This is a genomic window from Olivibacter sp. EAT-5, from assembly GCF_044784325.1.
Classification (GTDB): Bacteria; Bacteroidota; Bacteroidia; order Sphingobacteriales; family Sphingobacteriaceae; genus Olivibacter; species Olivibacter oleidegradans.
Genome location: NZ_CP173028.1, coordinates 1,268,773 through 1,384,115, shown reverse-complemented (window position 1 = coordinate 1,384,115; position 115,343 = coordinate 1,268,773). Strand labels below are relative to the sequence as shown.

At 41.3% G+C, this 115,343-nt stretch carries 82 protein-coding genes (1 of these 82 running past the window's edge); 41 read left to right on the top strand and 41 right to left on the bottom strand.

All coding sequences use genetic code 11. The annotated features are described in order from the left end of the window. Positions 1 to 91: 91 nt before the first annotated feature. Positions 92 to 2,356 (top strand): family 20 glycosylhydrolase, encoded by a 2,265-nt coding sequence (locus ACH11B_RS05635; RefSeq protein WP_377609956.1) that lies wholly within the window; start codon positions 92 to 94, stop codon positions 2,354 to 2,356. A 124-nt stretch (positions 2,357 to 2,480) separates the two neighbouring features. On the opposite strand, the gene ACH11B_RS05630 is transcribed toward ACH11B_RS05635, so the two are convergent. Next, positions 2,481 to 5,393: a DEAD/DEAH box helicase gene (locus ACH11B_RS05630; RefSeq protein ID WP_377609954.1), complete on the bottom strand. Its 2,913-nt coding sequence runs from the start codon at positions 5,391 to 5,393 to the stop codon at positions 2,481 to 2,483. A gap of 70 nt (positions 5,394 to 5,463) precedes the next feature. Between ACH11B_RS05630 and ACH11B_RS05625 the strand changes: the two genes are divergently transcribed. After that, positions 5,464 to 6,600 carry a dipeptidase gene (locus ACH11B_RS05625; RefSeq protein ID WP_377609952.1) on the top strand — a complete coding sequence of 379 codons (1,137 nt, stop codon included), beginning with the start codon at positions 5,464 to 5,466 and terminating at the stop codon, positions 6,598 to 6,600. Between the two features lie 5 nt (positions 6,601 to 6,605). Here the strand turns inward: ACH11B_RS05625 and ACH11B_RS05620 are convergent, their stop codons facing one another. From ACH11B_RS05620 to ACH11B_RS05605, 4 genes are all read right to left on the bottom strand, one after another. Then, complete coding sequence (locus tag ACH11B_RS05620; RefSeq protein WP_377609950.1) at positions 6,606 to 7,694, bottom strand: hypothetical protein; 1,089 nt, start codon at positions 7,692 to 7,694, stop codon at positions 6,606 to 6,608. A gap of 130 nt (positions 7,695 to 7,824) precedes the next feature. After that, entirely contained in the window at positions 7,825 to 8,550 is a 726-nt protein-coding gene (locus ACH11B_RS05615; protein WP_013664377.1) for a YebC/PmpR family DNA-binding transcriptional regulator, read from the bottom strand. A 10-nt stretch (positions 8,551 to 8,560) separates the two neighbouring features. Then, positions 8,561 to 9,514, bottom strand: a complete 954-nt coding sequence (locus tag ACH11B_RS05610; protein ID WP_377609948.1) for an NAD-dependent epimerase/dehydratase family protein — start codon at positions 9,512 to 9,514, stop codon at positions 8,561 to 8,563. A gap of 524 nt (positions 9,515 to 10,038) precedes the next feature. Next, entirely contained in the window at positions 10,039 to 10,947 is a 909-nt protein-coding gene (locus ACH11B_RS05605) for a lamin tail domain-containing protein (RefSeq protein ID WP_377609947.1), read from the bottom strand. Between the two features lie 247 nt (positions 10,948 to 11,194). Here ACH11B_RS05605 and ACH11B_RS05600 point away from each other — a divergent pair, with 247 nt between their 5' ends. The 12 genes from ACH11B_RS05600 (at position 11,195) to msrA (ending at position 23,195) form a co-directional block, all read left to right on the top strand. After that, positions 11,195 to 12,184, top strand: coding sequence for an aspartate-semialdehyde dehydrogenase (locus ACH11B_RS05600; RefSeq protein ID WP_013664373.1), 990 nt, complete (start codon positions 11,195 to 11,197; stop codon positions 12,182 to 12,184). Between the two features lie 87 nt (positions 12,185 to 12,271). Beyond that, entirely contained in the window at positions 12,272 to 13,078 is an 807-nt protein-coding gene (locus tag ACH11B_RS05595) for an endonuclease/exonuclease/phosphatase family protein (RefSeq protein WP_013664372.1), read from the top strand. A 22-nt stretch (positions 13,079 to 13,100) separates the two neighbouring features. Next, positions 13,101 to 14,534, top strand: a complete 1,434-nt coding sequence (gene dacB, locus ACH11B_RS05590) for a D-alanyl-D-alanine carboxypeptidase/D-alanyl-D-alanine-endopeptidase (RefSeq protein WP_130854794.1) — start codon at positions 13,101 to 13,103, stop codon at positions 14,532 to 14,534. 131 nt (positions 14,535 to 14,665) lie between these two features. Continuing rightward, positions 14,666 to 15,514: a 4-hydroxy-3-methylbut-2-enyl diphosphate reductase gene (locus tag ACH11B_RS05585; RefSeq protein ID WP_130854795.1), complete on the top strand. Its 849-nt coding sequence runs from the start codon at positions 14,666 to 14,668 to the stop codon at positions 15,512 to 15,514. Between the two features lie 235 nt (positions 15,515 to 15,749). After that, complete coding sequence (hemH, locus tag ACH11B_RS05580; RefSeq protein WP_013664369.1) at positions 15,750 to 16,820, top strand: ferrochelatase; 1,071 nt, start codon at positions 15,750 to 15,752, stop codon at positions 16,818 to 16,820. 43 nt (positions 16,821 to 16,863) lie between these two features. Beyond that, positions 16,864 to 18,135 carry a metallophosphoesterase gene (locus ACH11B_RS05575; protein ID WP_377609944.1) on the top strand — a complete coding sequence of 424 codons (1,272 nt, stop codon included), beginning with the start codon at positions 16,864 to 16,866 and terminating at the stop codon, positions 18,133 to 18,135. Between the two features lie 39 nt (positions 18,136 to 18,174). Further along, positions 18,175 to 19,422 (top strand): ABC transporter permease, encoded by a 1,248-nt coding sequence (locus tag ACH11B_RS05570; RefSeq protein ID WP_013664367.1) that lies wholly within the window; start codon positions 18,175 to 18,177, stop codon positions 19,420 to 19,422. 55 nt (positions 19,423 to 19,477) lie between these two features. Next, complete coding sequence (locus ACH11B_RS05565; protein WP_013664366.1) at positions 19,478 to 19,816, top strand: tRNA-binding protein; 339 nt, start codon at positions 19,478 to 19,480, stop codon at positions 19,814 to 19,816. Between the two features lie 115 nt (positions 19,817 to 19,931). Next, positions 19,932 to 20,402: a nucleoside deaminase gene (locus tag ACH11B_RS05560; protein WP_377609941.1), complete on the top strand. Its 471-nt coding sequence runs from the start codon at positions 19,932 to 19,934 to the stop codon at positions 20,400 to 20,402. A 179-nt stretch (positions 20,403 to 20,581) separates the two neighbouring features. Next, complete coding sequence (locus ACH11B_RS05555; protein WP_013664364.1) at positions 20,582 to 21,193, top strand: superoxide dismutase; 612 nt, start codon at positions 20,582 to 20,584, stop codon at positions 21,191 to 21,193. Positions 21,194 to 21,372: 179 nt separating this feature from the next. Next, positions 21,373 to 22,371, top strand: a complete 999-nt coding sequence (locus ACH11B_RS05550; protein WP_377609938.1) for a zinc-binding dehydrogenase — start codon at positions 21,373 to 21,375, stop codon at positions 22,369 to 22,371. A 152-nt stretch (positions 22,372 to 22,523) separates the two neighbouring features. Then, a complete protein-coding gene (msrA, locus tag ACH11B_RS05545; RefSeq protein ID WP_377609935.1) occupies positions 22,524 to 23,195 on the top strand; it encodes a peptide-methionine (S)-S-oxide reductase MsrA in 672 nt (223 codons plus the stop codon). Between the two features lie 9 nt (positions 23,196 to 23,204). Here msrA and ACH11B_RS05540 read toward each other — a convergent pair whose 3' ends face one another. From ACH11B_RS05540 to ACH11B_RS05520, 5 genes are all read right to left on the bottom strand, one after another. Next, positions 23,205 to 24,116 (bottom strand): LysR substrate-binding domain-containing protein, encoded by a 912-nt coding sequence (locus ACH11B_RS05540; RefSeq protein WP_377609933.1) that lies wholly within the window; start codon positions 24,114 to 24,116, stop codon positions 23,205 to 23,207. Between the two features lie 120 nt (positions 24,117 to 24,236). After that, positions 24,237 to 25,211 (bottom strand): 6-phosphofructokinase, encoded by a 975-nt coding sequence (pfkA, locus tag ACH11B_RS05535; RefSeq protein WP_013664360.1) that lies wholly within the window; start codon positions 25,209 to 25,211, stop codon positions 24,237 to 24,239. A 33-nt stretch (positions 25,212 to 25,244) separates the two neighbouring features. Beyond that, positions 25,245 to 26,861: a protein-disulfide reductase DsbD gene (locus ACH11B_RS05530; RefSeq protein ID WP_242627119.1), complete on the bottom strand. Its 1,617-nt coding sequence runs from the start codon at positions 26,859 to 26,861 to the stop codon at positions 25,245 to 25,247. 183 nt (positions 26,862 to 27,044) lie between these two features. Then, positions 27,045 to 27,494, bottom strand: a complete 450-nt coding sequence (locus tag ACH11B_RS05525) for a protein-disulfide reductase DsbD N-terminal domain-containing protein (RefSeq protein WP_013664358.1) — start codon at positions 27,492 to 27,494, stop codon at positions 27,045 to 27,047. Between the two features lie 197 nt (positions 27,495 to 27,691). Then, positions 27,692 to 28,489, bottom strand: a complete 798-nt coding sequence (locus ACH11B_RS05520; protein ID WP_377609930.1) for a biotin--[acetyl-CoA-carboxylase] ligase — start codon at positions 28,487 to 28,489, stop codon at positions 27,692 to 27,694. A 15-nt stretch (positions 28,490 to 28,504) separates the two neighbouring features. Between ACH11B_RS05520 and rsfS the strand changes: the two genes are divergently transcribed. The 5 genes from rsfS (at position 28,505) to ACH11B_RS05495 (ending at position 33,633) form a co-directional block, all read left to right on the top strand. Further along, positions 28,505 to 28,879 (top strand): ribosome silencing factor, encoded by a 375-nt coding sequence (gene rsfS, locus ACH11B_RS05515; protein WP_013664356.1) that lies wholly within the window; start codon positions 28,505 to 28,507, stop codon positions 28,877 to 28,879. A gap of 39 nt (positions 28,880 to 28,918) precedes the next feature. Next, positions 28,919 to 31,042: an ATP-dependent zinc metalloprotease FtsH gene (gene ftsH / locus ACH11B_RS05510; RefSeq protein ID WP_377609928.1), complete on the top strand. Its 2,124-nt coding sequence runs from the start codon at positions 28,919 to 28,921 to the stop codon at positions 31,040 to 31,042. A gap of 144 nt (positions 31,043 to 31,186) precedes the next feature. Continuing rightward, positions 31,187 to 31,831, top strand: a complete 645-nt coding sequence (locus tag ACH11B_RS05505) for an LUD domain-containing protein (RefSeq protein ID WP_013664354.1) — start codon at positions 31,187 to 31,189, stop codon at positions 31,829 to 31,831. Positions 31,832 to 31,883: 52 nt separating this feature from the next. Beyond that, entirely contained in the window at positions 31,884 to 32,954 is a 1,071-nt protein-coding gene (locus ACH11B_RS05500) for a PA0069 family radical SAM protein (RefSeq protein ID WP_013664353.1), read from the top strand. 46 nt (positions 32,955 to 33,000) lie between these two features. Continuing rightward, positions 33,001 to 33,633, top strand: coding sequence for a rhomboid family intramembrane serine protease (locus ACH11B_RS05495; protein WP_013664352.1), 633 nt, complete (start codon positions 33,001 to 33,003; stop codon positions 33,631 to 33,633). On the opposite strand, the gene ACH11B_RS05490 is transcribed toward ACH11B_RS05495, so the two are convergent. From ACH11B_RS05490 to ACH11B_RS05470, 5 genes are all read right to left on the bottom strand, one after another. Beyond that, positions 33,630 to 34,619: a hypothetical protein gene (locus ACH11B_RS05490; RefSeq protein ID WP_377609926.1), complete on the bottom strand. Its 990-nt coding sequence runs from the start codon at positions 34,617 to 34,619 to the stop codon at positions 33,630 to 33,632. The genes ACH11B_RS05495 and ACH11B_RS05490 overlap by 4 nt on opposite strands. Before the next feature lie 84 nt (positions 34,620 to 34,703). Further along, entirely contained in the window at positions 34,704 to 35,063 is a 360-nt protein-coding gene (locus ACH11B_RS05485) for a four helix bundle protein (RefSeq protein ID WP_130854802.1), read from the bottom strand. 91 nt (positions 35,064 to 35,154) lie between these two features. Continuing rightward, positions 35,155 to 36,195, bottom strand: a complete 1,041-nt coding sequence (gene rfbB / locus ACH11B_RS05480; protein WP_130854803.1) for a dTDP-glucose 4,6-dehydratase — start codon at positions 36,193 to 36,195, stop codon at positions 35,155 to 35,157. A 38-nt stretch (positions 36,196 to 36,233) separates the two neighbouring features. Further along, on the bottom strand, positions 36,234 to 37,265 hold the full coding sequence (galE, locus tag ACH11B_RS05475) for a UDP-glucose 4-epimerase GalE (RefSeq protein WP_130854804.1): 1,032 nt from the start codon (positions 37,263 to 37,265) through the stop codon (positions 36,234 to 36,236). A 14-nt stretch (positions 37,266 to 37,279) separates the two neighbouring features. Further along, entirely contained in the window at positions 37,280 to 38,263 is a 984-nt protein-coding gene (locus tag ACH11B_RS05470) for a UDP-glucuronic acid decarboxylase family protein (protein WP_130854805.1), read from the bottom strand. A 123-nt stretch (positions 38,264 to 38,386) separates the two neighbouring features. Between ACH11B_RS05470 and ACH11B_RS05465 the strand changes: the two genes are divergently transcribed. Beyond that, positions 38,387 to 39,628 carry a 3-deoxy-D-manno-octulosonic acid transferase gene (locus ACH11B_RS05465; protein WP_377609924.1) on the top strand — a complete coding sequence of 414 codons (1,242 nt, stop codon included), beginning with the start codon at positions 38,387 to 38,389 and terminating at the stop codon, positions 39,626 to 39,628. Positions 39,629 to 39,718: 90 nt separating this feature from the next. On the opposite strand, the gene ACH11B_RS05460 is transcribed toward ACH11B_RS05465, so the two are convergent. The 3 genes from ACH11B_RS05460 to ACH11B_RS05450 are packed head-to-tail and all read right to left on the bottom strand — an operon-like array spanning position 39,719 to position 42,357. After that, positions 39,719 to 40,540, bottom strand: a complete 822-nt coding sequence (locus ACH11B_RS05460) for an SDR family NAD(P)-dependent oxidoreductase (protein ID WP_130854807.1) — start codon at positions 40,538 to 40,540, stop codon at positions 39,719 to 39,721. After that, positions 40,527 to 41,678: a radical SAM family heme chaperone HemW gene (hemW, locus tag ACH11B_RS05455; protein WP_013664344.1), complete on the bottom strand. Its 1,152-nt coding sequence runs from the start codon at positions 41,676 to 41,678 to the stop codon at positions 40,527 to 40,529. Before hemW ends, ACH11B_RS05460 begins: the two co-directional genes overlap by 14 nt. A gap of 52 nt (positions 41,679 to 41,730) precedes the next feature. Next, entirely contained in the window at positions 41,731 to 42,357 is a 627-nt protein-coding gene (locus ACH11B_RS05450; protein WP_377609921.1) for an SAM-dependent methyltransferase, read from the bottom strand. Between the two features lie 535 nt (positions 42,358 to 42,892). On the opposite strand from ACH11B_RS05450, the gene pyrH reads away from it, so the two are divergent. After that, positions 42,893 to 43,600: a UMP kinase gene (gene pyrH, locus ACH11B_RS05445; RefSeq protein ID WP_013664341.1), complete on the top strand. Its 708-nt coding sequence runs from the start codon at positions 42,893 to 42,895 to the stop codon at positions 43,598 to 43,600. Positions 43,601 to 43,690: 90 nt separating this feature from the next. Here the strand turns inward: pyrH and argH are convergent, their stop codons facing one another. The 15 genes from argH to ACH11B_RS05370 form a co-directional block, all read right to left on the bottom strand. After that, positions 43,691 to 45,022 (bottom strand): argininosuccinate lyase, encoded by a 1,332-nt coding sequence (argH, locus tag ACH11B_RS05440; protein WP_377609919.1) that lies wholly within the window; start codon positions 45,020 to 45,022, stop codon positions 43,691 to 43,693. A 164-nt stretch (positions 45,023 to 45,186) separates the two neighbouring features. Beyond that, positions 45,187 to 46,254, bottom strand: a complete 1,068-nt coding sequence (locus ACH11B_RS05435; RefSeq protein ID WP_130854810.1) for a M20 family metallo-hydrolase — start codon at positions 46,252 to 46,254, stop codon at positions 45,187 to 45,189. A gap of 1 nt (position 46,255) precedes the next feature. Beyond that, positions 46,256 to 47,059, bottom strand: coding sequence for a pyrroline-5-carboxylate reductase (gene proC, locus ACH11B_RS05430; RefSeq protein ID WP_013664338.1), 804 nt, complete (start codon positions 47,057 to 47,059; stop codon positions 46,256 to 46,258). 24 nt (positions 47,060 to 47,083) lie between these two features. After that, positions 47,084 to 47,860 carry an acetylglutamate kinase gene (gene argB, locus ACH11B_RS05425; RefSeq protein ID WP_041387970.1) on the bottom strand — a complete coding sequence of 259 codons (777 nt, stop codon included), beginning with the start codon at positions 47,858 to 47,860 and terminating at the stop codon, positions 47,084 to 47,086. 23 nt (positions 47,861 to 47,883) lie between these two features. Further along, positions 47,884 to 48,882, bottom strand: a complete 999-nt coding sequence (locus tag ACH11B_RS05420; RefSeq protein WP_013664336.1) for an acetylornithine carbamoyltransferase — start codon at positions 48,880 to 48,882, stop codon at positions 47,884 to 47,886. 81 nt (positions 48,883 to 48,963) lie between these two features. Next, entirely contained in the window at positions 48,964 to 50,103 is a 1,140-nt protein-coding gene (locus ACH11B_RS05415) for an aspartate aminotransferase family protein (RefSeq protein ID WP_013664335.1), read from the bottom strand. A gap of 27 nt (positions 50,104 to 50,130) precedes the next feature. Next, the gene (locus ACH11B_RS05410) at positions 50,131 to 50,493 is read right to left on the bottom strand and encodes a four helix bundle protein (protein WP_149105117.1); all 363 of its coding nucleotides are present in this window, start codon (positions 50,491 to 50,493) and stop codon (positions 50,131 to 50,133) included. Positions 50,494 to 50,527: 34 nt separating this feature from the next. Beyond that, positions 50,528 to 51,499 carry an N-acetyl-gamma-glutamyl-phosphate reductase gene (gene argC / locus ACH11B_RS05405; RefSeq protein ID WP_130854811.1) on the bottom strand — a complete coding sequence of 324 codons (972 nt, stop codon included), beginning with the start codon at positions 51,497 to 51,499 and terminating at the stop codon, positions 50,528 to 50,530. An 82-nt stretch (positions 51,500 to 51,581) separates the two neighbouring features. After that, positions 51,582 to 52,769, bottom strand: a complete 1,188-nt coding sequence (gene argG, locus ACH11B_RS05400) for an argininosuccinate synthase (RefSeq protein WP_130854812.1) — start codon at positions 52,767 to 52,769, stop codon at positions 51,582 to 51,584. A gap of 179 nt (positions 52,770 to 52,948) precedes the next feature. Further along, entirely contained in the window at positions 52,949 to 53,644 is a 696-nt protein-coding gene (locus tag ACH11B_RS05395) for an N-acetyltransferase (RefSeq protein ID WP_013664331.1), read from the bottom strand. A 547-nt stretch (positions 53,645 to 54,191) separates the two neighbouring features. After that, on the bottom strand, positions 54,192 to 55,889 hold the full coding sequence (locus tag ACH11B_RS05390) for a sodium:solute symporter family transporter (protein ID WP_289554242.1): 1,698 nt from the start codon (positions 55,887 to 55,889) through the stop codon (positions 54,192 to 54,194). 66 nt (positions 55,890 to 55,955) lie between these two features. Continuing rightward, on the bottom strand, positions 55,956 to 57,455 hold the full coding sequence (gene araA, locus ACH11B_RS05385) for an L-arabinose isomerase (protein ID WP_289554241.1): 1,500 nt from the start codon (positions 57,453 to 57,455) through the stop codon (positions 55,956 to 55,958). Between the two features lie 176 nt (positions 57,456 to 57,631). Next, positions 57,632 to 58,339 carry an L-ribulose-5-phosphate 4-epimerase gene (locus tag ACH11B_RS05380; protein ID WP_377609916.1) on the bottom strand — a complete coding sequence of 236 codons (708 nt, stop codon included), beginning with the start codon at positions 58,337 to 58,339 and terminating at the stop codon, positions 57,632 to 57,634. Between the two features lie 5 nt (positions 58,340 to 58,344). After that, positions 58,345 to 60,036, bottom strand: a complete 1,692-nt coding sequence (locus ACH11B_RS05375) for a ribulokinase (protein WP_377609914.1) — start codon at positions 60,034 to 60,036, stop codon at positions 58,345 to 58,347. 170 nt (positions 60,037 to 60,206) lie between these two features. After that, entirely contained in the window at positions 60,207 to 60,899 is a 693-nt protein-coding gene (locus ACH11B_RS05370; protein WP_013664326.1) for an NrtR DNA-binding winged helix domain-containing protein, read from the bottom strand. A 295-nt stretch (positions 60,900 to 61,194) separates the two neighbouring features. On the opposite strand from ACH11B_RS05370, the gene ACH11B_RS05365 reads away from it, so the two are divergent. From ACH11B_RS05365 to ACH11B_RS05335, 7 genes are all read left to right on the top strand, one after another. Then, the gene (locus tag ACH11B_RS05365) at positions 61,195 to 64,260 is read left to right on the top strand and encodes a SusC/RagA family TonB-linked outer membrane protein (RefSeq protein WP_377609912.1); all 3,066 of its coding nucleotides are present in this window, start codon (positions 61,195 to 61,197) and stop codon (positions 64,258 to 64,260) included. 18 nt (positions 64,261 to 64,278) lie between these two features. After that, positions 64,279 to 65,838 carry a RagB/SusD family nutrient uptake outer membrane protein gene (locus tag ACH11B_RS05360; RefSeq protein ID WP_289554238.1) on the top strand — a complete coding sequence of 520 codons (1,560 nt, stop codon included), beginning with the start codon at positions 64,279 to 64,281 and terminating at the stop codon, positions 65,836 to 65,838. 111 nt (positions 65,839 to 65,949) lie between these two features. Next, positions 65,950 to 67,494, top strand: a complete 1,545-nt coding sequence (locus tag ACH11B_RS05355) for an alpha-N-arabinofuranosidase (RefSeq protein ID WP_289554237.1) — start codon at positions 65,950 to 65,952, stop codon at positions 67,492 to 67,494. A gap of 27 nt (positions 67,495 to 67,521) precedes the next feature. Further along, positions 67,522 to 69,492 carry an alpha-L-arabinofuranosidase C-terminal domain-containing protein gene (locus tag ACH11B_RS05350; protein ID WP_377609910.1) on the top strand — a complete coding sequence of 657 codons (1,971 nt, stop codon included), beginning with the start codon at positions 67,522 to 67,524 and terminating at the stop codon, positions 69,490 to 69,492. A 2-nt stretch (positions 69,493 to 69,494) separates the two neighbouring features. Further along, positions 69,495 to 70,520, top strand: a complete 1,026-nt coding sequence (locus ACH11B_RS05345) for a family 43 glycosylhydrolase (RefSeq protein ID WP_377609907.1) — start codon at positions 69,495 to 69,497, stop codon at positions 70,518 to 70,520. Positions 70,521 to 70,531: 11 nt separating this feature from the next. Next, positions 70,532 to 71,680 carry an aldose epimerase family protein gene (locus ACH11B_RS05340; protein WP_289554345.1) on the top strand — a complete coding sequence of 383 codons (1,149 nt, stop codon included), beginning with the start codon at positions 70,532 to 70,534 and terminating at the stop codon, positions 71,678 to 71,680. Between the two features lies 1 nt (position 71,681). Next, the gene (locus tag ACH11B_RS05335) at positions 71,682 to 73,631 is read left to right on the top strand and encodes a glycoside hydrolase family 97 catalytic domain-containing protein (RefSeq protein WP_377609905.1); all 1,950 of its coding nucleotides are present in this window, start codon (positions 71,682 to 71,684) and stop codon (positions 73,629 to 73,631) included. A gap of 34 nt (positions 73,632 to 73,665) precedes the next feature. Here the strand turns inward: ACH11B_RS05335 and ACH11B_RS05330 are convergent, their stop codons facing one another. After that, the gene (locus tag ACH11B_RS05330; protein WP_289554343.1) at positions 73,666 to 75,360 is read right to left on the bottom strand and encodes a GMC oxidoreductase; all 1,695 of its coding nucleotides are present in this window, start codon (positions 75,358 to 75,360) and stop codon (positions 73,666 to 73,668) included. A gap of 837 nt (positions 75,361 to 76,197) precedes the next feature. On the opposite strand from ACH11B_RS05330, the gene ACH11B_RS05325 reads away from it, so the two are divergent. From ACH11B_RS05325 to ACH11B_RS05315, 3 genes are read left to right on the top strand one after another with little or no spacing between them, the layout of a single operon-like run. Next, a complete protein-coding gene (locus tag ACH11B_RS05325) occupies positions 76,198 to 77,982 on the top strand; it encodes a DUF885 family protein (protein ID WP_289554342.1) in 1,785 nt (594 codons plus the stop codon). Then, complete coding sequence (locus ACH11B_RS05320) at positions 77,969 to 79,435, top strand: amino acid permease (protein ID WP_013664318.1); 1,467 nt, start codon at positions 77,969 to 77,971, stop codon at positions 79,433 to 79,435. Before ACH11B_RS05325 ends, ACH11B_RS05320 begins: the two co-directional genes overlap by 14 nt. 30 nt (positions 79,436 to 79,465) lie before the next feature. Further along, on the top strand, positions 79,466 to 81,715 hold the full coding sequence (locus ACH11B_RS05315) for a DPP IV N-terminal domain-containing protein (RefSeq protein WP_377609902.1): 2,250 nt from the start codon (positions 79,466 to 79,468) through the stop codon (positions 81,713 to 81,715). 35 nt (positions 81,716 to 81,750) lie between these two features. On the opposite strand, the gene ACH11B_RS05310 is transcribed toward ACH11B_RS05315, so the two are convergent. Together ACH11B_RS05310 and ACH11B_RS05305 are read right to left on the bottom strand one after the other, a co-directional pair. Next, the gene (locus tag ACH11B_RS05310; RefSeq protein ID WP_130854826.1) at positions 81,751 to 82,266 is read right to left on the bottom strand and encodes a GNAT family N-acetyltransferase; all 516 of its coding nucleotides are present in this window, start codon (positions 82,264 to 82,266) and stop codon (positions 81,751 to 81,753) included. A gap of 258 nt (positions 82,267 to 82,524) precedes the next feature. Next, positions 82,525 to 82,734, bottom strand: a complete 210-nt coding sequence (locus ACH11B_RS05305) for a hypothetical protein (RefSeq protein WP_130854827.1) — start codon at positions 82,732 to 82,734, stop codon at positions 82,525 to 82,527. A 123-nt stretch (positions 82,735 to 82,857) separates the two neighbouring features. Here ACH11B_RS05305 and ACH11B_RS05300 point away from each other — a divergent pair, with 123 nt between their 5' ends. The 5 genes from ACH11B_RS05300 (at position 82,858) to ACH11B_RS05280 (ending at position 94,360) form a co-directional block, all read left to right on the top strand. Further along, a complete protein-coding gene (locus ACH11B_RS05300; RefSeq protein WP_404274010.1) occupies positions 82,858 to 84,321 on the top strand; it encodes an IS1182 family transposase in 1,464 nt (487 codons plus the stop codon). A gap of 285 nt (positions 84,322 to 84,606) precedes the next feature. After that, positions 84,607 to 87,375 carry a DUF5695 domain-containing protein gene (locus ACH11B_RS05295; protein WP_377612020.1) on the top strand — a complete coding sequence of 923 codons (2,769 nt, stop codon included), beginning with the start codon at positions 84,607 to 84,609 and terminating at the stop codon, positions 87,373 to 87,375. Between the two features lie 678 nt (positions 87,376 to 88,053). Next, the gene (locus ACH11B_RS05290) at positions 88,054 to 91,257 is read left to right on the top strand and encodes a TonB-dependent receptor (protein WP_130854829.1); all 3,204 of its coding nucleotides are present in this window, start codon (positions 88,054 to 88,056) and stop codon (positions 91,255 to 91,257) included. Positions 91,258 to 91,280: 23 nt separating this feature from the next. Next, positions 91,281 to 92,744: a RagB/SusD family nutrient uptake outer membrane protein gene (locus ACH11B_RS05285; RefSeq protein ID WP_377612018.1), complete on the top strand. Its 1,464-nt coding sequence runs from the start codon at positions 91,281 to 91,283 to the stop codon at positions 92,742 to 92,744. Between the two features lie 128 nt (positions 92,745 to 92,872). After that, a complete protein-coding gene (locus ACH11B_RS05280) occupies positions 92,873 to 94,360 on the top strand; it encodes a peptide MFS transporter (RefSeq protein ID WP_130854831.1) in 1,488 nt (495 codons plus the stop codon). A gap of 17 nt (positions 94,361 to 94,377) precedes the next feature. Here the strand turns inward: ACH11B_RS05280 and ACH11B_RS05275 are convergent, their stop codons facing one another. Then, positions 94,378 to 96,801, bottom strand: a complete 2,424-nt coding sequence (locus tag ACH11B_RS05275; protein WP_149105115.1) for a TonB-dependent receptor — start codon at positions 96,799 to 96,801, stop codon at positions 94,378 to 94,380. A gap of 192 nt (positions 96,802 to 96,993) precedes the next feature. After that, positions 96,994 to 98,856 carry a DUF4859 domain-containing protein gene (locus ACH11B_RS05270; protein WP_130854834.1) on the bottom strand — a complete coding sequence of 621 codons (1,863 nt, stop codon included), beginning with the start codon at positions 98,854 to 98,856 and terminating at the stop codon, positions 96,994 to 96,996. 562 nt (positions 98,857 to 99,418) lie between these two features. Here ACH11B_RS05270 and ACH11B_RS05265 point away from each other — a divergent pair. The 4 genes from ACH11B_RS05265 (at position 99,419) to ACH11B_RS05250 (ending at position 109,294) form a co-directional block, all read left to right on the top strand. After that, on the top strand, positions 99,419 to 102,868 hold the full coding sequence (locus ACH11B_RS05265) for a family 43 glycosylhydrolase (protein WP_377612015.1): 3,450 nt from the start codon (positions 99,419 to 99,421) through the stop codon (positions 102,866 to 102,868). 214 nt (positions 102,869 to 103,082) lie between these two features. Continuing rightward, on the top strand, positions 103,083 to 106,082 hold the full coding sequence (locus tag ACH11B_RS05260; RefSeq protein ID WP_130854836.1) for a SusC/RagA family TonB-linked outer membrane protein: 3,000 nt from the start codon (positions 103,083 to 103,085) through the stop codon (positions 106,080 to 106,082). Positions 106,083 to 106,094: 12 nt separating this feature from the next. Continuing rightward, the gene (locus ACH11B_RS05255; RefSeq protein ID WP_377612012.1) at positions 106,095 to 107,489 is read left to right on the top strand and encodes a SusD/RagB family nutrient-binding outer membrane lipoprotein; all 1,395 of its coding nucleotides are present in this window, start codon (positions 106,095 to 106,097) and stop codon (positions 107,487 to 107,489) included. Between the two features lie 53 nt (positions 107,490 to 107,542). Continuing rightward, positions 107,543 to 109,294, top strand: coding sequence for a DUF885 family protein (locus tag ACH11B_RS05250; RefSeq protein WP_130854838.1), 1,752 nt, complete (start codon positions 107,543 to 107,545; stop codon positions 109,292 to 109,294). 63 nt (positions 109,295 to 109,357) lie between these two features. Here the strand turns inward: ACH11B_RS05250 and ACH11B_RS05245 are convergent, their stop codons facing one another. The 3 genes from ACH11B_RS05245 to ACH11B_RS05235 form a co-directional block, all read right to left on the bottom strand. Next, the gene (locus ACH11B_RS05245) at positions 109,358 to 111,028 is read right to left on the bottom strand and encodes a M1 family metallopeptidase (protein ID WP_377612010.1); all 1,671 of its coding nucleotides are present in this window, start codon (positions 111,026 to 111,028) and stop codon (positions 109,358 to 109,360) included. A 75-nt stretch (positions 111,029 to 111,103) separates the two neighbouring features. Beyond that, positions 111,104 to 113,290, bottom strand: coding sequence for a S9 family peptidase (locus ACH11B_RS05240; protein WP_377612008.1), 2,187 nt, complete (start codon positions 113,288 to 113,290; stop codon positions 111,104 to 111,106). Positions 113,291 to 113,367: 77 nt separating this feature from the next. After that, entirely contained in the window at positions 113,368 to 114,759 is a 1,392-nt protein-coding gene (locus ACH11B_RS05235; RefSeq protein ID WP_377612006.1) for an aminopeptidase P family protein, read from the bottom strand. A gap of 407 nt (positions 114,760 to 115,166) precedes the next feature. Here ACH11B_RS05235 and ACH11B_RS05230 point away from each other — a divergent pair, with 407 nt between their 5' ends. Beyond that, a protein-coding gene (locus ACH11B_RS05230; RefSeq protein ID WP_013664291.1) for an AraC family transcriptional regulator crosses the window boundary here: on the top strand, positions 115,167 to 115,343 show its beginning. 702 nt of this gene lie beyond the right edge of the window; only the first 177 of its 879 coding nucleotides appear in the window; its start codon is at positions 115,167 to 115,169; the stop codon falls past the right edge of the window.

Sequence of the window (115,343 nt, the reverse complement as noted above, 5' to 3'; positions counted from 1 at the left end):
GCCGTCTCAATATGTACACATCACACTATGGTACATTGTATATAAGCGTTAATTTGCCTATGTTTGCAAAGTCAGATCTTATAAGAAACAAATGGAAAAGAAGAAGTTCTCTACCGGGCTATCTCTATGGGTTTTTCTTTGCCTTTGCCCAACGATACTCTTTGCTCAAGATAGCCTTTCTATTATACCAGCACCAACATTTTTACAAGAAAAGCCCGGATACTTTCAATACCCGGAATTAGCGGAGGTCTACGTAAGTCAAGATTTTACAGAAGAAGTTGAATTGCTCCGAACCCATCCCTATATCCATTTTGAAACGCCTCATAAGCTGAAATCCAGGAAAAAGATGCCCGAAAGCGGTATTTTTTTGCTTAAAGCCGAAGCCGAGGATCGCCTGCCCCAACGCGCTTATCAATTGGAGGTAGACACAGGAAAGATAACGATCATAGCCCATGATCGTCAAGGGGTAATACACGCTTTAGCGACACTCACCCAAATTGCTTATACGCAATCAAACGAACGCTTGCTACCGGCTGTTTCCATACAAGACGAACCTGCTTTTGCTTATCGGGGATTAATGCTTGACGTGTCTCGACATTTTTACCCGATTTCTTTTTTGAAGCGAATGATTGATCTGATGGCCCTATATAAGTTAAACACCTTTCATTGGCATTTAACAGATGGGGCGGGATGGCGTCTGGAAATAAAAAAATATCCTCAACTGACGCAAAAGGCGGCGTGGAGAAATTATCCTCGTTGGAAGGATTGGTGGAATTCAGGACGAAGATACTTGGAAGTGGGAGATCCTAATGCTTCCGGTGGGTACTACACGCAAGAGGAAGCGCGTGATTTTGTAGCCTATGCAGCTGAAAAGGGCATTACCGTAATTCCCGAAATTGAGATGCCCGGGCATAGTGAAGAGGTTTTGGCAACTTTTCCGCAGCTCTCCTGCTCAGGTGAGGCTTATAGAAATGCGGAGTTTTGTATCGGCAATGAGGAGACCTTTTCTTTTATTACTAATGTGTTAGATGAAGTGATGGATATATTTCCTTCTACGTATATCCATATTGGGGGAGATGAAGTAGACAAGAAAGCTTGGAAAAACTGTCCCAAATGCCAAGAACGGATAAAGAGCGATAATCTTCAAAATGAAGAAGGCCTGCAGAGTTATGCGATCAAGCGGGTTGAAGCGTATTTGAAAGACAAGGGGAGAAAACTCATTGGATGGGACGAAATATTGGAGGGGGGCTTACCCCCGGAAGCGACTGTCATGAGCTGGCGGGGAGAGCAAGGTGGGATTGAGGCGGCAAACGCGGGGCACGATGTGATTATGACGCCTGGCGCTTATCTATATTTCGACTCTTACCAAAGTAATCCAATTGGTCAGCCGGAGGCCATGGGTGGTTTCTTACCTTTAGAGAAGGTGTATTCTTATCATCCCATTCCGGCTGAAATTGCGGCCGATCAACAAAAACATATTTTAGGGGTACAGGCAAATGTCTGGACAGAATACATGCCAACGCAGGAGCAAGTTGAATATATGGTTTTTCCAAGAGCTATAGCGTTGGCAGAAGTTGGATGGACACCTGCTGATAAACGGGTTTGGCAAGACTTTAAAAAGCGTTTGCAAAAACATTATTTGCTTTTGCAACGCTTGCATGTCAACTACTATCGACCTTCTTATGATGTTTCCATTGCGAGTAAATATGACATCAATAAGAAAAAGGCAACGGTAACAATTTCTTCTGAGCAATATAGTCCTGAAATAAGATATACGACAGACGGAAGCGAACCAACAACGGCTTCTACGTTATACATTGACTCCTTGTCGCTCGTAAACACAACGACTATTAAGGCAGCTGTTTTTAAAGATTCTGTCCGTTTTGGTAAGGTGGAGGATTTTACAGTTGATATCCATAAGGGAATTGGTAAAAAAATCGTTTACAATAATCAATGGAATGACAAGTATCCGGCAAAGCTGGATAGTAGTTTATTAAATGGGCAATACGGTGGTCTAAGCTACGGTGACGGTGAATGGCAGGGATTTTTAGGTGATTTTGATGTGACACTTGATTTTGAACGACGCGAAGAACTACATGAGATAAAGTTGCGGTTCATGCAGCTTGCAGGGCCAGGGGTTTATATACCGGGCAGTGTGAAAATATTAGCCTCTGATGATGGTAAGCATTTCCGTGAAATGGAAAAAATCGATAACGATGTGCCGACGACCGATCCGTCTTTACGATTTAAGACGTTCAGTTTCGATCTGGAGGGTCGACTTGCGCGTTACATTCGTATTGTAGGCCAAAATAATATGAAAGGATTTCTGTTTACAGATGAAATTGTGGTTTATTGAGCTAGGACTGAAAGGTCTTATATGGCACCATTGGTGCAATGGCGTAAGGTAAAAGGTCTAGAGGCATAAGCTATAAACCCCGCTTGGTTGTGGTTGTATCTGTCTGCGATAGGGGGGAATGCAACTAACTTAATAACTCTTTAATATCATCTGCAGTTAGCGATTTTACAAAGCTCTCTTCGGTTGTTATTAGTTGATTGGCTATCGTCTTTTTGCGATCTTGTAAAGCCAGAATTTTTTCTTCTACACTATCTTTTGTGATAAACTTATAAATGAACACGTTTTTCGTTTGTCCTATACGATGCGACCGGTCGATAGCTTGTTGTTCTACAGCCGGATTCCACCAAGGGTCAAGAATAAATACATAATCTGCTTCTATAAGATTTAATCCAACACCTCCCGCTTTAATGGAAATTAGGAAAAGCTTAACTTCCTCGTTATTTCTAAAGTCATTAACCACATCTTCTCGGTTTCTTGTTGAGCCGTCTAAGTAAGCATACCTGATTTTTTTCTTATCAAAATGCCGGCGGAAAATTTCCAGTTGTTTTACAAACTGTGAAAATATAAGCACTTTATGTCCCCTTGATAAGACGCTGTCCAGCGTGTGCACCACGTTCTCGAATTTGCCCGATTCCCCCTCATAATCCTCGTCCACCATGCGCGGATGATTTGCCAGTTGGCGAAGTTTTGTTAAGCCCTGCAGTACTTGAATCTGTGATTTAACCATTAATTCGTCGAGCGATTGCTCTAGCAGAACGTTGCGATACTCCGATTTAATCTTTTCGTAATACTCGGCCTGTTCATCGCTCATTTTGCAATAAAAGATCTGCTCAGACTTGGGAGGAAGCTCTTGCGCTACCTGATCTTTTGTTCTCCTTAACACAAAGGGCTTGATAATCGCTTGGAGCTTGCGCGCCTTTTCTTCATCCTTTTTCTTCTCAATCGGAATTACAAAGTCGGACTGGAAATGAGCATGACTGCCTAATAATCCTGGGTTTAAAAAAGACATTTGCGACCAGAGATCGCCCACCGAATTCTCAACCGGTGTACCACTGAGCGTTAATCGATATTTGCTTCTGAGTTCTTTTACTGCTTTAAAGGACTTGGAACTTGGATTTTTGATGTTCTGGCTTTCATCCAAAATAATATAATGAAAATAAAATCCCTGTAATAATTCTTCATCGACGCGAGCGATGCCATAGGTAGTAATAACGACATCAAATTTTCCAAAATGGTCGTTTACTTTCGGCCTATTGGTACCTGTATGAATTAATATATTTAATGCAGGTGCAAATTTCTCGGCTTCACTCTGCCAATTGTAAATGAGTGAGGTCGGCATGATGATCAGCGAGGTGCCTTGGATGCCTTTCTCTTGTAACTCTTCTCGCTCTTTTTGCAGCAATGCCAGGGTTTGCACCGTTTTTCCTAAACCCATATCATCGGCTAAGCAACCCCCAAAATGATAGTTTTTCAAAAAATGAAACCAGTTATATCCCGCTTTTTGATAACTTCTCAATGAACCTTTAAAATGGAGTGGCTGTGCAATATCGTCGATTTGTTCAAATTCCTGAAGACGCTGCAACTTGCGCTCCATACTAAGCCCTTGGATATTACTTTCACTTAGATCGTTGATTAAGCCAATATGATGTTTTTGAAGCTGAATGCTTCCTTTGTTTGCGGAATAATAAAACAGGTTATTAAATTGAGCAAACCAAGCTTCCGGAATAATCGCTATTTCTCCGGAAGGTAAAATAAACTCCCTCTTTTGATGCAGGATATGGTCTCGCAACTGAATAAAAGGAATTTCATATGGACCAAAGCGAACAATGGCATGAACATCGAACCAGTCATTTTCTTCTTTTACTTCCAGATCAATCTTGGTATTACCAAGTAAATATTTCCGGTGGTTTTCTGTTTTTTGCTCGATTTGATAACCCTTATTAATCAAAAAGTCGTGGTTTACGTTAATCCAGTTGATCAATAAGTGGGTGTTAGTGGCGCCGTCGATATGTTCCGGATGTTTTTTTATATTCAGGTTGTTGAAAAGCGGATCCGGTTTTGATAACCCTAAGTTCAAAAGTTCTTGTAAATGGTCTTCCTCCCATTTTAAGGAACGTTTTACCCGATGGAAGGTGTAAAGATCTTCTGATTCTTTGTAATCCATTCGAACGGTAACCTTATGTTCGCTACCGGCATCAAAGGTATACGGGCCATATTTAAATTGCAATTGCGCAAAGGCGTCGCCATTGGCGGTATTAACAATTTTAAGCAAGGGAGATGCCTCATGTTGATAGGTTTTGATATCAAAGCCTTCCGCGTAGACGTGGTGCTTAGTGATCAACGACCGTACAAATCGATCGAAGTAATTATACTCGGTATTTCTGGGGATGCTGATATAACGCTTATTTAGGAAAGGCGATATTTTTTTTCCGTCTAAATCTTGTTCAAAAGAATATAGCGTTCCTTCTAATAATAGCCAAGCAGGTTCATTGCTGATGATCTGCGCATTTTTGTACATAAAATCAATGCGCAGTCCCTGATACTTTATGGTCGGGAAATAACGTGTTTCTTCCGCATTTCTGCGAAAATGAAACAGTACGGAAGCAGGCTCGGGAGCAATCGTCAGTTTTTCTTCTACGGGCCATCCCTCTTTGCTCATGAGGTAAAGTGGTTTATCGCGGATAAGCTGTAAGATGGCTGCCAGTTTTTTATCTATTTTTGGACGGATATAATCAAATAATTTTTTGTCGAAGATTTTGCTGAAGAATTCGCGTGGGCGAATCGCTTTTTTATGCATCTTTTTGATGAGTTCCGATTGCTCTAGCTCGTCCAGCAGTTTAATGATTTTTAAGTCGTTGTCTTCGAGTGCGGGTGCATACTCGCGAGCGGTATTGCTAAAAATTCGCTGATAGGTAAGTGAAAATTCACCATTTGGATTTAATTGTACAATGTGCGGCTCAATTAAATAACCCAAAAATTCATGTTGACATAACGAATAAACTAAACTATATGGTTTTTGCGTATCTATTCTTAGCATTATCTGTCGTTAAAAAAGCTTTAAATATAAGGTTTTTAATAATATATTGCGAAATATTGCCCTATTGCTCATGAAATTTTTTCTGTTTTTTTTCTATTTACTGTTAGCTGCCTCCTTGTCCGCCAGGCAGCAAGCAGATGACCTTCATAAAAACGCAATCGTGATTGATTTGCATAATGATGTTCTTTCGGAATCAATTATCACGGGAAAAGATATAACAAAGCGATTGACCAAAGGCCATACGGACTTTCCAAGGTTGAAGAAAGGGGGTGTTGATGTACAATTCTTCTCGGTATGGTGCGACGGGAAAAAATTAAAGCCCTTTCAGTATGCAAATAGGCAAATAGATGCTTTGAATGAACTGATAGAACGGAACACAGACCAAATAATCCTTGCTAAAAGTGTAGGTGATATTTATAAAGGGGTGCAACAAGGTAAAATAGTAGCGATGCTCGGGGTAGAAGGGGGACATATGATTGAAAATCAGCTTAGCAATTTAGATAGCTTATACCGTAGGGGCGTACGCTATTTAACCTTAACATGGAACAATAGTACTGCGTGGGCCTCTTCGGCAGCTGATGAGCGGAAAGGAAAGCGTCGGGGGCTGACAGACTTTGGAAGGCAGGTGGTTAGGCGAATGAACGAATTAGGCATGGTAATTGACTTGTCGCATGTAGGAGAACAGACTTTTTATGATGTATTGAAGATTACGGATAAGCCGGTTTTTGTATCACATAGCGATGTTTATTCCATTAACCCACATTACCGAAACCTGACGGATCAACAGATCAAAGCTATTGCAAAAAATGGCGGGGTTATCGGCGTGAATTTTTATGCATATTTTTTAGATCCAACTTTTCGCCGGAATGTAAGTCTGCTATATGCAAAGCATATCAGTTCGACGGATAGCCTGCCGGTAAGTATAGATAAAAAATATCGTCTGCTTCCTGTTCAAGTAAGGCAACAACTGGCACCACCGCTATCGCTCGTTGTGGATCATATCAATTATTTGGTACAAGTAGCTGGTATTGACCACGTGGGTATCGGTGCAGACTTTGATGGCATGGACGCTACCCCGGCAGGATTGGCCGATGTAGGTGAATACCCTCATCTAACCGAAGCACTTATTGCATGTGGTTACACCGATGAAATGATTAAAAAAATATGGGGCGGCAACGTGCTGCGTGTACTTCGTGCACAAGAGTGACGATATTATTTGTCGTTTCCTGTATCGCCCTTTTTGAGTCCCGGTTTAAACCGAGGCTTAAAGCCTAAAGGTTTAGCTTCAGTGCTCGCGGCGTTGTGCTCGGTGTCTGTATTCGGATTTGTATGAGGAACCTCCGCTTTTGCTTCCGGAGCCATATTTTTTTTATCCTCCTCAGCACGGGGATTGGATGTTTGTTGCGGTTTTTCCGTAGACGTTTTATTTGTAATACCGGCTTTGAATCTAGGCTTAAATCCCGTAGGCTTCGAAATAGTAGGCGGTTCATTAGCAGCCGATTTGTCGGACACATCTTTCGCATCTTTTGACTCGCCCTCCACCTTACTTGCTTGGTTTGAGGGGTGGTCAGGTTCTTTCCGCAGGTGTTCGACTGCTGTTTTATCGGTAAGGCCAGCTTTGAACCTGGGTTTGAAGCCCATGGGTTTGGATAGGTCTTTTGGTTCACCGGTCTTCTGTGTTTCAGAAGGTTCCTCTGTTTTGCCTGTTGTTTCAAGTTGCTTAGGCAGCGCCGGTTCTTCTTTTGGTGTTGCCGTTTCCTTATTTGTTACGCCAGCTTTAAAACGGGGTTTAAAACCGGACGGCTTATTGACATGGTCGGTAGCTGGCGCTACAGTTGGAGGGGTATCCTCACCCTTTACAGGTTGATCTTCTGCATGGTCTTCTTTGGAACGCGTGGTCTGTCCCGGTTTAAATCTAGGCTTGAAACCGGTGGGCGCTTTGCTTGCACTATCCGTATCCGTTTCGGGGTTCGGAGCGGGTTTTGCTTCTCCGGTAGGTGGAGTTGCTTTAAACCGCGGTTTAAAGCCGGTCGGTTTCGCGGCTTGCGGGGATTCTGCTGCAGCAATGGCCTTGTTTTCGTCCAAAGAGGAAGTGCTAATGGGCGCCTGAGATAGGCCAACCTCTTCTTTGAGATGATAGCTTTTCCGTAAGCGGTTAAACCAGAATTTCTTTGTATGGTCGAAGCTCTTTTCGCCCATTAGCTCAAAATGACTTTTGAACTCTCTATACAATTGAGGTTCCACCTTCTCTAATTGGCGAAGGTCTATCCTTTTTTTTATAAAGAAATCTTCGAAAGTCATTCTTTTAGTATTAAGTATCAGATATCAAGTATCGGGTATCAAGTACCCAAGTATCATTCTGGCTACTTACGTCTTACATCCTGATACTTACCTGCCTGCCGGCAGGTGTCTTTTATCTTGATACTACTAATTAAACCATATTATGATACACCGCTTGTACGTCGTCGTCTTCCTCAATCTTATCGATGAGTTTCATCACTTCTGCAGAAGCCTCTTCCGAAACTTCAGTTGTAGAGAGGTTAATGCGCTCTAATTTAGCACTTTTTACGTCAATGCCCTTTTCTTCTAATAGTTTTTGCATATTGCCGAAGTCCTCGAAAGACGTTTGTACTACCACAATGTCGTTTCCTTCTTCGTCTGCTTCGACGTAGAGTTCCTCCAGGCCGCCATCGATTAACTCCAATTCCAGTTCTTCTAAATTCAGGTCTTCTGTCGCCGCAAAACGAAAGATTGACTTGCGTTGAAAGATAAAGTCAAGTGAGCCCGTTTTACCTAAAGAACCGCCTGCTTTAGTGAAATAGCTTCTGATATTAGCCACTGTTCTATTGGTATTGTCAGTGGCTGTTTCGATTAAAATGGGTACTCCATGTGGGCCATAGCCCTCATAAACATGCTCTTCGTAACCTTTGGCGTCTTTCTCAGATGCACGTTTGATCGCAGCTTCTATCCGATCTTTCGGCATGTTGACCGCCTTCGCGTTCTGTATAGCCGTGCGAAGACGTGAGTTGGACTCCGGATGAGGTCCGCTCTCTTTAACAGCGATGGCGATTTCCTTTCCAAGGCGTGTAAATTGGACCGCCATCTTGGCCCAGCGTTTAAATTTTCTTTCTTTTCTAAACTCAAATGCTCTTCCCATATAATGTATATTAAGTGGTTTCTAAATTTTGTTTTAGGTTTTTTATCATCTCCTCTGTCATTGCCTTGAGATTAAATTGTGGGTTCCAGCCCCAATCTTTTCGAGCATATTCATCATTGATGGAAGAAGGCCAGCCATCTGCAATTGCCTGGCGTGGATCATTATTCGAGTAGGAAATGGAAAATTCGGGAACATGTACTTTAATTGCTTCAGCTAATTCCACCGGCGTGAAACTCAGGCCTGTCAAATTATAACTACTTCGGATTGTTAAATTTTCAGCAGGTGCATCCATTAATTGAAGTGTACCTTGGATTGCATCCTCCATATAAAGCATTGGTAAGCGAGTTTCGGCAGAGAGGAAGCACTCATAGGTTCCTTTACTCAAAGCTTCATGAAAAATGTGAATAGCATAATCCGTAGTGCCTCCGCCTGGAGCAGCCTTCCAGCTTATTAAACCTGGATATCGGATGCTACGAACGTCTAGGCCATATTTATTGAAATAATACTCGCACCAACGTTCACCGGCCTGTTTGCTGAGGCCATATACCGTACTTGGATCCATGATGCAATATTGAGGAGTTTCCTCTTTAGGTGAATGGGGTCCAAAAACAGCGATGGAACTTGGCCAGAACACTTTGTCAACGCGGTATGTTACGGAGAGATCCAATACATTCAGTAGACCGGTCATATTTAAATCCCAGGCCAATTTGGGATTTTGTTCACCAACAGCAGACAACACAGCAGCCAAAAGATAAACTTGTGTTGGTTTGTACTTTTCGAATAGAGATTGTAGTAGTTCTTTGTCAAGAACATTCACAATTTCAAAAGGACCCTGCGATGGGGTATTAGGTTGCCTTATATCTGATGTTACTACACTTTTTTCTCCATATTTTAATCGCAAAGCAGTTGCTAATTCCGTTCCGATTTGCCCGTTAGACCCGATAATGATAATGCTTTCTTCCATCGCCCACAAACTTAGATAAATTGCCTTTCATATGCAACTGAGTAGTGAGGTGTGCAGGGAAATCGCTTTTTAAAAAAGACCGGTTTTTTTATTCAACTTTTCAAACATACGAGTTGAGCAAACCGAAGAACGTAGTGATGAGTTCATGAACACCTTTAAAAATAAACAAGAGTGAATAAATCAAGGCGGTGTAGGCTACTTTGCACCTGATGGCAAAGCATCACTGGCGCGTATTGGAGCCGTTTCACTTCCTCAATCCGCTTGGATACTGCCATATGAGCAGAGGAGCAAATGCTTTGCTGCTCGTTGCGTCGGTATCCTTCAAGGCCGTTTATCCGACACTCGGGGCCCAGTGGCTGCCCGCAAAAGCTCTTCGTTCAGCTGAAATATCGCCTAGGAAGTTTGCGGCTTGCAGGTTGAAGCACCACCATCGTAGCAAAGTTCCAAGCGATGAGTCTTTGGTTACTTTCTGCGGAAGAAAGTGACAAAAAAAACGTTCTTTTGATATGTTAACTATTGTTTGCCTAAAATTTGGTTGCCAATACGCAACTCATGCGATATTTTTTTATACCATCAACGGAGTTGTAAACTTCTACATAAACGAGGTAAATACCCACGGGAAGTCGCTGACCTGTATCGCTAACACCATCCCAAAATAGTGTGCCACTTGTACCAAGTAAATGGTTCCGGTATAAGGTTTTTACCAGCATTCCCTGTTCATTATATAGGTAGACATTCACCATATTACCGCTTTGCTGAAATCGATAATTGATTTGCAATAGATCTTCGAATCCGTCATAGTCAGGTGAAAATGTCTTTGAGCTAAGCCAGATAGCGTCATGCTGCTCAGTACGTTGCTGTGAGTTTCTGTATCCCGGTGTAGCATAACCCACCGAAGCCGCTGCGGAAGTGAAATTGCCCGGTTTATTGGTGTCTTCCTCAAAACTTTGTCTTTCCAAAGAAACTCCTTTCGGATTCTTTACCAGTGGATGGTGCATGCCTTCATGATAGTCGAGTCGGTCAATGATCGTTTGACCGCTTATAATTGCGATTGATCCGCCTGTATTGGGTAATTGAGGCATTGCCGCTATATCAATGAAAGCTGTTGGGTTTTCGGTATAATAATGATCTTTAACGATATTACCATCTTTACTTAGTACCATATATTGTTTAGGGTAAAAGGGTGTCTCTTTGGTCGCAAGAGGTCGGACGTTGATTAGACTATCCTTGTCAATAACGCGAGCGATCTGTAAGCTTTTTAAATCGATGGTTTTTTCCGACCGGTTATACACTTCAACAAACTCCACACCACTGGCTTTTGGATCGGGAAGTATCTCATTGATCAATATATCAAGTGGCTCTACCTGAGCGTGTAGTGTCGCGGTTAGTAAAGACAATAAGGATGAAGCTAATATAAGACAGATCTTATTCATTATCCAGGTTGTGGTTTGGTTTATTTCAGATGAGCTAAGATAAAAAGCTTGGTTGAGGAGGGCAAACGTTCAATCGCTTGACAAGAAGAATGAACGAACTGAACAAGGTGTTTTCGAAAAAATGAACTTTGAAGAAGCTGATCGCTAAAAACATTCCTCTTTTTAACTTTAAAATTCGTATGTTTGAAGGTTAAAAAATAATGATTCATTAAAATTTACTATTAAAACAAAAATTTAAAACAAAACAATGAAAATTGCAGTCGTTGGCGCTACCGGGCTTGTCGGTTCGGAGATGTTAAAAGTTTTAGCAGAGCGCAATTTCCCAGTAACAGAATTGATTCCGGTAGCCTCTGAAAAAAGTAAGGGTAAGGAAATTGAATTCAAGGGAAAGAAGTATAAGGTGGTTACACCCGACGAGGCAATAGACTTGAAGCCGCAAATCGCTTTATTTTCTGCCGGCGGAGGAACGTCGACGGCGTATGCACCTCAATTTGCTGCGGCAGGAATTACTGTAATTGATAACTCATCTGCATGGCGTATGGACCCTACAAAAAAACTGGTCGTTCCGGAAGTGAACGCGCATGTACTCGCATCAGATGATAAAATTATAGCAAATCCAAACTGCTCAACCATTCAGATGGTTGTCGTATTGAAACCGCTTCATGAGAAATATAAAATAAAACGTGTTGTCGTTTCAACCTATCAATCGGTAACAGGAACAGGGGTGAAAGCGGTACAGCAGCTCAACGATGAACGAGCAGGCAAAGATGGAGAAAAGGCTTATCCTTATCAAATTGACCTTAATGTGATTCCTCAGATCGATGTATTCCAAGATAACGGTTACACAAAAGAGGAGATGAAAATGATTAAGGAGACGAATAAGATAATGGGGGATGATAATATCCGCGTGACCGCTACTACGGTGCGCATCCCGGTGATGGGAGGGCATTCTGAATCTGTCAATATTGAATTTGAGAATGACTTTGATTTAAATGAGGTAAGAGATCTACTTGCAAAGCAAACCGGTGTTATCGTCGTGGATGATCCGGCTAATTTGAAGTATCCAATGCCAAAAGACGCTCATGGAAAAGATGAAGTGTTTGTTGGACGTATCCGTAGGGATGAGAGCCAGGAAAAGACACTTAATTTGTGGATTGTGGCGGATAACTTGCGTAAAGGAGCTGCTACCAACGCCGTCCAAATTGCCGAATATTTAGTGAAGCAAGGCTTGGCTTAATGCCAATAGAAAATAAAAATAAAAGGAAGATGCTTGAAAGCCATCTTCCTTTTTTATTTTTGGTGCGTCAGCATAATAAACAAAACAATGAACAAGGCCTTCTTGAGAACCCTTTTTACAATTACCTGTTTGCTTCAATTTATATTTGGAGCCGAAATTGTAACCGCCAATGAAAAGGATACATTGCGTATTATTACCTATAATATTCATCATGCTAACCCACCGTCAAAGCCGGGACTTATCGATTTAGAGGCCATAGCAGCGGTTATTAATCAAAATAAGCCGGATTTAGTTGCTTTACAGGAGGTGGATGTAAATAACCGGCGATCGGGTAAAAACCTGAACGAAGCGGCAGCATTGGGAAGCTTGACAGGGATGCATCATCATTTTGTAAAGGCCATCGACTACGAAGGGGGTGCTTATGGTGTTGCCATACTATCTAAGTGGCCTATACAACAAAAGGATAGCTTAATATTACCAATGGCTGAAGGAAGTAATGGCGAACCTCGCGTACTCGCCATTGTAGCAGTAGAGCCGAAGCCCGGTAAACCGCTTGTGTTTGCCAGCACACATCTAGACCTAAAGGAGCAGAACCGGCTGTTGCAAGCAGAGGCCATCGTTAAGAAATTGAGCACCTATTCTCAACCCGTTATTTTAGGGGGCGATTTTAATGCAAAACCGGAATCCGACGTAATTAATCATTTTGATACCTACTTTTCAAGGAGTAAAACTAGCGGTAGTGCTGCTTTTACAATTCCTGAGGTAAATCCCGATCGGGAAATTGATTTTATTATGTTCAGACCGAAAAAGCGCTTTCAGTCGGTACGGCACGAGGTGATTAAAGAGCCTTATGCCTCCGATCACCTCCCCGTAATGGTTGAATTGACTTATTGAGCGGAAAATAACTAAAGCAAAGATGGTGTTAAGTAATGCTATAAGCATACGATTTTGGTTGATTTTGATCGTTTTTTCATTGACAACTCAATCGTATGCCCAATCCCTGGAACAGAAAATAAATATCGCTTATCAACAGTTTGAAAGTAATCCGAACCTGAAGTATGGAACGGCATCACTTACCGTATTAGATGCTAAAACCGGTTCCGTTATCTTTTCTAAGAACGGAAATACAGGGCTAGCTACAGCCTCCACCCTGAAGACGATCACTTCTGCTGCTGCGTTTTACCTGTTGGGAGCAGATTACACGTATCAAACAGAATTGTACTATACCGGTCAGGTTGTAGATGGTATCTTAAACGGCGATCTAGTTATTAAAGGAAGTGGCGACCCCTCTTTAGGTAGTGACCGATTTGAGCAAACAAAGGAATCCCTGTTGTTAACACAATGGACTCATGCTATTGTGAATGCAGGGATCAAGAAAATAAACGGTAGTATTATCGGTGACGATTTGTTATATGGAGGACAAAAGGCTGGTCCGCGATGGATTTGGCAGGATTTAGGAAGTTATTATGGCGCGGGGATATCTGGGTTAAATTGGCGAGAAAATTTAGTGGACGTTCATATACTCCCGGGCCGACAGGTAGGAGCTGTCACAACCCTGCAGTCGACGGTGCCTAATGTATCGTATTTAAAAATCGTTAATGAATCTACTACGGGTAGCCCCGGTTCGGGAGATAAAGTCTATCCCTACAGTGCACCCTATTCGTCGCTCATATATCTGCGGGGTACTTACGGGATTGATTTAAAAAAGCCTATTCAGATCGCGCTTCCGGATGCCGCTTACGACGCAGCGCTAAGATTACAGTTGAATTTGGAACGCCAAGGTGTAAGCGTACGACAACCTGCTACTAGTGGCAAATTGCTTAAGCTATCGGGAAAGGAAGTGCCATCAGCAGGTAGGACATTGTTTATCCACCAATCTCCAACCTTAAAAGATCTTGTTTATTGGTTCAATCAAAAAAGTATCAATTTGTATGGTGAGGCACTCCTAAAGACGATCGCTCAACAAAAAGGGTCTGTGTTGGACACGGACGACGCGGCTGATACAATGCGCGACTTTTGGGTTAACAAACTAGGATTGGAAAAAGGGTCGATGAGAATATTTGATGGTAGTGGCCTCTCGCCCGAAAATCGTGTCACAACAATGGCCATGGCAAAAATTTTGACCTCTATTAAAAGAGAACCTTGGTTTAGCGACTATTATAAAAGTATCCCTGTTTATAATGGCATGAAGATGAAGAGCGGTACGATTGGCGGTGTACTGGGGTACACTGGATATCAAAAAGCATCTAATGGAACCGAGCTTGTGTTTAGCTTGCTCGTGAACAACTATGAAGGTACCGCTTATAATATGCGACAGCAGATGTTTAGATTACTGAATGCATTGAAGTAGTTAGAAAGTAAAAAGTAAAAAGTAAAAAGTAAAAAGTAAAAAGTAAAAAGTAAATTTTACTAACAACTAACAACTAACAACTAACAACTAACAAACAACTTATAGCCAAAAAATGCTATCTTTGCATCATCATGAGTTATCAACTGCGCGTTTCAATTGATAAGGATTCCGGCTTTTGCTTTGGAGTGGTTTATGCCATTGACATGGCAGAGGAAATCTTGGAAGAGGAGGGATATCTCTATTGTTTGGGGGATATTGTTCATAATGATGAGGAAGTAGCCCGCCTAAAAGCCAAGGGGCTGCGCATCATTTCCCATGAAGATCTACCTAAGCTCCGGAATGAAAAGGTTTTAATCAGAGCGCACGGAGAATCTCCTGAGACCTATAAAATAGCTCTGGAGAATAATATAACCTTGATTGATGCATCTTGTCCTGTGGTGCTAAAATTGCAGAACAGGATTAAGACATCTTACGACGATAAAGAGCGCATTCTCATCTTCGGCAAACATGGACACGCAGAAGTGATTGGCCTGCAAGGTCAGACAAATAATGAAGCAATCGTTTTTCAAGATCTGGAAGAACTTGACGCGCTTGAGTTGCCTGGTAAGTTTACCTTATATAGCCAAACGACAAAAAGTACCGATAAATTTTATCAAATTAAAGATGAGCTGTTAAAGCGGGGATACGAAGTGAAAGCAAATGATACGATTTGCAGACAAGTATCCAATCGTTATGAAGATCTGGCTAAGTTTGCAAAACAATTTAATAGAATTGTTTTTGTGTCGGGCAGAAAATCGTCTAATGGCAAGGTCCTTTATGATGTTTGTCTAAGAAATAATCCAAAAAGTATATTTATCTCTGATCCTGCAGAACTGGATGCTTCTATGTTTGGCCCAAATGAGACTATTGGCGTTTGTGGGGCTACATCAACACCTATGTGGTTAATGCAAAAAGTGAAAGAACAGTTGGAGCGTTTTTAATCGTCCGATCTTTCCATGTATCCCATTATCATATAAAGCTCACATTCATTTTTGATTAAAACCAAAGCGAATACAAATTTGTAATTTTGGGATGGAGTAATGATGCAAAATATGGCACAGGTTTTGGCGTAAAGGTCTAACTTGTCTGCAAGGACAGACTTTTACTTTACCAGTAAATGTTGTGCTGACTGCTCTTGATTGTGTAGGGAGGGATTTAAAACACTAAAATTTACAGATGAAAGCAAAAAAAGGCGTGTTGTTGATTAATCTGGGAACGCCTGATAGTCCTAAGGTACCTGACGTTCGGCGATATCTAGATGAGTTTTTGATGGATGGTCGGGTGATTGATATCGGTGTAATCCAGCGCAATCTCTTGGTACGGGGAATTATTGTTCCTTTCAGGAGTCCAAAGACTGCTAAGTTATACAATGAGATTTGGGATAAGGAAAAAGGTTCCCCACTGCTTTACATCAGTGAAGAACAGGTAGCTTTATTGCGCGAGGAACTGAGCGACGAGTACCAGATTGAACTCGCGATGCGTTACCAAAACCCTTCTATCGAACAGGCATTGGAAAAGCTTCGTTTAGCTATGGTTGACAGTATTCGCGTCATCCCCTTGTTTCCACAGTATGCATCCGCTACCACTGGGTCTGTGATTGAAAAGGTAATGCGCCTAATGAGTACGTGGCCAACCTTTCCGGAAATATCATTTGTCAATCAGTTCTATGATAACGAGTTGATGATCGAAGCTTTTGCCGACAATGGCAGATTAAAGAAACCTGAAACTTTCGATCATGTACTATTTAGCTTTCATGGCTTACCGATTAGGCAATTGAAGAACGTTGACAATTCCGGTAATCACGGTTGTGATGCCCCCAATTGCTGTGCGCAGATAAGCTCAACGAATAAATTTTGCTATGTTGCGCAATGTCATGCAACAGCACGGTTGATTGCGGAAAAGCTTCATATAGCTCCTGAAAAGTACACTGTCTGTTTTCAATCAAGATTAGGAAAGGAGCCGTGGGTTCAGCCCTATACGAGCGATGCGCTGGAGAAACTAGCCCATGAAGGTGCAAAAAGACTGCTGGTTTTCAGTCCGGCATTTGTTGCCGACTGTATAGAAACATTATATGAAATAACCGTAGAATACGGGCAAGAATTTAAGAAGCTAGGTGGAGAACATGTCGAATTGGTGCCAAGCTTAAATACCCATCCAAAATGGATAGAGGCATTAAAACAAATGGTACTCGGCGAGCAGGCAAACATACCCAATATGCAGCTTGGAGAAACAGTTGTGAATAAGTAGGATTTGAATGGGTGTGCCCGATAGGGCCGGAAAGGATTTAAATATGAGACTGATCGTTATTAATGCCTTTATACTGCTTTTAATTGATTTTTATATTTATTATGCACTTCAAAAAAGCACCATTCGATGGGCTAAAGCACGTTTTTTTAAAGCTGTTTGGTGGGGATATAGTATCGCTTTGTTCATTGGTGTTCTGGCGAGCTTATACTTCAGCCTTCCTTTGATTGTTCGATCCATTATATTGGTTGCTTTTTTCTTGACCTTTACCAGTAAGATTTTTTATGTACTAGTCTTGCTTGTAGATGATTTTAGGAGAGGCGGCGTGTGGATGACAAGAAAGATATTTGGCAGAAAAGGTGAATCGGAAGCGACGAAGCTTTCTGCGGAAACCGTTTCAACTAATGCTGATCGTATTAGTCGATCACAATTCCTAACTAGAGCTGGTATTGTTGTTGCTGCTGTGCCCTTTGCCACCTTGAGTTGGGGAATTGCTGTGGGAGGCTATGATTATAGGGTGAGACGACAGAAACTTTATTTGCCGAATTTGCCTAAAGCCTTTCACGGATTAACGATTGGGCAAATATCGGATATCCATTCAGGAAGCTTTTATAATAAAACGGCCGTTCAGGGAGGCATTGATATGCTACTTGCCGAAAAACCGGATGTCATTTTTTTTACCGGCGATTTAGTTAATAATAAGGCCGATGAAATGCGCAATTATCAGGACTTATTTAGTAAAGTGAAGGCACCTTTGGGCGTTTATTCGACATTGGGGAACCACGATTATGGAGATTATTTCTATGGGAAGGAGGATAGCCCCGAGAAACGTAAAAACTTACAGCAGGTGAAGGACATCCATAGGATTATGGGGTGGGATTTACTTTTGAATGAACATAGAAAATTGCGTGTTGATAATGAAGAGATTGGTATATTAGGAGTGGAAAATTGGGGAACCGGCAGATTCCCTAAGTATGGACGAATTGATTTAGCAAAAAAAGGTACGGAAGACCTGCCTGTAAAACTTTTATTATCGCACGATCCGTCCCATTGGCGAGCTCAAGTATTAAATAATAAGGATATCGATGTCATGTTTGCCGGCCACACACACGGTATGCAATTTGGTATTCGAGGAGATCATTATCAGTGGAGCCCTGCAAAATACGTTTATAAAGAATGGGCGGGACTTTATACAGATGGTAACCAACAACTGTACGTTAATGTGGGGTATGGTTTTTTAGGTTATCCTGGTCGCGTTGGCATTTTGCCTGAAATCACCATTTTTGAACTAGTAAGTGAGTCTCCGGCTGTAACATAATCCTTATTTGCATGTCTTAATAGCAAATCGTTTGAGATTATGTCAGTAAAGATGCCCTATCGAGAAAATATCCGGCTTTCGTTGGAGTCCATTGCTAGCAATAAATTGCGTACTTTTTTGACCGCTTTGATCATAGCAATCGGTATCACCGCCCTGGTAGGCATTCTTACCTCCATTGATGCTATTCAAAACTCATTAAAAGATTCGTTCTCAGCAATGGGAGCCAATTCCTTTAATATTAGGAATAGAGGAATCAACGTACAAATCGGAGGCAGCGGTACAAGACCTAAAGTTTTCAAAAAAATATCCTATCGTGAAGCCTTGGCCTTCCAAAAGAAATTCGATTATGGTGCCATTGTTTCCATTAGCGCCTATGCTTCCAATTTTGCGGTTGTAAAGTACGGGAGCGAACAGTCAAATCCAAACATATCCATATTGGGAGGTGATGATCATTATTTGCAAACCGGGGGGTATAAATTGGAAAGCGGTCGAAACTTTACCCAGCGCGAGTTGGAAACCGGATCCAATGTGGTGATTATCGGGAGTGAAATAAAAAAACGTTTGTTTAAAGAGGGGCAAGACCCCTTGAACAAAATGCTGGTTATCGGTAATGCAAAATATTTAATTATAGGCGTGTTGGAAGACAAAGGATCCAGTGCCGGCATGGGGGCTGATAAGACCTGTATCATCCCCTTGTTGCGTGCGCGAGCTGTAGTGCAGGGGGAAATGCCTTCTTATACTATTACGGTAATGAGTAGCAACGCGCAGGGAATAGACCCAACAATTGGGGAAGCAACCGCTTTATTTAGAAATATTCGTGGATTGGCAGTTACACAGGAAAATAATTTTGAGATCACCAAAAGCGATGCTGTTGCCCAAATACTGGTTAGTAGTCTTACCTATGTCGCCGTAGGGGCTTTTGTGATCGGCATTATTACATTAATAGGTGCTTCCATTGGCTTAATGAATATTATGCTTGTTTCCGTAACCGAGCGTACGCGGGAAATCGGAGTTCGAAAGGCAATCGGCGCGACACCAAAAGTGATACGAATGCAATTCTTAACGGAAGCGATAGTAATCTGTTTACTTGGAGGGATAGGCGGTATATTGCTCGGTATTTTAATTGGTAATATCGTGGCGGTGGTTGTAGGAACGAGTTTTGTCGTGCCATGGAAATGGATAATAATGGGGATTGTTGTCTGCGTGGGCGTCGGTATGATCTCGGGTTTTTATCCGGCTTCTAAGGCATCAAAACTAGACCCGATCGAGGCGTTACGCTACGAATAAGTGCCGAGAATTAAAAAAACTTGTGAAAAAAAGCAAGTTTATCTATGTTTATCTCATGGAAGAGATAAATTGGCATGATTTTGAAAAAGTAGAACTACGTGTAGGTACGATTGTAACAGCGGAAGACTTTCCGAAAGCTCGAAAGCCGGCTTATAAGTTAACCATTGATTTTGGGTCCGAAATAGGCATTCGAAAAAGCAGCGCGCAAATCACTAAACATTATACAAAAGAAGAATTGCCCGGCAGGCAAATTATTGGTGTTGTAAACTTTCCCAAAAAGCAGATCGCCAACTTTATATCTGAATGTTTAGTTACCGGATTTGCTGACGAAAATGGAGATATTGTTTTATCCACTGTTGCATCAAGGGTACCAAATGGTGCCAAACTGATGTGAGGCTTTAATAATAGCCTTGTAACACGGAATCTTGAATTTGTTAGTAGTGAATTAATCAACGGATAGTGGCTGGCCGACAGTCTAGCTTAAAACCTGCGGTCGAAAGAGAAGATAAATGAAATATATAAATTTTGAAGATACAAGCGATACCGTATCGGACGAATTCTTTATGAAGGAAGCTTTGCGCGAAGCCCAGAAAGCTTTTGATGCAGACGAGGTTCCTATTGGAGCCGTCATTGTACATGATGGTAAAATTATAGCGCGGGGGCATAACTTAACAGAAACACTGAATGATGTAACTGCTCATGCAGAAATGCAGGCCTTCACAGCCGCTGCGAATTACATTGGTGGTAAATATTTAAAAGATTGCACCCTCTATGTTACAATAGAACCTTGCGTTATGTGCGCGGGAGCATCCTATTGGTCTCAGATTAAGCGAATCGTTTTTGGCGCACGGGATGAAAAGAGAGGATACGCTACTATTTCAAAAGATATTGTCCATCCGAAAACTACGGTAGTAAGTGGTATTATGGAAGAGACGTGTCGGGAATTAATGCAACGATTTTTTCAGTTGAAAAGACGATAGTTCAAGGTTTTAGGCGGTAGGCTATAGGCTTTAGGCTATTGGAAAGGTGCTTATTGCTTACCGCTTACAGCCAATTGCTAATTGTCATCTCCTTATAAAAACTTAATTCATAAGAACAATTCGGAGCATATATCGTTATATTTGTGTACAACAATCAGAAAATTAAAAAACATAAAATTATGGCTTTTTCACTTCCTGCGTTACCATACGCATCCGATGCATTAGAACCACATATTGATAAAGAAACCATGGAAATTCACCATGGAAAACATCACCAGGCATATGTTGATAATTTAAATAAAGCAATTGCCGGAACTGATGCGGAATCGCTTTCTATTGAAGAAATCATAAAGAATATTTCAAAATATCCTGCTGCGGTTCGAAACAACGGCGGGGGGCACTATAATCACTCCTTATTTTGGACCATATTGTCGCCTGATGCGCAAACTACTCCGAGTGGTGAGTTGGCTACCGCTATTGATGAAACATTTGGTTCTTTTGACGAATTAAAGAAAAAACTTCAGGATGCCGGAGCAACGCGATTCGGTTCCGGCTGGTCGTGGTTGGTTGTAGATGCCTCCGGAAAGTTGCAGGTAACGTCGACACCAAATCAGGACAGTCCATTGATGGACGTTGCAGAAGTTAAGGGAACACCAATCTTAGGTATTGATGTTTGGGAACATGCCTATTATTTGAAATATCAAAACAAACGCCCTGCTTACTTAGAGGCAATTTTTAATGTTATCTGCTGGAAATCAGTTGGCGAGCGTTACGCCAATGCCAAAAAATAATGGCTCATTTGGATTTTCAAAGATTTAAAAACATGCGAAGAAGCAGTGTTTGCCTAGGCAGCACTGCTTTTTTTAATCGTGAAAGATCGGCACAGTGCTTCGGATTCATGGTTGCACAAAGTTGTGGTCACATCTGCCTGACAGCGATGAATGGCATCGCCAACATAAAACACAAATAAATGAAAGCGATAGTTCTGGACGGAATTAACTTACCCTTAACGATAAAGAATGTAAGTAAGCCTAAACTAAAAGCGAATGAAGTACTCGTAAAGCTTAAAGCTGCGGCACTTAATAGGCGAGATTATTGGATACAAAAGGGACAGTACGCCGGTTTGAAATTCCCCATTATTTTAGGTTCCGATGGTGCAGGAGTCGTAGCAGAGGTGGGGAGCGAATCGGAAAAGGAGTGGATCGGAAAGGAAGTGCTTATCAATCCCTCATTAAATTGGGGCGAAAGCGAAGCCGCACAGTCGACCACATTTCATATTCTCGGACTTCCAAAGGACGGTACCTTTGCAGAATACGTAAGCGTGCCACTCCAAAATTTACATATTATCCCAGCTCACCTTACTTTTGAGGAAGCTGCTGCAATACCCTTGGCCGGGTTAACCGCTTGGCGAGTCTTATTCAGTAGAGCGCATCTGAAGAGAGGGGAACGACTACTCCTAGCGGGTGTTGGAGGCGGGGTAGCAAGCTTTGCTTTGCAGTGGGCCGTTCTTGCGGGTGCAGAAGTATATGTAACATCAAGCAAGCGGGAAAAAATAAGGAAGGCGCTAGACCTAGGAGCGAAGGCTGGCGCATTGTATACCGATAAAAACTGGGCAAATAAAATACACCCTAGCGATGGTTTTGATGTTATAGTAGACAGCGCTATAGGAGAGGGCTTTAATAATTATATCGAGCTTGCGAAACCAGGTGGTAGAATTGTTTTCTACGGTGCTACGGCATCAGGCAATTTACCTGAACTCAATGCGAGAAAAATATTTTGGAAACAACTGAGTATATTGGGTAGTACGATGGGTTCCCCTAAAGATTTTCATGATATGTTGGCATTTGTAAATAAGCATCAGGTAAAGCCTGTTATTGACTCAATTTTTCCTTTAGCGCATGCCGAAGAAGCTGTGAGGAAGATGGATCGTTCGGAACAATTTGGTAAACTGATACTAAGAGTGGATTAGGTAATAGAAAGATGAAACCGAGATGTAAATAATAATAGACACAAAGGGCAATTATTATTGACAAGCATTTACATTTTTAGGTGTCAATGAGCCTCGCGGTCGCTTCGGTTATTTACTCGAGCTCTCATTAACCATTAAAAAGAAATAATAGGATGAAAACAATAGGAATGGTTATAAGTGCTTTGTTGATGAACGTGTTTCTCTCTTGCGCGGGAGAACCCCAACAAAAGCAAGAGAAGAATAAGGTAGTTACACCTTCAGCAAATGCCGGTCTTTTAGATACGGCGACTTTTGCCGCGGGGTGTTTTTGGTGCGTAGAGGCGCAGTTTCAACAGCTTAATGGCGTTGATACAGTTGTCTCCGGTTATACGGGTGGATATGTTAAGAACCCCTCTTACAAAGAAGTTTGCACGGGTAATACAGGCCATGCAGAGGCCGTGAATATTATTTTCGACCCGAAAGTAATCAGCTTTGATGAGTTGATCGAGGCATTTTTTGTGGCCCATGACCCAACACAACTAAATAGACAGGGAAATGATGTGGGAACGCAATATCGATCAGCCATCTTTTATCATAATCCGCAACAGAAAGAGAAGGCATTGTATTATATCAAAAGATTAGATGAAGAACATGCCTACAACAAACCTATCGTCACAGAGGTAAAACCATACGGTGCTTTTTATATAGCCGAGGACTACCATCAAAATTATTTTAATTTGAATCGGAGCGAAGGGTACTGTCAATTTGTAATAGCACCGAAATTGGAAAAATTTGAAAAGGTTTTTAAGAAAAAACTGAAAAACAATAGTGAAGGAATAAAATAATCCATTGTATTAGGTGGCATGAATAAAAAACTGCTCTTGTTGCTTTGCAAAACGCATAAACAATTCGGGAAGGCCGGATAGCGGTCCATGGGGATGGATGAAAAAGAAATTGCGCTCTATGGTGAAATCTTCTATTTCAATAATTTTTAAATGTTTTTCATGCAATTCGCGAGTGATGGCATGAATAGACAAAAAGGCAAAGCTATTACTGTGCAAAAGAAATTGTTTAATACTTTCGGTACTCGCTAAATTAACGTTTATCTGCAAGTCCTGTAGATCTACACCTTTTTCTTTTAAATGTTTAGCGATCACGTCATTTGTTCCTGAACCATTCTCGCGCATGATAAAGTCAAGCCGTGAAAGATCCCTAAATGCCAATGTATCATGCAAAGCAAGCGGATTTTCTGCACGTGTAACTAAAACAATTTCGTCTTTAAAGAGAGGTGTGTATTTCATTGATTTATTTTGCGTTAACCCCTCGATAATTCCGAGATCAATGTTTTTTTTATCGAGCCAATCTTCCACTTGTTGTGTATTGCCGTGTGCCACTTCAATATGTATACCGTCGTAATTGCGATGAAAATTCGCTAATATGAGGGGAATGATGTAGTGCGAAATAGTGGTGCTGGCACCTAATTTTAATTTTCCCGATGTTTCTCCCTTTAACTTATCGATTTCGTACGTAGCTTTATTATATTGCTCAATAATAAGACGAGCATGTTTGTATAGAATGGAGCCTGCGGCAGTTAGTTTAAGCTTGTTGCCACTTCGTTCGAAAAGAGATTGGCCGATTTGTTGTTCCAATTCCTGGATATTTTTACTAACAGCAGGTTGTGATATAAAAAGCTCCGAAGCCGTTTTTGTAAAATTCAATTGCGTAGCGGCAGTGAAAAACACTTTTATTCTGAAATCACATTCCATAAAACAATGTAGATGTCTTGATAATTGTTGGGATTAATCCCGATAAAACTTGTTTATAATTGGAAAGAGCGCTAGACCAAAACCAGCCTAGCCTCTTTTTACATCGTTTTGAAAATAAAATTAAGATAAGATATCCACAATTTTAAGCAAGCTAGGTGTAAGGGAGTCTATATGCTTGATAGCCTTATTGAATGGAGTAAATGCAATGTCACCATTGATAACGCCCGCCATTTCACCTTTACGTCCAGCTAGTAGCGCTTCCACGGCAGCAACGCCTAGACGGCTTGCCAGTACTCGATCCATACAAGTTGGGCTACCTCCACGTTGTATGTGACCCAAAATGGAAACTCTGGTATCATAATTTGGAAAATGTTTCTTCACCAGTTCGGCTATAGCGAAGGCGCCACCTTCTTCGTCACCCTCGGCCACTAATACAATTTTCGAAGATTTATCTTTTCGGCCATGAGCCAACTTTTCCAATAAAGCTTTTGAATTTGTTGCGCTTTCCGGAATTAAAATGGCCTCTGCCCCTGTTCCTATGCCACTACGAAGCGCAATAAGTCCGGAATCACGGCCCATTACCTCAATAATAAATAGGCGATCGTGCGACTCCGCTGTATCTCGGATTTTGTCAACTGCACTGATAACGGTATTGATGGCCGTATCATAACCGATGGTGAAATCGGTTCCTGCTAAATCATTGTCAATAGTGCCTGGAAGCCCCATTACCGGGATGTCGTGTTCCTCAATAAATTTTGCTGCTCCCGTGAACGTTCCATCTCCACCAATAGCGACTAATCCGTCGATTTGGAATTTCCTGATTTGTTCATAAGCCTGTTGACGTCCTTCTACGGTTCGAAATTCTTTGCTACGTGCGGTCTTTAAAATAGTTCCGCCTCGTTGAATGATATTGGCTACAGATTTAGCATCCATCGGAAAGATATCTCCATTTACCATACCATCATAACCCCGCTGAATACCGAATACATTTAGATTATAATGCAAACTCGTGCGTACAACAGCACGTATAGCTGCGTTCATGCCCGGCGAATCTCCACCTGAAGTAAATACTGCAATATTTTTGATTGTGCTCATATTAATGTATAGCTGATTTGATTATTACGGACGCTATAGCCTTTCTTTATAGGCTTTAATACCTGATTCAAGAAAGTCGATGTAATTTTGGGGATCATAATTCGCTCCTTGCGGAGGAACCAATACATTACCATTGCTGTCTACAATAACATATAAAGGTTGCGAATTGCTGTTGAATTTGGATGCCTGGAAATCGCTCCATTTTTTTCCGATGGTATTGATCTTTTTTTTGCTGTAAGTCGAGATGTATTGTTCGTTTTGCGGCAGCGTAGTCTTATCGTCGACAAACAATTCTGCCATAATAAATTCGTTATTTAAGAGGTTTTTTACGCGGGGATCCGTCCAAACATTTGCTTCCATTTTACGACAATTCACGCAGTTCCAACCAGTGAAATCAATTAAGACAGGCTTGTTTGTTTGTTTAGAAACCTCCAAGGCTTGTTCATAATCATAATAGGGATCAAATCCTTTCGGAGTTCCACGTTCATGAAAGATCTCTGCATATTTTTTAGGACCGGAGTTTGTGGTAGTATGAGACGAAGCCGATATACCGGTGCTTAAGTCAAAATCTTGAGTAGCACTTGGCGGCAAGAATGCGCTGACTGACTTTAATGGGGCGCCCCACATACCCGGAATCAGATATACGACAAAGGATAGCACCACAATGGCAAAAAATGTACGCAGAACCGATAAATGTGGAACCTCACTGTCGTGTGCAAATTTGATTTTTCCTAGTAGGTATAGCCCCATTAAACCAAATATTACGATCCAAAGAGCTAAAAATACTTCTCTATCCAGCCAATTCCAATGGTATGCCAAATCCACATTCGATAAAAATTTAAGAGCAAAGGCTAATTCGAGGAATCCTAATACCACTTTTACGCTATTTAACCAACCTCCGGATTTCGGTAAGGATTTCAACAAGGATGGAAACAAAGCGAACAGCGCAAAGGGGATAGCAAGTGCCAAAGAAAAGCCAAACATCCCAATGGCAGGTCCTAAACGTTCGCCCTTGGAGGCTGCATCTACTAACAAAGTTCCAATTAGTGGGCCCGTGCAAGAGAAAGAAACTAAAGCGAGGCTAAAAGCCATAAAGAAGATGCCAATAAGGCCTCCTTGATCCGATTTAGCGTCTACTTTGTTAACAAATGAGCTGGGAAGGGTAATTTCGAAAGCACCTAAAAAAGACGCAGCAAATACCACTAACAATAAGAAAAACAAGAAATTAAAAATACCATTGGTAGAAAGTGCATTTAAGGCGTCTGATCCAAAAAAAATGGTGACAAGCATTCCCAAGCCAACATAAATAACTATAATAGATAAGCCGTATAGAATAGCTTGTCCTATCGCTTTTGACTTAGACCCGGCTCTCTTCGTAAAAAAGCTAACGGTTAAAGGAAGCATTGGGAATATACAAGGCATTAAAATAGCGGCAAAACCAAAAAGCAAGCCATTAATGAATATTTGCCAAAGTGAAACGCTATTCGCAGTATCTGTTGAAATTACCGGTTGAGCAGGCAAACCTTTAGTAGGAGTAGCTGCTTGGACTGTATCGGTATTGACGCTTGTATCTTCTGTTATATCAGTAAATTCGATATCATCCAAAGAAATGGTGTCGGTTTGTAACGTAAGCGCAGAGGCTTCGTTCATAAAAAAGCTTAAGAAAATACTAGCTAATGTAATTATAATGAATTTTCTATACATCAGTTTTAGTTTGAAGGCGTGAAATTAGTAATTATTCCTGAGAGGGTGCCAATTTTCAGGTCTCCTTATTGTAAATAAAGTACGGTTAGGTTAAGATGGGATGAAGGAAAGCGGCTTAAGCCACTTTCCCTATTTTATTGGAATATTGAAATTCACTTCATCGGGAGGTAAACATTCCCGATCGTTGCACACCATAAATTCAATGGTCCCTTTAACAGAGGTTGCGGCTTTATTGAGTTTGATTTTTTGTTGAAAGACAACCTCGTTTTCAAAGTATACAACATCCATGTCAAACACCTTCTCGAAGTGGCTTATCCCCTTCGGTTCACTGGTTTTTCCAACAGGGGTGTAATCTGTTGATTTTGTGAAAGTAAAACTGGTGGGCACCGGGCCACCGGGTTTGATGTTTTGAGAGTAAATATGCCAACCTTTATCGATGGTAGCTTTTATTAGAAGCACAGCCTCCGTTTTATTAATCTTTTTAGCAGCATAGGCCCATTTTACCGGCGTTTTAATCTGTGCGGACGCAATTAAGGTGCTGAAAATCAAAATGGCTAAAAATGCACTTAATTTTTTCATTTTAATACAATTTGTCTTTTTAGACGCTGTTGGTCAAAAAGGTTTAACTTATGTGTGAATAGTCGGCCTTGCAAACTATGGAGCGAGGACGGTGCAAACTTATAGAAAAGGAGGGGATTATGCAATTTGGTTACGTCTTCTTCGCCCCAACTTTAGTCAGTTCCGTGATTTCTCTTCTGCATACTTGGCAGGAATCCTCAAATGAACGCAATTTCTTTAATAGCGTGCTCTGTCAACTGGCCGTCAAAATCTACTATAAGTTTTCCTTCTTTGTTTACGTCAATGACTGTGCCGCTTTTGTGTTGTCCTTGCACCAGAAAATTGGCAGGCTCCCCTAATCGGTAAAGAAGGCTTTTGTAACGACTTTTTTGCTGTATTATATGTTTTTCTTTAAGGTGTTGATATTCAGTGCTTAAGTGAAGGCAAAGGCTTTGCAGTAAGGTTTTTATTTCAAAATCCTGATTCAGCAGCAGCTTGAGAGAGGAAGCCCTCGCCTGATTGTCACCAAAAACAGTTTGGTTAACATTTAGCGCTATGCCAATAATGGCATGTTTCCAACTGCTTCCCCGCAGTATATTTTCTATAAGAATTCCTCCAATTTTTTTATCTAGGTAGTAAAGGTCGTTCGGCCATTTTATACGCAGATTTTCGCCCAATATCGGTTGAAGAGTATCCGCAATTGCTAAACTAACGGCGATATTGAGATCGAACTGATCCTTTGGTAAAAGGAAGGTCGGGTTCAATAGAACACTACAAGTTAAGTTTTTACCTGGTTCACTTTTCCAAATATTGCCCGCTTGTCCCTTTCCTGCATACTGCTCTACTGCCATTATTACAGTTCCTTCAGTATATGGCGTAGAATTTGACAGGTTAGATTTAAGATAATCATTAGTTGAATTTACCCGTTGAAGAGTAATAATATTTTCTCCAACAATAAGTCCCAAAAAAGTGTTACTTTGCAAAGTCTTTGTGGCATTAAATGAAAAACTGTTCAAAACTAAAATTTTTTAATGGTAAAAGGTAAAAAGGTTAAAGAATCCACTCATCTCTCGGAGATTATTATACACGGTATCCAAGAGAAGAAAGGTAACGAAATAGTTAGATTAGACCTCCAAAATGTACATAGCTCTGTTTCTGATTATTTTGTAATATGTCATGCCGAATCGACAACCCAAGTGAGGGCGATAGCGAAAAGTGTGGAAGAGGAAGTGTATAAAGCGGTTAAACAAGATCCATGGCGAAAAGAAGGGTTAGATCATGCTGAATGGATTTTGCTGGATTACATAGATGTTGTTGTACATATCTTCAAAACGGATAAAAGACAATTTTATGCGATAGAAGATTTATGGGGGGATGCAGAACTGAAATATTTTCAAAGTGCATAAGATCCCCGAGCTAAATAAACAAAGAGGATAAAACAATTTATGAAAGATAATATGTCAAATCAACCTGGGAAAATAAAGAAAGTTCCGGGGAAGAAAATCAGCCCCAAACCTCCTAAATTCAATATCATGTGGTTATGGATAGCCATGATATTGGGTTTTATTGCTCTTCAGTACGTTTTCACGGGAGAGAGTGCGAAAGAAATTACCTATCAACGATTTGAATCTACCATGTTGAAAGAAGGAGACGTGGAAAAGTTGGTAGCATATAAGCGAAATGAGTTAATTGGTGTTGAGGTTTATATTAAAAAGGATAAACTCAATCAAGAGAAATATAAGGACGTGCGTCCAAAAAATAACGGGCTTAATCTTTCCACCGGTAGTGCGGGACCCCAGTACTTTTTTCAAGATGGATCCTTCGATGCTTTGGAGCGTAAGTTAAACGCTGCACAGCAAGGTGTTCCCGAAAATCAACGGGTGAGTGTTACATTGGAGGAGAGAAATAGTCCTTGGACCGGCTGGTTACTGTCTATCATCCTGCCCTTGGGTCTTGTGATTCTTTTTTGGGTTTTCATTATGCGCCGAATGGGTGGCGGTGCCGGTGGTGCCGGCGGTCAGATTTTCAATATTGGTAAATCGAAGGCACAGCTATTTGATAAAGAATCGCAAGTAAATATTACCTTCAATGACGTGGCGGGATTGGAAGAGGCCAAGCAGGAGGTTATGGAAATTGTAGATTTTCTAAGAAATCCCAAGAAATATACCAATCTCGGAGGAAAGATTCCGAAGGGCGCGCTATTAGTAGGATCTCCAGGAACAGGGAAAACATTGTTGGCTAAGGCTGTTGCAGGAGAGGCGCAAGTACCGTTCTTTTCGTTATCGGGATCAGACTTCGTTGAAATGTTTGTTGGGGTTGGAGCTTCGCGCGTGCGGGATTTATTCAAACAGGCGAAAGATAAGGCCCCTTGTATTATCTTCATCGATGAGATCGATGCGATTGGACGTGCTCGTGGCAAAAATAATATTGTTGGCGGGAATGATGAAAGAGAGAATACACTTAATCAACTGTTGGTTGAGATGGATGGATTCGGCACGGACTCGGGTATTATCATCTTAGCTGCAACAAACCGACCGGATGTACTAGACTCGGCTTTATTGAGACCGGGGCGTTTTGATCGACAGATTTCGATTGATAAGCCGGATTTGGTAGGCCGGGAGCAGATATTTAAAGTGCATTTGAAGCCGATTAAACTGGCAGCAGATGTAGAAGCGAAGAAATTATCGGCGCAAACACCTGGTTTTGCAGGGGCAGAAATCGCTAACGTTTGTAATGAAGCCGCGCTTATAGCCGCTCGTAAAAATAAAGAATCGGTTGATATGCAGGATTTCCAAGATGCAATCGATCGGGTTATCGGCGGATTGGAGAAGAAAAATAAAATTATTTCTCCTGAAGAGAAGCGAATTGTTGCTTATCACGAAGCTGGACACGCTATAGCTGGATGGTTCTTGGAACATGCTGATCCTTTGGTTAAGGTATCCATCGTTCCTCGTGGAGTAGCCGCTTTAGGTTATGCCCAATACTTGCCGAAAGAGCAGTTTTTATATACCACGGAGCAGTTAATTGACGGTATGTGCATGACCATGGGCGGAAGGGTTGCTGAAGATCTTACTTTTGGCAAAATTTCTACGGGGGCACAGAATGACTTAGAGCGCATTACCAAATTAGCTTATGCAATGGTGGCTGTATATGGTATGAATAATAAGGTTGGTAATATATCGTTTAACGATAGTCAGGAGTCTCAATTCCAAAAACCTTACTCCGAAAAGACGGCGGAGCTTATTGATGAAGAAGTTCGTAAATTGATAAGCGATGTTTATGAGAAAACGCGGCAATTGCTTAGCGAAAAGTCAGACGGACTGAAGGCCTTAGCAGAAAAGTTATTGGAAAAAGAAATATTATTCCAATCGGATTTAGAGGAAATCTTAGGCAAAAGGCCTTTCGACCACCGTACTACATATGACGAATTTGTGAACGGTGATGAAGGTTCTTCTGACCAACGGAAAGCAGCTGAGGGGCTCATGCATGAAGGTGTAGGGGACAATTCCGGAACCTTCGATAAAACCAAATCCTCCGATGAAAACAGTACAACTGACACGGTGAAATAATCGTTTTACCAAAACTAATATCAAAAGAGACGCAGCTAAGTTGGTTGCGTCTCTTTTTTTATACTACCTAATTGGTTACACAGTCTATCTTCTCTTTCAGGTTTTTAATAAAAAACTTATAACTTGCACTTTAAATAGATGACTATGCAAGAAGCTACTGCGAAGGAAAGATTGTTGAAGAAAATACGAAAAGCGTTGTTGCTAAAGCGGGATAATCCCTACCCTAATTTGGAAGAAGTGCCTCTATATAAAGAGTCTGATGAAGCCATTGAGATTATGTTCGCTCAAAACTTTACAGCCGTTGCCGGTAACTTCGTTTTTTGTGAGGATGAAATCCAACTGATAGAAAGCTTACTTGCCATTACGGAAAAGGAAAATATTAAGCGGATTTATGCTTGGGAGAGCGAGATACAAGAAATACTTGACCGGTATGAATTTCCATTCTTTAGAGGGGACGCGGAGTTTCAAAAAGCAGAAATGGGTATTACGAAATGTGAGGCACTCATTGCACGGTCAGGAAGTATTTTAGTAAGCAATGGCGGTGCTGCAGGAAGAAGATTGAGCATTTATCCTCATGTACATGTCGTAATCGCCTATATGTCGCAACTGGTAATGGATCTAAAGGACGGATTTGAAGTTGTCAAGCGAAAATACGAGCAGATACCTACCATGATCAGTGCAATTACAGGCCCGAGCAGGACTGCCGATATTGAAAAGACCTTAGTTTTAGGAGCTCACGGGCCTAAACAATTATATCTACTATTGTTGGACGACACGATTGAGTCATAACAATGTACTAATATTTTTAGCTGTAATACTAAATATATTAGTATATTTGTTTATGGATACAATGCAAAATGAGGAGTATTTTAAGGGTAGGGGAGCTCAAATAAATACACACAATAAGTTTTTTAAAAACAAATATGTTTGTGAGCACATAGAGGGCTTAGATGAGCCTTTTCTGGAAAATACAGCTACTCAGATCATAGAGTCTTATCCTAAACAGATTATAAGTGAGAGTGACAGTCCGGATTTACGCTTTATGAGGTCAATAAATCCTTATCAAGGATGCGAGCACGGGTGCATTTATTGCTATGCTCGGAATGCGCATGAATATTGGGGGTATAGCGCGGGACTGGATTTTGAAAGAAAAATTATTGTAAAACGTAATTGTGCAACCCTCTTAGAGAAGGAGTTTAACGCAAAAGGTTATGTTCCTTCAACCATTATGCTGTCCGGAAATACCGATTGTTATCAACCACTGGAGCGCAAGCTTAAGCTTACACGATCTTTGCTTTACGTTTTTTTGAAATATAAGCATCCCGTTTCCATTATTAGTAAGAATAACCTGATACTTCGTGATCTGGACATTTTAACTGAACTGGCAAAATGGAAACTGGTACATGTAGCAGTTACGATCAATTCTTTAAATGAGGAATTAAGGCAAAAAATGGAACCTAGAACGGTAACGGCTGCTGGGCGACTGAATGTGATAAAGAAATTGACGGATGCCGGCATCCCGGTCATGTTAATGTGTGCGCCAATTGTACCGGGTTTGAACAGCGACGAAATGCCGGCCCTTATTGAGCAAGCGGCAAAGCATGGAGCCACTGCAGCTTCTTTTACCATTGTAAGACTTAATGGAGCAATCGGGGAGATATTTAAAGATTGGGTTCATAAGGCCTACCCCGATAGGGCTGAAAAAATTTTGCATGGTATTGCTGCGTGTCATGGTGGAAATTTAAATGACAGTCAGTTTGGTAGGCGGATTAGAGGAGAAGGACAACTCGCCGATAGTCTGCATCAGCTATTTAAATTGTCGGTGTCGCGCTTTATGGGTGAAAATAAGCTGACCGAATTACGTAACGATCTATTCGTTCCAACCAAGGGGAAACAATTAGGATTATTCTAACGATTAATAACAATTTTTTAGTACTTTCAACCCTATTATTTAAGATATGGAGAGTTATATCACAGAAACACCTGTTGCCAGCCTAATTTTTGTTTTTACGCTTATCACCAGTATTTATGCCTTTTCAAATCATGGTGTTCTTGAAAAGTTTATGCTGCATCCATATAGCATAAGTAGGGGAGCGCGAATATATACATTACTTACCAGTGGCATGATTCACCGTGATTGGATGCATTTATTTTTTAACATGTTCACCTTCTCTTTTTTCGGTTTTCAATTAGAAAAAATTTTGGTATCCATCAGCAGCTGGGGACATGTACAATTTGCTTTAATTTATCTGTTGAGCTTGGTTATTAGTGATATAACCACCATTATGAAGCAGAAAAACAATTACAATTACTATAGTTTGGGAGCTTCAGGTGCCATCTGTGGAGTACTTTTTAGTGCTATTTTATTTCAACCTACCTCTTATATAGGTGTGTTTTTTATTCCCATCCCTGCGGTTATTTTTGGTCCCTTGTTTTTATTCTATTGTGTGTGGGCAGCTAAAGTAGGGCGCGATAGCATCAACCATGATGCGCACTTTTATGGTGCGATCGTTGGCCTTGTTGTTACGGTATTACTATACCCTCAGGTTATTGGTCACTTTTTCAGCGCCGTAGGGCAATTGTTCACTTAGTCGCCATAAGTCTTAGGTAAATCAATTGTTTCACAGGGGCGGAATGATCCGTTTTGATCCGCCAAAAATGTCATTGGGTTTTCAGGATCCTTAATGATTTCAAATAAGGTAAAACCCCAAGGTTTCCAGAAATTTTCCAGTACCTGTCCATATGTTTTAGCTTGAAACGTATCAAAGATGGGGCGTGTGTCCATGCCCGCTAGTGGCATAGGTTCGATATAGACGATTTCTTCGGTTGGCAGTATGGCATATTCAGGTAGCCGATTAAAGAGATAAGCAGAATAAAAAAATAAGCCACAAATCTCTTCAAACTGAATGGGATGCAGTTTTTTTCCGGATACTAACTGAAGCTTCCGCTCGTGATATCTATTATTGGCTCCGTTGTCTTGCAAGCAAGCTACAATGCCGAAATTGTTCATTCGTAATGAGAAAACCAATGTGTTAATTTCATCTCGATAACTGAATTTGTCTTCCGGACTGTCTATTTCAAATACGTTGATGCTGAAAGGTAAACTGCCTTCGAATTCCATAGGTTTAATCATCGATTGCAGCATAACATGTAGATTGGAAAATTTTTTGGCTAGAACCTGCGAAAAGTTCATCGCTTCACCGCTCATATGCTGTTGCCTGATCCCAATCTGTATTTCATTGAATACAATTCCATAAAGAAGCTTTCCAATCCATTGAAACAATAATTGCTTGTTAAGTTTGATTACTTCCTGATAGCCTCCTAAAAAAGCCGCTTTTACTTCCTCTTCTAACTTTTCCAATCTATCAGAAGTGTCTGCCGAACAAGGCACCTTAAGCTTTTTGTAAGTCGTTATACTTTCGTCGAGCAACTTGAATGGCTTTTCTTCTAAATGATAATGTTGCATCAGCCAGGAAGGGAACACCTGTATTTGTTCTTCGGATGATGTTAACGTTTGCCCACTTAAAAAGCAAGTCTTATTGTCAAACGAAAATTTCTGAAAGGGGTAGTATAACATTGTTAAATAGTTAATAGGGAACTTGTTAATAGTTAGTAGGAAATAGAGAACTTGTTAATAGACATGTTGAATCGAGATAACTAATCATTTTGTCTTCAATATCTGTATAAGTTTTATCAACATTCTCTTTATATGGATAATTTCTTCTTGCAACCGGCTATTTTCAATACAGAAATTTAAGCGCTTAGCAATTTCCAATTGTGTTTCTATCTCAACGATAGATCCTAAGCTAACATATAAAAATTGTATGTATTCCTTAACAAATTGTCTTGCGGCTCCTTCTGCAATATTTGAAGGGATTGATATAGCAGCCCTTCTCATTTGACTGGTAAGGCCAAATTTTTCTTCTTCAGGAAATTTAGCGGTTAATTGATAAATGTTCTGGACAAAGTCCAAAGACTTTTGATATACTAATAAATCTTTATGGGAATTAATTTCATTCATAAGCTAACCTTGAAATGACAGCGCATATCGAAAGAGGAAAGGGCGCTTAAAGCTTTACGCTATTAACCACTCCCTTGTTCCCTATTAACAGCTAACTATATTGCTTATTATAATATTCCTGATAGGCTCCCGAGGTTACGTTATTTAGCCATTCTTCATTTGCTAAATACCAATCAACGGTCTTTTCCAATCCTTCTTCGAACTGTAAGCTAGGCACCCATCCCAAATCTTTTTGCAGTTTTGTGGAATCGATCGCATACCGTAAATCATGGCCTGCACGATCTTTAACGAAAGTGATAAGTTTTGCCGATTCGCCTGCGGGTCGTCCCAACTTCCGATCCATAATGTTACAAAGTAATCGGATCAGATCAATGTTTTTCCATTCATTATGCCCACCAATATTGTAGGTATCGCCGGCCTTTGCTTGGTGGAAAATAACGTCGATGGCACGGGCATGGTCTTCTACCCACAACCAATCCCTAACATTTTCCCCTTTCCCATAAACAGGCACGGGTTTATTGTTTTTTATATTATGAATTGCTAAGGGAATCAGTTTTTCCGGGAAGTGATGGGAACCATAATTGTTTGAACAATTTGAGATGACCGTATTAAGCCCATACGTATCATGATAGGCCCTGACAAAGTGATCGGAGCTTGCCTTTGAAGCAGAGTAAGGTGAGTGTGGGTCGTACTTCGTTTCTTCGGTGAACATACCACTTTCTCCCAAGGCGCCATAGACCTCATCTGTACTAACATGATAAAAACGTTTGCTACTATCACCTTCCCAGTATTTCCGCGCAGCATTCAACAAGTTGACAGTTCCAACGACGTTGGTCAGTACAAAATCCAAGGGGTTGCTAATAGAGCGATCTACGTGCGACTCAGCAGCAAGATGGATTACGGCATCCGGTTTGACACGCTCGAACAGCTCATTGATAAATGCAGCGTCAGTAATGTCACCCTTTACGAATTCATAGTTCACCTGATCTTCTATATCCGATAAGTTGGCAAGGTTACCGGCATATGTTAATTTATCGAGGTTAATAATGTGATATTGCGGATAGTTGTTAACAAAACGTCTTACTACGTGCGATCCAATAAATCCGGCACCTCCTGTTATAATGATATTCATGGTCTTTCTATTAAGTATGTTTGCTAAACACAATTTTATTATCCAAATGGATTTTTCTCTTTTAAATAAACTTCCCAAGCCCAAGCCGAACGCATCATTTCCTCCACATCCAATTCGGCTTTCCACCCCAATTCCGTCAATGATTTAGAGACATCTCCCCACACTTTTTCGATGTCTCCTGCACGGCGTGGGCCAATTTGATAATTCAGTTTTACGCCTGTTGACGATTCGAAGGCCCTGATAATTTCGAGCACGGACAAACCTTTACCCGTACCGATGTTGAATACTTCATAATTGGCTTTGGCCTTATGTTCTTCTAAACGTTTTATGGCCGCTACGTGTGCCTTTGCGAGGTCTACAACATGGATATAATCCCTAATGGCTGATCCATCGGGTGTATCATAGTCATTTCCGAACACGGTAACTTTTTCTCGCTTTCCAATTGCTGTCTGTGTAATGAAGGGTACAAGGTTTTGAGGTACACCTAATGGCAATTCGCCGATTAAAGCACTGGCATGTGCTCCCACAGGATTAAAATAACGTAAAGCAATGATATGATAATTGGCAAAAGCCTTGGCCGTATCGCTTAAGATTTCTTCAGCTACCTGTTTAGTATTACCGTAGGGCGATTCAGCTTTTTGAACCGGTGCGCTTTCGGTTACCGGTAATTCCTTAGGCTGCCCATAAACTGTACAGCTTGAGGAGAATACAAAATTGATATCGCGATCCTTAAATGCATTTAATAGATTGAGTAAAGAAAAGAAATTGTTTCGATAGTACTTGATCGGTTCTTCTACAGATTCGCCAACCGCTTTGCTGGCCGCGAAATGAATGAGTCCGGTGATATCCGGGTTATTCTTTACAAATTCGATTACCTTTTGTTCGTTGCAGAGGTCAAATTCATGAAACTCCGGGCTATTTCCGGTGATGGAAGCTATTTGTTTCAAAACCCCTTTATTAGAATTCGATAAATTATCAATAATAACAGGCGTGTAACCTGCATTTTGTAATTCTACAACGGTATGCGATCCGATATATCCCGTACCGCCGGTAACCAAAATTTTGCTCATATAATCGATTTTAATTAATGCTTGTTATAATACGTAAAATCTTTGTGTTTTATTTCTTTTTCGGGAAGTGATTTAAAATATTTATAAGTCTTTTGCAGACCTTCCTCCCGTCCAATCTTAGGTTCCCATCCTAGAATTTCCTTCGCTTTTGTTATATCGGGTCTTCTTTGTTTAGGATCATCGATCGGTAGGTCACGATAAACTAGTTTCTGATTCGTTCCTGTCAGTCTTATTATTTCTTCACCAAACTGCTTGATGGTTATTTCATCAGGATTTCCTATGTTTACCGGTTGTGTATAATCACTCATTAATAACCGGTAAATGCCATCTATTTGATCGTCCACATAACAAAACGAACGTGTTTGTGAGCCGTCTCCGAATACCGTTAGGTCTTCACCTCGCAAGGCTTGTCCTATAAAAGCAGGTAAAACCCTTCCATCGTTTAGTCGCATACGCGGACCGTAAGTGTTAAATATTCGAACAATCCGTGTATCCAATCCATGAAACGTATGGTAAGCCATGGTAATAGCTTCCTGAAAACGCTTAGCCTCATCGTATACCCCGCGAGGACCTACCGGATTTACATTTCCCCAATATTCTTCCGGCTGCGGACTTACCGTAGGATCGCCATATACTTCTGACGTGGATGCTACTAAAATGCGCGATTGTTTAGAACGTGCTAAGCCGAGTAAATTGTGGGTGCCTAAGGAACCGACTTTTAATGTCTGAATTGGAATTTTTAGATAATCAATCGGACTGGCAGGAGATGCGAAATGTAAAATATAATCTAGGCGCCCCGGTACGTAGACAAATTTGGAAACATCATGATTGTAAAACTCAAAATTTTCCAGTTTGAATAAATGCTCGATATTTCGTAAATCCCCGGTTATTAGATTGTCCATTCCGATTACATGGAAATCCTCTTTGATAAAACGATCGCATAAATGTGATCCAAGGAAACCAGCTGCCCCGGTAATTAATATGCGCTTTCTTGACATGCTTTAATAAATGTTTGGAATATTCTTTGGCGAAGATAAACAAATTGAATATAATTGCCGTTTCTTATAAAAAACTATCAGGGCCTTGTCTGTCCTTAAAATGATTCATAATCTTCTAACAGCATGTGGATATTGTATAATTTGGGTATTTTTTTGGGACAGTTTTTTGTACTCATTGCCGCACCCTTTAATGCGCGGGTTCGGAAATGGAAAGAGGGCCGGCAAGGCTTGTTTAAGTTGATCGCCGGTAAAGTAGACTCATCAAAGAAACACACTTGGTTTCATTTTGCTTCCTTAGGCGAATTTGAGCAAGGCCGCACTGTTTTGGAAGCCTATAGAACACATTTTCCTAACAAGCTAGTGGTAGTTACTTTCTTTTCTCCATCCGGCTACGAGGTGAGAGCTAATTATGCCAAAGCGGATTATGTGTTTTATCTCCCCGCAGACACACCCGGCAATGCCAAGAGGTTTATCGAGCTCATCAATCCCGAAGAAGTGTTCTTCGTAAAGTATGAATTTTGGCACAATTATTTTAAGGCGCTTCATAATCGGCGAATTCCCCTTTATTTAGTTTCGGCTATATTCCGGAAAGGGCAATTTTATTTCACTTGGTATGGCCGACTTTTTAGATCGACTTTGCGCTATGTGACTTTTTATTTCGCTCAAAATCAGGAAAGTGTTGCTTTGCTGCATAGTATTGGTCTTAAAAATGTTTCGTTAACGGGTGACACCCGATTCGATCGCGTGGCGCACCTTTCGCAGCATAAACGCGAGATAGAGGTTGTTTCCCGTTTTGTTAACGGACATAAAGTTCTAGTGGCGGGGAGTACTTGGTTGCCAGATGAAGAATTGATTATGTCTTTGCGACAGGTTTATCCCGAATGGAAAATAGTGATTGCGCCACATATTGTTGATGCCGCTCATTTAAATGAAATTGATAGCCGATTTAAACAGAGTGTGCGATTCTCCACGTTAAATAGTAGCGTTCATCCAAAAGATAATGCGAATGCTTTTGTACTAATTATAGACAACATAGGTATGCTCTCCTACTTGTATAGTTATGCAGATGTCGCTTATATTGGTGGTGGTTTCGGCGTTGGAATTCATAATATATTGGAGGCGGCAACTTATGGCGTTCCGGTAATTTTTGGCCCTCACTATCACAAATTTCAAGAAGCAAAAGACCTAATTGCAGCCAAAGCAGCTTTTAGCATTCGCAACTTACAAGAGTTTGTAGCAGTGTTTGAACTTTTGCAAGAAATAGAGATTAGACAGGAGGCGGGGAATCGAGCGTATGGCTATGTACAACAACAGGCTGGTGCTACGGCGAAGATTATCGATTATTTGGCTGGAAGCCGAGAGTAGGTCCGTAGTTGGGTGCAGTGGTGGCATTTACTCGACCATTCTTGAAAGTAGAAGGAATAAGGTGCGACTAACAACTGCTAATACATCCGCTCAAATCACTTTCGCTTCTCTGATTTTCCTCCTAAAGAGCTTGCCTGGTAAATATTTACTGGCCCAAATCGCTTTAATTTCACTTCCCGCTATAAATATTTCTTCTTTTTGTTTGTCTAAATGAGGGATCAAGCGTTTCACGAACTCGGATACTGACATTGCTTTGATGTGGACATCATCTTTCTTTTGATATTTTTCACCATTGCCTATTAGTGCTTTTTCGCCCAATGAGGTGTTTACGAAACCAGGGCATACCATACTAATGTGTATGTTGTCGTCGTAGATTTCCGGTCGCAGGGATTCGAAATAACCATGTAATGCATGTTTGGATGCTGCATAAGAAGATCTAAATCGCGTTCCAATTTTTCCCATCAAGCTGCTTATAACTATGATATGCCCTCTGCCCTGTTGTTGCATGGCGGGTAATACCGCTTGGGTTATGGCTACAGGTCCCCAATAATTAATGTCCATAATCTTTTGTGCCACGGATAACTTTGTGTCTATGGCTAAGGCCCGTTGGGTTACACCGGCGGAATGGATCAATGTGTCGATTCTGCCAAATATGCGTAATGCTTCCAGTGCTTTTTCGGGCAGGGAAGTTTCGTCTTCTAAATCAAGAGGTAACACATGGACATTCATGGGATTGCCTTTGCAGGCTGCTTTTACTTGGTATAGCTTGTCTCTCGAACGGGCAGAAATGATAAGCTTAGCGCCTATAGAAGCATAGTACTTGGCCAAGCCTTCTCCTATTCCGGCTGAAGCGCCAATAATCCAAATAACTCGATGACCGGCAGGTATTATATTTTTTTTAGATCTTTTCATGTTCATATCCTTCTTCAATAAAAAGTTCGGAAGCGATGTAATCGGCCATCAATTTTCCTGAAACGGTCAGTTTTAGGCAATCGCGCTCCCTATATATTTTGTTATCTTCTTCAAACTGCTTCGCATTGCTTACAACATAGCCCAGGGCGGCACTTCCGTAGAGACGTTCGAGGTATTCTAGATCGAGCCCCCACATTGTTCGTAAAGAAGTCATGATATACTCATTGATCCGATCGATTTCAGATAATGTCTCGACCTCAGCAGGAACACGCTGATGGTTTATCGATGTTATATACTGCTGGTTGTTATTGATATTCCATTGCCGTTGTAATCCATTGAACGAATGAGCGGAAGGACCTATTCCTAAATAGGGCTTTGATTTCCAGTAATTTGTGTTGTGTTTTGCATAACGACTCGGTAATGCAAAATTTGAAATTTCGTAATGCTCATAAGCATAGCCGTCTAGCGTTTCAATGAGTTGAAGAAATTGTGCTGCCGCCTGTTCATCGTCCATTTTTTTATATTTTCCTACCTTTATGAGATGGGCTAAGGCTGTTTTTGGCTCTACTGTCAAACTGTAAGCAGAGATATGCGGAATGTGAAGCTGTACGAGTTTCTGTATATTGTTTAACCATTTTTCATCGGTTAACAAAGGATAGCCATAAATTAAGTCGGCTGTGATATCGTCAAAACCGGCATCCTGTACTCGCTTTATCGCACTATCGGCTTCTTGAGCAGTATGCGCACGGTTCATCCATTTCAGATCTTCGTCATAGAACGATTGGATACCAATACTGAATCTGTTAATGGAAGTTCTTCGAAAAGCTTCAATCTTTGTTTTGCCTAAGTCGTCCGGATTTGCTTCCAGGGTGATTTCAACCGTATTGCTAATATCGTAATGGCGACTTGCCTCATCCAGTAAGAAACTGATTTCCGACGCTTCTAAGATCGAAGGCGTGCCTCCACCAAAATAGATTGTATTAATTCGATCGGTGTGAAGATAGCTCGATTGTAAGCGCAGTTCTTTCGCCATGGCTTCCAACATTTCATTTTTGTACTTGATTGAAGTGCTGAAATGAAAATCACAGTAGTGACATGCTTGTTTGCAAAAAGGTATATGAAAGTAAATACCACCCATGCCTGCAAAGTTAAGGCAATGGAATGGATTTATTCTTCATCGTTAACTCATTTTATATAGGCTTCTTTTCCGGGATCGTCCAGAAGTAAATAGTAGATTCGCCAACTTTGATTTTTTTCTCAGGCTGCCAATCCCCCATATCAAATTCGTTTGAGACAATACGCGTACCGGGTTTTAATTGTTCCAATAGTTTTGGACGCAGTTTTAAATTGACATAGGGAAGCAGATACAGCGTCACCACGGATGCTTTACTGAAATCCACGTCAAAAAGATCTTGCTGTAGGAACTGAACCTTGTCGCTAACACCTTCTTTCTGTGCATTTCGATTCGCTTCCTTAATTCTATTCGGATCTATATCTACGCCAACACCGGTGGCTCCATACTCTTTAGCTGCCGTAATAACGATCCGGCCGTCTCCGCAACCTAAATCATATATCAAGTCGTTTTTGTTTACCTGGGCAATTTGTAGCATCGCTTCAACAACCGCTGGTTTACTGGCTACGTAAGGAACATCCAAAGATTGTTCTGTTGCGGTCTTCTTAGTAGAACAGGAAAGGAGTCCAAGGCATGTTGATAAAAAAAGTATGATAGCTAGCGGAAGTTTTTCTGCTAACTTCGAACGTTTATTTAAGTCGACAACCATATAATGTGTTAAGGTCTGTGGTAAAAGTTTTGACATAAATGTACAACAATCGTACCTAATTTCTAAAGTATTTTACCTTTTAAGAAGCTGTTTCACTTAAACAGCTTCTTGAACGTAGATGCGCAATGCGATCATCGCACTTTGTGATGAAATTGTTATGCATCTGATAGATTTTGAGTAAATGGATTATTACGATTTTTTAATATCTTTGGCGGGCTGTTCTTATTTCATTATCTAAAGCATATAGGTACCGCATACAGGTTAGGGACGTATTTGCCGGGAACGTGAAATTTCAAAAGATGAATAAGAATCCCCTTGACAAAATCGTTGTTTTGAAAGATACATTGAAAAGACTACGCTATATATCTTTAAAAATTAAATAACATCTGGATGAATATCCACCATTTTATATCACAAGAAAATACGAGTTTTATCAATCCCTTATTTATCTTGTATACTTTCCCCCCAAATAACATAGCTACCCAATTTTGCGTCGTTGTTAATGACGACCCACAAGTTGAGGAATTGTACGGGCAAAATAATGTAAATACTTATCAATAATTATATACAAATGAAATACAAACGTATCCTACTTAAACTTAGCGGAGAAGCTTTAATGGGTAACAAACAGTACGGTATCGATATCGACCGTGTCGCCCAGTACGCACAAGACATAAAAGCTGTCTATGATGAAGGGGTAGAGATTGCAATTGTTATTGGAGGCGGAAACATTTACCGTGGACTGAGTGCAGAAAAAGCAGGGATGGATCGTGTGCAAGCTGACTACATGGGCATGCTGGCCACCGTCATCAACAGCATGGCTTTACAGGATGCGTTAGAAAAGGCTGGCATGAAAACGCGCCTGCTCACAGCGATAAAAATGGAGCAGATTTGCGAGCCGTTTATCCGAAGAAGGGCAGTAAGGCATCTGGAAAAAGGTAGAATCGTAATTTTTGGTGCCGGTACCGGAAACCCATACTTTACTACGGATACGGCGGCTTCTTTAAGAGCTATTGAAATCAATGCGGATGTTGTGTTAAAAGGTACTCGGGTAGACGGTATCTATACTGCCGATCCGGAAAAGGATCCTAATGCAACTAAGTTTGATCAGATTACCTTCCAAGATGTATATAATCAAGGATTGAATGTAATGGATATGACAGCCTTTACTTTATGCCAAGAGAATAAATTGCCGATTATCGTATTTGACATGAACAAAAGTGGCAATTTAGTTCGTTTAGCACAAGGCGAGCTAATAGGTACTTTGGTAAAAGACTAAGGCAGCTTAAAGGAGTGGGATGTAGGGTATAAGGCTTATGGTTAATTTGATAATCTTATGCGTTATGCTCTACATCTTCACCTTTCGTCCTTATTGAAGCAATTCCTTTAAGGCTCGGTCCACTTTATGGAAACCAAATTCGCCTAGGACCTTATCGAAGAGGTTTTTTATTTCTTTGTTTTGTAAGTTTCCGATGCTCCCTTCGTGCGTGTGCTTTACTTCCTTAATGGGTTTAAAAGTCCCTTTTTCTATTGCCAAACCGATGTTTTTATAAGCCTCTCTAAAAGGGACGCCTTGTAACACTTCATGATTCACCACTTCTACACTGAATAAGTAGTTGTATTTTGGATTCTCGAGAATATTTGTATTGACTTTAATATTGCTCAGCATTAAGTGCATCATTTGAAGGCAGTCGTTGATGGATTGAAAGGCAGGAAATAAATTCTCTTTCAGCAACTGCAAGTCTCGATGATATCCCGAAGGAAGATTTGTGGTCATCAAAGCGATTTCATTTGGCAAGGCCTGGATTTTATTGCAGCGAGCTCGGATAAGTTCAAAGACGTCCGGGTTTTTTTTATGGGGCATGATGCTGGATCCTGTGGTCAATTTATCGGGAAAACTAATGAATCCGAAATTTTGATTCATATATAGGCAGGCATCCATGGCCATTTTTGCTAGTGACGCGGCGATTGCACTCATTCCTTGTGCTAAGACTCGTTCTGTCTTTCCACGGCCCATTTGTGCGTATACAACGTTGTAGTTTAAGGTCTCAAAACCCAATAATTCGGTGGTTAATGTTCTGTTCAATGGAAAGGAAGAACCATAGCCTGCTGCGGAACCCAAAGGGTTCTTATTGCATATCTTCCAAGCGGCCAACATAAGCTCCAGATCGTCTACTAAGCTTTCAGCGTAAGCACCAAACCAAAGCCCAAATGAGGAAGGCATAGCAATTTGCAAATGGGTATACCCCGGCATTAACACTTCCCGGTATTGATTACTTAGTTCTATGAGTAGCTCGAATAAAAACTTAGTATTTTCTACAATTTGTTTGATCTCGTTTCTAAAGTAAAGTTTGAGGTCGACCAATACCTGATCGTTTCTTGAACGACCACTGTGTATTTTCTTTCCGGCATCTCCGATACGTTGCGTGAGCAATAGCTCAATCTGAGAGTGAACGTCCTCCACATGCTCATCAATTGTAAAACCACCCGTCTCAATTTCGCGATAAATCTTTTTGAGCTCTTCTTGAATAACCGCTAGTTCGTCTTTTGTCAATAGGCCAATGCTTTCGAGCATCTGCGTATGCGCCAGGGATCCTAATACATCAAAAGGAGCCAAAAATATATCAAGTGCTCGATCGTTTCCTACTGTGAATTTTTCGACCGATTGCTCTACTTCCGTTTCTTTTTGCCAAAGTTTCATATGTAAATAATTTGTCTTTGAAAGGTCATATGGAATGTCCAGATTATTTTCATTCGAGTTTGTGTTTTGCAGTCATGGACATTTCATAAGAAATTAAAATTCAAAATTAAAAAGTAAAAAAGCCATTAGCCGAGTGCCAATCTCCGATTGCTGATAACCGAAAGTTAATTGCTAATAGCTAAGACCTTGCTTAGCAAAGCTACATAAAGTTCTATTCCCTCTTCAATTTCGCGAAGATATATAAATTCATCCGCACTATGAGAGCGGGCGGAATCACCGGGACCCATTTTTAAAGACGGCACCGGAATGAGCGCTTGGTCACTCATGGTGGGCGACCCATATGTTTTCCTGCCTAAAGCCACTCCCGCTTTCACAAAAGGATGGTCTTTTGTTATTGATGAAGGATTGAGTCGAGTGGATCTCGGCTGTACATCGCTTGCCACATATTGGCGGATGATAGCCAGTACTTCTTCATTGGAATAAGCATCGGTTGTGCGCACGTCCACTACATAACTGCAGGTTGCCGGGACTACATTATGTTGGGATCCGGCATTGATGACTGTTACACTCATTTTTATAGGGCCGAAGATAGCGGATTCTTTAGGGAATTTATAGGCGCGGAACCACTCAATGTCTTTCATGGCTTTATAGATCGCATTATCGCCTTCTTCTCTTGCTGCATGTCCTGACGCCCCCTGGGCCATGCAGTCAAGTACCATTAGCCCTTTTTCGGCAATGGCGAGATGCATCTCCGTGGGCTCACCTACAATGGCAAAATCTATGGGCTCTAATAAGGGAAATATCAGCTCAATTCCATTCCTTCCTGAGATTTCTTCCTCTGCAGTTGCTGCTATGCATATATTGTAATGGAGTTCTTGTAAAGGATAAAAATGTAAGAAAGTTGCGATGAGAGAGACTAGCGGTCCACCTGCATCGTTACTTCCCAAGCCATATAATTTACCATCGCTTACAGCTGCTTTAAAGGGATCGCGGGAGTAACCTGTATTCGGTTTTACTGTGTCGTGGTGAGAATTTAATAAAATTGTGGGTTTACGCTTGTCATAAAACTGATTGTAAGCCCAAACGTTATTTAACTTCCTATAACAGGGTATATCCCGCTCTTGGAAGAAGCGCTGAATTCGATCTGCTGTCCCGGTTTCTTCCTTGCTGAAAGATGGAATTTCAATTAGGTCTTTCAATAAATTGATGCTATCCCTTATTAATGCGTCCATCTTATTCCTTATATAGCCCGCCGGCCCGTTCCGCAGAGAGCTTAATGCCTTTGATAAAGGCAGAGCTAAAACCGTTATGTTCCATCTCGTTTAGGCCGGCAATTGTGCAGCCTTTTGGTGAGGTTACTTTATCAATTTCGCTTTCCGGATGGCTTTGCATTTGCAATAACAAGTCGGCCGCACCCTTTGCGGTTTGAACAGCCATCTTTAATGCATCGTGGGCATGAAATCCAATTTCAACACCTCCCTGAGAAGCCGCGCGAATACTTCTTAAGAAAAAGGCAATCCCGCAAGCACAAAGCGCAGTGGCAGAGGTCATCAAATCTTCATTGATGGTAACTACAGCACCTACGGTTTCAAATAAGCGAGTGACCTCGTCCATATGCTGCTCGTGTGCATTATCAGAGGCGATACAAGTCATCGATTGTCCAATGGCGATAGCGGTGTTCGGCATCGCCCGTATTACTTGTACAGCATCGCCCAGCTTATGACGGATATCTCGGCAGCTTACGCCTGAAATTACTGAAACAACAAGCTGTTTATCGGCAATTACGGCTCCATTGATTTGTTCCAATACTTGATTTAGTTGCTGAGGGAGAACCGCCAGAACAATGATATTAGCATCAAGAACTGCTTCTCTATTATTGTCCGAAAGCTTAAATCCAAGTTTGGCTTCCTGTGACATATTTCTGATGTTCCTTCTCGTGAGCGTTATATCGGAGGCATTACAATAAGCCTTCGCTATCAGTCCTTTTGCCAAGGATAGGCCGATGTTGCCGCTTCCTATGATGGTAATCTTAGGCATAATGTTCGTGTTGAATTATTTGCGTTAAAAAATGGTTGTTCCTGCTTGCTCATCTGTTAAATCATTCGCATGTTTAATAATTACTTTCTTGACACCTTTTGAAATGGCATCAAAAGCATTATCAAGTTTTGGAATCATGCCGTCGGCAATAATACCTTGCTCCTTTAACATGCTATAATGAGTACGATTAATTTGCGTAATAACGGAGCCTTCGTCTTCTATATCTTTTAATACGCCTCTTTTTTCGAAGCAGTAAATTAGAGAAATATCATAGTTTGAGGCGAGCCCTACGGCTAATGCAGAAGCAATGGTATCGGCATTTGTGTTTAATAACTGACCTTCTCCGTTATGGGTTATAGCGGAAAATACAGGGCATAAGCCGAGTTCGAGCAGACTTTGGATACGCTTGTTATGAATCGAAGTTGGGGTCATATCGCCCGCAAATCCATAATCGATCTCTTTGACAGGGCGTTTAATGGTGCGAATCGTGTTCCCATCTGCTCCACTTAGCCCAATCGCATCGCAGTGGTTCGCTTGTAATAGCGCGACAATGCTTTTGTTTGTCAAGCCGGCATATACCATGGTCACAATTTTCAGCGTTTCGAGATCCGTTATCCGTCTGCCATTGACCATTTTTGCCTCGATGCCTAGATCGCTTGCTAACTTACTGGCAATTTTTCCTCCACCGTGCACTAATATTTTCTTTCCTTTCAAATTGGCAAAAACGTTAGTAAACGCAGATAGCGCGGTTTCATTCTCTACAATATTGCCACCTATTTTTACGATATTTAGTTTTTCCATATGAGGGATTATATAAGTGGCTCTTATAGATTTTCCAATATCCTTTTCAATACAACCTGAGCCGCCCATACGCGATTACCAGCCTCTTGAATAACCAATGAGTCCGGACCGTCTAGTAGGGCTGATGATAATTCCAGATCCCTTCTTACCGGCAAACAATGCATCACTTTTGCATGGTTTGTTACTTTAAGCTTCTCGGGTGTGGGCATCCATTCTCTTCCTGTAACCAGTATTTTGCCATACTCTTGATAGCTCGACCAATTCTTAACATAGACGAAATCAGCGTTTTTTAGAGCCTCATTCTGATTGGTGGTGATTGTAGCCCCGTTTGTAAAGTGCTCATCGAGCTCGTATCCTTCAGGATGGGTAATAGTAAAATCTAACAATCCCTGCTCTTGGGCTTTACACATCCATTCGGAGAATGAATTGGGAACCGCTTGCGGTAATGCTTTAACATGTGGAGCCCAGGTAAGAACAACTTTTGGCTTGGCTGTAACTGTTGAAAATTTACCGTCCACTTCTTTAGACGTGGATGGCGTATGCTCTAAGATCGTAATTAAATCTGTTAAGCTTTGAAGCGGGTGACGTGTAGCACTCTCTAAGCTAACAAGGGGTTTTTTGCAGTAAGTTGAAAATTTATTAAAAAGGTCTTCGCTATAGTCTTCTTTACGATCTTTTAAGCCTGGGAAGGAACGTAAGCCCAAAACATCACAATATTCACCCATTACGGCCGCCGCCTCCCGAATATGTTCAACCGTTGTGCCATCCATCACAACGCCATCCCTGGTTTCAAGCGCCCAGCCATCCTTATCCATATTCATGACCATAACATCCATTCCCAAGTTTATAGCAGCTTTCTGTGTACTAAGTCGTGTGCGTAAACTTGGATTCAGGAAAACAAGTCCGAGCATCTTATGTTCTCCCAATTTGCGATGAGCATTCGGTGCAGCTTTAAGCGCTAATGCTTCTTTGACAATAGTTGATAAATTATCTACATCCGCTACTGAAAAAAATTTCTTCATTGAATCTCTTTTTTAATAGTTGTACGTTTTAAGTTACAGGTTGTCCGTTTTAAGCTTTAGGCACTTACGACGTGAAACTTATTACTTATAACTTCTTAATCTCTCCGATAATGCCTCCAAAAACCTGTCCGCCTCCTTCTTTCCTAAATTCAATGCAGGCAGTAAGCGGATCACATTAGGCTTTGCCTCTCCTGTAAATATATGGTTTTTAAATAATAGATCTTTCTTGACCTGATTTAGCTCTTCCGGAAGCTCGATGCCGATCATTAAACCTTCACCTCTTATTTCTTTGATTTTATCAAATCCCTTTAATTCGCTCATTAAATAGCGTCCAATTTGCAATGCGTTCTGCACGAGTTGTTCCTTCTCCATCGTCTCCAAAACGGCTAAGGCGGCTACGCATGCAAGATGATTCCCCCCGAAAGTGGTACCTAATTCACCAAACCAAGGCTTAATCTTGGGTGAAATGGAAATGGCACCTATCGGGAAGCCATTACCCATACCCTTGGCCATGCTATAAATATCTGCTTGTACGTTTGCATGGTCATGGGAGTAAAATTTTCCGGAGCGTCCGTAGCCGCATTGTACAGAATCAGCAATAAAGATTGCATTATACTGTTCGGTTAAGCTCCGTATTTTCTGAAGGAAGCTGTGGTTGGCTACCCGTATACCACCAACGCCTTGAATTCCTTCAATAATGACGGAAGATATCGCTTCTCCTTGTTCCGCAAAGATTTTTTCAAGTGCGTCTTCGTCATTGAAAGGAAGGAAAATAACATTTTCCGTCTCGTTTACCGGAGCGATAATCTTGGGATTGTCAGTTGCCGAAACCGCTAGTGATGTTCTTCCGTGGAAAGCGCCTTTGAATGCGATCACTTTTTTGCGACCATTGTAAAAAGACGCCAATTTGAGCGCATTCTCATTAGCTTCGGCGCCGGAGTTACATAAAAAAAGCTGGTAATCTTTTTTGTCAGAAACTTTGCCCAGTAGCTCAGCGAGTTGTTTTTGAAGCGGTATCTCAATCGAATTAGAGTAAAAACCTATCTTATTCAGTTGATCTGTTATACGCTGTATATAATGCGGATGGCTATGGCCTATGGAGATAACTGCGTGTCCTCCATATAGGTCTAAGTATTCCCGGCCAGTGGCATCATAAACATAAGAGCCAACTCCTTTTACAATTTCAATGGGATTTATAGGGTATACGTCAAAGAGTTTCATTGCGTTATGAGTATTAAGTTTTACGTTTTAAGCTATCGTGCTACGTATTTTTGTTATGAGCGAAATGAGCATTGCTTTTATCTGATTAATTTCGTCGTTGAGCGATTCAAAAGTTTTTTGTGATAAATAGCCTAAATCATTTGCAAGTAGTAAAAAGTATTCTGTTTCGTTTGCAGATCCTAACGAAATGCTCAAAAAGTGAATAAAATCTTTTTGGGAGGGCCTTCCACATCTTTCTGCAATATTCGCAGGTATAGAAGCTGTAGACCTCCGCAACTGACTGGTTAAACCGTATTGTTCTTCTTTAGGAAAAGCCGCGCTGATTTTATAGATATTAAGAGTAGTTTGATGCGACTTTACCCATACAATCAATTCTTTATAATTTTGCATTTTGAAGTTAAACGTATAACATACTACTTATAACTTAAAAACCAACGGCTTTAAGCTTCAATCCAGTCGTTTCCTCCAATCCGAATAGAAGATTCATGTTTTGTACGGCTTGTCCGCTTGCACCTTTTAGAAGATTATCGATGATGGAGATAATCATCAATTTAGTACCATGTTTCTCTAAATGAATCAGTGCTTTATTCGTGTTCACCACTTGTTTTAAATCGATGTTGCCCGGACTTACGTGAGTAAATGGATGACTTGCATAATAGTGGCTATATAAATCTGATGCCTCCTCTATAGATAATGTTGACTCCAAATAAGTACAGGCTAAAATACCTCGGGTAAATGCACCACGTTGTGGCACAAAATTGATTGTTTGATCAAACGAAGATTGCAGTTGAATAAGACTTTCTCCGATCTCATGTAGATGTTGATGCTCGAAAGCCTTATATACGGAAAGGTTATTATTCCTCCAGCTAAAATGGGATGTCGGTGATAAGCTCTGTCCGGCACCGGTAGAGCCGGTTGTTGCATTGATATGTATTTCCGAAGCCAGCAGTCCTTTAGCTGCCAACGGCAGCAAGCCCAATTGAATCGCTGTAGCAAAACAGCCCGGGTTCGCGATATGCTGCGCCGTTTTTATTTTATCCCGTTGAAGCTCGGGTAAACCATAAACAAAGTTTTCCGCCTTTGACTTCAATCTGTAATCCTGGCTCAGATCAATTATCCGAATGGATTCGGCTATCCGGTTTGCCTCTAAAAATTTCCGGGCCGCACCATGACCAACACACAGAAATAAGACATCAATATTTTGGGGAAGCTCATCGGTAAATTTCAGCTCTGTATCGCCAAATAGATCAGTATGCACGGAATGAACCGGGTTCCCTGCGTTACTGTTACTATTGACAAAGGCAACTTCTACATGAGGATGATTAATGAGAACCCTTAAAAGCTCTCCTCCGGTATAGCCGGCTCCGCCAACAATCCCTACTTTTATTTTATTCATATCAGAATAGTTTTGAGTTATAAGTAATACGTTATACGTTTTTTTCTTACTCACTCGATACTTATAACTCATTACTTAAAACTTACAACTTATTAACCTTATGCCATATCATTACTTGATTTCCAAAGATTTTAGAGAATCCCTTTACATCTTCGCCAGTCCATGCATTGTTCATCTCTCCATAACTTCCGAACTTACTGGACATTAAATCATGCTTGGATTCCACGCCAATTATATTAAATCGATACGGGTTTAATTCAACGAATACTTGACCACTGACCATTTCCTGTGAGCTTTGCAAAAAGGCTTCAATATCTCTCATAATAGGATCATGAAATTGCCCCTCGTGCATCCAGTTACCATAAAAAGAAGCTAACTGATCTTTCCAACTTAACTGCCATTTCGTAAGTGTGTGTTTTTCAAGCGTATGATGAGCTTTAATAATAACAACCGGTGCTGCCGCTTCAAAACCGACTCTTCCTTTGATGCCAATGATTGTGTCTCCTACGTGTATATCTCTTCCTATTCCGTATGGTTGGGCAATCGACTGCAATTTTTGTATCACTTTTACCGGACCTAGCCGTTCACCGTCAAGTGCTACCGGCTCACCTTTCTCGAATTCGATGGTAATTCTTCTGCTTTCACTTGCTGTCACTTGTGTGGGCCATGCTTCTTCCGGTAATGTTTCATGGGATGTTAAGGTTTCTTTTCCTCCCACTGAAGTGCCCCAAATGCCTTTATTAATCGAGTATTTTGCTTTTTCGGCACTGTAGGTTACACCATGATTATGCAAGTAATCGATTTCAGATTCGCGGCTTAATTTCAAGTCCCTAATAGGTGTTATGATTTCTACGTCCGGAATCAGGATATTAAAGATCATATCGAAACGTACTTGATCATTACCTGCACCAGTACTTCCATGGGCAACGAAGTTTGCGTCGATTTTCTTTACATAGTTTGCAATGGCAGTTGCTTGGCATACACGCTCGGCACTTACCGATAAGGGATAGGTTGCATTTTTTAATACGTTACCGTAGATAAGATACTTTATACTTTCGTTATAATAGTTTTGGGTTTCATCAACTGTAGCATGTGACGCAACACCGAGCTCATAAGCGCGTGCTTCGATCTGTTTAAGTTCATCTTCCGAAAATCCTCCCGTATTGACGATGACGGAATGAACTTCTAAGCCCATATCTTTGGATAGGTAAATGGCACAGAATGAGGTGTCTAATCCTCCACTAAATGCTAATACTACTTTCTTTTTCATTAGAATAATTTATTATTAAACGGAATGAACTCGCTTGCAGTACGCCGGCAAATCCATCTTATAGAATATGATGAGTGAAGGCTCTTATTGGCATAAATGAGCTCCTAACACTCGGTTATACCTGTCTTTTACAGGCTAGCTTATATTGTAATTACTGTAAGCGGTAACTAATACATCAACTAATCGTACGCTAAAAATAAGGTAGCGATAATTTTGCTCCTTCTTCTCAAACTTAATTCGATACGTTTTAATAAGGAGTGCTTTTTTTGCATCTGTTTCAAACGTTCTTTTGCTTTCGCTTTTTGCTCAATTTTTTGTCGAAGCTCTTTTTCCTTCTCCACAGGGTCCCATAACATAGCTGTGCACATACAATTTTTACGGTCTTTACTCATTAAGATATCGTAATTTACACAACTTTGACAACCTTTCCAAAATTCTTCGTCTTGGGTTAACTCTGAATAGGGGACGGGTTCATACCCCAGCTCCGAATTGATTTTCATTACTGCAAAACCAGTGGTCAGACCAAAGATTTTTGCCTTCGGGTATTTTTCGCGCGATAAGTCAAAAATCCGCTTTTTAATAGCTTTAGCTAACCCTTCTTTTCGGAAAACCGGATTAACGATGAGGCCGGAATTGGCAACATATTCACCATGGCTCCAAGTTTCGATATAACAAAAACCTGCCCAAGTGCCATCTTTATGGAGCGCTATTACAGCTTTTCCCTCAAGCATCTTATTGGCAATATATTCCGGTTTTCGACGTGCAATACCCGTACCGCGTGCTTTGGCAGATTCCGCCATTTCATTGCAAATCTGTTCGGCATATCCGATATGCGATTCATTTGCAGGAATAACAACAAAATTTGAAGTATTCATTGAATGTGAATGACCCAAGAGAACAAAACAATAAAACACATTTTGCTCTACCGTTTGATTTTGATTACCTTTTTGTTAATTGTTTTTGATGGATACAATAACCGGACTCGCTATTGTACTTTTTGTGGAGTGGGTATGCCCTCGAATCAAGCCCGGGGCATAATGGGTCGTCGGACTCTTAAAACAAGTTTGTTGCCAATCGCTTTTATGCATGGGATTACTTGCGCACTTCCTGGATTGGAATGCTTAGCAATATTTATATGCATATTAGCAATATTCATGTTATAAAGAATCTTTCCTTATTTAATAATGGTTGCAAATGTAAAAAATAAAATTTGGTTTATGCAATATTTATTGTATAAAATTAGTAATATTTTATCGATTTTGCTTGGCAGTTTTGATAATGTTATGGCTTGACTCCCATTTTTAGGATTTCTTTAAAGGTGTAAAACGAAGGCTGTGGCGTTATATTCCATTAAAAGGTGTATAGAATGGGATACCTCTTGTAACTGAAAGGCAATATAAGAGGTATCCCATTTTCGGGAGATTACCAGAATCTTACGTAAAGCGCACTAACTAATAGTAAAGTCAATACAATCATAACCATTACGGAAGGTTCTACTTTAAACATTTTAGTGTCTAAAATGAATGCTTTGGGATTAATTTTTGGTCCTGCCAAACTAACAGCGATCATTGCAATAACAGTGAACAGAAACGAAAGGCCCATGCAAATCTGAAAAGGAATTTCATAACCACCGCGCCCGTTTGGATAAGCCGTATATAACAAAGTGTCATTTCCAAACCACGTCGGCGCGTAATTGTTAAAAACTACCGATAAAGCAAAACCCATAATAAGTCCTACGATGGCTGCAGCTCCTGTAGTTCGTTTCCAAAACATACCTAATAAAAACATTGCCAATACACCTGGACTGATAAAACCGGTATATTTTTGAATAAAAGTAAAACCGCCCTCTCCGCCGATTCCAAGCATATCGTCCCACGTGAAGAGAATTGATGCTGCAATCGCGATGATTACGGTAATTTTTCCAACATTGACCAGATTTCTTTCCGACGCATCTTTATTCATATACTTTTTATAGATGTCCATGGTGAAAATAGTGGCTATACTGTTGGCCTTTCCCGCTAACGAAGCAACAATGGCTGCGGTTAAGGCAGCTAATGATAGCCCTTTCATGCCATCAGGCAGAAAACCTAGAATAGCCGAATAGGCATTGTCAGGGTTGAAATGTCCACCCGGTGCCATTTCTTCCTGCAAAGCGCCATTTTTGTATAGAACATAAGCGGCGATCCCGGGAAGCATAACGATAACCGGCATAAAAAGCTTCAAAAATCCGGCAAAAAGAATTCCCGTACGTGCGGTTTTTAAATCAGCACCCAAAGCGCGTTGGGTAATATATTGATTGCAACCCCAATAATTTAGATTGACAATCCATATCCCTGCTAAGTACATGCCTAAGCCGGGGAGCATAAGGTACTTATTAATTTCCTCCTGGGATGACGAAGCAGTCGGCTTTTCGATAATCATTTTAAAATGCTCCGGCGAATCCTTCATAAGTTGCGAGAAGCCGGCCAATACATCTTTGCCTAAACCAAAATGTTCGCTGACAAGTGTAAGCGCTACATAAGTTGTAGCTACGCCACCAATAATAAGTACCAGCACCTGAATAACGTCCGTAAAACCGATTACGCGCATACCGCCCAGGGTAATTACAACGGCAAAGACCGATAGAGCCAACACAATCGTATGAAAGCTTCCACCGCCGGCCAAATTATTAATAGCTAAAGCTCCTAAGAATAAGATTGACGTTAGATTTACAAAAACATAAAGGAACAACCAGAATACAGCCATGATTAGACTGGTTGTTTCATTGTACCGATTATTTAAAAATTGCGGCATGGTGAAAATCTTGTTTTTCAGATAAACAGGAATGAACCACACGGCTACAATAATAAGAGCCAGGGCCGCGATCCACTCGTAGGCTGCAACAGCAACCCCGACGGTAAATCCATTGCCGCTCATACCGATGAATTGCTCTGCCGATATATTGGAGGCGATAAGCGAAGCGCCAATTGCCCACCAGGTTAACGATCCTTCAGCTAAAAAGTAATCTTTACTACTGGCGTTCGCATTGTTTTTTTTGCGATAAATCCAATATCCATATCCCGCTACTACTACAAAATAGACGAGAAATATGATGTAATCAATTTGTGCAAATTTTCCCATAATGGAGTTAAGGTTAAAAGGTTAGCAAAAAAGGTGGCGAAAAGAGCCGTTCCGCCACCTTTTATTTTATTTTTGGATCTGATAAAACACCTCACTCCATTTCAATTCATTTTCGAATTGACCAAGCTTCGTGTTTTCATCAATTTTTACAAATTCAATACCTGCTATACGTGCAAAATCTTCCAGGTACTCACTTGTTAGATTTTGGCTATAAACGGTATGGTGCGCACCACCGGCATAGATCCAAGCGGTACATGCGGTTTTCATATCCGGTAATGGTTTCCAAAGAACGCGTGCAACCGGTAACTTTGGTAGTTCATTTTGTACATCAACCCCTTCTACAACATTCACAATAAGGCGAAACCTGTTTCCCATATCCACTAATGAGGCATTCAATGCCTTTCCGCCTGCTGCATTAAAAACAAGTCGGGCCGGATCTGCCTTTCCGCCAATACCTAAAGGATGAACTTCTAAACGAGGTTTATCTTTTGCTAAGGAAGCGTCTACTTCAAGCATATGTGACCCGAGTACCATTGCATTATCAGGATCGAAGTGATACGTATAGTCTTCCATAAAAGCATTCGCTCCAGGTAGACCCGAAGCCATTACTTTGCAGGCACGAACCAAAGCCGGTGTTTTCCAATCGCCTTCTCCTGCAAAACCATACCCTTGTTGCATAAGCCTTTGGGCGGCAATACCTGGAAGTTGTACTAAACCGTGCAAATCCTCAAAGGTGTCTGTAAATCCTTTATAACCGCCTGCTTCCAGGAAGTTCTTTAAACCGATTTCGATTTTTGCTGCATCTAGTACGTGTTGTCGTTGCGCTCCGCCTTCTTTCGCGTTATCGGCAAGTATATATTCTTCTTCATATACTTTTACCAGTGCTGCAACCGCTTCATCACTTACTTTGTTTATCTCAGCTACTAGATCACCAATGGCATAAGTATTAACCGAGAAACCGAATTTCATTTCTGCTTCCACTTTATCTCCATCGGTTACAGCAACATATCGCATGTTATCGCCAAAGCGAACAAACTTCGCGCCTTGCCAATCGTTCCAAGCGGCGGCGGCCCTAGTCCAGATACCAATCTTTTTGGCAACATCTTCATCCTGCCAGAAGCCGGTCACTACTTTTCTGTTGATCCGCATCCTGGAAACGATGAACCCAAATTCCCGGTCGCCATGTGCACTCTGATTGAGGTTCATGAAATCCATGTCAATACTGTCCCACGGAATATCTCGATTATACTGCGTGTGCAGATGTAAGAGGGGTTTTTTGAGAGCGTTCAATCCCCTGATCCACATTTTTGCCGGAGAGAACGTGTGCATCCAGGTAATAATGCCAATACAATTGGCGTCTTTGTTTGCCTCTGCGATGGTGTTATATATTTCTTCCGAGTTTTTTACAATTGGTTTGTACACAATATTAACCGGAATCAGTGCTTGATCCGTCAAATAATCAGCAATCTTTTTAGCGTGCTCCGCAGCCTGCGCGAGGGTTTCAGGACCGTATAAATCTTGACTTCCTGTTATAAACCAGACGTCAAAAGTTTTTAAATTTAGCATATCTATATTTCGTTGTTCGTTATTTGTTTTGTATCAAGTATCAAGATATTCCTAGAAGTTTTCAGTTTTACGTTTATTGATTTTCCAGCCTTTGTCTGTGGCTTAGGAGCTGGGAAACAGGGGGCTTATTCCCTGTTGTAAATTTAAACTTACCACGTAAAACTCATCACTTAAAACTACTGTTGTCCATAATAAGAATCCGGTCCATGCTTCCGCTCGAAATGTTTTTTGATCAATGAATCTTTAAGGCGTGGCGCATTGGGATTAATCTGTTCCGTTAATAAGGCCATTTGTGCCACCGTTTCCAAGACAGCGCTATTGTACACTGCTTTTTCTGCGGTCTTTCCCCAAGTAAAGGGGGCGTGGTTTCCTACCAAAATCATTTCCACTTCCCGGTAATCCAATCCGTGATCCTTAAAGTGGTTAAGGATCTGAAAGCCTGTTTCATATTCATAATTACCTTTGATCATGTGATCGGCCATGGGCGGAGCACACGGAATATCGGTAGTAAGATGGTCGGCGTGTGTCGTGCCAAATATGGGAATATCCCGCTGACTTTGCGCCCACGCAGTAGCATAAGTAGAATGGGTATGGACAATACCGCCGATATTTTCCCAGTGTTTGTATAATACAGCATGGGTTTTCGTATCAGAAGAGGGTCTCATGTCACCTTCAATGGTATCGCCCTCAAAATCGACAATCACCATGTTTTCGGGACTTAATTTTTCGTAAGGCACACCACTTGGTTTAATGGCAAAAACTCCTTTAGCTCGATCGACAACGCTGACATTGCCAAATGTAAAAAGCACCAGACCTAGTTTAGGAAGCTGCATATTGCTTTCATATGCAGCCTCTCTTATATCTTGATAATTAAAATTAGCCATGAATTTTAAGCGATATGAGTTAATATATTGTCTTTTGAGGTTAACTTCTCTTCAATGAGCATACCCATTTGTGTATACTTTTCGTAGCGTAGTTTATAAATCGCAACTCTTTGCGGATTCGGGTGATATTCAGCGTCAAAGCCTTGGCCCATGGCAGACATAGCCTCTTCTACTTTGGTGTAAATGCCTGCCGCAGTGGCTGCAAACATAGCGGCTCCAATCGCACAAGTTTGTTCCGATCGATGGATTTTTATGGGCATATCCATTACATCAGCCATCATTTGCATGATAAATGGTGCTTTTCTGGCGACACCTCCCATGCCAATTAAGCCTTTAACCGGTACACCTTGTTCATTGAAGCGATCAACAATTTTCTTAGCGCCAAAACAAGTTGCTTCTACTAATGCTCTAAAGAGCTGCACCGCGTCTGTTCCCAGGTTTAGGTCGAAAAAAGCTCCTTTAAGCGCCTGGTTAGCATCAGGTGTCCGTCTTCCGTTTAGCCAGTCGATTGCAAATTCTTGCTGAATATTAGGTTCGATCTTCTGGGCGAGTTTACTCAGTTGCGGTATAATCTGCTGTTCTAGTTGGTTCGCCAAATCGTCCAATGCCGGATTATCATTTGTTGACAAAAGATTTTTTAGTGGCCACATCAAAAGATTTTTGAACCAGGCATAGGCATCACCAAACGCAGACTGACCGGCCTCCATTCCGAGCATCCCGGGAATGACAGAACCATTTACCTGGCCACAAATACCGCTTACTAAGATGCCGTCTACTTCATGGTTCGGAGCCACTAGCATATCGCAGGTAGACGTGCCCATTACCTTGCTTAAATAGTATGGCTCAATTTGTCCACCCACAGCTCCCATGTGGGCGTCGAAGGCGCCAATTCCGATCACTACCGATGTGCTGAGTCCGAGTTTTTGCGCCCACTCTTCACATAAATGGCCCGCCTTTTTATCGGCCGTATAGGTATCTGCTGAAATATTGTCGGTAAAGCCATTTAGCAAAGGATCAACAGCAATAAAGAATTCGTTTGGCGGATAACCGTCAAATGACTCGTTCCAAAGGGATTTATGACCGGCTGAGCATACACCTCTTTTTATATGTAGCGCATCTTTGCCACCGGTTAGTAAAAACGGAATCCAATCGCAATGTTCAACCCAAGTGAAAATGTTGTTGGCGATCGCTTTGTCTTTACGTAAAATATGGAGCAACTTCGCCCAAAACCATTCAGAGGAATAGATGCCTCCCACGTATTGCAGGTAGTTTATATCAAATTTTTTGGCGGTTTGATTGATCTCGTCTGCTTCCTTTACGGATGTATGATCTTTCCAGAGTACAAACATTGCGTTTGGATTTTCCTCGAAAGCAGGAAGCAGTGCTAACGGTGTACCTGTTTTATCAACGGCAACTGGTGTTGATCCGGTTGTATCAACTGCGATAGCCTTTACATTGGCTGATATCTGTTCACCACTCTGCTTTAAGCAGTCTTTAATCGTATATTCCAGACCTTCAATATAATCTAAGGGATGTTGCCTAAATTGGTTGATGGAAGGATTACAATATAAACCTTTTTTCCACCGGGGGTAATGATAGATCGAGGAAGCGATCTCTTGTCCATTACGGGCATTCACGAGCACAGATCGTACCGAATCCGTGCCGTAGTCTACTCCGATAACATATGCATTGTCCATATATACTAAAGTGTATTTCGTTCTTTAATTTTTATACCCAGAGAATTACAGTGCTGTGAGTTTACGATACTAATTGGTCAGTCTGTCAATCTCTTCTGCTATTTCGTGTCAAAATAACATTTATTTTTTTAGATAAAAAAATATTATCGAAAAAATGTGCATGAAAAAAATTAAGGGTTAGGTATAAAGTTTAAGAATGAACTTATTTTATCTTTATAGGTTTCCTTATTGAGCTTGTAATAAAATGCACCCTTTTTCGAATTCTCTTTATCCTTATCTTTTTGACGAACTAATAAACCTGTTGACAAAAGTTTTCTATTAAAGTTTCTTTTATCCAATACAATATCATAAACACCCTCATAAAGAGTCAGTATTTGGGGGATAGTAAATTTTTCGGGCAGTAACTCGAAGAGTATTGGATGCAGGGCGGCTTTATAGCGTAATTTTTTCTTCGCATGTTCTACCATGCTATTATGATCAAAGATAAGTTTCGGTATTTCTTTTAGTGGCATCCACTCGGCACGATACTCCTTGCTTAACTGATCTTTGTATTTACGAATGTCAATAAGTGCATAATAAGCAATGCTGATTGTTCTCTCAATGGGATCTCGATTGGGTTCGCCAAAGACCTCCATTTGCTCCATATATACATTTTCTAAACCCGTCAATTGCTTCAAGACGCGTGCAGCGGCTTCCTCAGGTGTTTCATTCGGCTCCACGAATCCGCCCATTAAGCTCCATTTATTTTTTTCAGGCTCAAAGCCTCTTTGTATAAGCAGCAATTTAAGACTTTCCCCATCAAATCCAAAGATGATACAGTCTACGGCAACAAGTAGGCGTGTTTGTTTTGAGTATTTCGTCATAATTTAAAGGTAATTAGATCGGTAAGATAATATTCATTTAAGATAATTATCGGCATTCTGTAAAAATTAGTTCCACGTTCGCATTACATGCGATAAAGATAGTCAAATTCCAGTTGCTTTATCAAATTGGTAAAGCAGACAATGTTACAAAGATAATCATTTGTTTAAACGATTAAGTATTCAAAGAAGTGTTTTTTTGACACTTTTTATTAAATGTTCCATTGACATTTAATAAAAAGCTTCTATATTCGTTCCGACCGATTACGCTTAAAACGAATAACCAATATATAAACACATGCAACGAATCAATTTAAAATTCAATTGGCGTAGCGCTTTGATAGTATACATGGCGCTTCTGCTAAGCCATTTGGGGTGGAGCCAACAGAGCACGCAAATTAAAGGGAAGGTAACTGATAAAAAAGGAGAGCCTATACCCGGTATCAGCGTAAGTCTACCAGGCTCGAAAATCGGAACTACAAGTGATCTCAATGGTTTTTATCAAGTTCAAGTACCGGCCTTAATTGGCAAGCTGGTATTTACCAATGTTGGGTATATAAAAAAAGAAGTCCCTTTAGTTTCCGGACAATTCATCTACGACGTAACCTTGGAAGAGGATTTACTGGGATTGGAAGAAGTGGTGGTGGTGGGATACGGAACGCAGCGAAAAGCAGACATTACCGGCTCTGTTGCTATTGTGGATGTTGCCGAATCCAAGAAATACTTAACAAATGATATTTCCCAGCTATTACAGGGACGGAGTCCGGGTATTACCGTAAATAGCGATGGACAGCCCGGTGCCAGCCCAAATGTAAGAATTCGAGGCGTAAGCACTTTTGGTAATGCACAGCCGCTATATGTGGTAGACGGTGTTCCTGTGGGCACGTCCATACGTGATTTCAGCCCTAATGATATCGAATCGATGCAGGTCTTAAAGGACGCTTCAGCAGGTGCTATATACGGTTCTATGGCAGCCAACGGAGTGGTGATAATTACAACAAAACAGGGTAAGAAAAATACGCCGTTAAATATTGAGTATAATGGATCCTATGGGGTGGATAAAGTTTGGCAACGTATACCGGTTTTAAAGCGCACCGATTATCAGTTGATTGCCAATGAAGTAAGAACCAATGCCGGGTTACCGCTCATTCCGGGAAATGATCCATCTTCACCACTATTTATTGATAACGTGGATACGGATTGGCAAAAGGAAGGATTAAAAAACGGATCAAGGCAAAACCATAATCTCAATTTTATGGGTGGTGGGGAAAATACGACCTATAACCTTTCTTTCGACTACCTTGGTAATGACGGTACTTTTGTTGGCAATGGACCTAGTTATGATCGGTATACTGCACGCATCAATACAACTGCCAGAAAAGGTATTTTCAAAGTTGGCCAAACTTTTACCTATACACACTCGCACGAAAATACACTTACCTACAATAATACCATATTGACTGGCAGTCGCCCGCCATTGGTGATCGATTTGGTGGAAGCTATTCCAACACAAATGATTTATGATCCTAATAATAAGGGAGGTTTTGGCGGTACGGAGTCGAATATCCATGATGTTATATCGCTTAATGCAATTGCCATCAATAGTTTGTTTGAGAATTATACAGACGTCGATCGCATGTTTGCAACTGCTTATGGAGAGATCGATTTAATAAACAAGAACGGGCATAGCTTACGATATAAATTAAATTTAGGATACGACAAAACACAGGCGCGGGATTACGCTTTTCAACCTGCCTTCGATTTGGGATATTTTTTCCATTCAAATATTTCCAGATTAGACGACGGGCAACGCACCTATACAACGGGCTTGGTAGAGAACACCTTGAATTATGAAAAAAAGTTTGGAAAACATGCGCTCACGGCACTGATCGGGCAAACCTACCAGTATGGATCTGCATTAGTTCGTAGTGGACATTCAGAAGCCTTTACAGAGCCATATTTCCCAATTTTAGACAATGGAAGCAATAAAACGGCCTCCGGCACCATTGACGAAAATGCGCTTTCATCTTATTTAGGCCGTATTACATATAATTACGATGATAAGTACCTCCTGACTGCCAATATCCGTCGAGATGGATCTTCCCGATTTAGTCCTAGGAATAGGTTCGGTTATTTCCCCTCGATTGCTTTGGGATGGAAGTTGACCAATGAACCATTTTTTAAGGTATCGAAGGATATTGTAAGTGACTTAAAGCTGCGAGCGAGTTATGGCAAGCTGGGAAATCAAAATATTGGGGATTACTTATATATGAGCTATATCAATCCGAATATTGTCTACAACTTTAATGGCCAAAAAGTGTTCGGCGGACTTCAAACAAGTTTAGTGTCGCCTGATATCAAATGGGAATCTAAAGTTACCTCCAACATCGGTTTGGATGGTATTTTGCTGAATGGACTAATTGATTTTACCGTAGAATATTATCGCAATAAAACCACTGATATATTGGTTGGTGTTCCTATTCCCGGTTCAACGGGATCGGTTAATAAGGCACCGACAGTTAATACGGGAAGTTTGCAGAATTCAGGGTTTGAGTTTATGGCAGCCTATAATAAAACCCAAGGAGATTTTAATTTTAGTATTGCCGCAAATGTAAGTACAATTAAGAATAAAGTATTGGCTTTGGGTGATAACAATGAACCTATTTATGGTGCTGGTTCCAAAACGGAAATTGGAGGCGAAGTGGGACAGCATTTTGGCTATGTGACGGAAGGTATCTTTCAATCGGTCGAAGAAGTAAATGCGCATGCTTTTCAAAGTGCAGGAACAGCACCCGGAGACCTTAAGTTTAAGGATTTAAATGGAGACCATGTGATTAATGCGGATGACCGAGCCTATCTCGGAAGTGCTATCCCGGGATTAAATTATGGATTGAACTTCACTGCCTCTTACAAAAAAATAGATTTTACCTTATTTGCATCCGGTAGTTCGGGCTTTAAAATCAATAGCAGAATGTACCGAGACCTTATGTTAACGACAGATTATATTAATAGACATGAGGATATTTTGGAGCGTTGGACACCGACAAACACGAACACCGAAATCCCTCGTTTGGTAGCCAATGATCCCAATGGAAACGGACGTGACTCGGATAGAAAGGGCTGGCTGCAAGATGGAACGTATTTACGGATCAACACGGTATCACTGGGCTATACTTTACCTGATAAATTGATCAAGGGCGTTCAACGCTTGCGGGTCTATGCAACGGCTCAAAACTTATATACTTTCCAATCTTACAAAGGATACAATCCTGATTTCACTGCCGGGGTCTTTGAGCCCGGGTTTGATTTTGGTTCCTTTCCGAAGCCAAGAACCTTGATGTTGGGAGTACAAGTTGGGTTTTAATATATAATCAAAATAATTATGAAAAGATATATAATCGCACTGTTTTTATTCTCCATGTTGATGGTTGGATGCGATAAAAAACTAGATCTTAATAGTCAAAAACAAGAACAAGTAGAGACTTATTGGCAAACAGCAGAGCAAGCATCGGCGGGTGTTATCGCCATTTACAATAGTCTGATTCAAGACGGTACCTATATGCGGATGATGCCTGCTCTTACCGATGCAAGAGGAGATGATTTTGTAGGAGACAGCCCCTGGGGCGATTTGGTGCAAACGGGAAAGTTTACGGTTATGTCAACCTCCGGACCGGTAGAGTGGGTTTGGTCGCAATGGTATCAATTGATATACAGGGCAAATCAAGTGCTTACGTTTGTTCCCAAGATTGAGATGGATCAAGCATTGAAGGATCGTCTATTTGGACAAGCTCATTTTTTAAGGGGTTTAGCCTATTTTACCCTAGCAAATACTTATAAGACTGTTCCCGTTATTCTTACACCTCCTGTCGATAGGCAGGATTATTACCCGGCAACAGCCTCTGAAGAGGTTTTATGGCAACAGATTATCGACGACCTTCGTGCTGCAGTAGAGTTGTTACCGATTTCTTATAGTACGGTATCCGGGCCTGATGCCAATCAAACCGGGAGAGTTACGAAGGGCGCTGCAGTGGGAATGCTCGGGAAAGTGTTTCTCTATCGGAAAAATTGGGCAGCAGCGGCTGAGCAATTCCGATTGCTAATAGAAGGGCCAACGCTGAATACCTATCGTTTAATGACTGATTATCGAGATAACTTCAAGCCAACTAACGAAAATAATGCCGAGTCTTTATTTGAAGTCCAATTTGCCGACCCGGAAACGGTTGGAGGAACTGTCTTCAATTACGGAGGAGAGCCGAATGCCAACTGGAAGCAAGTCTCTTCTGTTGGGCATACCTATGCCATGGACGGTTTTGGTTATTCTGACTTTTTGCCTACAAGAGGACTTTATAATGAATTTAAGGAAGAGCGGACAATAGATGGTGAGCTCGATCCCAGACTGCTATCTACCATTGCTTCCTTTGAGCCAGGTGTGTCCGAATTGGCCTATGGGGATGTTTGGAAAAATCCGAAGAGCAATATCTATCCGCGTAAATATACCCATGATGGTATTCCAGGCTATACAAATGAAAATAACGGCGTGGAAAACTCAGGCATTAATTACCGTATTCTTCGGTATGCTGACGTATTACTCATGTATGCGGAAGCGCTGAACGAACTTGGCCAGACAGACCAAGCCTATCCCTATATACAACAAGTAAGAGATCGCGCGAAACTTCCTGATCTGGCGAGTGTAAAGTCGAATATGACACAAGAGCAAATGCGCGATCAAATCGCACATGAACGATTTCTAGAGCTAGCTATTGAGGGAATTCGGATTAATGACATTATCCGATGGGGCTGGTTATATGATCCGGATAAACTTGCCAAACTGAAAGAAAATGATAACGATTTTGACACCTGGCGAGCAGGAAAGGAATACCTTCCCATTCCACAGCGAGAGTTAGATCTTAATAGAAACTTGTTGCCTAATTCGGCAAATTAAAAGGAATAGCTGAATAGGATAGTTTTTAAATGTTTATTTTACATTTATTAATATTTTCCTATCTTAGACGAGCGTATAGCCAATTATTTGTTAGATACCAAAATTGATACCATGAATAAAAAACCACTTATTGCCTTACTGTCCTTGCTGATTTCCAGTACGACATTATGGGCACAAAACCTGGTGAAATTATTGCCGGGGAAAGACACCATTACCATTAATAAACATATCTATGGGCATTTTGCCGAACATTTGGGCCGTTGCATCTACGATGGCATTTATGTAGGCGAGGACAATAAAACCGTTCCACATACCAACGGTGTTCGCAATGATGTGATAGAGGCATTAAAAAAATTAAACATACCAAACCTTCGTTGGCCGGGTGGTTGTTTTGCAGATACCTATCATTGGAAAGATGGTATCGGGCCAAAAGGAAAGCGACCAAGCATCGTAAATACTTGGTGGGGAGGAGTTACTGAGAATAACAGCTTTGGAACGCATGATTTTTTAAATATGTGTGAACTTCTTGGCACCGAACCGTACCTAGCTGGTAATGTAGGTAGTGGGGAAGTGCAAGAACTGGCCGATTGGGTACAATACGTCAATTTTGATGGAAAAAGCCCCATGTCCGATCTTCGGAGGGAAAACGGGAGAGACAAACCCTGGAAGGTTAAGTTCTGGGGAGTTGGTAACGAAGCGTGGGGATGCGGGGGCAATATGACGCCGGAGTATTATGCGGATGTATACCGTAAATACGCCACCTTTATGTCAGATTGGACCAATAGCGGCGGGCTGTTTCGTATTGCATCCGGAGCCAACAGCGATAATTATGAATGGACCGAAACGCTTATGAAAAAGATTCCCAAATCTTTGGTCAAGGGCTTAGCATTACATCATTATGCGGTAATTGACTGGCAAAAGAAAGGTTCAGCAACCATGTATACTGATGAACAGTATTTCAAAACGATGAAATCTGCCTGGTTCATGAATGAGCTGGTTGAGAAGCATAGTGCTATCATGGATAAATATGATCCTAAAAAAGAAATCGCGCTTGTTGTTGATGAGTGGGGTGGCTGGTACGAGGTAGAGCCCGGCACTAATCCCGGCTTTTTATATCAACAAAATACCATGAGGGATGCGATGATAGCCGGTATGACGCTCAATATATTCAACAATCATGCAGAACGGGTGCGAATGGCTAATCTGGCGCAAACTGTGAATGTGCTACAAGCGGTTATATTAACCGAAGGTGATAAGATGCTGGTGACTCCGACCTATCATGTTTTGGAAATGTACAAAGTGCATCAGGATGCTAGATTGGTTCCTATTGAAGTAAATAGTCAAAAGCTTTCATTTAACGGCGAATCAATTCCAGCGGTTTCCGCTTCGGCATCCATCGCAGAGGACGGCAATACACATATATCGTTGGTAAACATCGACCCTAAAAACCAGCAAGAAATTACGATCGACTTAAGTGATAGAAAATACAAAAATCTAAACGGACGATTACTTACTTCAAAAAAACTTAGAGATTTTAATTCTTTTGAGAATCCAGGCTACATAAAACCAGAAATATTTAAAGGAGCCAAAATGAAAAATAACCAAATTTCGGTCACGCTACCGCCATTCTCTGTGGCCGTCTTAGCGTTAAATTAAAGGTACAAACGAAAGATATATAACATAATGATTCGACGGAAGTTACTGGGAGTATTTATTTTGAGTTGCGCACTCGGCTTAAGTGCGCAAGAAAAGAAATCGTTTACTATCGATATTTCACATCCTACAGGAAACATATCCCCCAATATGTGGGGGGTGTTTTTTGAGGATATTAATTTAGGAGCGGACGGCGGAATCTATGCTGAACTTATAAAGAATAGGTCCTTTGAATTCGCAGATCCTTTTATGGGCTGGAAGAAATTGGGTGAGAAGATCGGAGAGGGAACTTTTTTGGTATTGAATCGAAAAGACAAACCCAATAATCCACGTTTTTTACGGGTTAACACAAGCTTATCATCAGAAAAAGTTGGATTACAAAACGAAGGTTTCCGTGGCATGGGGATTAAGCAGGGACTTCGATATGACTTTAGTGTCTTGTATAAACAAGCTGTACCTGGCATTACTTTACGTTTACAGCTGGTGGATACCTTGGGTTCTGTAATAGGGGAGAGTACGATTCGTCCGGAAAAAACCGGGACGGATTGGCAAAAGCAGCAGATAAGCTTCCGAGCCGCTAAAACGGAATCAAAAGCGAAACTTGTTCTCTGGTTCGAAGGGAAGGGTACGCTAGATGTAGATATGATTTCGCTTTTCCCGGAAGATACTTGGAAAAACAGACCCGGGGGCTTACGGAAAGATATGGTTCAATTATTGGCGGACATGAAACCGGGTTTTATACGATTTCCCGGTGGGTGTATCGTTGAAGGCAGAGACTTAGCTAATCGTTTTCAATGGAAAAAGACCGTTGGGCCGATTGAGGATCGTAAGCTCATCATCAATCGATGGAATACCGAGTTTAAGCATCGCTTAACACCTGATTATTATCAAAGCTTTGGATTAGGGTTCTTTGAATATTTTCAGTTGGCGGAGGATATCGGGGCCGAGCCATTGCCCATCTTGAACTGCGGTATGGCTTGCCAGTTCAATACGGCCGAGCTGGTTCCAATAGATGAACTGGATGAATATGTACAGGATGCATTGGATCTAATAGAATTTGCTAATGGGGATACCGGCACAAAATGGGGAAAACTGCGTGCCGAAATGGGACATCCGCTGCCCTTCAATTTAAAAATGTTAGGAGTAGGGAATGAAAACTGGGGTCCGCAATATATAGAACGACTTGAAGTCTTCAAAAAAGCCCTTAACGAACGATATCCGAATATTAAGATTGTAGCTAGTTCAGGTACCGATCCCGAAGGCGAACGTTTTGAATTTCTTAATAAGGAGTTAAGACGACTAAAGGTCGATTTTATTGATGAACATTATTATCGCAGTCCCGATTGGTTTTTGACCCATGCTAATCGCTATGACGCTTATGATCGCCAAGGACCAAAAATTTTTGCGGGTGAATATGCTGCCCATACTGATCGGACCGCAGGTACCGGTAACCGAAATAACTGGAAAGCGGCCATTGCCGAAGCAGCATTCCTAACCGGGGTAGAACGAAATGCAGACGTTGTCGGTATGGCTTCTTATGCACCCTTATTCGCTCATGTTGACGGATGGCAATGGACACCTGACCTTATTTGGGTGGATAATTTGCAAGCATACGGTACACCGAACTATCAAGTGCAGAAGCTATACGCTATAAACAAAGGAACTCATGTAATCTCCGTTCGTATGGATAACGTGATTCCTAGTGGTCAGGATGGTCTATATGCGTCCGCGGTACTAGACAGTAAAACCAACGAAGCGATCATTAAGGTGGTAAATCATAACGATTATCCTATCAATGGTAGTTTTAATATACAAACAAAAGAAAATTTAGCAAAAGAAGTAGAACATATTGTGTTGACCGCTGGATTAGCGGAAGAGAATTCCATTCAGCATCCCAATAAAGTCAGCCCGAAAATTGACAAGGTGACGCTTAAAGGGAAAACGATAATCTCCGACTTATCACCCTATTCTTTTCATATCTTCAAAATCAAGATTAAATAGATATGCTAAGCCGGAATCTAATTGTTGTATTTCTCGTGATTACCTGTTCTAGCTATGCACAGCAGCCGGGACAGGTAATCGTACACGATCCGGTGTTGATTTCGGCAGACGATAAATATTATCTCTTTGCTACCGGAGATGGTATTGATGTATGGTCTTCAACCGATTTGGAAAACTGGTCTAAACAGGCACCTGTTTTTCCGGAATCACCGGCCTGGGCAAAGCGGGAAGTGCCAACATTTAAAGGGCATATTTGGGCACCTGATATCCATTATTTTAACGGCTTGTACTATCTTTATTATAGTATATCTGCTTTTGGAAAAAACACCTCCTGTATTGGACTAGCGACTAATCCAACTTTAAATCCGCAAGATTCGGGGTTTAAGTGGACGGACCGTGGAAAAGTGATCCAGTCGATACCTGGGAAGACAAATTGGAACGCCATAGATCCCAATCTAGTGTTCGACGAAAGTGGGCATCCATTTCTTGCATTTGGTTCCTTTTGGGACGGTATCAAATTGGTGAGACTAAGTAGAGACGGTATGCGAACGGAGGACGATTTGCTTACTATACCAACACTTGCCAGTAGAAAGATAAATCGCCGGGCACCTAATCCCCCAGCCATAGACAACAATCCAGTTGATGCAGGGGGCAATGCCATTGAAGCTCCTTTTATCTTTAAACGGGGAGGCTATTATTATCTTTTTGCCTCCATCGATTATTGTTGCAAAGGAGCGGCAAGCACTTATAAAATGATTGTGGGAAGAGCGAAAAAGGTGACAGGACCTTATTTGGACGATCAGGGGAAAGACTTGGCTTCTGCCGGTGGTAAACTCCTTTTGGCGGGCGATAGCCGATGGCATGGCGTCGGGCATAATGCCGTAATAAAGCTTGAAGAAGACGATTATCTCGTTTTTCATGGCTATGACGCTCGGGATCAGGGTAAACCTAAATTAAGAATTGAGAAATTAAAATGGGACAACAAAGGTTGGCCTTTGTTGATTAATAATGAATTATCAAACCAATAGATAGTATAATCATGAGCAAAATAATTTACATTGCTGCAATAGCCGCGGGTCTGTTAAACGGAGCATGCAACCAGCGTACCCAACAATCTGCTGAAACGGCGGATACGGTGAAAGTTGATACAACTTCCGGTTTTAATGCTGAAATTGACGGAAAAGAGGTAAAACTGTATACATTGATAAATGGTAAGGCAAAAGCGATCATTACCAATTACGGAGCCCGTTTGGTAAGTTTGTTAGTCCCGAATAAAGAAAATACACAAACAGACGTCGTATTAGGCTATGATAAGGCCGAAACTTACAAAGCAAATAAAGCAACTTTTTACGGTGCTATTGTAGGCCGGTATGGAAATCGCATCGCAAAAGGTCAATTTACCCTCAATGGAAAAACGTATCAACTGGAAAAAAATGACGGAGAAAATTCACTGCACGGAGGGACTAATGGTGTATATGATAGGGTATGGGATGCCGAACAGATAGATGAAAAAACACTTAAATTGACTTATCACTCGACCGATGGGGAAGCGGGGTATCCTGGTAACGTTGATATGACGGTGCTTTACTCCCTAAAAGAAAACAATAGCTTGGAAATCGATTATACCGCTACGACCGATAAACCAACTGTTTTAAATTTAACGAACCATGCTTACTTCAATTTAAATGGTGAAGGAGATTCAACCATTTTAGATCATGATTTAACCCTATATGCAGACCAGATTACACCTGTAAACGAAACCCTGATTCCTACCGGTAAATTTATGGACGTTACCGGTACGCCTTTCGATTTTAGAAAAGCGACTCCAATCGGTGCGCGTATCAATGCGGATGATGAGCAGATAAAAAGAGGGAAGGGATATGACCATAATTTTGTGTTGAACAAAAAAGAAGGCTTACAAACAGCTGCTTTGGTATATAGCAAAAAAACAGGGATTGAGATGGAAGTGTTGACTGAAGAGCCGGGCATACAATTTTATAGCGGCAATTTTATGGAGGGAGGACAAAAGATAGGCAAAGACGGGAAAGATTACGGATATCGCTCGGCCTTTTGTCTGGAAACACAACATTTTCCTGATTCACCCAACCAACCAGCTTTTCCTTCCACTGAGTTAAGACCGGGCGAGCCTTACAAGACCAAAACAATCTATAAATTTTCAATTAAATAAGATGATACGATTTAAGCAAATATGCCAGTGGATCAAGTATAGTACATCATTTCTATATTGTCTGGCTTTTATGGCCTGCCAATCGAGCTCGCAGTCGGTGTTGAAGAGCCCTGACGGGAAAATCGTCCTGACTTATAAATTGGATGCGAAAGGAAGACTATGGTATCAGCTCCGTAAAAATGATACCCTGGTGTTAGACTCGTCACGGTTGGGTGTCCTACTTAGCCAAACTAAGTTTGACGACAAATTACAAGTAACATTTGATTCCGCCTATCACGGAATTAACGATAACTATGTAATGTACAATGCAAAGAGAAAGCAAAATCATTATGCAGCAAATGGTCTGGTTTTGGGGTTACAAAATGAAGAAGGTCAACATTGCCGCATCATATTTCAATTAGCAAATGATGGCTTAGCTTTCCGTTATTATTTTCCTAACATAAAAGCACTCACCAAGGTTGAAAAAGAATTAACAACTTATCACTTACCAACAGGGTCGAAGGCTTGGTTACAACCTATGGCCGTTGCTAAAACCGGGTGGGAGCATACGAATCCTTCTTATGAGGAACATTATGAGCAGGAAATACCGGTAGGGACGGCGGAAAAAACAGGTGCGGGCTGGATATATCCTTCGCTGTTTAAAAGCGGCAATAACTGGTTACTTATTACAGAATCGGCTTTGGATAGCCAATATTGTGCAACCCATTTAGCTGCGCAATCGCCCAATGGAGTTTATCAAGTGGCTTTTCCTGATTCCAGGGAAGAAATAGTAAACGATGGTATTTTGCCTCGTTCAGATAAAGCGTTCTATTCTCCATGGAGGATTGTTACCGTTGGTAATTTGGCAACCATAATTGAATCTACCTTAGGGACCGACCTTGCTCCGCCCGCGATGGATACCGATTCCTCTTTTATTAAACCCGGTAAGGCCTCGTGGAGCTGGATTAATTCCAAGGACGATTTTATTACCTATGATGAACAAAAGCGGTATATTGATTTTGCGGCAAATATGAAATGGCAATATTGCCTGATTGATGTGAACTGGGATACAAAGATTGGCTACGAAAAAATCGCTGAATTATCGGCGTATGCCAGCCGGAAAGGTGTTGGGCTAATTTTATGGTATAATTCTGCGGGAGACTGGAACACGGTAAAATACACGCCAAAAGATAAATTGTTAACCCATACCGATAGGCAACAGGAGTTTAAGCGTTTAAAGGAAATGGGCATTAAAGGAATCAAGGTCGATTTCTTCGGAGGAGATGGTCAATCAGTTATTCGTTATTATCAAGAAATCTTGGAAGACGCAGCCAGCTACCAATTATTAGTAAACTTTCATGGCGCTACTTTGCCAAGAGGTTGGGCAAGAACCTACCCTCACTTAATGACTACAGAAGCTGTTCGTGGTTTTGAAATGGTCACTTTTGGTCAAGCCGACGCTGATAAAGAAGCAACGCACGCTACCATGCTTCCTTTTACACGCAATGCATTCGATCCGATGGATTTCACACCGATGAATCTTTATAAAATTCAAAGCAGTGTGCAACGCAAAACAAGTAGTGCGTTTGAATTGGCAACAAGTGTACTTTTTCTTTCAGGTATCCAACATTACGCAGAGTCACCGGAAGGAATGAAACATGTATCGGAAGATGTTCAGGATTTTTTACGTGCGTTGCCAAACAGCTGGGATGATGTGAAGTTCATTGATGGGTATCCCGGTAAATATGTAATTATTGCCCGTAAATCAGGCGATAATTGGTATATAGCTGGAATTAATGGAGAAACGCAAGAGAAACAATTGGCGCTTAACTTGTCTTTTATTGATGGAAAGCAAGGAGCGTTATTTACAGATGGGAATGGTTCGGAGCTTATAACACATCAAACTATTACGGCGACAAACAAGCTTCCGATATCGATGAAAGGAAATGGAGGCTTCGTTATGAAGTTTTAGATATTAAATGGAATCGCAAGCGAGGCAACTTAATTTACAAGTTGCCTCTTTTTATTTCATCCACGGCGTAATTAGCAGCTCTCGCTGTCAAGGCCATAAAAGTGAGTGATGGATTCTGGTTACCGGTTGAAGTCATACAGGCCCCATCTGTAACAAATACATTTTTGCAATGATGCAGTTGGTTCCATTTATTTAAAAGGGATGTATCCGGGTCGTTTCCCATGCGCACACCTCCCATGTCGTGAACTTCAAGCCCTGGATTTCTATAACCAATAGCATGTTGATCAACTGTAACAATGTCTTGACAGCCAGCTGTTTCAAGCATTTTTACTCCCTCTTGAAAGAAATCTAGAAGCTGTTTATCATCGTTTTCCGTGTAGGCGATAGATGTTATTAATAAAGGTACTCCCCATTGATCCGATTTATCGTTGCTTAATCGTACATGGTTTTCTTTGATAGGTACCGTTTCTCCTTGCATCATCATGGAAACTACCCATTTTCCAGCCTCCGTAAGCGCCTCTTTGAAAGTGGAGCCGATACCATCTGCCCGCTTAGACCACCCTTCTCTACTTGCACTGAAGGCCACCATATAACCGCGCAAAAAGTCTGTTTCCTGTTTATACACATTTCTAAAAGAGGGCATAAATACTTGGGTGGGCCTGCGACCAAAATAATATTGATCTTCAAAACCGTCTATAGAGGCCGTTATCCTTCCACGATAGTTATGAAAGGCAATGTGCGTTCCCATTAAGCCATTCAGATTGCCAAGACCATTCGGAAATTTACTCGATTTTGAGTTCAATAAAATCAAATTGCTATTTAAAGTTGCGCCATTTACAAATATAATACGGGCTTTGTATAGATGTTCCCGTTTCGTGTCACTTTCAATCGCTTTTACACCAACGGCCTTTCCTGCTTTCTCATCATACAAGATGGAATGTACGACGGTATCTGTTTTAATGGTGAGGTTCCCGGTTTTCTCCGCCCAAGGTAAGGTGGAAGCGTTTGAGCTGAAATAGGCACCAAAAGGGCAACCTCGTTGGCATAGTGAGCGAGCCATACATTTTGTTCTGCCTTGCTCCGTGTGTACTGTTTGCGGAGCCGTCACGTGTGCGCACCTTCCCATAATGACCGGTCTATCGGGAAAATGGCGATTGATTTTACTTTTAATGTATTTTTCAACTGCATTCATTTCAAATGCGGGTAGAACTTCACTGTCAGGAAGGTTGGGAAGCCCGTCTCGATTACCGGAAATACCGACAAATTTTTCTACGTGGCTATACCAGGGAGCCAAGTCGTTATAACGAATAGGCCAATCAACAGCAAATCCGTCGCGTTTTGGGGCTTCGAACTCATAATCGCTCCAGCGTTGGGTTTGCCTTGCCCACAAGAGTGATTTACCGCCCACTTGGTAACCTCGAATCCAATCAAAAGGTTTCTCTTGGATATAAGGATGCAGCGCATCCTGTATATAGAAGTGTTTCGTTGATTCATCAAATGCATAGTGTTTACTGATGGTCGGGTTCTCTTCAATCATGGTGCATGTTTTTGTATTGCCATGTTGAAAATCCCAAGGATCAAGCATCGCAGTGGGGTAATCCCGGACATGTTTTACCATTCGGCCCCGCTCGATAACCAATGTTTTCAGCCCTCTTTCACATAATTCTTTGGCTGCCCAGCCGCCGCTAATACCGGAACCAATGACAATAGCATCAAATGTATATTCCATCTTTGATCTGCAGGTTAAAATTGTCTTCTCATGCAAGCCGGATGCTCGCATCGTTGAAAATAGAGTTTTAATTTTTTATATGAAACCCTTTTTCGAAAAAAAGAGTTTCAGCTACAAATTTTTTACATGGAATGAACAGAGATTACCTTCGGCAAACTCCCGTTGGTTGGTTTCGCTTTTAATATATAGCTGAAGGTGTTTATATTATAAGAACGTTTTCTTTATTCAACTTTTCTTGATAAAAGTTGAGCAAAATCAAGGCTGTGTAGGCTACCTTGCATCTGATGGCAAAGCATCACTGGCGCGTATTGGAGCCGTTTCACTTCCTCAATCCGCTTGGGTAGTGCAACATAAACAGAGGTGCAAATGCTTTGCTGCTCGTTGCATCGGTATCCTTCAAGGCCGTTTTACCCCACACCCGAGGCCTTGTTGGCTGCCCGCAAAAACCCTCCGTTCTATTAAAATATCGCCTAGGAAATTTGCGGTTTGCACGTTGATGCACTACCGTTTGTAGCAAAGTTCCAAGCGATGAGTTTTTGGTTACTTTTTGCGGAAAAAAGTGACAAAAAAACGTTCCTTTTTAAAAGTAAAATCCTTGGTGGAATGAAGGCTAAGAATGTGAAAGCTAACTATTATATTACATTTCCTTTTAAAATAAGGTAATAAATGGTTAATATTTGATCGCCTATTACATGCATATCAAATTATATTTGCTCTTGCTAACAATTGACAATATAAACCTCCATTTTGCTTAGGGCGATAACTTGTGATACTTGATCAGCGATTTAAGTGGCTTGAGGAGGGTACACTAAATTAATTTATAAATAGCAAAAGGAAATGATCAATACGAACTCGAAGGCCATTACGGTGCTCTCAAAAATGATGTTTGTTTTTTTATTCTTAGTACAGGTGGAAAAAATGGATGCGCAACCAAGCGACTTCTATAAGCAGACGAGCGAAATAGCTCCAATAATTATCCGATATGATCAAGATGTGCATACGATCCTCGATTTTTATTCACCGCGGGCTGCAAACGGATTTTCCTATCAACCGGTTTTGAACTCGCCCCAACAAAGAAAAAGACTGAATGAAATTAATATTCTGTATTTAAATGAACTGACTAAATTTCAGTTTGATAAGCTACAAGTTAATGGACAGGTAGATTACCTCTTATTAAAAAATCAGATAGAGGGTTATCAAGAGGAGCTAAAGGAGGAAGATGCTCAATATCAATCGATCAAACCCTTTATTCCTTTCGCAGATTCCATTTATAACTTAGAGCGTGTAAGGCTGAGGGGTGGCTCAGTGGACGGTGAAAAGATTGCCGGAGAACTGCATGCGCTATCCAAATACTTGGAAACGCGCTTAGAGGAATTATCGAAACAAACTAAAATTGACAAGAGAGAGGCTGAATTTGCACGTGGAGCCGTATCTGCTTTACAGGCAAGATTACAGAATGTTTTCAAGTTTTATAATGATTATGATCCCATGTTTACTTGGTGGGTGCCGCAGACTTACGAACAGCTTGATTCATTATTAGGAAAATACGCAGAAGGATTGGCTGCATTGGGTGAACTAAGGACCACGCAGAAACCCGATCAAAGTGGTATCAAGGGGAATCCGGTTGGTGAGGCAGCGTTGAATAAATTACTACGCCGCGAATATATACCTTACAGTCCACAAGAGCTTATTGAAATTGCAAATCAAGAGTTTGCTTGGTGTGATAAAGAACTATTGAAAGCTTCGGCGGAAATGGGTTTTGGAAGCGATTGGAAAAAAGCACAAGAACAGGTTAAGAATAGTTACGTTCCGGTAGGGCAACAACCGGAGCTGATTATAAAATTGTACAATGATGCCAAGTCATTTATAACGGAACGGGATTGGATTACTTGGCCGGAGCTGGCTGACGAAACTTGGGGGATGATCATGATGACACCGCAAAGACAGTTAGTGAATCCCTTTTTCACAGGAGGAAGAGAAATTAGTATCTCATATCCAACGTCTGGGATGTCATACGAAGATAAGATGATGAGTATGCGTGGCAATAATCCTTATTTCTCTCGAGGTACCGTACAGCACGAACTTATTCCGGGGCATCATTTGCAGTACTTTATGAATAGTCGATATAAGCCTTATAGAAGAGAATTTAGAACACCTTTTTATACAGAAGGGTGGGCCTTATATTGGGAGTTGTTGTTGTATGAAAATGGCTTCGCTAAAACTCCCGAGGAGCGTATAGGTATGTTGTTTTGGCGCATGCACCGTTGTGCCCGTATTATTTTCTCTTTGAATTATCATCTCGGGAAGTGGTCCCCTCAGGAATGCATTGATTTTCTGGTTAATCGTGTTGGCTTTGAACGTGCAAACGCAGAAGGAGAAGTAAGGCGTTCGTTTCAAGGTGGTTATCCTCCTCTTTATCAGGCGGCCTATTTACTTGGAGGAATCCAAATTATGGGTTTAAAGCATGAACTTGTTGACAGTGGAAAGATGACGATGAAGGCATTTCATGATGCGTTTATGCAGGAAAATCAGATGCCTATTGAGATGATGCGGGCAATTCTTACCAATCAAAAATTGTCTAAAGATTTCAAAACAAAATGGAAATTCTATGATTTCAAGTAAAGATAAACTGACTGTCGCCCCCTGCATGACAACAGAAAAAGAAATGCATCAAACGGGCTTTAAACCTTCTTTACGGCTCATTGATGCCACGATGCTTGTTGCAGGCAGCATGATTGGTTCCGGTATCTTTATTGTCAGTGCCGATATTACCCGTCAGACCGGTAGCGCCGGTTGGTTGATGTTTGTTTGGTTTATCACAGGTTTTATGACCCTTACCGCAGCTTTGAGCTATGGAGAACTGAGTGCTATGTTTCCCAAGGCGGGGGGCCAATATATATACTTGAAGGAAGCTTATAATCCACTGATTAGTTTTTTATATGGATGGAGTTTTTTTACAGTTATCCAAACGGCTACCATTGCGGCCGTAGGAGTGGCATTCGCAAAGTTTACCGCTTATCTTCTACCTCAATTCAGTGAAGATTTGGTGATCGCGAATTTTGGCATCCTCCAAATTTCGCCGGCTCAACTTCTCAGTATTGTGATTATTTTCTTGTTGACTTATATTAATACGCGCGGTGTAAGCAATGCTAAATGGGTACAAACGATTATAACGCTAGCTAAAATACTGTCACTGGCGCTTTTAATTATTTTTGGCTTATTAGCCCTTAAGTCAGACGTATGGCAAACAAATTGGTTAAGCGGTTCAACGTGGAACTTGCAGCGATTAAATATAGATGGCTCGATAGAAACATACACAAGCATAGCTGCCTTCGGTGCTATAGCTGCTGCCATGGTCGGATCTATTTTCAGTAGTGATTCTTGGCATAGTGTGGCCTTCATTGCCGGCGAAGTTAAAAATCCGCAACGAAATGTGGGCCTTAGTTTAGCGCTGGGAACCATACTGGTTACCTTGTTATATATGCTCACCAATTTAATGTATACGGGAGTTTTGACCCTTCCGGAGATGGCCGCTTCCGAAAAGGACCGCGTTGCGGTCACCGCTTCTCATATAATCTTTGGGAATGCAGGAACCATGATCATTGCGTTGATGATCATGGTGTCTACTTTCGGTTGTAACAACGGACTGATTATGGCGGGTGCCCGTGTCTATTATTCGATGGCCAAAGAAGGCGCGTTTTTTAAGAAGGTAGGTACCCTAAATAAGCAGGCGGTTCCCGAGGTAGCATTATGGCTGCAGGCTATCATTGCGTCGTTATGGTGTTTAAGCGGTCGCTATGGTGATCTCCTGGATATGATATCCTTTGTTGTGGTACTATTCTATATGTTAACCATAATCGGAATATTCATTTTACGAAAGAAACGGCCCGAACAACCACGACCTTATAAAGCTTTCGGTTATCCGGTTTTGCCGATTATCTATGTTTTAATGGGCTTAAGTTTTTGTATTTTATTGATTATTTATAAACCACAATATACTTGGCCCGGCTTGATCATCACTTTAGCAGGAATTCCGGTTTACTACCTGATAGCAAAGAAACAAATTGTAAAATAGGCCTCATTCTAGAATAAAGAAAGGATTCATATGAACAGAAGTATACTAAGCTTGATCGTATTTTTAACAGTCGCGCTTAGCGGATCGAATGTGTTAGCCCAGGGTACGAAAGAAGATTACAATCGAGCCAATAATTTACGAGAATTAATAAAAGGTAAAACACCTGGCTTAACTTCCAATCCAATATGGATAGATTCAACACACCAAGCTTTCTATTGTGTAACAACAGAAAAAGGTAAGCAGTTTGTGATAGCTGATTGCAGTCAGCAGAAAAAGAGACCTGCATTCGATCATCAGCAACTAGCGCAACAGCTATCAGCTTCAAGCGGCGTACAGGTCGATGCGGAAAATTTGCCCTTGACGCAGTTTAGTTATTCGATAGAGCGGAAGCGATTAACTTTTGCCGCTTATGAAAAGGGCTGGGATTTAGATTTATCTTCGGGAAAAGTGGAAGAAAATAAAGAATTTACAGCACGCTTACAGAACGGGAGAGGATATTGGGGAAAGCGATTTAAAGGTGCACAGGATCGTAAGACCTTTTCACCGGACAGCCAATGGGTAGCCTATATAAAAAACTATAATGTGTATATTCAAAGAAGGAAAGGCAACGATAAGGAAGTTCAGTTGAGCTTCGATGGTTCTGCCGGGGAATACTACGATGCTTGGATGGCTTGGTCGCCCGACAGCAAAAAGTTGGCAGCCATGAAGGTCAGGAAGAACGAAGATCATACGCTTTATTTAATTGAGTCGTCTCCTGACGAGCAGCTACAACCTAAGTTACAAACGCGCGATTACCTAAAACCTGGCGATGCATTACCACAGCGTACGCCAACGTTGTTCATCGTCGAGGAAAAAAAAGTAATGGCAATGCCCGCAAGTTTGGTTGAAAACCAATACGATTTATCTTTTCCTGCATGGCGTAAGGATAGCCGTTCGTTTACTGTTGAATACAACCAACGCGGCCATCAGCGTTATCAAATAATTGAAATGGATGCTCAGACCGGCGTAGCAAGGGTGTTGGTGAATGAACAGAGTAAAACTTTTATTGATTATAGCGGAAAGAAATATCGTTATGATGTGGCGGATGGAAAGGAAATTATTTGGACTTCTGAACGCGATGGTTGGAATCATCTGTACCTCTATGATGGTTTATCCGGGAAGATCAAAAATCAAATTACAAAAGGTGAATGGGTGGTTCGGAAAGTCGTTCATGTCGATGAAAAAACGCGACAAATCATTTTTGCCGCTAGTGGTCGGGAAAAAGGACAAGATCCTTATCTTATTCAGTATTATCGCATCAATTTTGATGGAACAGAATTAAAGGCGTTAACGAATGAAAATGCTAATCATGATGCAAGTTTTTCACCGGATCATAAGCTGCTTGTTGACCAGTATTCGCGGGTTGATTTAGCTCCTGTTACTTGTATAAGACATGCGGTTACCGGAAAAGTACTGATGGATTTGGAAAGAGCTGATATCCGCCCATTAATAGCTACTGGATGGAAAATGCCGGAGGTTTTTACATCAAAAGGGCGCGATGGCGAAACAGATATATGGGGCATCATTGTTCGTCCAACTAATTTTGACCCTGATAAACGGTATCCGGTAATAGAATATATTTATGCCGGTCCCCACAGTTCCTTTGTACCAAAAAGTTTTCAGACCCTTGTTCCCTACGGTGCGCAAGAGCTTGCGGAATTGGGCTTTATTGTCGTACAAATAGATGGCATGGGAACGTCCAATCGGTCAAAGGCCTTTCATGACGTTTGTTGGAAGAATTTGAAGGACGCGGGGTTTCCGGATCGTATTGCTTGGATGCGGGCAGCCGCTAAAAAATATCCATACTTAGATTTAAGCCGAGTGGGGGTTTATGGTACCTCCGCAGGTGGACAAAGTTCCGCAGGAGCCTTGCTTTTTCATCCTGAATTCTATAAGGTCGCGGTATCCTCCTGTGGCTGTCACGACAACCGAATGGATAAAATGTGGTGGAATGAGCAATGGATGGGATATCCCATTGGTCCGCACTATGCCGAATCATCCAATGTCGAAAATGCCTATCGCCTTCAGGGAAAGTTAATGCTGATTGTGGGCGAATTGGATGATAATGTTGATCCCTCTTCTACTCTTCAGGTAGTAAACGCCTTAATTAAAGCTAACAAGAACTTTGACTTTTTAATGGTGCCGGGAATGGGACATTCCTCCGGTGGCGATTTTGGAGAACATAAAAGAAGAGATTATTTTGTAAAGCATTTGCTTGGGGTAGAACCACCGGCGTGGTAAGACAATTTAGTAACGATGATGAGTGACGAAGCGTCTCACTGCTTTTTCAATTCATATACGAAGTTTAGCTTCGGTTGCTCTCCAAAATAAGCTACTTCTTGCTCGGCGATTTTCGTAGCGCCGAGCCTGCTGACGGCTATCTGTGAACGAAGATTACCTGCGCCAACTTGAAAGTACACCCGGTTCACAAATTGAAAAGCATAAGCGAGCATCAATTTTTTCACCGCGGGATTTAAGCCTGTACCCCAAAATTGGGTAGCGAGGAAAGTGTAACCGATCTGAATGCTATTATCTTCTTCGTTATAGGAATAAAAACGAGTACTGCCTGCTACGAGGTCTGTTTCCTTATCTATAATTTTAAAGGCTCCCTTACTTTGCATAGCGCCTTCAAAAAATGTACGGAAAATAGTTTCTTGCCACCTATCTTTATTGGGATGTTGTTCCCATACCTTTTTATCCGAAGCGATGGTATATAAATCATCAAAATCGGCTTCTACTAAAGGAACTAACAATGCGCGTTCATTTTCTAAGGGAGTTTGTATTGAAAACATGATGTTACTTTTTATACGAAGGTATATATTAGTGGTTTTGTTTATGTAGTCCAATTTTTAGAAACTGAATAGTCCAGTAATTGATGTCCAAACAGTCTAAAAGTAGGGCAGGGATTACCTTCGGTGAACTCCGTTGGTCGGTTTCGTTTTAGTATATAGATGAAGGTGTTTATATTAAAGGAACGTTTTTTTGTCACTTTCTTCCGCAGAAAGTAACCAAAGACTCATCGCTTGGAACTTTGCTACGATGGTAGTGCTTCAACCTGCAAGCCGCAAACTTCCTAGGCGATATTCAGCTGAACGAAGAGCTTTTGCGGGCAGCCATAGGGCCCCGAGTGTCGGATAAACGGCCTTGGAGGATACCGAAGCAACGAGCAGTAAAGCATTTGCACGTCTGTTCATATTGCAGTATCCAAGCGGATTGAGGAAGTGAAACGGCTCCAATACGCGCCAGTGATGCTTTGTCATCAGGTGCAAGGTAGCCTACACTGCCTTGATCTTTGTGTCGGTTTGGATCAAGTGGCTGTTGCACAACTCACAAGCGTTGATAACTTGTTTTAATAAAATCCTTGAATAGTAGTAAATTAGGTCATGCAAGGAAGAAAGACCTATCAAGAGAAACTGTTCATCCAATTTCAACTTTCGGACTATGTTCCGGTGGATAATTTTTATCGGCGGCTAAAAGAGACTTTGGATTTTGAGTTTCTGTACGCGACTACATCTAAATACTATGGCAGTGAAGGTCAGAAAAGCATTGATCCGGTTGTTTTCATGAAACTGGTCTTGGTAGGTTATCTGGAGAACCTTAACAGCGACAGGCGTATCATCAGCACTGCGGGAATGCGGATGGACATTCTTTATTTTCTTGGATATGACCTTGGCGAGGAACTGCCGTGGCATTCCACGCTGAGCCGTACCCGTCAGCTGTACGGTCAGGAGGTTTTCTGCGAGCTCTTCAAGCGGGTGCTGGGCCAATGTATCGAAAAAGGGATGATATCCGGCAGGAGGCAGGCAGTCGATGGTGTGTACGTGAAGGCCAATGCCTCACTGGACAGTATGGTGCAGAAGGATATACTCGAAGATGCGGAGAATTATGCAAGGGAGCTGAAAGAGAATGAAGAAAGCCCATCTCCCCGCAGCGTGGAAATGAAAAAGACAAAGGATCGTCACTACCCTTTACTCAGACCAAAAAAGAACCCGCATAACGATACGCATATCAGTCCTTCCGATCCCGATGCAAAAATGTCGGTAAAAAAAGGGAAAGCAATGGCGCTGAACTATCTGGGGCAGGTCTGTGTGGATACGGCATCCCATATGATTACCCACATACAGGCCTTTACAGCAGACAGGAAAGACAGCATGTGCCTGCCTGTTCTGTTGCCACAGCTGGTGGATAACCTGAAAGAACAGGGCTTAAATATGGAGGAGCTTCTGGCTGATACGGGATATAGCAGCGGAGAGGCCCTGAAAGCTTTGGAAGACAATAATATCATAGGATATATACCCAACAGGCCGCAGTTTATATACGAAAGGGCCGGTTTCACCTATGATCACGATGGAGATTATTACATCTGCCCCAACGGTAAACAGTTGACCTATAGAGGTACAGGTATGAGCCTGGGATATCTGAACAAATACTACAGGGCAAACAAAAAAGAATGCAATGTATGCCCCTTACGCGATAAGTGTACTGTGTTTAAAAATAAAAGCAGGGGTGCGTTGATACAGGAGACCGTTGACAAACCCTATTATGATAGAATGCACCTGCGTATGCAGACAAGGAAAGCTAAAATCCTGATGAAGAAACGGCAGAGCACGGTTGAGCCCGTCATCGGCACACTGGTCAACTACCTGGGAATGAAAAGGGTAAATACCAAAGGACTCGCCCAGGCCAATAAATGTCTGACTATGGCCGCAATTGTCTACAACCTTAAAAAAATGCTAAAGTTCAGCCCGAAAAAGCGGATCGACAACCTGCAAAGAATAAAATTGGCCGGAAAAAGACTTGTGCAGTTCATTTTCGATCAGTTAGACCTATTCGTTCCCGCCACCTGACCGCCTGTTTTCTAACTTGGCAAAGTGCCGGAGAATGCCTGTTAAAACATGTGCCAAATCCAAATCTTTAAAATCTTAAAAAACAGGTAGTGCAACAGCCACTCAAGCCAAAGCGACAAAAAAGTTGATTAATAAAAATGTTCCTTTTTTAAAGGCGAAATCCCTGGTTGAACTATCGACAAACGTTAAAATAAGCTTACTTTAGGTCAATATTCGGTTTCAATTGAATAAGTGTCTTGTTTACATTTGTGTATTGAAGCAATTTTTTCATAAGCTAAGATATACATGAACAGAGAGATGCATATACCAACGACTGGCATTGACAAAGGGCTTACACGGAGTCTTCTATTTATACCATTTTGTATATTATTGACTTTCATTTGTTATGCGCAAGATCCATGGAAAGCTCTTGCTCAGCGGCCGGAAACTTTAGGGCTCGCCGGTGGGAAGGAGAGCTATCGTACCCAATCATTTAATCTCGTGCTCATTAAGGAATCACAGACGGTTGCGGCCTTGCAACCATTGAACGACTTAGCATTTGACTTCACGCCAGGTGATCGACTGGATTTGCGTAAGGCGGATGGACTTTATCAGTTAGGTGACATTAATTTGCGTTTAAGGCAGGTCGGATCAGTGGAATGGAAAGATTACTCGTCCGCAAAACATCGGAGTAAGGTACAGGCTTTGCCGCAAGCGGGGAAAGTATTAGCGGCGGCTGATTTAAGTTCTACTTTAGGGAATGACGTTCCGATAAAGATTAAGCGTTATTGGGAACAGGTAGATGGAAAGCTGATTCTTCGTTTTGAACTTACTAACAACACGGAACAAGGTGTCGAAATAGGAGCCCTCGGAATTCCCATGATCTTTAATAATATCTTGCACGAGCGAAGTTTGGATGAAGCACACGCAAAAAACGTTTTTTTTGATCCTTATATAGGCATGGATGCAGGGTATCTACAAGTGGCGCGTTTGAGCGGGAAGGGAGAAGCACTGTTGGTGCTTCCCTACGGCAAAACACCGTTTGAAGCCTACAGACCACTGCTAGATGATCCAACCCCGAGGGGCATTACTTTTGAAGGTTTTCACGAATGGACGGTGCATAGTAAAGCTTATGCGGAAAAGGAATGGAAGGGTGTTAGCCAGTGGAATGAACCTACTTCAGTGATCTTAAAGCCGAAGCAAAAATTAAGTTATGGATTGCAATTTGTGTTAGCAGCAGATATTACACAGATCGAGAAAGCCTTAAAAACGAATCACCGACCTCTTGCCGTAGGAATACCCGGTTATGTATTACCACAAGATGTAGACGGAAAATTATTCCTCGATTATGAAGAGAAAATCCAATCGGTTAAAGTATTTCCAGAAGGAGCGCTATCCTTAAACAGAGAAAAGGGACAAAAAGGAAACTTACAATCTTATCGCATTAAAGGAAACAAATGGGGCAGGGCAACTATAAAAATTCATTATGCAGATGGCAATGTGCAAACGATCCATTATAAAGTCATTCGACCTGAAACACAGGTGATGGATTCTATCGGCCACTTTTTGACCACCAAACAGTGGTTTGATCGAGCGAATGACCCTTTTGGGCGGAACCCATCAGTTATTTCATACGATTATGAAGAGCAAAAGCAAGTAACACAAGATCGCCGCGCTTGGGTTGCCGGGTTAAGCGATGAAGGTGGTGCCGGAAGTTGGTTGGAAGCCATTATGAAGCAATTAGTGCAGCCTAATAAGGAAGAACTGCAAAAGTTACAAGCCTTTGCGCACGAAACATTGTGGGGAAATATTCAGCACAGCGAAGGACCTCAGAAGTATGGCGTTAAAAAAAGTGTGTTTTACTATGAGCCGGACTCCATGCCGGCAGGTACTTACGATCCGAATATTAATTATAAAGTTTGGTCGGCCTGGAATAAAAAAGGGGCAGATGATGTTGGCCGATCCTATAATTACCCGCATGTAGCGGCTGCACACTGGGTGCTGTACCGACTGGCTCGGTATCATCAGGGGCTGGTAGATCGCGAAAGTTGGCAATGGTATTTAGATAAGGCTTTTAACACGAGCATGGCCATGGTGAAACAGGCCCCTTATTACGCACAATTTGGCCAGATGGAAGGAACAATATTCCTGCTTATACTACAGGATTTAAAGGCAGAGCATATGTTGGTGGAGGCACAAGAGCTGGAGACAGCTATGAAAGCACGAGCTGACCATTGGCGTACATTAAATTATCCGTTTGGGAGTGAGATGCCGTGGGATTCTACCGGACAAGAGGAGGTATACATGTGGTCCGATTATTTTGGCTATCAAGATAAGGCGGCTGTAACACTAAGTGCGATTATGGCGTATATGCCTACTATGCCACATTGGGCCTATAATGGTAATGCGCGCCGTTATTGGGACTTTCTTTATGGAGGTAAAATAGCGCGCGTCGAGCGGCAGATTCATCACTATGGTTCGGCATTGAATGCGATCCCTGTACTGAAAGCCTATCGTGATCAGCCAGAAAATCTCCATTTATTGCGTGTGGGCTATGGAGGCCTAATGGGCGCGATAGCTAATATTACGGAGGATGGCTTCGGTCCTTCCGCTTTTCACTCTTACCCGTCTACCTTAGCAAATGATGCCTTATCAGGAGATTACGGTAGTGGTTTCTTTGGCTATGCAATCAATACGTCGAGCTATCTAGTGCGTCATGAAGATTTTGGATGGTTAAGCTTTGGTGGTAACATTAAAGAAGAAAAGGATTGGGTTGTGCTAAAGCCGACTACCGCTGCAAAATCGAAAATATTTATCGCATCGGCCAAGCTCTGGCTAAGCCTCGATGCGGGCCAATTCAGTGAAGTTGCGTACAATGTAAATACAAAAGCTATACGTATTAAGCTTGCTGCTAAAAATGCTTTTACCCCACAGGCCTTTTTGCGATTGAGCCAAGATAGTAAAGTAGCGAGCTATTCTTTGGATAAAAAGCTGGATATCGAAAGGGGCGCTTATCTGATTCCATTGTATAGCGAAGAAACGATATTAACATTGACTGATAACAATAATAACTAAGAAAAACATACTAAGATAATCTATGGTAGGGGCCGCTTCGAAAGAGGCGGTTCCCTTTTTGTTCATATTCGATGATACATTGTTAAAATCTGGTTAATTTCGGATAAATGTCTTATGTAGATTTGTGTGGAAAGCTAAGCGGATGGCTAGTGGCTAATCAATTGTAACGTATTCCATTTTTTTCCGAGAAAAATATCCGGGGATAAACCCGAAAACTAAAGATTTTGTTTCATGTGTGTTTGACTATCCGCCGTGAGGCGGATGGTCTTTTTAGCTTTAGCGTGAGATGGACAGCATAGTAACAAATCCATACAGACTCTTTGACTGCACTAGGAGCGACGGCTACATAGTGCAGTCTTTATTTATTCATGAGGGCTTCTACCTTTACGGGTCGCCAGGAGAGTAAAATAGAGGATATCCATCCTTTCAGATTACTATTTATTTCCTGAAACTTCGCAGATATGAAAAGCATGTAACAAACTGGTTAAAAATTGAAATGTTCCTGTTAAAATCCGGCAAGTAAGGCTTCTCATTTCATTCTACATTTGAAATATAAATGTTTAAATGACATTTATATACTAACGCTATCCAATTATTTATTTATCAGAACCGAGGAAATCACTGCGAGATCTAACTTTTGTGTATCCACACGATGTATTAACTATAATTTAAATTTGTATGCAGACAAACTACCAAACCAGTAAAAGGCGTCTCAGTTGGACGTTTTTAATGCTGTTGCTATTTTCCGTAATGCGAGTACAAGCGCAGGAACAGATAACAGGACATGTAAAAGATTCGAGAGGACTTCCATTACCAGACGTGAGTATTGTGCAAGACGGAGAGGGTATCGGTACGAAAACTGATGAATCAGGAAAATTTTTACTCAAGTTACCGAAGCTTGGTGTTAAGTTAATCTTCCGATCTATAGGGTATAAGAATTACGAGCTGGTTGTGACCAACTCAAATAATCTTGAAGTAGTGATGGAAGATGATATCGCCGGGTTAGATGAGGTTATGGTTACGGCCTACGGAACGAGCAAAAAATCGTCCTTTACCGGGTCGGCTACCGTCATTGATGCGAAGCAGCTTGAAAACGTAAACACTTCCAACGTTGCGCAAGGCTTGCAAGGTCTTTCCGCAGGTGTGCAGGTCACAAATACTTCAGGACGACCTGGAGCGAACCCAACTATTAACATACGAGGTATCGGATCATTAACGGCAGAAATGGCGCCCCTATACGTCGTCGATGGAGTTCCTTCCGACGTGAATTTAAATGCTTATTCTCCGTCGGACATCGAGTCTATCACCGTGATGAAAGATGCGGCTGCTACTTCGCTTTATGGTTCAAGAGCGGCAAATGGCGTGATTATGATTACCACGAAACGCGGCGCGAGCGGCAAAGCGAGGGTGAATGCACGGGCCGCTTGGACAACTAGTGATTTTGCCGTGAAGTTTCCTGAACGAGTATCTCCCGCCAAACAATGGGAATTGGCGTGGGAAGGCTTGTACAACGATGCGCGAGATTTTGATGGAAAATCCGATGAAGAAGCGCGAGAGTACGCGAGTAACCGGGTACCTTCTGTATTTTGGAATACGACGCCCCTCTATGATGCGAACGGTAACCTGATCAGGAATTATCGTTCGGGTTGGAACATGGATTACCCCGTGGGTTTGGACGGGAAAATAAAGCCGGAAGCGCAACGCTTATGGGATTTTGATCTGTTTGATGAAGCGTTCAACTATCGTTTAAAGCAAGATTACGGAGTGGATTTTAGCGGGGCAATGGGCGAAAATAATACCTATTATGCCTCCTTTTCCTACCTGAATGATAAGGGCGTTCATATCAGCGACGGTTTTAAACGTTACACCGGAAGAGTGGCCTTGAATTCAAAGATCAACGATTGGTTCAGTATGAGTAACTCCATTATGTTTATGAACAGTGCGGATGTAAACGGTGGCTTTGATGCACGGGTGTTTCGTGTGATGCCAACGGAATATTCAGCCTATTTATGGGACTATGAAACCAATTCATATGCGATAAGTCCTTTTACCGGAAAACCGCAACTAGATGAGGGTGTAGCTAACGGTCGTGCCTGGTGGCCTCGATGGAGTGCCTATGGAGCGTTAACAGAAGCAAAAAATAGCCAAACCGATAATTTACAAACCGTATCTGCTCTTACGTTCCGATTGTTAGACGGGTTAAGCCTGAAAACGACTTATTCGTTCCAACTGATTGACAACTTCTATAGTATGTGGAAAAGTCCTGAACGTGAGAATCAGCTGCTTCCATCAGAAGGTTATGTGCAGCGCGACAACTACCGATCTTATTCGCACACAGTTAATAATGTGTTAACTTATGATAAGACCTTCAATAACTTGCACCATATCAACGTACTCGCTGGGCAGGAAATTTATTCTTATACTACTTCTGGTTCTGGAGTAACCCGCTCAGGACTTGCGCTTCCTTACTTTAAAGAAATCTCACTTGCATCTAATGATCCAACTGCGTGGTCAACCTTTGGACGTTATGGTCTCGCCAGTTTCTTTGGTAAAGCGGAATATGATTTTGATAATCGCTTTTATATATCGAGTAGCATTCGTACTGACGGATCTTCCCGTTTTCATCCTGATCATCGATGGGGACAATTTTATTCTTTAGGTGCTTCTTGGCGTATCTCTGAAGAGTCCTTTATGGAGAATACACAAGACTGGTTACAGAACCTAAAACTGAAAGCCAGTTACGGTGAAGTGGGGAATGATCGCGTAGGAAATTACTATGCTTATCAAGCTTTATACGGGCCAACAAGCTATGTTGGAACTGTCGGTGTACGATTAAATCAGTTAGAGAATGAAAATATAAAATGGGAAACGAATATTCAAACGAATATTGGGTTTGAATTTTCAGTTTTTAACAAACTTTCCGGAAGTGTAGAATATTTCACACGTAAGTCACAAGATCTTTTGTTAAACAGGCCATTGGCCCCTTCTTTAGGAATGGATGCAATTTTAACCAATATTGGAGATGTGCAGAACAAAGGATGGGAGGTAGATCTGAATTATTCAGCCGTCCGAACAAAGGATTTTGATTGGAATGTTTCGTTAAATGCCACTAGCTATAAGAATATAATAACAAGTCTACCAAGCAAAGAGGAGCAATATAGTCAGGGTGTTGCCATTTTTAAATGGAAAGAAGGCGGGTCGCGTTATGATATTTATGCCCCCAGTTTCGCCGGTGTCAACCCCGATAATGGACATAACCAATGGTGGAAATATGAATTTGACGGAAACGGAAATATTATTGGTCAGGAAAAGACAGAAAACTACAATGAAGTGAATGTGAACGAACAACGCATCAATCAGGGTTCTGTATTGCCTGATGTTTTTGGCGCATTCACCAATAATTTTCGATACAAAAGCTTAGATCTTTCCTTTATGCTTTATTATAGCTTCGGTGGTAAGCTATATGATTACAACTACTCAGAAAGTAATGTATTGCGGGAGAATTTTGCCGCCTACGATAATTTGGATCGCCGTTGGCAGAAACCGGGAGATGTAACCGATATCGCGAAGATCTATACGTATCGTACATTTGATGCTTTTGCCAATGCGCGTTACAGCGATCAATATATATTCACTAATAATTTCGTACGCTTGAAAAATGTGATGCTGGGGTATAATTTACCGCAGTCGTTAGTGTCGAAGTGGGGCCTCTCTGCATTAAGAATCTATTTCCGAGGAGATAATCTACTCACCTTTGGCAGTGCAAAAGGCCGTGGTACGGATCCCGAGAACTATGGTAATGGTTTAGTTGGTGTAGTGGATGCTAGTTCAGGTGTTCCTGCATTAAGGAGTTATTCTTTAGGTTTAAACGTGTCTTTTTAAATGAGGCGTAAAAATATAACAAAATGAAATTTATAAATAAAACTTTAATAGGTCTATTGACAACGATGCTATTGCTAAGCACTGGTTGCGAGAAATTCTTGACAGAAGAGCCAACTTCTGATTTGACCAATACAACGGTTCTGCAAGATGTTACCGGTTTGAATTTACTGTTACAAGGTACTTATCGCATGATGCGAGATGGAAACAATGGAAGCAGTGATAATCCAGCGACATCTAGTCCTTTAGGAATTAAATTGTTATCAACCGTTTCAGGTTTGGATATGATGGTCAATCAAGAGCAGGTAGGTAATAATTGGTACTTCTATACTTATAGTAACCAACGTTACGATGCGACTAGCGGTGTCACATCTACGATGTGGACTACCATGTATAGGGTTATCAATAATACCAATATTATCTTAGAGAATGTGGACCAAGCAATAGGAGGGCAGTCAGAGAAGAACGCAATTAAGGGACAGGCCTTGGCTTTACGAGCCCGTTGTTATTTTAATTTGGTTCGTATGTATCAACACACATACATCATTGCTAAGGATAAGCCAGGTGTCCCTCTACAATTAACTTCCGATTTAGATCCAAAAGCGAGAGCAACCGTAGAAGAAGTCTACAATCAAATCATTGCTGATCTAACTAACGCTGAAACTTTATTAATAGACTTTAATCGCCCTAGTATTAATTATTACAATGTTGACGTTGTCAATTTTCTTTTGGCAGAAGTGTATCTTACCATCGAAGACTGGGTTAATGCACAAAAATATGCCAATAGAATCCGTACAAACTATGAATTGATGACGACGGGTGAATATAAAGCAGGCTTTTCTTCACCTAATAAAGAGTGGGTTTTGGGTTATGAACAAGGTTCGCAAGATTACTGGTGGTATGATTCGCCTGCCTGTTGGTTTGATTTTGGACAAAATAATGCGCCTTGGCAGGCCGAACAAATTTTACCATCCAATTATTTTGTTGAGGTAATAATGAAAGATGATCCACGAGCCCTTTTTATTGAAAATCCGTTGTACCCCGGGAAATATGCTGCCACGAAATTCCGGGAATTGCGGGACGAGCCTCCATATGGCCACCTTTACGATTTTCGGGCAGCAGAAATGTATTTGGTAGAAGCAGAAGCAGCAGCAAGACAAAATGATTTACAAACTGCTTTACAAGTGTTAAATACCCTACAGCAAGAACGAGGCGCAGCGGTAACGAGCACCTCGAGTCAAGAAGCGTTAATCGATGCCATTTTACTGGAACGGCGAAAGGAAATGTGGGGGGAAGGTCTTGAATGGTTCGATATTCTGCGCTTGCAATTATCGGTGGAACGGACAAGTGCACAAGGGCATTATCAAAATGTCAGCGTTCCAAAAAACTCCAATAAACTGATTCTCATGATACCTGAAAAAGAAGTGATTAACAACAGATCATTGGAGCAGAATCCAAACCCAAGCCAAGTCCCGGTGTTTGTTCCGTAGTTTGAAAAAGTATATTTTGAGCGTATATCTATCAGTTGTAACATAAAAACAACTGATAGATTTTTATTTGTTAACGGGATAATTATTTACATTCGTCCTAATTTTATCGTCAAATCCAAATACATGTTATGCCTCCAACAACTTTAGAGGAAATCCAAAATTTTGAAGGAAAATATCCAAAACAACTCTGGTATCTCTTTACCGTAGAAATGTGGGAACGCTTTTGCTTTTATGGTATGCGAGGGATATTGGCCCTGTTTATGGTGGATCAATTGGCTTTAAATGATCGGGAAGCGAACCTCAAATATGGTGCTATCCAGGCTTTTGTGTACGCCTTCACTTTTATGGGGGGCATCGTAGCGGATAAAGTCTTAGGTTTTAATAAATCCCTGATTTTTGGCGCTTTGGTAATGATTGCAGGTAGTACTTTAATTGCTATTTCACCAAATCATTTCTTTTATATTGGAATTTCCTTATCTATTATTGGTACAGGCTTTTTTAAACCCAATATTTCTTCGATGGTTGGTCAGCTATACAAACCCACCGACACACGGAGAGACGCTGGTTTTAGTATGTTTTACGCGGGTATTAATATTGGATCGTTTTTGGGCGGTATCCTGTGCGTTTATCTTGGAAAATACGTGAATTGGAGTTCCGCCTTTGCTGCGGCAGGTGGGGTAATGTTGATCGGACTCATTACTTTTCATTTCTCAAAAAAACAATTGGGCCCCATTGGTTTATCGCCGCTGTTACATCAACCAAAAGGAAAACGTAGACGCAATGAAATACTCGTTTATTTTCTAGCCTTACTGGCGATCCCCTGCATCTTGATCATGATTCAAAACACGCAGTATACCGACCTTTTTATGTATACAATCGGTCCGATAGCGCTAATATATTTCTTTTATGAATGGTTCAAACTGTCGGATAAGCGGTTTCGGTACCCTCTGTTAGCGGCACTGATCTTCATTATCGCTTATATTTTCTATATCGCATTCTTTGAGCAAATGGGTGGTTCTTTGAGTTTGTTCGCGGCTAATAATTTAAAACATGAGCTCCTTTTCTTCCAAATCGATCCCAACATGATCAATAATTCATCGGGAGCGCTCTTTATTGTACTTTGTAGCTCGCCCTTGGGAATGTTATGGATTTGGATGGCGAAGAAGAAGATCGAGCCCAATACCTTAATTAAGTTTGGCATCGGATTCTTTTTACTGGCTATCGGATTCTATTTGTTTTTCGCAACTCGGTTTTATGCAAATGAACAGGGTAAAACTTCTTTGAATATTTTTACACTTGCTTGGTTTTTTATCACTTTGAGTGAGCTATGCATAGGTCCAATCGGAATGTCTGTCATCACTAGATTGTCTCCCCAAAAGCTGACGGGTATGATGATGGGACTTTGGTTCCTAGGGAGCGCTTACGGGCAATATGTTGCCGGTTTATTGGGCGCGGATATGTCCATTACCGATGAAAAGGCCTCTTTATATGATAAGTTATTGGCCTATACGGAAGGTTATAAGCAATTAGCCTTATATGCCGTATGGATAGGTATTGGCTTGATACTGATTAACCCCATCATGAAGCGTATGATGCGCGCTAAATCCGGAGGTTAATCAGTCATGTAATCGATCTAAAACTTATAACTAAAGCTGGCAGCGAAGTTGCGGAGCCTCTGTGGGTTAACCGACCAATAACCTATATAATATTCCTTATTGGTGATGTTATTTAGGTTAAAGGATATGCGATAATGTGTTTGGTTATAAAACAGCCCTGCATTGAGTAATACATAACTTGGTAAATCAAATTCGCCCGTTATACTACTATCAATTACCCGATATTTACCAGCATAATTACCTCCGACGCCAACACCGAAATGCTGTAATTTCCCGCTTGTGAACCGATAACTTGCCCATAAATTCGCAAGGTTTTGTGGACCTTGACCTCCAATCGCGCGGCCGGGTTCACTATAAAAATCCGCTTCATCACCTGCTATAACCTCGGTTTTATTGTAACTATATCCAGCAATTAGATTGAGCCCCTGCATGGGGTTGGCATTCACTTCAACCTCAAAGCCCTTACTCTGAACTTTACCTCCCTGTAATGAGTTGTTTACATTAGCGGGATCCGGCGATACCCTATCTGACACCTTAATATTATATACCGATACGGTGGTATTTAAACGTTCATTGAACAAATCGGTTTTTATACCATACTCGAATTGATTAGCCTGCTCAGGTTTAAACGATTTTATGCGCGGATTACTTCCATCGGGATCAGCAACTGAACGAGGGGCTACATTGATAAAAGCGTTCATATAATTGGCAAAAAGGGACACCTTATCCAAAATAGGTTGATAAACTAGGCCAAACTTTGGAGATAATGCTGTCTGGTTAAAATCATCTTCCAGGTCGCTTTTTTCCCCTTTTGAAACGAAATGATCAACCCGTAAGCTTGCCATTGCCGATAGTGCGGGTGTAATGTTCAATACATCGGAGACATACGCACTATACGAACTGTTACTCACATTACTGTTGGCACCCCCCGTGCCTGCTAGAATCTGGTCAACGAAAGCGCGCGAGAGGTAAACAGGTGCAATCGTGTCAGTGGTACCCGGTTTGATATATTCCACTTCTGCTTGTTGTGGGGTAACTTTTCTTACGGCCGCTGTGCCTGAGCCATTATCAATAACATTTCGGCTAAAGTAGTTTAATCCTACCAATAAGCGATTCCGAAGTCCAACAATGTTGAAGTCGCCGTTAAAGTTTTGCTGAATATTGGTTACACTGGTTGTTTGTCTTTCTTTATGAAAAAATTGGTCAAAATACGAATCGCTGATTCCGTCGTCCCAGATATAGGTGTAATAACCATCAGACTTCACAGTCCCTCTTGAAATAGCCGTTTGCGAAGTCCATTGTTCTGATATTTTGTAGAGCATTTGACCCTGTAGATTAAATCGTGGATTTTTAATGGTCATGTCATTATTGGTAAATGATAGATCATTATTCAAGTTAAGTTCTTCGAGCGATTTAAATGGTAGCGGTCCGGTACGGTCTGAATGAAAAAATACAGGTGGAACGGCACGCTCTTCTTCAAGAATTTCTGCCATCAAATGGAAAGACAGTCGATCGTTTACCTCATAAACCAACGATGGAGCTATGAAAAAGGACTTCTTGAAACCCGCATCTTGGAAGCTGTTTTCATCGTGATAGGCTGTATTGATGCGCAGCGCTATTTTTTCTGTTTTACTTAAAGGGGTATTAATATCTGCTGTTACCCTGTTTAGTCCGTAACTTCCCATTTGATAAGTGATCTCACCACCGAATTCATAATATGGTTTCTTGGTGATCGTATTGATCATCCCTCCATAACTGTAGAAGCTGCCGCCGAATAAGGTGGCTGAAGGTCCTTTGATCACTTGTATTTCTTCGATATTGATGGGGTCGAGGTTTCCACTCGTTAAGCCTGGTAAACCATTGTACATAATGGGTTGAGAGTCAAATCCCCTTAATGCAAAGTAAGAGGCTCCATCACCCGCCCGCCCTGTTGATTCCCAAGTACGCGTAATGCCCGGTACATTGCGTAAAGCATCGTCAAAGTTGGTAAGCCCTTGTTCTTTCATCGTCTCTGATGATACGATGCTATATACTTGCGGGTTCTCCAATTTCTTAAGCGGCATTCGTGCAACGTAATTGTCCTTTTTATTTAGATTTTTAGTGGACACAAGCACTTCTTGCAAGGTAGCGGCGTTTTCCGCCAACGAAAAATTTATTGTTAAGGGACTGCCTGGTTTTACCTCGATCGTTTTTTCCTGTTTTTCTAGTCCTACAGAAGTTACTTTAAGCACATAGGACCCAGGAGTAACGCCCTTTATAGAATAACTGCCGAATTTGTCCGTTACCGCTCCGAGGTTAGTACCATTTACGGTGATACTCACCAATTCGGCAGGTTTTCCGTCCGAAGTACGGATGGTACCGTTTATACTGGTGACTTGGGCGAGGGCCGAGCCGTAAGTCCATAAAAAAATAAAAATAAAGAAAGTAAACCTTTGTAGCATGGGTATTTAGATTTTTGGGAGCAAATATATTATTTAAAATAAGTCTAAACAATCTATTTTAAATTATTCTAAATAAACATGTTCTATTCGATGAAGTTTACACTCCATAGGAAGAGGAAAATCTTTTAGTATTGGCTTAGCGGTGAGTTATTAGCATAAAGAGGAGTGTCCGAGAACACTCCTCTTTACAGTTTATTCGATGTTAATTTTGAATACAAATGTAGCTTGCGCCGTTTTTCCTGGCTCATATTCGTAAACTAAGGCCTGTTTCACCGTATATTGGTTGCCTGGAGTCGAATGACCGGGATATTGTCCTATTGAAAAAGTAAAATTTGTGGCATTAAACTCCGAGAAAACTTTTGCGTCATTTCCCCAATTAATAACATTGCCGTTTGCATCGAACCAGTGTCCATAGCCATTGGCGGTCGTCGTCGCATTTAAATTTCCATTGCTCTCCACTGCATAGAATTTAACGCTACTTCCCATTAATTGTGTGATCTTGCCAGGTTGTAGTACAAAAGCTTGGGCAAGAGGAGTTACGTCTATCGAGACGGTCTTACCCGAGTAATTCACAGTATCTCTCGGAAAGCTTACATTATAGGTAAATGTAGTGTCCTTTGGTGTGGCATCCTCTTCTAGATCGATATGATTGATGAGTGTAGTGTTTGTAAACTTAACTTTATACGGCCACTGTTCATCATTGTTTTCGTCTTCATCCCAAGGATGTACTGCATAGGTACTAGGTGCTCCTGTTACAACAAACCATAGCTTTGCACAGTTTTCGGGAATGGTAAAATTCACTGTCTTATTAATACCCTGCTCCATGTTCCCATATACGCGGGCTCCATTAGCTAATAAAGCTACGTAACCGTACCGCCAACCTGCGCGCGAAGCGTCCACCGTATTATACCCTGTCGCATTAGGTAGACCCATGAACGCCGTTGATATTTGTGTTCCGGCAGCGGGTACCTTCAGTGGTATGATATTATAACCGGATGTGCCTGGGCAATGGTCATAAGCAACTTGAAAACTGCCATCGGCAAGTTCATTAAAATTGAAGCTATGAGCTCCAATGTAATTTTTTCCGTTTTCCCGCAAAGCATCTAAGTCCCATGTGGCAAATTTTGCTGCTGCGTCATATAATTCATCGTTTAATTGCGCATTGGAAATACCGGTTATCCGCATATAAGCTTGTATCGGGTCTTCCGGCTGTTGTGCTTCACGCCAGATTCTCCCAATGATGTCAATGCCATGCTTATTTGCCCAATAGTAATGGATGAAATAACTTGCATAACGTTGCCATTCATGATGAATATGCCGATGATAGTTTTGCGTGTAAACGGTGAAATTGTGTGAAGAGAACGCTTCCAACGGATAGCTTTGATAGGCTTGCCATTGCGCGGTCTGTTCCCAAAAACCGTTTCCTCCATTGCCACCAAAACCATATCGGAAACCCGAACCACCGCCTAAATCGCAATGAACCTGATACTGAAAACTATGCCCTATTTCATGAGCGATGGTGGAACCAACGGGTTGTGAGGTGCCCGGACTTATCCAGAGCGCGCCGATTACGTCATCGTAACCGGAACCTGTTGCTAACCATTCGTCTTGGTAATAAAGGAAAATCATCATCTTATATTTGTCGAGATTCGATTTACCCTTACCACGCTCAGCAAATTTTAATACATTGATATTTAAATCATAAAAAGATTCAGCTTTAGTTAGCAAATCATCGATATTGACCCGATATTTAGAGGGAATATCGGTTGAATTTGGATCGTTATCTCCATATTTTGCTCCCCAAAAGACAATGAAGTGTTCTGATTGCCTGCTACGAGGATAACACCAGGTGCTCGTCGTATCATTGAAGTCCATATGTTGGAATTCTTGCGGAATATAAATTGCTAAACTATCGACCTCCTCTCCGGGAACCGGATGAAAAGGATTTTTCTTACATGAAAGAACAGTGGCGAGCATAAGAAGGCAAATGAAAAATGGAACTAGCATAGCTAATCGAAAGTGCCCCACCTTCTCTGAAATGTTGATTTTTTTCATAAATAATAATAAAACTTACGTTAAACTTTGATTTTAATACTTTGGCCAATGTTGATTCTTCCATCCTTGTAGCTTGTGAAGGAAGAAGGATAAAAAGGGGTCATGAACTGTTGTGCGTTGCTCATTAATTTAGTGTTACATAATAATAATCACTACTGTTTCGGATTCTGTAGTGCTTGCCTTAGTTTGAACTTAATTTATAATTGGGTATGAGCTCAGTTTATAAATGTTTTGTTGACATTTATTTGCGTTGTACGAAATTAATGACTTGCTGGCAGTTAAAACTAAAAGTATTTTAACCAATAGTAACCATTTATTTGCCAGCTATCTATTTTCGTTTCTATCGAACGTTGGTAGAAAAATAAAATAACTGTTTTAAAGACATTTATTGTTAAAAAAAGACAATAGTCTGTTAATATCTGGATGGTTGTCCATTCGCTAAGACCTTAACTTTGGTTTTTACAGTGTAAAAAGGCCTAAATAGTTGGTTTATGTTTGTTTAATTGATGTGGAAAGCCATCTCTATGGGCAAGAGATGGCTCTTCCTTATTTTTAGAATATAATGGATAAAAAAGAGATTTTTGTTTTCTTTCTACTTCTTTGTTCGCTTAGTGGATTTACGCAAGCGCCAAGGCAGAACTCGCCAAGGACTGGAAATCCCATCATACCGGGTTATTTCGCTGATCCAACTATAAAGAAATGGGGTGATACTTATTATATTTATGCCACGACGGATGGGAACGGCTTCGGATTGGGGCCATCTCAAGTATGGAAATCCAAAGATTTTGTGAACTGGTATATGGAGCCGATGAATTGGCCGAATACACCGATTTATTGGGCGCCGGATGTGAATAAAGCAAGTGATGGCAATTATTATATGTATTATAGCCAACCTTGCGAACTATATGGAGCCTCATCGAATTCGCCAACGGGCCCATGGACTCCGCTATTACCGGGAACCGAGGCAGTGATCCCGAATTATCTTGTACCCAATGTGATTACTTTAGACGGCCAAACCTTTCGGGATGATGATGGTAAAATGTATATGTTTTGGGGTACCTGGGGAATTTATCCGAATAGTGGTTGTGGCATGGGGTTGTTGAATGCCGATATGAAATCTTTTGCGAAAACGGGGATCATTCCAAATACCATTGCAAAAGACTTTTTTGAAGCACCTTTTATGTTTAAGCGAAATGGAATTTATTATTTAATGTACAGCGCTGAACATTGTGAAGATGCAAGTTATAAGGTCCATTATGTAACGAGCAAAGAGGGACCCATGGGCCCTTTTGTATATGGCAAAAACAGTCCGGTATTAGTTACTAATGAAGACGGTACCGTACATGGTCCCGGGCATAACAGTGTATTGCAGGAAGGCGATAATTTTTACATCGTTTACCACCGACATAACAATCCACACAGTGGAGGTGGTTTTCACCGACAAATAGCCGTAGATAAGCTTGAGTTCGACGAAGAGGGAAGTATAAAAAAAGTTGTGCCTACACATCAAGGTATCGGCGCGTTGGCAAAAAATACCATTCAAGCCATAAATTTAGCATTTGGTAAACAGATAAGTGCTTCTTCTGTGTATAGCGATGATTTTAGAGCTGACTATGCGGCCGACGATAATAATGGGACGCTCTGGAAAGCCGCCGATAATATGCATGAAGCATGGTGGCAAGTGGATTTAGGAAAAGAAGAATGTATACGGAGCGTCTTAACTCAGTTTGAATACGCTACGTGGTACTATCAATACCTGATGGAATATTCTAACGATGGGCAGCGTTGGAAAGTTTTTGCAGACCGCACCCAAAATACGCAATGGGGTAGCCCGATGAAAGATTACGGCGATGTAAAAGCCCGTTATTTTCGAATCACCATAAAAAACACTCAGTTATCTGGACTTAATAGGGCTATCTGGAACGTAAAGATATTTAGCGAACCTCGTATTGCTTATGAAGAAGGAAAACTGTCGACACCGCAAGCTCCGGTTGGAAAGCAAGAAAGTCTGGGTCTGCTGGTCGACCTAGAGGCAGAAAAATATGCCCTACATACTGCAGATAAAAAGGTGGCTAACAAAGGTGTGTTAGGCGGCCTTTTTCGGGTAAAAAACGGAAGCTACACGATTGATTTGGTGCAGGGAAGAAAAGCTTTTGTTTTTGACGGACAAAGTTATTGGCAATCTGAAATGGCGCTCCCTCCAACCGTAGGAGGAAACAGTAGTTTCACCATCAGCGCATGGATAAATAATCCAAACATCGCGAAAGAAGAACCAATTATTCAATGGGCATCTGGCGGGAGGGACTTGACAAATGCATCATTGGGCTATGGATCCGATCCGGCCGTCGGGGGAATAGTACATGGGGGGTGGGCTAATTTGGCTTTCAAGGATATCCCAAGTCCTAACAAATGGCATCACGTGGTGCTTGTTTTTGATGGTACGGAAGAGCGATTATATGTCAATGGCAAGTTAGAGAATCGCGGTAACCGCATGCTTTTTCTGGAAAGATCTGCCGATATATTAATTGGAACAGACAGACGTTTACAGCACTTCTTCAGTGGCGCCATTGCTTCGCTAAAAATGTACGACTATGCTTTAACGACGCAAGAGATTGAAAAATTACGGATTAGCGCTAAAAAGAGCGCGTATGTTGGATCGTTTGAAGCGAAAGATTTAGTGTTTGGAAAAGTGAAGACTTGGATAAATAAAGGCTATGGTAAATCAGGAATAGAGCTTCAAAATCAGGACGCTGAACTACTCGCTTACAAAGGGCAAATGGCGGTATACATAAAGAACGGGAGGGACGCGTTGCTTCCTTATTTAAAATCGACGCTTGATAGCTTGGCTTATTATAGCCTTGTTTTGGTATACGCAGATGGTAAACGGAAGACGAAGGACACTTGGACACTAACTGCCCTCGTGAAACAGCGCGATGGGCTCTATTATTACCATTCGGATAAATGGGAAAAACGAAATGAGCTGAATGCGGAACTCATAAAAATGATTCCCTCAAAAGGCATTTATCTAAAATCGCTTCATTTATTGAATGAGGCTAAAGATGAAAACGAGTTAAAGCGCTGGGCAGATTCCGTGCTGAATCTAAAGCCGGACGAGCAGATTAATCCAACATATACGATTCATCCAAAATGGGTATCGGAGGAACTGGCTTTTATGGAGGTAGACACTTCACTGGCGAATCGGGGTTATCAATTTAGTTTTCAAAATATAAATAACGACAGTACAAGTACAATATGGCAATCGGCTACACACTATCTTGCACAAGATTTGAGTAAAAGAGAAAAGCGAGCTTTTCGGTTTTTTGTAAAAAACCGTTACGGCTTTGTATGGAGTTCACAACAAATTTCGCTAAAGGATGTCGAAAAAAACCGATTTACTAGTATGCGAGAGGGCTTAGACCTCGCAAAGGATTTTGCCGGCCAGTATAATTGGGATGGTATGGAAGGAGGTTCGGCCGATAGCTTAACGATGCGGCAAGGCCAAGGCGTTGTTGAACTGGCTTCGGCAAAAACAGCTTGGGACGGTAGTAGTAATCGAGGGCCCTTTTTATATAAAAATGTATCCGGTAACTTTTTGATGCAACTAAAAGTGAACGATTTGTCCGGTCTACAGCAACGCAAGCCATTGGGCCCAAATGAAGTGGGTTTGATGGTTCGTTATGTGAATGAAGAAAATGAACAGTTATTGCAAAATGGGGTGATGCTTGGTTGGGGAATAGGCAATATTGTAACGGACCTAGACCATAGGAGAAAACAACAGCATAATAATACCGGTTTCGACTTCTATCCTTATCTGCAAATTCAGCGAGAAGGTAGGTTAATCTTTGTTCGGGGAAGTAAAGATGGTAAAATATGGGTTGATTTTCCAGGAAGCCCGTATGTTAAGCCAAAATGGCTTGATAAAGTGCTGCAAGTAGGTCCATATCAAGCTAGTTATTCAGAAAAATATGGTTATGGACGTCTGTCTGATTTTAATTTGTATGAATTTCACTAGTTGTTGCTAATAATACACTTTTTCATCTGTTTTATTGTGGATGGTAGTTGGTTGTTGGTGTAAAATAACTAATAAAATAGCTTTTTTTTGATTTTATGTTAATATTCGGTTTGTTGTAGTTAATTTTTGATAATAATTCGAGGGGTTTATGTAATAGTTTTGTTAAAGTCCAGAAAAAAATAGGTAATAGCAACAAAACCAACACGAATTAATCATGAAAATCAACTATTTAATTGCCTTCATCGTAAGCTTATGGGCTTTTTTAGATGTGCAGGCGCAAACCAAGACATTAAAAGGAGCGGTAGTAGACCAATCCAAGACCCCTATCCCAGGGGTGTCTATTAAATTATCCGGAACTGCGCAAGGCACTTCCACCGATGTAAATGGGGTCTTTACCATCGATTACCGGCCGGGAGCTGTTTTGAAAATTACAGCGCTAGGCTATCGGACGCAAGAGATCACCCTTACTGCGCAATCGGTTTTAAACATTACACTTGAAGAGGATAATCAAACCTTGAATGAAGTAGTTGTAACAGCTTTAGGAATAAAAAGAGAGAAAAGGCAGTTAACCTATAGCACGCAGGAGGTTTCAGGGGCAGATATTGCCAAAACAAAAGAACCGAACCCACTTAATGCATTAACAGGAAGAGTTTCGGGTGTACAGATTACTTCTTCTTCCGGGCAACCGGGAAGCTCCTCGCGTATTGTCATTCGTGGTACGAGTTCATTAACCGGAAATAACGAGGCCTTGATCGTGGTCGATGGGGTTCCTATAAATAATGATCAAACGGCTACAAATGGTAATGGAAGTGGTATCAGTCGTTTCTCAGATATCGATCCGGCCATCATTGAAAGCATTAATGTGCTGAAAGGATCGGCCGCTTCGGCCCTATATGGATCAAGTGCCGCACGTGGTGTAGTTATCGTTACTACCAAAAATGGTAATAAAGAGCAGAAGCCAAGTTTTAATTTTAGCACACAATTTTCGCTTGATAAGGCAATTTATCCACAAGTACAATCGGTTTACGCACAAGGCGATCGCGGAGTGTATTGGAATGGAGTGGATAACGATCAGAAAACAAGCTTGGTTTGGGGCCCCCGCTTGGATACGTTGATGGTAGACGGTAAACCGGTACGTAATGTGAATCCAATGGATGCGTTTTTCCAAACAGGCAAGACCTATACAAATACATTAAGCGTACAAGGGGGAACAGATAAATCTAATTATTTTATGTCTTATTCCTACCTGGATCAGGAAGGTACAATACCAACTACGAACTATAAAAGACATGCGGCCTTTGCTAAATTCAGCAATAAGATCTATGATAATTTTACAGCCACTTTCCAGTTCAATTATGTCGCTACAACGGCGCATAGAACCCCGGAGGGTTACGGTTTAGAAGCACCCTTATGGACCGTGTATACGGCTCCTTTTTCCTGGGACCCTTTGCCTGCTACCAATGACGATGGTACACAACGTGTTTTCCGCTACTCCCGCAATAACCCTTACTGGTCTTTAGAAAATGTATATAATGATGTGCGTGGAAATCGTTTTATCCCAATCGCTACTTTTAATTATACGCCTACAGACTGGTTAACCATTACAGAACGCTTAGGGGCAGATATATACTCCGAGCAATCCAAATACCATGAAGCTCCTAGTATACCGGTGGGAACTACCGGCGTCTTACGCGACCGCAATAATAACTATCGGCAATTCAACCACGATTTGATCGCCGAGGCGCGTAAACAGATAGGAGAAGATCTAGAGGTAAGTATGTTGCTGGGCAATAATGTGTTCGCCACATATGATCAGCTCTATCAATTGGAAGGAACAGGAGGATTTACTGTTGATGATTTTGACAATATCAGTAATACCGAAAATCAGATAAGTACGGAAAATTATAGACGCTTCCGTCGCGTATCTTTTTACGCACAACCCACGGTTGATTACAAAAAAATGTTAACGCTTTCGCTTACGGGACGGATGGAACAAAGTTCCGTGTTTGATAAAGCAAACCGAACCTATTATTATGGATCGGTGTCGGGAGGTTTTGTGTTTTCCGAACTTTTAAAAGAACAAACTCCCTGGCTAAGCTTTGGTAAGTTGCGTGCTTCTTACTCAAAGGTGGGTAATGATAATGTACGTGCATACGCCACTTCGACAGTATACAACACGGCAACTAATTTTCCCTTTAACGGTGTGCCGGGATTTTTAATCAGTGGCGACTTAGGTAACACGAACCTGAAGAATGAAACAACCACCGAGCTTGAAATCGGTCTGGAAACCCAGTTTCTAAAAAATCGCATCGGCTTGGAGTTTAATTATTTTGATCGAGACCATACAGACCTCCTATCGTATATTACCTTAGCGAATTCTACCGGCTATCGCAATTCCTATATCAATGCCGGGAGTATGTATAACAGGGGAATTGAGGCTTTGTTAAATGTAACACCGGTTAAAAGTGAAGATTTTTCCTGGGACTTCACCTTCAACTTCACCAAAATAAAAAACAGGGTAACGGAACTTTATGGCGGTGCCGATCAAGTGCAGATTGGACAGACTTTTGCATTTACCGGTGACCCTTATGGCACGTTCTACGCTCCGGGCTATAGTTACAACGAGGCTGGGCAAAAATTAATAGATGATACCGGCTTACCTGTTATTGGACCGTCCCAAAAAATAGGGAATATTCAACCCGATTGGTTGGCAGGCTTAAACAACAGCTTTACCTATAAAAATTTGAATTTGAGCTTTTTCTTCGATATGCGAAAGGGAGGGGATATTATGAACTCGGATGATCGTTATGGGTTCTTTTATGGCACACCGAAGGCAACCGAGAATCGTGAAGACCGCATAGTGGAAGGAGTGAACATAAATACAGGCCAACCAAATACGGTTACCGTGTCGGCTCAGGATTACTATCAGCGACTGAATGCGATCTATGAAGCGGCTGTGCAGGATGGTACCTATGTAAAACTGCGTAATGTAAACTTAACCTACAATTTTCCTGAAAAATGGATCAAGAAAACACCTTTCCAACGGGCTTCATTAACAGCAACCGGACGGAATTTGTGGATATATGCCCCACATTTTACGGGTTCTGATCCCGAGGTAAATAGTTATGGATCCGGGAACGATGCTTTGGGTTTGTACGGAAATTCTGCCCCAACTTCCAGATCGTATAATTTCACTCTATCCCTTACCTTTTAATTGATTAGAAAGATGAAAAAGTCAATTTCTTATATCATACTCGTTGCATCATGCTTGTTTTCCAGCTGTGAGAAATTTTTGGATGTCAATGAAAATCCGAATGAACCTTCATCGGTACAGGAATCATTGTTATTGCCTGCTATCGAATATAATTTGGTGCACAATGTGGTTGCTGGCTGGGCATCTATTGATGCGGCTCATTTTATGCAGCTGATTGCTTTGAATCAGGCACCACCCAATGTAGGCACTTATTTGTTAAATCCGGCGGATTTGAATGATACCTGGCGTTATACCTATACGGATTGTTTGGAGAATCTTAAATTGATGAAAGAACAGGCGGACGAGAAAGGTAATACCATTTATAGCGGAATAGCCAGTGTTTTAACTGCATATACCCTTGCGTATGCTACCGATATGTGGGGGGATGTCCCCTATTCGCAAGCATTAAATGCTACGGAAACTTTTACACCCGCATATGATAGTCAAGAAATGATCTACAATACGATTCAGAGCTTGTTGGATGAGGGTATTGCCAGTTTACAGACAGCTGGTGGAACACTACCGGGCAACAGGGATTTTTTCTACCAAGGAAATACCACGCAATGGATTAAGGCAGCTTATACCCTAAAGGCCCGTTATTATATGCACCTTACAAAAGCGCCAAATCATACCGCAACTGCGCAGGCTCAATTAGCGTTGAGCGCCTTAGAAAATGGTATGCAAAGTAATGCAGACGATTTGCGTTTAGTGTACGATGGTACAGCGGGCAAAGAGAATAGGTGGTACAGAAATTTTCTGCCCGTTGAGACTATTATTTTATCGTCAAAAACCGTTGATTCATTGGTAAGTCGAAATGATCCGAGAATAACACAACTGATTACCCGCTCAAAGCAGAATAATACCTATTTAGGTCGTGTTATTGGCTCATCTGGTATTGGCTCGCTGGAATCTTATTCTTTAGGCGGCTCATTTTACGCAAGTGCTAATTCGCCGTTAAACCTCATTAATTATCGGGAAGCATTACTGTTGAAAGCGGAAGCTACTTTAATCTTATCAGGAGCAGAGGCAGCAGCACCCATATATCAGCAGGCTATTGAAGCAGATATGGCCCATACTGGTGTTTCGTCTAGCACCGCAATCGCAGCCTATTTAGCAAGCAGAGGAAATATCAATGCTGACAATGCTTTGTCATACATTATGGAAGAGAAAGCCATTGTCAATTTTCTGTCGCCGGAAATTTTCAACGATTGGCGTAGAACGGGTTATCCGGCAATAGATAAAGTGCAAAACGCAGTTTCTGATATTCCACGGAAAATGCTATACCCATTAAATGAGTTAACCAATAATCCGCAACCACAGCATAATGGCGATGCGCTCACGAAGCGTGTTTGGTGGGATGCTCAATAAGTTGTCATTTTTTAGCGTCAAATCTTTGATTTGGCGCTTTTTATTTGAACCAAATGGAAAGAAAATCATTTTTATCAATTGGGCTTATATTACTGTTTGTTAATGCGTCATCCGTTAAAGCGCAAATTTCCACAGAAGGGTATGTACCCTGTCAGGAGATTCCTTATTTGATGAAACAGTTTGAAGCGGATGAAGCAGCCATTTATCGCTTTTATTCTCCCTCAGAAAATGCCCCCCGTTACCGAATGGCAAAGGGCTTGGGATCGCCTGATCGGCAAGCACGATTAAGGGTGTTGAATGAGCAATACCTTAATCAACTGAAGAATGTAGATTTCGATCGATTACCGCAGGAGTGTAAAGTCGATTATTTATTATTTACAAGAGACTTAAAAGAGAAGCAAAATCAATTGGAAAAGCTTACACAGCAGATGGAACAGCTGAAAGGTCTATTTCCCTTCGCAGATAGCATTTTTACATTAGAGCGTTCACGTAGGCGCGGAAATTCACTCGATGCGGCCCGGGTTGCTTCCACTTTTTCGCATATAGCGAAAGCGATTCCTCTGCTTATGAAGAACTTGAGTGATATGCATTTAGAACCCGAACAAATTAGAGCAGCAGGAGAAGAAGCGGATTTGTTGCGGAGGACGGCAGCAAGTATTTTCCAGTTCTATGATGGTTTTGATCCGGCATTTTCGTGGTGGGTGCCCGAGGCATATCATCGTGCTGATAGCATGCTTGTACGTTATGCCGGTGTTTTTCAAAAGAAGCAACAACCAAACAAGATGGGTATTTATACACGCACCCCTATTGGTAGAGAGGAGCTGATGCGACTGCTTCAGCACGAGTTTATTAACTATAGTCCTGACGAACTTTTGGCAATTGCTCATCGGGAGATGGCTTGGTGCCAGGAGGAAATGCTAAAGGCATCTGCAGCATTAGGCTTTGGTAATGATTGGAAAGCTGCTTTGGAAAAAGTGAAAGCAAGTGCTGTACCCGTTGGACAACAACCTGCCGTAATCCGTAAGTTGTATGATGAATCGGTAGATTTCCTTAAAAAAAATGACTTAATTACGATTCCTGAACTTGCCGAGGAAACCTGGGGAATGATTATGATGTCGCCCGAACGTCAAAAGTCAAATGCCTTTTTCACGGGTGGGTGGGAAATTAGTATAACTTACCCAACCAATACAATGGATTTTGGCTTGGCAAGAATGCGCATGCTTGGCAACAATCCTTATTTTTCCCGGGCAACGGTACACCACGAATTAATAGCAGGGCATAATTTAGAATTTTTTATGAATGCCCGTTACCGAACCTATCGGAATTTTGATACACCCTTTTGGATGGAAGGATGGGCTTTATATTGGGAAATGCTGCTGTGGGATAAAGGTTTTGCGCGGACACCGGAAGAACGAATCGGTATGTTATTTTGGCGTAAGTATCGATGTGCTCGGATCATCTTCCAGCTTAACTTTCACTTGGGCAAATGGTCGGCAGAACAATGCGCTGATTTTCTAGTAGACGAAGTTGGACATGAACGGGCCAACGTGGAGAGCGAGCTAAATTGGCCTTTATCAAGGGATAGTCAGGCCTTTCCGCTTTACCAGGTATCTTATTATATCGGCGGATTACAGTTCTATGCGCTCCAGCGAGAAGTCTTGAAATCACACAAGTATACCTTAAAGGAATTTCACGATACCGTGCTCAAATTGAATGCGATGCCGGTGGAGATGATTCGAGCTATCTTGCTTGAAAAGCCTTTAACAAGGGAAAGCAAAACGGTATGGAAATTCTACCAGCACTAAATTAGACGTAAAAAGGCCGTTTTATATTGTAAAACGGCCTTTTTAGGTTGCGAACAGCTAAATTTATTCAATCAATATACCGATATAATAGTTATAAGTATCCACTTCGATATTGTCTTTGTTGGCTCCGGGTAAAGTGACTTCTTTCCAACTTCTGTCTACTTCTATAAATTGATAATCACTGTCCTTTTTACGTATCTTCACCGGCATGGTGAAATCTGCCACATCGGAAATCCAACGTGCGTAGGTCTTACCTTCTTTGAAGCGAAACTCCAGGGTAGGAATGTTCGTGTGTTTAACGTATTGTTCAAAGACAGTGCTTAGGTCGCGAACGGCATGTTGACTGATATAATTGACTACATCTTCGTAATTAACGGTTTGATGATAAAATGTTTTGTTCAATCCTCTTAATATCTGCCGCCATTTCTCGTCGTCATTTATAATGGTACGAATCATATTCAGCAATACACCGCCTTTTGGATACATATCACCTGAACCTTCTTGATTTACTCCATAGGGACCCTGCACCGGACTATCGTTTCGGATACCACTCCGGATTCCATGCACATAAGCTTGTCCCGCCTCTTTTCCATAGTTATAGTCGACAAATAGCGCCTCTGAATAATTGGTAAAACTTTCATGTATCCACATGTCCGCGAGGTCCTTCGAAGTGATGTTGTTTCCAAACCATTCATGCCCACTTTCATGAACAATAATGAAATCCCATTTCATGCCCCAACCGGTATCTGATGCATCGCGGCCGCGATAACCATTGGCGTAGCCATTACCATAAGTAACAGCGCTTTGATGCTCCATGCCGGTGTAAGGTACATCCACGAGCTTATAACTGTCCTCGTAAAAAGGATATGGACCGAACCAGTGTTCAAAAGCCTTCAACATAGGAATTACATTAAGCGGGAAGAACTTTTTAGCTTTCGCTTCGTTTTCTCTCAAAACCCAATAGTTTAAATCCAGAGGGCCCTTTTCTCCCTGATAAGTATCTTTAAAGTTGACATAGTCGCCAATGTTAACTGAAACACTGTAATTGTTGATCGGGTTGCGTACAAACCAATCGAATTGGGTGTAGCCGTCTTTACGGTTTGTTTTCTTGATGAGGCGGCCGTTGGAAACATCCGTCAACCCTTTTGGAACGCTCACACTGATTAGCATGCTGTCTACTTCATCCGCTTGATGATCTTTATTAGGCCACCAAACGCTGGCCCCTAGTCCCTGGCAGGCAGTCGCCACCCAAGGTTTACCATTGCTATCCTGAGAGAAAACAAAGCCACCGTCCCATGGAGCTCGTTTAGCAACCTGCGGATTGCCTGAATAAAACACTTGCATTGAATCGACCGAGCCGCGTTTAATATTAGCCGGGAAGTTTACAAATACGGCATTGTAATTACGCGTAAAAGGCATCTCCTGACCATGATAAATGACCTTTTCTACTTTTAAATTGGCAAACAGATCAAACTGTAGCCTGTCGAAGTCCATAGTGGCTTCAAATTTAAAAAGGTTGCTTCCGCTGATGAATTTGTTATCGATATCAACCTTTACGTCTAAGTGATAATACTTGATGTCATAACAAGTACGTAAAGGAGTTAATGTCCCTCTTAGCGAATCTGCCTTTGTAAAGACCGGTTGATCTTTTACCAGTAATTGGGCGGAAGTTACGATAGGCAATAATCCTAATCCAAGGACGTATCCTAATTTTTTATATAGTGTTTTAATCATGATAAAAGTAGTTTTTATTTGTAAGGCCAACGGTAGCCTACAACTTAAAACTTATAACCTAGAACGTACAGCCCACTATCTCCCTCCTGGAGGGCAGTATTGTTTTAAATAATTCGTGTACAAACGCGACAAGTGCGCAGACGTGCCCTCACCTTCCGATATCGAATGGCTGCGGTTCGGATATGACATCAATTGAAACTGTTTATTGTGTTTGACCAACTCATTGATGAGCATTTCAGCATTCTGATAATGTACGTTATCATCGCCTGTGCCGTGAATATATAATAAGTTACCTCGCAAGTTTTTAGCATGCGTAATCGGTGAGCCTTTTACATAATCTGCCTGGCTTTCAGGCGGAACGCCCATGTAGCGTTCTTGATAAATATTGTCGTACATGAGTTGGTTCCCCACAGCGGCTACTGCGATGCCTGTTTTATAAATTTCAGGATATTGAAACAATAAATTCAACGTAGAGGAACCTCCGCCGCTCCATCCCCATACGGCCACGCGAGATGAATCTACAAAATTCCATTTTAAGATTTCTTTAGCCGCCATAGCTTGGTCTCGAATGTTGATAGCACCGATGTTGCGATAAATTGCTTTTCTCCAATCTCTACCTTTAGGTGCGGGAGCCCCACGATTTTCTACGGAAATATAGATGTAACCATCATCTGCCATGCTGCCTTCATATAAACGGTTGAATCCCGCGCCGTAGGTGTCGGTAACGGTTTGTCCGGCTGGTTCGCCATATACGTAAAAAACAACAGGATACCTTTTTGTTGAATCGAACTGGCTTGGCTTAACCATCCAACCATCCATCTCTATGCCGTCTATTGTCGTAACTTTGAAAAATTCGGGCTTAGGCGTGCCTTGAGGTAGACTCCGACGAACCGTTGCGGCCAATCTTTCTTGATGATTTGGCAAACTGACAATTTCTCCTGTAAAATATGTCGTGCTGCTGCTAAATTCATGTTCAGCCAGTTTTCCATTTGGTGAAATACGGTAACTATGGGTGCCCGCTTGATCTGTTGGAGATAGTTGAGTCGCTTTACCGCCCTTTATACTTATTTGATACAGATATTTTTGTGTGGCATTTGCCGGTGAGGCACTGAAGTAGATTTTTTCATTACGTTGATCAATTAAATCTATCCCAATAACATCGTAATCTCCTTTGGTAAGTAAGGCTTCCTTACCGGTCATATCTATTTTATAAATATGTCGCCAACCATCTTTTTCGCTTACCCATAAAAAAGCCTTGCCATCATCGATCCACTCCCAGCCTGTGGGATCGTCATCATTCCAACGCGATTTAATGTCTATCCAAGCTTGATCCTGCTCCGTATAGATAGTTTTAGTTTTGCCATCTTCAATTGAGCAAAGCATGATATGGCTTTCCTGTTGTTTACGGTCTAACTGTTGGAGAATAAGTGATTGGCCATCCGGGGTCCATTCCATGCGAGGGATGTAATGCTGTACGGGATCGCCGGGAATGTCCATTTTTTTGTTTTCTTTGGTTTTTACATCGACCACATAAATGAAGCAAGCACTCGGATTTTGTCCCGCTTTGGGATATTCTACCGGGATAGTAAATGAATAAGTGGAGTCTGTTGTGTTCAACATCAGGTAATTGCGAATACTTCTGGCGTCAATTTTCCAATAGGCGATATGTTTGCCGTCGCTTGACCACCGGAATCCATCCCGACAGCCGAATTCTTCTTCATAGGCCCAGTCAAAAGTTCCGTTAATGATGCGGTCGGTCCCATCTTCCGTAAGTTGGCTAATATGATTTGAAGCCAAATCCTCTATATACACGTTGTGCTTGCTGACATAAGCAACGCTCGTACCATCAGGGGATAACTTCGCAAACATTAAGGAAGAAGCAGGAAGCCCTTTGCCCAGTTGAGTTAGCTTTTTGTTGTTAACATCGTAAATCCAATAATCGCCACGTGTATGATAGCGCCAAACCCGTTTTGTATTGGTAAACAACAAGACTTTCCGGCGATCGGCAGAAATACTAAACTGTTTAACTTTCAATGGTGCGCTACTGTCTTGTGGCGTGAGCGCGGAGCCATCTAAAAAAACGACCGGATGATTGGGATCTAATAACTTAACCTCCAAAACCTGCCCGTCCGAAATTTCATAATATCCGTTACCATCCGGCGTCCATTGTGTTTTTACGCCAGGTTGTGCAAATAAAAAATTAATGGAAAATAAGTTGCTTACAATGAAGCAGATCCATAGTAGGTGGTTTACATGTCTCATGTGTTATATAGCAATTGTTTTTTTAAATAACCGAGTTGTCTTTTCCGTGTTTAAAATTAAGGCGTGGGTTCGCTTTACTAACTGCCTCTTAGTTCCTCTATCTCATCAACGGTTTTGGCTAAATAATTTCCTAAGCGTTGGCTACCTGATGAGGTTACCAAATAGTTGTCCTCAATACGGACTCCACCAAAATCAAGGTAGTGCTCTACTGCTTGGTAATTAATAAAGTCTGCTAGCTTATTAGCTGCTTTCCAACGGGCAAATAACTCAGGTATGAAATAAATACCGGGTTCAACGGTCAATACATAGCCTGCTTCCAGTGCTTTGCCTAAACGTAACGATTTTAAACCAAAAGTAGAGGTGTCTTTTTTTAATGTATCGGTATAGCCAACGTATTGTTCTCCTAAATCTTCCATATCATGCACATCAAGTCCCATCATATGACCCGTACCGCATTGGAAGAACAGTGTATGAGCGCCTGCTGACACCGCCTCGGCTGTATCACCCTTAACCAACCCAATTTCTTTTAATCCATTAAATAGTACGGTGCAAGCCTCCAGATGCACGTCAAGGAAACGCACTTGAGGGGCCACCATCGCAGAAGCCTGGTTAAAGGCTTTCAATACAATATTGTAAATTTCTTTCTGCTTCGTACTGAATTGCAGATCGACAGGGAAAGTTCGTGTTAAATCACCCGCATAACCCATAGCAGTCTCCGCTCCGGAATCGTTCAAGACTAATTGCCCTTTTTTTAGGGTGTTATGCTGCTTATGGTTATGTAGTATTTCGCCATGAACAGATAGAATAGTTGGATAAGCTAATCTGCCGCCACCATTTTGAGCGATTTCCTGGATGGCATTGGCAATCTGCAACTCTTTCATTCCTTCTTTGGCCATCTTCATTGCATGAACGTGCATATCCACCGAAGTATTCACAGCTGATTCGATCTGGGTAATTTCTTCTTTACTTTTGATCGATCTTTGAGCGACTACCGCTTTGATGAAGGGCACGGAAGCTTTTTTTTCCTGTTCAAGAGGGGGGATGCCTAATAAATGTAAGAGCTTAATTTTATTGGTAGGCTGATAGGGGGGGAGATAACGGATGTTGCGGTTTTTTTTTAATGCATGCTGTAAATAATCTTGTAAATCCTTGGTGGGAAGGACAATACTTAAACCGCTTTTTTCACATTTTTCCCGCAAGGTTTCTTGTCGTCCCATCCATATAATTTCGTCGATCGTGAGCTCGTCTCCAAACAATATTTCTTTATTTTCATCTAAATCGATGACAGCTGCGAGCTTGGGTTCCTGAATACCATAGTAATACAAAAACGAACTATCTTGTCTGAAAGGAAAAGCGTTATCCGCGTAATTCATAGGCTGTTCATCATTTCCTAGGAATAGAAGCAGTCCTTCTGAAAATTGATTTTTAAGTTGATTTCTTCGCTGAATATAAATCGATTTTTCGAACATATCTGTATGTAATAGCTGATGGTTTTAACAAAGGTCTTATCTTTTTTGATAATAAAAAGTAATGATGCGCTTTTTTGACAAAGATCGCCCCATATAACGTCAAATTTAAAGCGTATTACCCATCAGCTGTTGATTATACGCCGGTAAAAATCGCAATTTATTTTGGGGATGGCTCTCCCTTTTTTCTCTTATATTATTCATATTTTAACTAGTTGTTTAGATTCCGGCTGTCAGTCATGCCGTTAGCTAACAAGATCCGTTGTTGCTTCTAGGCAAATAATCCGGAGCTAGTTCGAATACGCGTCAATTAACGAATAATAACCGTATTTTAACCTATTTTGTGATAACTCTTGGATTTATGGGTTAAAAATTGGTAAATTCACGTTACCTAATACACCAAACCAACGATGAAGACACTACAATTCACCATTCCAGTAGCGCATGATCGGACTGTTATTGTTCAGGAAGATTGTATGCCGCACTTCTATCCTCATTTACATCGACATCATGAAGCCCAACTCATGTGGATCCTAGAAGGAAAAGGTACGTTGATTGCTGACAATAGCATGCATCCCTTTCAAGAG

What these genes read in the sequence shown, in the direction of transcription:
- ACH11B_RS05635 (WP_377609956.1), top strand. Translation starts at nt 92, where the DNA reads ATGGAAAAGAAGAAGTTCTCTACCGGGCTATCTCTATGGGTTTTTCTT.
- ACH11B_RS05630 (WP_377609954.1), bottom strand. Translation starts at nt 5,393, where the DNA reads ATGCTAAGAATAGATACGCAAAAACCATATAGTTTAGTTTATTCGTTA.
- ACH11B_RS05625 (WP_377609952.1), top strand. Translation starts at nt 5,464, where the DNA reads ATGAAATTTTTTCTGTTTTTTTTCTATTTACTGTTAGCTGCCTCCTTG.
- ACH11B_RS05620 (WP_377609950.1), bottom strand. Translation starts at nt 7,694, where the DNA reads ATGACTTTCGAAGATTTCTTTATAAAAAAAAGGATAGACCTTCGCCAA.
- ACH11B_RS05615 (WP_013664377.1), bottom strand. Translation starts at nt 8,550, where the DNA reads ATGGGAAGAGCATTTGAGTTTAGAAAAGAAAGAAAATTTAAACGCTGG.
- ACH11B_RS05610 (WP_377609948.1), bottom strand. Translation starts at nt 9,514, where the DNA reads ATGGAAGAAAGCATTATCATTATCGGGTCTAACGGGCAAATCGGAACG.
- ACH11B_RS05605 (WP_377609947.1), bottom strand. Translation starts at nt 10,947, where the DNA reads ATGAATAAGATCTGTCTTATATTAGCTTCATCCTTATTGTCTTTACTA.
- ACH11B_RS05600 (WP_013664373.1), top strand. Translation starts at nt 11,195, where the DNA reads ATGAAAATTGCAGTCGTTGGCGCTACCGGGCTTGTCGGTTCGGAGATG.
- ACH11B_RS05595 (WP_013664372.1), top strand. Translation starts at nt 12,272, where the DNA reads ATGAACAAGGCCTTCTTGAGAACCCTTTTTACAATTACCTGTTTGCTT.
- dacB (WP_130854794.1), top strand. Translation starts at nt 13,101, where the DNA reads ATGGTGTTAAGTAATGCTATAAGCATACGATTTTGGTTGATTTTGATC.
- ACH11B_RS05585 (WP_130854795.1), top strand. Translation starts at nt 14,666, where the DNA reads ATGAGTTATCAACTGCGCGTTTCAATTGATAAGGATTCCGGCTTTTGC.
- hemH (WP_013664369.1), top strand. Translation starts at nt 15,750, where the DNA reads ATGAAAGCAAAAAAAGGCGTGTTGTTGATTAATCTGGGAACGCCTGAT.
- ACH11B_RS05575 (WP_377609944.1), top strand. Translation starts at nt 16,864, where the DNA reads ATGAGACTGATCGTTATTAATGCCTTTATACTGCTTTTAATTGATTTT.
- ACH11B_RS05570 (WP_013664367.1), top strand. Translation starts at nt 18,175, where the DNA reads ATGTCAGTAAAGATGCCCTATCGAGAAAATATCCGGCTTTCGTTGGAG.
- ACH11B_RS05565 (WP_013664366.1), top strand. Translation starts at nt 19,478, where the DNA reads ATGGAAGAGATAAATTGGCATGATTTTGAAAAAGTAGAACTACGTGTA.
- ACH11B_RS05560 (WP_377609941.1), top strand. Translation starts at nt 19,932, where the DNA reads ATGAAATATATAAATTTTGAAGATACAAGCGATACCGTATCGGACGAA.
- ACH11B_RS05555 (WP_013664364.1), top strand. Translation starts at nt 20,582, where the DNA reads ATGGCTTTTTCACTTCCTGCGTTACCATACGCATCCGATGCATTAGAA.
- ACH11B_RS05550 (WP_377609938.1), top strand. Translation starts at nt 21,373, where the DNA reads ATGAAAGCGATAGTTCTGGACGGAATTAACTTACCCTTAACGATAAAG.
- msrA (WP_377609935.1), top strand. Translation starts at nt 22,524, where the DNA reads ATGAAAACAATAGGAATGGTTATAAGTGCTTTGTTGATGAACGTGTTT.
- ACH11B_RS05540 (WP_377609933.1), bottom strand. Translation starts at nt 24,116, where the DNA reads ATGGAATGTGATTTCAGAATAAAAGTGTTTTTCACTGCCGCTACGCAA.
- pfkA (WP_013664360.1), bottom strand. Translation starts at nt 25,211, where the DNA reads ATGAGCACAATCAAAAATATTGCAGTATTTACTTCAGGTGGAGATTCG.
- ACH11B_RS05530 (WP_242627119.1), bottom strand. Translation starts at nt 26,861, where the DNA reads ATGAACGAAGCCTCTGCGCTTACGTTACAAACCGACACCATTTCTTTG.
- ACH11B_RS05525 (WP_013664358.1), bottom strand. Translation starts at nt 27,494, where the DNA reads ATGAAAAAATTAAGTGCATTTTTAGCCATTTTGATTTTCAGCACCTTA.
- rsfS (WP_013664356.1), top strand. Translation starts at nt 28,505, where the DNA reads ATGGTAAAAGGTAAAAAGGTTAAAGAATCCACTCATCTCTCGGAGATT.
- ftsH (WP_377609928.1), top strand. Translation starts at nt 28,919, where the DNA reads ATGAAAGATAATATGTCAAATCAACCTGGGAAAATAAAGAAAGTTCCG.
- ACH11B_RS05505 (WP_013664354.1), top strand. Translation starts at nt 31,187, where the DNA reads ATGCAAGAAGCTACTGCGAAGGAAAGATTGTTGAAGAAAATACGAAAA.
- ACH11B_RS05500 (WP_013664353.1), top strand. Translation starts at nt 31,884, where the DNA reads ATGGATACAATGCAAAATGAGGAGTATTTTAAGGGTAGGGGAGCTCAA.
- ACH11B_RS05495 (WP_013664352.1), top strand. Translation starts at nt 33,001, where the DNA reads ATGGAGAGTTATATCACAGAAACACCTGTTGCCAGCCTAATTTTTGTT.
- ACH11B_RS05490 (WP_377609926.1), bottom strand. Translation starts at nt 34,619, where the DNA reads ATGTTATACTACCCCTTTCAGAAATTTTCGTTTGACAATAAGACTTGC.
- ACH11B_RS05485 (WP_130854802.1), bottom strand. Translation starts at nt 35,063, where the DNA reads ATGAATGAAATTAATTCCCATAAAGATTTATTAGTATATCAAAAGTCT.
- rfbB (WP_130854803.1), bottom strand. Translation starts at nt 36,195, where the DNA reads ATGAATATCATTATAACAGGAGGTGCCGGATTTATTGGATCGCACGTA.
- galE (WP_130854804.1), bottom strand. Translation starts at nt 37,265, where the DNA reads ATGAGCAAAATTTTGGTTACCGGCGGTACGGGATATATCGGATCGCAT.
- ACH11B_RS05470 (WP_130854805.1), bottom strand. Translation starts at nt 38,263, where the DNA reads ATGTCAAGAAAGCGCATATTAATTACCGGGGCAGCTGGTTTCCTTGGA.
- ACH11B_RS05465 (WP_377609924.1), top strand. Translation starts at nt 38,387, where the DNA reads ATGTGGATATTGTATAATTTGGGTATTTTTTTGGGACAGTTTTTTGTA.
- ACH11B_RS05460 (WP_130854807.1), bottom strand. Translation starts at nt 40,540, where the DNA reads ATGAAAAGATCTAAAAAAAATATAATACCTGCCGGTCATCGAGTTATT.
- hemW (WP_013664344.1), bottom strand. Translation starts at nt 41,678, where the DNA reads ATGGGTGGTATTTACTTTCATATACCTTTTTGCAAACAAGCATGTCAC.
- ACH11B_RS05450 (WP_377609921.1), bottom strand. Translation starts at nt 42,357, where the DNA reads ATGTCAAAACTTTTACCACAGACCTTAACACATTATATGGTTGTCGAC.
- pyrH (WP_013664341.1), top strand. Translation starts at nt 42,893, where the DNA reads ATGAAATACAAACGTATCCTACTTAAACTTAGCGGAGAAGCTTTAATG.
- argH (WP_377609919.1), bottom strand. Translation starts at nt 45,022, where the DNA reads ATGAAACTTTGGCAAAAAGAAACGGAAGTAGAGCAATCGGTCGAAAAA.
- ACH11B_RS05435 (WP_130854810.1), bottom strand. Translation starts at nt 46,254, where the DNA reads ATGGACGCATTAATAAGGGATAGCATCAATTTATTGAAAGACCTAATT.
- proC (WP_013664338.1), bottom strand. Translation starts at nt 47,059, where the DNA reads ATGCCTAAGATTACCATCATAGGAAGCGGCAACATCGGCCTATCCTTG.
- argB (WP_041387970.1), bottom strand. Translation starts at nt 47,860, where the DNA reads ATGGAAAAACTAAATATCGTAAAAATAGGTGGCAATATTGTAGAGAAT.
- ACH11B_RS05420 (WP_013664336.1), bottom strand. Translation starts at nt 48,882, where the DNA reads ATGAAGAAATTTTTTTCAGTAGCGGATGTAGATAATTTATCAACTATT.
- ACH11B_RS05415 (WP_013664335.1), bottom strand. Translation starts at nt 50,103, where the DNA reads ATGAAACTCTTTGACGTATACCCTATAAATCCCATTGAAATTGTAAAA.
- ACH11B_RS05410 (WP_149105117.1), bottom strand. Translation starts at nt 50,493, where the DNA reads ATGCAAAATTATAAAGAATTGATTGTATGGGTAAAGTCGCATCAAACT.
- argC (WP_130854811.1), bottom strand. Translation starts at nt 51,499, where the DNA reads ATGAATAAAATAAAAGTAGGGATTGTTGGCGGAGCCGGCTATACCGGA.
- argG (WP_130854812.1), bottom strand. Translation starts at nt 52,769, where the DNA reads ATGAAAAAGAAAGTAGTATTAGCATTTAGTGGAGGATTAGACACCTCA.
- ACH11B_RS05395 (WP_013664331.1), bottom strand. Translation starts at nt 53,644, where the DNA reads ATGAATACTTCAAATTTTGTTGTTATTCCTGCAAATGAATCGCATATC.
- ACH11B_RS05390 (WP_289554242.1), bottom strand. Translation starts at nt 55,889, where the DNA reads ATGGGAAAATTTGCACAAATTGATTACATCATATTTCTCGTCTATTTT.
- araA (WP_289554241.1), bottom strand. Translation starts at nt 57,455, where the DNA reads ATGCTAAATTTAAAAACTTTTGACGTCTGGTTTATAACAGGAAGTCAA.
- ACH11B_RS05380 (WP_377609916.1), bottom strand. Translation starts at nt 58,339, where the DNA reads ATGGCTAATTTTAATTATCAAGATATAAGAGAGGCTGCATATGAAAGC.
- ACH11B_RS05375 (WP_377609914.1), bottom strand. Translation starts at nt 60,036, where the DNA reads ATGGACAATGCATATGTTATCGGAGTAGACTACGGCACGGATTCGGTA.
- ACH11B_RS05370 (WP_013664326.1), bottom strand. Translation starts at nt 60,899, where the DNA reads ATGACGAAATACTCAAAACAAACACGCCTACTTGTTGCCGTAGACTGT.
- ACH11B_RS05365 (WP_377609912.1), top strand. Translation starts at nt 61,195, where the DNA reads ATGCAACGAATCAATTTAAAATTCAATTGGCGTAGCGCTTTGATAGTA.
- ACH11B_RS05360 (WP_289554238.1), top strand. Translation starts at nt 64,279, where the DNA reads ATGAAAAGATATATAATCGCACTGTTTTTATTCTCCATGTTGATGGTT.
- ACH11B_RS05355 (WP_289554237.1), top strand. Translation starts at nt 65,950, where the DNA reads ATGAATAAAAAACCACTTATTGCCTTACTGTCCTTGCTGATTTCCAGT.
- ACH11B_RS05350 (WP_377609910.1), top strand. Translation starts at nt 67,522, where the DNA reads ATGATTCGACGGAAGTTACTGGGAGTATTTATTTTGAGTTGCGCACTC.
- ACH11B_RS05345 (WP_377609907.1), top strand. Translation starts at nt 69,495, where the DNA reads ATGCTAAGCCGGAATCTAATTGTTGTATTTCTCGTGATTACCTGTTCT.
- ACH11B_RS05340 (WP_289554345.1), top strand. Translation starts at nt 70,532, where the DNA reads ATGAGCAAAATAATTTACATTGCTGCAATAGCCGCGGGTCTGTTAAAC.
- ACH11B_RS05335 (WP_377609905.1), top strand. Translation starts at nt 71,682, where the DNA reads ATGATACGATTTAAGCAAATATGCCAGTGGATCAAGTATAGTACATCA.
- ACH11B_RS05330 (WP_289554343.1), bottom strand. Translation starts at nt 75,360, where the DNA reads ATGGAATATACATTTGATGCTATTGTCATTGGTTCCGGTATTAGCGGC.
- ACH11B_RS05325 (WP_289554342.1), top strand. Translation starts at nt 76,198, where the DNA reads ATGATCAATACGAACTCGAAGGCCATTACGGTGCTCTCAAAAATGATG.
- ACH11B_RS05320 (WP_013664318.1), top strand. Translation starts at nt 77,969, where the DNA reads ATGATTTCAAGTAAAGATAAACTGACTGTCGCCCCCTGCATGACAACA.
- ACH11B_RS05315 (WP_377609902.1), top strand. Translation starts at nt 79,466, where the DNA reads ATGAACAGAAGTATACTAAGCTTGATCGTATTTTTAACAGTCGCGCTT.
- ACH11B_RS05310 (WP_130854826.1), bottom strand. Translation starts at nt 82,266, where the DNA reads ATGTTTTCAATACAAACTCCCTTAGAAAATGAACGCGCATTGTTAGTT.
- ACH11B_RS05305 (WP_130854827.1), bottom strand. Translation starts at nt 82,734, where the DNA reads ATGACAAAGCATCACTGGCGCGTATTGGAGCCGTTTCACTTCCTCAAT.
- ACH11B_RS05300 (WP_404274010.1), top strand. Translation starts at nt 82,858, where the DNA reads ATGCAAGGAAGAAAGACCTATCAAGAGAAACTGTTCATCCAATTTCAA.
- ACH11B_RS05295 (WP_377612020.1), top strand. Translation starts at nt 84,607, where the DNA reads ATGAACAGAGAGATGCATATACCAACGACTGGCATTGACAAAGGGCTT.
- ACH11B_RS05290 (WP_130854829.1), top strand. Translation starts at nt 88,054, where the DNA reads ATGCAGACAAACTACCAAACCAGTAAAAGGCGTCTCAGTTGGACGTTT.
- ACH11B_RS05285 (WP_377612018.1), top strand. Translation starts at nt 91,281, where the DNA reads ATGAAATTTATAAATAAAACTTTAATAGGTCTATTGACAACGATGCTA.
- ACH11B_RS05280 (WP_130854831.1), top strand. Translation starts at nt 92,873, where the DNA reads ATGCCTCCAACAACTTTAGAGGAAATCCAAAATTTTGAAGGAAAATAT.
- ACH11B_RS05275 (WP_149105115.1), bottom strand. Translation starts at nt 96,801, where the DNA reads ATGCTACAAAGGTTTACTTTCTTTATTTTTATTTTTTTATGGACTTAC.
- ACH11B_RS05270 (WP_130854834.1), bottom strand. Translation starts at nt 98,856, where the DNA reads ATGAAAAAAATCAACATTTCAGAGAAGGTGGGGCACTTTCGATTAGCT.
- ACH11B_RS05265 (WP_377612015.1), top strand. Translation starts at nt 99,419, where the DNA reads ATGGATAAAAAAGAGATTTTTGTTTTCTTTCTACTTCTTTGTTCGCTT.
- ACH11B_RS05260 (WP_130854836.1), top strand. Translation starts at nt 103,083, where the DNA reads ATGAAAATCAACTATTTAATTGCCTTCATCGTAAGCTTATGGGCTTTT.
- ACH11B_RS05255 (WP_377612012.1), top strand. Translation starts at nt 106,095, where the DNA reads ATGAAAAAGTCAATTTCTTATATCATACTCGTTGCATCATGCTTGTTT.
- ACH11B_RS05250 (WP_130854838.1), top strand. Translation starts at nt 107,543, where the DNA reads ATGGAAAGAAAATCATTTTTATCAATTGGGCTTATATTACTGTTTGTT.
- ACH11B_RS05245 (WP_377612010.1), bottom strand. Translation starts at nt 111,028, where the DNA reads ATGATTAAAACACTATATAAAAAATTAGGATACGTCCTTGGATTAGGA.
- ACH11B_RS05240 (WP_377612008.1), bottom strand. Translation starts at nt 113,290, where the DNA reads ATGAGACATGTAAACCACCTACTATGGATCTGCTTCATTGTAAGCAAC.
- ACH11B_RS05235 (WP_377612006.1), bottom strand. Translation starts at nt 114,759, where the DNA reads ATGTTCGAAAAATCGATTTATATTCAGCGAAGAAATCAACTTAAAAAT.